Origin of the sequence: Streptomyces sp. NPDC091287 (assembly GCF_044768525.1) — a bacterium.
Lineage (GTDB): Bacteria > Actinomycetota > Actinomycetes > Streptomycetales > Streptomycetaceae > Streptomyces.
This window is the reverse complement of sequence record NZ_JBIVUV010000002.1, coordinates 299,245-414,587: the sequence shown is the minus strand read 5'-3', so window position 1 is coordinate 414,587 and position 115,343 is coordinate 299,245. Positions and strand designations below refer to the sequence as shown.

Sequence of the window (115,343 nt, the reverse complement as noted above, 5' to 3'; positions counted from 1 at the left end):
GCGGGCGGATCTCTACCGCCATCTGCAACGGCTGCCGGTCGCGTTCCACGACCGCTGGGCCTCGGGTCAGCTGCTGTCGCGCGGGACGACGGACCTGATGCTGCTGCGGATGTTCCTGGCGTTCCCCCTGACCTTCCTGGTCGTCAACACGGCAACGATCCTGGTCGGGTTCGTCATCCTGTTCGCCCAGGACTGGGCGCTCGGCCTCGTGCTGCTGGCGCCCGCGGTGCCGCTGATGATCCTGTGCTCACTGTTCGAGACGAAGTACTCGGTGGTCGCGCGCCGGGCCCAGGACCAGGTCGGCGACCTCACCACGGTCGTCGAGGAGAGCGTGCTGGGCATCCGCATCGTCAAGGGCTTCGGCCGGCACCGCAGTCAGGCGCGGGCGTTCCGGGCGATGTCGCACCGGCTGCGCACCACGGAGCTGAGCAAGGCCCGGCTGCTCGCCGGGATCTGGGCGCTGATCACCGCCATCCCGGAGCTGGCGATCGGCGCGGCGCTGGTGCTCGGCACGATCCAGGTGGCGGACGGGACGCTGTCCGCGGGCACGCTGGTGGCGTTCCTGTCCACGGCGCTCGCCCTGCGCTGGCCGGTGGAGTCGATCGGCTTCCTGCTGGCGATGAGCCAGGAGTCGGCGACCGCGACCGACCGGTATTTCGAGGTGATGGACGTGGCGGAGGAGCCCGGGGCCGTCGCCGTACGGGAGAGCGCGCCGGCCACCGCCCCGGGGATGGTGTTCGAGGGCGTCGAGTTCCGCTACCCGGACGCGGATCCGGGCTCGCCGCCGGTCCTTGCCGGGATCGATCTGCACATCCGGCCCGGTGAGACGCTGGCCCTGGTCGGGGGCACGGGGTCGGGCAAGACGACGCTCACCGCTCTGGTGCCCCGGCTGCACGAGGTGACCGGCGGGCGGATCACGCTGGACGGCGAGGACATCGCCACGATGGAGCGTTCGCGGCTGCGGGAGCTGGTCTCGGTGGCGTTCGAGGAGCCGACGCTGTTCTCCGCGACGGTCGGCGAGAACGTGACGATGGGCGCGGCGGACGCGGACGAGCAGCAGGTGCGGCGGGCGCTGTCGGTGGCCCAGGCCGACTTCGTGCACCGGTTGCCCCAGGGGCTGGACACCGAGGTCGGCGAACAGGGCCTGAGCCTGTCCGGCGGCCAGCGTCAGCGCCTCGCGCTGGCCCGCGCGGTGGTCGGGGAGCCGCGCTTCCTGGTGCTGGACGACCCGCTCTCCGCGCTGGACGTGCACACGGAGACGCTGGTGGAGGCCGCGCTGCGGCAGGTCCTGGAGCGGACGACCGCGGTGGTCGTGGCGCACCGGCCCTCCACCGTGATGCTGGCCGACCGGGTGGCGCTGCTGTCCGGGGGCCGGATCGCCGCGGTCGGCACGCATCAGGAGCTGCTGCGCGACAACGCCGAGTACGCCTGGCTGATGTCGGGCGCGGGCAGCGAGTCCGCCGCACGGCCTCCCGCCGGCCCGGTGGACACATCGGCCGCACGGGTGGACGAGCCCGCAGCGCCGGTGGACGAGCCCGCGGCACCGGTGGACACGTCCGCCGCACCGGTGGACAGGTCCGCCGCACCGCACCCCGCCACTTCGGTGAGCGCCCCCGTCCAGCAGGTCCCCGCCGAGGAGGGCAGTGCCCGATGACCACGACCACCGACGACGCCTCGCTCCCGGCCGCCGACGACGACGGCCCGGCGAGGAGCCGGATCGCGCCCGCGCCCGGGCGCGCGGACGACCCCTTCGACCGGGACGACCTGCCCGCGCCGCCCGGGGCCACCAGGGCGCTGCTGTTCTCGCTGCTGGCCCCGATGCGCGGCCGGGTCGCGGTGTCGGCCCTGCTCCTGCTGGTCCAGCAGGTCGCGATGCAGGCGGGCCCGCTGCTGGTGGCGTACGCCATCGACAGCGGGGTTCCGGCGTTCCGGGACCACGACTACGGGCCGCTGATCGCGGTCGCGGTCGGCTACGCGGTCTGTTCCGTCGGCGCGGGCGTCCTCCAGTACGCCTTCATCCGGGCCGCGGCGCGGATCAACCAGGACGTGCTGCTCGATCTGCGTGGCCGGATCTTCCGGCACGCGCAGGCGCTCAGCGTCGACTTCCACGAGCGCTACACCTCGGGCCGGCTGATCTCGCGCTCCACGACGGATGTCGAGTCGTTGCGGGAACTGCTGAGCGAGGGGCTCCAGGAACTGATCGGCGTGGTCCTGTCGTTCGTGTCGATCGCGTTGGTGCTGCTCTGGCTGGACCTGGGGATCGGCGCGATCGCCACGCTCTCCTTCGTACCGCTGTATCTGATGGTGCGCCTGTACCGGCGGCGGGCGTCCGTCGCGTTCACGGCGCGGTCGACGGCGATCGCTGCGGTGATCGTGAAGTTCGCGGAGACGATGAACGGCATCCGTCCGGTCCAGGCGTTCCGCCGCGAGCGGAGCAACGACACCGTGTTCACCGCGCTGAACACCCACCACGAGCGGGCGAACGGCGACGCGATCCTGGAGATGGCGCGCTACGTCATCGGTTCGCGGCTGATCGCGAACACGGCGGTGGCCGGAATGGTGCTCTGGGGCGCCTACCGGGTCGCGGACGGAACGCTGGCGCTCGGGGTGCTGGCGGCGGCGGTGCTGTATCTGCGCCGGCTGTACGACCCGATCGACCGGCTGGGGATGTTCCTCAACTCGTACGAGTCGGCGGCCGCTTCGCTGACGAAGATCGCCGGCCTGCTGGCCCAGACGCCGAACGTCCCGGAGACCGACCGGCCGAAGGAACTGCCGCCGCGCCCGGGCGGTCTCCCGGGCCGGGAGGTCACGTTCGACGGGGTGCGGTTCGCCTACCGTACGGGCGGCGAGGTGCTGCCCACGTTCGACCTGCACATCCCGGCGGGCCGGACGGTGGCGGTCGTCGGGTCGACGGGCGCGGGCAAGTCGACGCTGGCCAAGCTGCTGGCCCGCTTCTACGACCCGACCGATGGCCGGGTCCTGCTGGACGGCACCGACCTGCGCGACCTGGACACCGCCGAGCTGCGCCGGGGCGTCGTGATGGTGACGCAGGAGGCGTTCCTCTTCTCCGGGACGGTGGCGGAGAACATCGCGATCGGCCGCCCGGACGCCACCCGCGAGGAGATCGAGCACGCCGCGAAGGCGATCGGCGCGCACGACTTCATCGCCGCCCTGCCGGACGGCTACGACACGGACGTACGCAAGCGGGGCGGGCGCATCTCGGCGGGCCAGCGGCAGTTGGTGGCGTTCGCCCGGGCCCTGCTGGCGAACCCGGCGGTGCTGATCCTGGACGAGGCGACCAGCTCCCTGGACGTCCCCGGCGAGCGGGCCGTGCAGCGGGCCATGGGCACGGTGCTGCACGGCCGCACGGCGGTGGTGATCGCCCACCGGCTCTCCACGGTGGAGATCGCGGACCGGGTGCTGGTGATGGAGCACGGCCGGATCGTGGAGGACGGCGCACCCGCCGAACTGATCGGCGGGACGGGGCGGTTCGCGGGGCTGCACCGGACGTGGAAGGACAGCCTGGCCTGAGCGGATCCGGCCGGAGGTCACCTCGTTACCGCACCGCCTAGGGAGTGTCCGCAAAGTATCGTCGTCCGCCCTCTGGGCGGGGCCCGCGGCGTCTGGTGCGTGCTCTCGCAAGGCGCCGGAGTGTCCTAGTAGCGGAGCTACTCGGGCATTTCGGCAACGCCGCGAGAGTGCGTGCCAGGCGTCGTGGGCCAGACGAGACTTTGCGGACACGACCTAGGGCGACAGCAGTTCCGGGGCGAGGTCACGCCACGCCTGGCGGGCGAAGGTACCGAGGCGGTCGGTGACCACCTGGACGGCGATGTGGTCGGCCCCGGCCCGGTGGTGCGCGGTGAGCCGGGCGGCGATCTCGTCCGGTTTGCCCCAGGCGAACAGCTCGTCGATCAGCCGGTCGCTGCCGCCGGCCGTCAGATCCTCGGCGGTGAACCCCCCGCGCAGCCACGCCGTCCGGTAGTTGCGCAGTGCGAGGTAGGGAGCCAGCATGCCCCTGGCCATGGCACGGGCCGTCCCCGCGTCGGTGTGCGGGATGACGGTCTGCTCCAGCGCCAGCAGGGGCCCTTCGCCCAGCATCGACCTGGCCCAGGCGGTATGGGCGGGGCTGACGAGGTAGGGGTGCACTCCCGTGGACCCGGCGGCTGCCAGCCGGGTCATCTGTGGCCCGTGCGCGCCGATGATGCGCGCGGTCGACGGCAGAGGAGGAGCCGCGGCGTCCAGGGCCTCCAGATAGGAGCGCAGCGCGTGGTACGGATCGCGGTACCGGCCGGAGACTTCGGCATGGCTGACGCCCAGGCCCACCAGCAGCCGGTTCCGCTGCCGCTCCGGCAGAGCGTGGTAGGCGGCGGCGAGTTGGCCGGGCGGTCTGTCCCAGATGGACACGCATCCGGTCGCGACGGTGATCCGGCTCGTCGCGGACAGGACCACCGAAGCCGTGCGCAGGTCCCCGCGGGGGTTGCCGCCCGGGTTGCCTCCGAGCCAGATGGCGCCGTACCCGAGCTCCTCCAGCTCGGTCGCGGCGTCCCGCGCCTCCTCGTGGTCCCCGTGCGTGAACGCCAGGCTCCAGATACCGATCGTCCCGAGACGCATGACGAAGCCCTCCCCGAGTGTGGAAGCTCCGTTGTAGCGGTGCGCGCGAGCCCTGTCGCCCCGAAGGCCCCGCCCTGTCCGGAAGCCGACCGTCGGCGTCCGGCCACTCCACCTTGACGGCGCCGCCGACGGAAACGGAGCGCCCCCCGTGAAGCTCAGCCCGGCAGCAGCCGCACCGCCGCGTCCCGCAGCCGGGTGCGTTCCGTGCTCATGAAGCGGTGCAGGGTCCGCGAGCCGAAGGCGGTCCGCTGGGCGCTGCGGCGGCGTTCGCGGTCGTAGGCGCGCAGGGCACCCTCGATGCCCGCGCGGCCCGGGGCCGCGGCGGCCAGCGCACGGCTCAGGGCGTCCGCGTCCAGGATCGCGGTACAGGCGCCCTGGCCGAGGTTGGGCGTCATGGCGTGGGCCGCGTCGCCGACCAGGGCGACGGGGGCGGGCCGGGCGTCGGAGGAGACACGGGAGGCGGGCTCGGCGTCGGAGGGGGCGGGGGAGGCGGGCCGGGTGCCGGTGGAGACGAAAGTGGGCAGCGCCGGGTAGAGATGGAGCATCTCGTAGCGGATCCAGGTGGCCGGGTCGGTGGCGTCCAGGATGCGCGGGACCGGGTCGTGCCAGCCGGCGAAGGAGGCGCGCAGTTCCTCCGCGGTGGTGGCCTCGGGCACGGTGGCGTACCAGTTGGTGCGGCCCGGTTCGACCGGGGTCATCCCGAAGAAGCGGCCACTGCCCCAGGTCTCGCCGTGCACCGGGCTCTCGAAGTCGGCGATGCCGATCCAGGCGACGGTGCCGACCTGGCGTGGGCCGCTGCGGTCGCCGAAGCGGGCGGTGCGAACGGCGCTGCGGATGCCGTCGGCTCCGACCACCAGGTCCTGTCCGGCGGCCGGCGCGTCGAGGTCGGTGACCCGCTCGCCGAGCTTGATCGGGACGTCGTCGAAGGCTTCGAGGGCGGCGAGCAGGGCGTCGATCAAGTAGGGCCGGGAGATGAGGAGTTCGGGGCGGCCCGCCTTGCGTTCGATCCGTTCCAGCGGGAGGCGGGCGATCGACGTCCCGTCCGGGGTGCGGATGTGCGCGTCGCGGTAGGGCACGGCGTGGTCGCGCAGCGCGTCACCCACACCGAGCCGGTCGAGCGCGGACTGTGCGGTGGGGTGGATGCCGAAGGCCGCACCGTACCGCTCCAGTTCGGTGCGCCGCTCCAACACGGTCACGCTCCAGCCCGCGCGGCGGAGTCCGATCGCGGTCGCCAGACCGCCGATGCCCGCGCCGACCACGGTCGCCGTTCCTGTCATGTCGCGCTCCCGAGCTCGTTCGGCCCGTACGGAGGAGAAACCGCACGGAGGACCACCACATCTGTGGTACCACGGCTGGGGTAGCATCGGCAAGCACAGGCCGAGGGGGGGCGGCAGCCGTACGGGAGTGAGGGAGCGCGCGTGAATCCGGACCGTCGGGACCGGCTGCGGGACGCGGCCGTCGAGGTGCTGGCCCGGGACGGCGGGCGCGGGCTGACCCACCGGGCCGTGGACCGGGCCGCCGAGGTGCCGCCGGGGACCACCAAGAACTACTTCCCGACCCGGGACGCGGTGCTCCGCGCGGTGGCGGAGCGCTGCCTGGAGCAGTACCTCGCGCTCACCGGACAGTTGGCAGCGGCTCCGGGGCCGGCGGACCGCGAGGGCCTGACGGCCCTCTTCCGCTCGCTCCTGGAGAACGTCGCGGGGCCGGGCCGCTCCCGGCTGCTGGCGGTACTGGAGCTCCAGGCCGAGGCGACCCGCCGCCCCTGGCTGTCCTCCATCCTCGACCCGATGGCCAGCGGGGATTTCGTGGGCATGGAGCTGGCCCAGCGCTCCGCCGGACTGCCCGTCACCCCGCAGCGGGCCGCCGTCGTCACCCTCGCGCTGCACGCGGCGATCCCGCATCTGCTGACGAACGGCCCGGCCACGCTCGCGGCCTCGGGTCTGGACGACGTGGACCGCTTCGTGCGCGACCTCCTGGACGCGGTGTACCCGACGGGGGCCACCGCCTGAGCGCCCCGACCTCCCCGCGCCGCGTCCTGACGGACCGGCGCGTTCCGGCGCGCGAATCTGGCCAGAACCCGACGCTGTCTCACCAGGCGGTCATCACACCCCTTCCCGCCCGCGACGGCGCGGTGCCCGTCGCGCACGAAACCTGTGACCACCCTGTGAATACCGGGCTTCACAACCCCCGGTAACACTGCGGCAATGATCGGCGAAACGTCCGCTTAACGAACATGACCTTTCCGGCAACGAACGAAAACCGGCCAACTTGTTGACGCGGTCCTGACAGGTGCGGTCATCTGCTGACACTCTTCACCCCGTTCTGCGCACCGCCTGCACCGTCCGGACGGCCCGTCCAGCGCCGCCGGTACCCCCCTCGCAGAAGGAGTCCGCGTGAGATCCACGCCCAGCCGTCGCGCCACCGCGACCGGCGCTCTGATAGCCGCAGCAGCCCTCATAGCCGTCGCCATTCCGTCCGGCGCCGCGACCGCCACCTCCGCTCCCTCCTCGGCCCCGCTCGGCGGCATCACCGCCGGCACGAAGGCCGACCCGGGCGCCCTGCCCGCCAAGCTCTCCCCCGCCCAGCGCGCCGAGCTGCTCAGCGAGGCGAACGCCACCAAGGCGGCCACCGCCGAGGAGCTCGGCCTCGGGTCCACGGAGAAGCTCGTGGTCCGCGACGTCGTCCAGGACCGCGACGGCACGACGCACACCCGCTACGAGCGCACCCTGAACGGGCTTCCCGTCCTCGGCGGCGACCTCGTGGTCAAGGAGTCCGCGGCCGGGGCGGCCGAGGGCGTCAGCAAGGCGTCGAAGGCGACCAGCGCGCAGCTGAAGGCCGTCGGCCTCACCGCCGACGTGGCCCCGGCAGCGGCCGAGAAGCAGGCGCTCGGCGCGGCGAAGGCCGAGGGCTCGAAGGCCAAGAAGGCGGAGAACGCACCGCGCAAGGTGGTGTGGCTGGGCAGCGGTTCCCCGCAGCTCGCGTACGAGACCGTGGTCGGCGGACTCCAGCACGACGGCACCCCGAACGAGCTGCACGTCCTCACGGACGCCACCTCCGGCGAGAAGCTCTACGAGTGGCAGGCCGTCCACAACGGCACGGGCAACACGCAGTACAACGGCCAGGTCACCCTGGGCACCGCGCCCTCGTACACCCTGACCGACACCACGCGCGGCAACCACAAGACGTACAACCTGAACCGGGGCAGCTCCGGCACCGGCACGCTGTTCTCCGGCCCGGACGACATCTGGGGCGACGGCACTCCGCAGAACGCCGAGACGGCCGGCGCGGACGCCCACTACGGCGCGGCCGAGACGTGGGACTACTACAAGAACGTGCACGGCCGCTCCGGCATCCGCGGTGACGGCGTCGGCGCGTACTCCCGCGTCCACTACGGCAACAACTACGTCAACGCGTTCTGGCAGGACAGCTGCTTCTGCATGACGTACGGCGACGGCAGCGGCAACGTCAAGCCGCTGACCTCCCTGGACGTGGCCGCCCACGAGATGACGCACGGCCTGACCTCGGTCACGGCCAAGCTGGTCTACAGCGGCGAGTCCGGCGGTCTCAACGAGGCCACCTCCGACATCTTCGCCGCGGGCGTGGAGTTCTACTCCGACACGGCCCAGGACCCGGGCGACTACATGGTCGGCGAGAAGATCGACATCAACGGCGACGGCACCCCGCTGCGCTACATGGACAAACCCTCCAAGGACGGCGCGTCCAAGGACGCCTGGTACTCGGGCATCGGCAACGTCGACGTCCACTACTCCTCGGGCCCGGCGAACCACTGGTTCTACCTGCTCTCCGAGGGCAGCGGCGCCAAGACCGTCAACGGCGTCAACTACGACTCGCCGACCTCCGACGGGCTCCCGGTGACCGGCATCGGCCGGGACAAGGCGCTTCAGATCTGGTTCAAGGCGCTCACCACCAAGTTCACCTCGACGACCAACTACGCCGCCGCCCGCACCGGCACGCTCGCGGTCGCCAGTGAGCTGTACGGGGCCACCAGCCCCGAGTACGCGGCCGTGGCCCACGCCTGGGCCGGCATCAACGTGGGCGCCCGCCCCGGCGGCGGCGACCCCGACCCGGGCGGCAAGGTGTTCGAGAACACCACCGCGGTGACCATCCCGGACGCCGGTGCGGCCGTCACCAGCTCGGTCACCGTCTCCGGTGTGACCGGCAACGCGCCGAGCACTCTCAAGGCGGACGTCAACATCACGCACACCTGGCGCGGTGACCTGGTCGTCGACCTGGTGGCCCCGGACGGCACCGCCTACCGGCTGAAGAACTCCTCCTCCGGTGACTCCGCGGACAACGTGGTGGCGACCTACACGGTCAACGCCTCGTCCGAGGTGGCCAACGGGGTCTGGAAGCTGAAGGTCCAGGACATCGCACGCCAGGACACCGGGCGGATCAACAGCTTCAAGCTCACTTTCTGATCCACTCGCGTTCTGATCCACTCGTGTTCTGATCCACTCGCACCGACCGAACGGCCCGGAGGAGGGAGACCTCTTCCGGGCCGTTCGTCATGGTGGAAGCCGTCTCAGGCGGGGTTGTTCGCGTGGGTCAGGGTCTCCCAGGCGACGAACAGGTTGTTGGACCCGGCGGGCCGCTGCCGCTCGGTCAGCGTCCGCGTGTTGGTCATCGCGTGACCGAGCCGGTTGGCCAGGGCGTTGTAGCCGACCTCGGTGACGGGCCCGAGGCTGTCCTTGAGCGAGCCGCCGCAGAGCGAGGACGGCACCGCCGCGCCGAGCTGGTACTTGGCGTGCAGTCCCATCGCGTGCCGCAGCCGGTCGGCGACCTCCGGGTAGAGGTCCTGGCCCTGGATCCGGCTGGTCTCGGCGATGTGGGAGATCGCGGAGAGTCCGTAGCCGGTGTGGGTCAGATCGCGGCAGGTCTCCTGGGAGAGCCCGTCCATGAAGGTCGACTGACCCTGCCAGTAGTTGATGACTTTCGCCCGGGTGTCGAGCCCGCTGCCCGGCGCGACCTTGGGCAGCGCACCGTCCGCGGTCACATAGATGTACGCCGGGACCCGCCCGCGGAACTTGCCGACCGCCTTGTCGTAGGCGGCGCGGTCCTCCAGGAAGACCGCGATGCCGATCGCCGCCTCGGTCATGGACAGCTCCCAGTTGCCGTTGGAGTGGGAGCCGCCGGTGACCTCGGGCAGGTACACGTCGCGCAGCATCGTGCCGAAGCGGCCGGAGTTCGCCCAGCCGCTGTAGGTGTACTTGATGATCTCGGCGGCGCGCGGCCAGGACGAGCCGGCCCAGCCGGTCTGGAGCGGCGCGTTGCTGTTCGTGTGGTCCCTGATGACGGCGGACCAGGCGTCCATGATCTGGATGGCCTTCTGGGCGTACCTGCTGTCCTGGGTGATGTACCAGGCCAGCGAGAGCGTGTACGCGGCGATGGCGTCCTCGCGCTCGTCCGTGCAGCCGTTGTTGGGGTTGGAGTAGGAGCCGCACTCGACGACGGCGCGCGGCTTGGCGGTGCGGGTCAGGGAGGCGTACTTGCTCCCCATCATCTGGTCGAAGGCGCTCTTCCAGGGCTGGGCGCCCACCTGCACCCGGCCCCGGACGTAGTCCAGTTGGGGGCGGCTGACGAGCACCCCGGGGTGGGTGAAGTCCGCCGGGGCGGCCGCGACGGGAGCCTTCGCCGGGTCCGGGGATCTCTCCGCCAGGGCGGGTGCGGCGAGTGCCGTGGTGATCAGCGCGGCGAGCGCGGTGGCGGTGCCGAGAACGCGGGGAATGGTGCCGGTGCGCATGTGGGGGTGCCTTCCGGTGCGGTGGCGGTTCAACGGCCCGACCCGACAAGGGAGTTCATGGATGTGAACGATGGGCCGCATGATGAACCCTGCGATGAGTCAGGAACGTAAAGCCATTCCATGGACACGTCAAGGTTCTGTGTTCACTGCACGAAGGGACCCGGTAGCCCGCCGACACGCGAGAGGACCCGGCACCGCACGGGTGCCGGGTCCCTCGGGTCCGCCGTGGCGAGCGCTCAGCGCAGCAGCACGCCCGCGCCCTCCCCCGCCGCCTCGGCCGGCAGCGCGACCAGGCCCAGTTCGGCGCTGGTGGCCAGCAGCGGGTGGGCGGGCAGGACGCGCACGGTGTAGCCGTAGGGTCCTGTCCGGTCCAGCGCGAGCGGCCCCTCGTACAGCCAGCGGTCCTCCAGGTCCTGACCGCCCGCCGGCTTCAGCGGGAAGGTCTGGGCGTCCGCGATGGCGTCGCCCGAATCGACCCGGCCCGCGACCACCTGGACCTCCACGTCGTCCGGGTCCAGGCCGCCGAGCGCGATCCGCACCCGCAGCGCCAGGGTGGCGCCGAGCTCCGCCGAGCCGCCCGCCGCGGTGTCGGTCACCGACTCCACATGGCCGACGGAGACCCCGTGCCAGGCCGCCCGGACCTTGGCCTTCCACTGGGCGAGGTCCCGCGCGGCCCCGGGATCCAGGGCCCGCCGGGACTGCGCGGCGGGGGCGTACAGGCGCTCCACGTACTCGCGCACCATCCGCCCCGCGAGCACCCTCGGCCCCAGAGTGACCAGCGTGGAGCGGACCATCTCGATCCAGCGGTCGGGCAGGCCCCCGGCCCCCCGGTCGTAGAAGCGCGGGGCGACGCGGTCCTCGATCAGGGCGTACAGGGCGTTCGCCTCCAGCTCGTCGCGGCGGTCCTCGTCGGTCGCCGAGCCGTCGGCGGTGGGGATCTCCCAGCCGAAGTCCGGGTCGAACCACTCGTCCCACCAGCCGTCGCGCACGGACAGGTTGAGGCAGCCGTTCAGCGCCGCCTTCATCCCGCTCGTGCCGCACGCCTCCAGCGGGCGCAGCGGGTTGTTGAGCCAGACGTCGCAGCCCGGGTAGAGCTTCTGGGCCATGCCCATCCCGTAGTCCGGCAGGAAGACGATGCGGTGGCGGACCCCCGCGTCGTCCGCGAACCGCACGAGCTCCTGCACCAGCCGCTTGCCGCCGTCGTCGGCGGGGTGCGCCTTGCCCGCGACGACGATCTGGATCGGGCGGGTCGGGTGCAGCAGCAGCGCCCGCAGCCGGTCGCGGTCGCGCAGCATCAGCGTGAGCCGCTTGTACGAGGGGACGCGCCGGGCGAAGCCGATCGTCAGGACGTCCGGGTCGAGCACTCCGTCGATCCAGCCCAGCTCGGCGGTGCCGGCGCCGCGCCGGCGCCAGGAGGCGTAGAGCCTGCGGCGGACCTCGGTGACCAACTGGCCGCGCAGGTCCCGGCGCAGGTCCCAGATCTCCTGGTCGCCGATGTCGGTCACCGCGTCCCAGCGGCGCGGGGCGCCGCTCCGCGACGCGTTCTCGTCATCCACCGAGCCGCCCGCCAGCACCTGGTGGGCGCGGCCCTCGCCGACCTGGCCCGCGCCGAGCCGGAACACCTCGGGGGCGACCCAGGTCGGTGCGTGGACCCCGTTGGTGACGGAGGTGATCGGCACCTCGGCGGGGTCGAAGCCCGGCCAGAGCCCGGAGAACATCTCCCGGCTGACGGCCCCGTGCAGGGTGGAGACGCCGTTGGCGCGCTGGGCGAGGCGGAGGCCCATCACCGCCATGTTGAACAGCTCCGGCTCACCACCGGGGTAGGTCTCGGTGCCGAGCCGCAGGATCTTCTCGACGCCGACGCCGGGCAGCTCGCCGTCGTCGCCGAAGTGGCGGGCGACGAGCCCCCGGTCGAAACGGTCTATCCCGGCGGGCACCGGGGTGTGGGTGGTGAAGACCGTCCCGGCCCGGACCACTTCCAGGGCGGCGTCGAAGTCGAGCCCGGTGGGGATCAGTTCGCGGATGCGCTCCAGGCCGAGGAAGCCGGCGTGGCCCTCGTTGGTGTGGAACACCTCCGGCTCCGGGGTGCCGGTCAGCCGGCACCAGGTGCGCACCGCGCGCACTCCGCCGATGCCGAGCAGCATCTCCTGGAGCAGACGGTGGTCGCTGCCGCCGCCGTACAGCCGGTCGGTGACGTCGCGTTCGCCCGGGGCGTTCTCCTCGACGTCGGAGTCGAGCAGGAGCAGCGGCACCCGGCCGACCCGAGCCAGCCAGATACAGGCGTGCAGCGAGCGTCCGCCGGGCAGGGCCAGCACCACCCGGGCGGGGGTGCCGTCGGCCTCGCGGACCAGGTCGAGCGGGAGTTCGTTGGGGTCGAGGACGGGATAGTGCTCCTGCTGCCAGCCCTCGCGCGAGAGGCTCTGGCGGAAGTAGCCATGCCGGTAGAGCAGGCCGACGCCGATGAGCGGGACGCCGAGGTCGCTGGCGGCCTTGAGGTGGTCGCCGGCCAGGATGCCGAGGCCGCCGCTGTACTGGGGCAGTGCCGCGGTGACGCCGAACTCGGGTGAGAAGTAGGCGACGGCGGAGGGCAGTTCCGCTCCGGCGGCCAACTGCTCCTGGTACCAGCGGGGGCCGTTCAGATATTCGGCCAGGTCGGCGGAGGCCTCGGCGAGGCGGCCGAGGTACTCCTCGTCCCCGGCCAGTTCGGTGAGCCGCCCGGCGGACAGCGAGCCGAGCAGGCGTACGGGATCGGCGTCCGCGGGCCGCCAGCCCTCGGGGTCGGCGGACCGGAAGAGCTCACGGGTCTCGGTGTGCCACGACCAGCGCAGGTTGTGCGCGAGGTCGTGGAGAGGTCGGAGGGGTTCGGGGAGGACAGGACGCACGGTGAATCGACGAATGGCCTTCACGTACTCCACCTTTACAGGGGACTTGCGCATCCGGGCGGACGCACCACGGTGTGCGTCCCTTCCGTCACCCCTGAAGGTAGCGGCCGTCCGTGGCGGCCTGCCACGGCGCGCGGACGGCGCGCGAGGTCCCGGCACGGCCGGTACGCGCCTCCCCACAGGGGCACCTCGCGTCCCGCCAGTGATCCCCCGTCACTCCGCTCACCTGGGGGTTTGGCCGATTTCACCCCCGTACGCAGCCTTGTGGACCTCCCCGCCACAGGGAAGGCTGCCGTGTGGCGCCGCAGAACGGGTATCCGGAACCCGTGGAGGCGCTTCGGGTTCCCCTAAGGGCTGTCCCGGGGGCGTGCTCGCCGCGTGCGGCGGGGCCCGGGCGGTCGGCTACGACCGAGTAGTTAACACAGCGCCGGATTTCCCACCCTCGGACGCGGGGAAGGCTTCCCCGGTACGCGGCACGACCCGGCCCGCAGACGTTCTCCGTGCATCCCGAAACATGCACGAAACCCCCGCGACCCACCCATTCGAGTGCCATTCGAGTGAACGCGGACAGGAGCGGCCATGCCCACAGCCCGTCAGCAGACAGCCGAGCAGCTACAAAGGACAGATCCCCGTCTTCGCGGCACACGCGGTCGGTCCTCCGCGCCCGTGCCGTCCCCCGTGCACGCCGAGCTCCTCCAGCCCTCAGGTGATTCCATGATCGGTCGTATTCCCGTCCTGGACGTCCGTCCTCTCGTCGACTGCGGCAGACGGGCGGCGAAGGCCGTCGCCGGTGAGACCTTCCAGGTCAGCGCCACCGTCTTCCGCGAAGGCCATGACGCGGTGGCCGCCAATGTCGTGCTGCGCGATCCGAGCGGACGGGTCGGGCCGTGGACCCCGATGCGCGAGCTGGCGCAGGGCACGGACCGGTGGGGGGCCGATGTCACTCCGACCTCCGAGGGCCGCTGGACGTACACGGTGGAGGCCTGGAGCGATCCGGTCACCACCTGGCGGCACCACGCCGCGATCAAGATCCCGGCGGGCATCGACACGGACCTGGTGCTGGCGGAGGGTGCGGCGCTGCTGGAGCGGGCCGCGGCGGGCGTGCCGAAGAAGCACGGCCGGGAGGCGGTGCTGGCCGCGGTGGACGCGCTGCGCGACACGGCCCACCCGCCGGCCGCCCGGCTGGCCGCCGCCCTGACCCCGGCCGCCGACGCGGTCCTGGCCCGGTATCCGCTGCGCGAACTGGTCACCCGCTCCAAGCCGCTGGCGGTGCGGGTGGAGCGCGAGCGGGCGCTGTTCGGGTCGTGGTACGAGCTGTTCCCGCGCTCGGAGGGCGCGAAGCGGGTGCCGGTGGACCCGGCGGACACCTCGCCGGACGCGGAGACGCGGCTGGTCAGCGGCACCTTCCGGACGGCCGCCGAGCGGCTGCCGGCGGTCGCCGCCATGGGGTTCGACGTGGTTTACCTGCCGCCGATCCACCCGATCGGGACGACGCACCGCAAGGGGCCGAACAACAGTCTGACGCCCGGGGAGCACGACCCGGGCGTGCCGTGGGCGATCGGTTCGCCGGACGGCGGGCACGACGCGGTCCACCCGGAGCTGGGGACGCTGGAGGACTTCGACCACTTCGTGTCGGTGGCCCGCAATCTGCGGATGGAGATCGCGCTGGACTTCGCGCTCCAGTGCTCGCCGGACCACCCGTGGGTCAAGGAGCACCCGGACTGGTTCCACCACCGCCCCGACGGTTCGATCGCGTACGCCGAGAACCCGCCGAAGAAGTACCAGGACATCTATCCGATCGCCTTCGACAAGGACATGCGCGGTCTGGTGGCGGAGACGGTACGGATCCTGCGCTTCTGGATGGACCGCGGGGTGCGGATCTTCCGCGTCGACAACCCGCACACCAAGCCGGTGGTCTTCTGGGAGAAGGTCATCGAGGAGATCAACGGCGCCGACCCCGACGTCATCTTCCTGGCGGAGGCGTTCACCCGCCCGGCGATGATGCGCACCCTGGGCACGGTCGGCTTCCAGCAGTCGTACACGTACTTCACCTGGCGCAACACCAAGCAGGAGCTCACCGAGTACGTCACGGAGCTGTCCGGCGAGGCCGCCTCCTCCATGCGGCCCAACTTCTTCGTGAACACCCCCGACATCCTTCCCGGCTACCTCCAGGAAGGCGGCCGCCCGGCCTTCGAGGCACGGGCGGTCCTGGCCGCGACGCTGGTCCCTTCCTGGGGCGTGTACGCGGGATTCGAGCTGTGCGAGAACACTCCGGCCAAGCCGGGGAGCGAGGAGTACCTGCACTCGGAGAAGTACGAACTGCGCCCGAGGGACTGGGAGTCGGCGGAACGGGAGGGCCGCACGCTGACCCCCCTGATCACCTCGCTGAACCGGATCCGCCGGCGTAACCCCGCTCTGCGGCAGCTGCGCGACGTCCACTTCCACCACACCGACAACGAAGCGCTGATCGCCTACAGCAAGCGCTCCGGAACGAACACCGTTCTGGTGGTCGTGAACCTCGACCCGCACCACACCCAGGAGGCCACGGTCTCGTTGGACATGGAGCGGCTCGGCCTCTCATGGCACGAGCGCGTACCGGTGCGCGACGAGCTCACCGGCGATACCTACCACTGGGGCAGGGCCTTCTATGTGCGCCTAGAGCCGGGCGTCACGCCCGCGCACATCACCGTCCTGCGACCGTCCCCGCCGACCGGAGGGTCACCCACACCATGATCGTCAATGAGCCTGTCCACGACACGTTCGAGGACACTCCCGCCAAGGACCGCGATCCCGACTGGTTCAAGCGCGCCGTCTTCTACGAGGTGCTCGTCCGGTCCTTCCAGGACTCCAACGGCGACGGAATCGGCGACCTCAAGGGCATCACCGCCAAGCTGGACTATCTCCAGTGGCTCGGCGTCGACTGCCTCTGGCTGCCGCCGTTCTTCAAGTCGCCGTTGCGCGACGGGGGCTACGACGTCTCCGACTACACCGCCGTGCTGCCGGAGTTCGGCGATCTCGCCGACTTCGTGGAGTTCGTGGACGCCTCGCACCAGCGGGGCATGCGCGTCATCATCGACTTCGTCATGAACCACACGAGCGATCAGCACGAGTGGTTCCAGCAGTCCCGCACCGACCCGGACGGGCCGTACGGCGACTACTACGTCTGGGCGGACGACGACAAGCAGTTCCAGGACGCCCGGATCATCTTCGTCGACACCGAGACGTCCAACTGGACCTTCGACCCGGTGCGCAAGCAGTACTACTGGCACCGCTTCTTCTCGCACCAGCCGGACCTCAACTACGAGAACCCGGCGGTTCAGGAGGAGATCCTGGCTGCCCTGCGCTTCTGGCTGGACCTGGGCATCGACGGCTTCCGGGTCGACGCGGTGCCCTACCTCTACCAGCGCGAGGGCACCAACTGCGAGAACCTCCCCGAGACCCACCACTTCCTCAAGCGGGTCCGCAAGGAGATCGACGCCAACTACCCGGACACCGTGCTGCTCGCCGAGGCCAACCAGTGGCCGGAGGACGTCGTCGACTACTTCGGCGACTACGAGCAGGGCGGGGACGAGTGCCACATGGCGTTCCACTTCCCGGTGATGCCGCGGATCTTCATGGCGGTGCGCCGCGAGAGCCGCTACCCGGTCTCCGAAATCCTGGCCAAGACCCCGGCGATCCCGAAGAACTGCCAGTGGGGCATCTTCCTGCGCAACCACGACGAGCTGACCCTCGAAATGGTCACGGACGAAGAACGCGACTACATGTACGCGGAGTACGCCAAGGACCCGCGGATGCGCGCCAACATCGGCATCCGGCGGCGCCTGGCCCCGCTGCTGGACAACGACCGCAACCAGATCGAGCTGTTCACCGCCCTGCTGCTGTCGCTGCCCGGCTCCCCGATCCTCTACTACGGGGACGAGATCGGGATGGGCGACAACATCTGGCTGGGCGACCGGGACGCGGTGCGCACCCCGATGCAGTGGACGCCCGACCGCAACGCCGGGTTCTCCTCCAGCGATCCGGGGCGGCTCTACCTCCCCACGATCATGGACCCGGTCTACGGCTACCAGGTCACCAACGTCGAGGCGTCGATGGCCTCGCCGTCCTCGCTGCTGCACTGGACCCGCCGGATGATCGAGATCCGTAAGCAGAATCCGGCCTTCGGTCTCGGCGAGTACACCGAACTGCCCTCGTCCAACCCGGCGGTGCTGGCGTTCACCCGCGAGTACAAGGACGATCTCGTCCTGTGCGTGCACAACTTCTCGCGGTTCGCGCAGCCGACGGAACTGGACCTGCGATCGTTCAACGGACGTCATCCGGTGGAATTGATCGGCGGGGTACGCTTCCCGGCCATCGGCCAGTGGCCCTACCTGCTGACCCTTGCGGGACACGGCTTCTACTGGTTCCGGCTGCGCAAGGACGCGCCGCCGGCCTGAGCTCCACCCGCCCCGTGCGGACGGTTTCCACCGTCCCGCACGGGGCACCCTGACCCCAATGCAAGGCCTTGGGCCTTCACGGTTCCGGCGCCTTCGGCCTTCACCGTTCCGCCGTTCGAGTCCGTAGAGACGCTCCTGACCCGACACGTCCCGCACAGCCGGACAGCCATTGCCGCAATCCGGGACACTCTTCGCATCCTGTGGTGTGCCCGGGGAAAGGACGCGATGCCATGTCGGAGGCTGCATCCACTCACGTCGCCCTGGCGAAGAGCACGAGGAACAGCGCAACGGCCAGAGTGACGGAGGACGGGAACCTGCTCCCGTCCCTCGCCCCGCTGCTCCATGCCTGGCTGCCCCGGCAGCGGTGGTTCGCCGGCAAGGGCCGGCCGGTCACCGGCTTCTCCCTGGTCTCGGCCACCGAGATGCTGCCGCTGGACGGCACGGCGGGCCCGGGGCTGCTGCACCTGCTGGTGCGGGTCGAGCAGCCCTCCCAGCAGACCCGCCCGGCCGAGGACTGCTACCAACTGCTCCTCGGTGCAAGAACGTCACTGCCACCGCTCCTCGCGGGCGCGCTGATCGGCCGGGTCGAGCGGGGCCCGCTCGCCGGACGGGCCGTCTACGACGCGCTGCACGACCCGCGGCTGGCCGATCTGCTGCTGGAACGCTTCCGCCGCCCCGGGAGTCTCGGCTCGCTGCGCTTCGAGCGGACCGCCGCGATCCCGGCCGGTCTCGCGCCCCGGGTGCTGGACGCCGAACAGTCCAACTCCTCGCTCGTCTACGGGGACGCGTACATCCTCAAGATCTTCCGGCGTGTCTTCCCGGGCACCAACCCGGACCTGGAACTGCCGCTCGCCCTCAGCGGCGAGGGGTGCGAGCGGGTACCGGCCCCGGTCGCCTGGTTCGAGGCGCCAGGACCCGAACCACTCACCCTCGGCGTCCTCCAGCCCTTCCTGCACGGGGCGCGCGACGGCTGGCAGCTCGCGCTGGGCGCGCTCGCCGCGGGCCGCGACTTCCTGCCGGAAGCCCGGGCGCTGGGCCGGGCCACCGCCGAGGTCCACACCGCGCTCGCCGCCGCGCTGCCGACCCCGGCGCTGCGCGGCACCCAGACGCGGCAGCTCGTCGCGGAGATGACCCGGCGGCTGGAGGCCGCCGCCCAGGCGGTCCCCGCGCTCGTGCCGTACGTCCCCGGACTGCGCGCCGCGTTCGAGGCGGTGACGGACCTCGGGGTCCGGGGCAGCGGCTGGGCCCAGCAGCGGGTGCACGGCGATCTCCACCTCGGACAGACGCTGCGCTCCGCCGACGGGTTCTGGTCGCTGATCGACTTCGAGGGCGAACCGGCCCGTCCGCTTCCCGAGCGCCGCATGCCCGCGCCCCCGGTCCGCGATGTCGCGGGCATGCTGCGGTCCTTCGACTACGCGGCCCGCTCGCACCGCCCGTGGAACCCGGAGTGGGCGGCCCGCTGCCGTGCCGCCTACTGCGAGGGCTACGCGCAGGCGTCCGGCAGCGACCCGCGCTGCGAACCGGAGCTGCTGCGCGCCCATGAGACCGACAAGGCCGTGTACGAGGTGCTGTACGAGGCCCGGCACCGCCCCGACTGGCTGCCGGTTCCGATGGCGGCCATCCAGCGACTGGCCCAGTCCGCAGCGGCCTGAGCCGCACCCCCACGTACCTCCCCTCCACCCCGCGCTCTTCCCCCTTCACCCTCCGAGGAGGCAGTCCCTGTGACCGCCCGCAAGCCGTCCCGCAAGGCATCCCGCAAGACCGCAGAACTGCCCGTCGACGTGCCCGTCGAGATCCCCGCCGAGGCGCCGGCCGAGGCACCCGTCGAAGCCGCCGTCGACGTGGCGGCGGCGCCCGCGCCCGCCGCGACCACCACGAAGGCCGCGGCCCCCGGGCGCGCCCGGCCGCGGCGCGCCGACGCCGGCCCGCCGCGGCCCCGGCAGGCCGGGGACGGCCAGGGCGCCCGCCCCGCACCGGCCCTGGACGGCGCGGACCGCGGCCGGCTGCTGGCCGGTGACCACCACGCGCCGCACGACGTGCTCGGCGCGCACCCGATCCCCGGCGGAGTGCTGGTACGGGCGCTGCGGCCGTTCGCCCGGTCGGTCACGGTGCTGGCGACCGGGCTGCGTGCCGAGCTGCACGACGACGGCGACGGCTTCTTCTCCGGTGTGCTGCCGGTGCCGGAGGCCCCCGCGTACCGGCTCGAAGTGGCGTACGACGACAACATCATCGAGGTGGAGGACGCGTACCGCTTCTGGCCCGCGATCGGCGAGCTCGATCTGCATCTCATCGGCGAGGGCCGCCACGAGGAGCTGTGGCGGGCGCTCGGCGCGGAGCCGATGGAGCACCAGGGGGTGGCCGGCACCCGGTTCACCCTCTGGGCGCCGAACGCGCGCGGCGTGCGGATCACCGGTGACTTCAACTACTGGGACGGCACGGGCTTCCCGATGCGTTCGCTCGGCTCGACCGGGGTGTGGGAGCTGTTCCTGCCCGGGGTCGGCGAGGGCGCGCTGTACAAGTACGACATCTGCCGCCCGGACGGTTCGCACACGGTGCGGGCCGACCCGATGGCCCGGCGCACCGAGGTGCCGCCCGCGACCGCCTCGATCGTCACCGCGTCGCACCATCAGTGGCAGGACACGGACTGGATGGCACACCGGGGCGACCGGCCGGTCCACGAGGCCCCGTTCTCCGTGTACGAGGTACATCTCGCCTCCTGGCGACCGGGACTGACGTACCGTCAACTCGCCGAGCAGCTCCCGGCCTACGTGAAGGATCTGGGCTTCACGCACGTCGAGCTGATGCCGGTCTCCGAGCATCCCTTCGGCGGTTCCTGGGGCTATCAGGTCACCGGGTTCTACGCGCCGACCTCGCGGATGGGCACCCCGGACGACTTCCGCTTCCTGGTGGACGCCCTGCACCGGGCGGGCATCGGCGTGATCATGGACTGGGTTCCGGCGCACTTCCCGCGCGACGACTGGGCGCTGGCCGAGTTCGACGGCCGGCCGCTGTACGAACACTCCGACCCGCAGCGCGCGGCGCACCCGGACTGGGGGACGCTGGAGTTCGACTACGGCCGCACCGAGGTACGCAACTTCCTCGTCGCCAACGCCACTTACTGGTGCGAGGAGTTCCACATCGACGGGCTGCGGGTCGACGCGGTGGCCTCGATGCTCTACCTCGACTACTCCCGCGAGGAAGGCCAGTGGTCTCCCAACGAGTTCGGCGGCCGGGAGAACCTGGACGCGGTCGCCTTCCTCCAGGAGATGAACGCGACGGTCTACCGCCGTAACCCCGGTGTCGTCACCATCGCCGAGGAGTCCACCGCCTGGGACGGCGTCACCCGGCCCACCGACGGCGGGGGCCTGGGCTTCGGGCTGAAGTGGAACATGGGCTGGATGCACGACTCGCTCCAGTACATCGCCAAGGAGCCGATCCACCGCAAGTACCACCACAACGAGATGACCTTCTCGATGGTGTACGCGTACAGCGAGAACTACGTGCTGCCGATCTCGCACGACGAGGTGGTGCACGGCAAGCAGGCGCTGGTGGCGAAGATGCCCGGCGACTGGTGGCAGCAGCGCGCCAACCACCGCGCCTACCTGGGCTTCATGTGGGCCCACCCCGGCAAGCAACTCCTCTTCATGGGACAGGAGTTCGCGCAGGGTGCCGAGTGGTCCGAGGGGCACGGGCCGGACTGGTGGCTGCTGGACCCCTCCTACGGGGCGTCCGGCGACCACCGCGGGGTGCGAGACCTGGTCGGCGACCTGAACGCGGTGTACGGGGCGGTGCCCGCGCTGTGGCAGCGGGACACCGTGCCGGAGGGGTTCAGCTGGGTGGACGGCGGGGCGGCCGAGGACAACGTGTTCGCGTTCCTGCGGTACGACGCGGACGGCTCCCCGCTGCTCGCGGTCTCGCACTTCTCCCCGGCGGTCCGGAGCGACTACCGCCTCGGGGTTCCGGAGACCGGTACGGAGGGCTGGGTGGAGGTCCTGAACACCGACGCCGCCCGTTACGGCGGCGGCGACGTGCGCAACGAGGAGCCGCTGAAGGCGGAGGCGGTGCCCGCGCACGGCCGCCCGTGCAGCATCTCGCTCACGCTGCCGCCGCTGGCGACGGTGTGGTTCCGCCCGGCGTAGCCCGGCCGGGGTGAACGGGGCCGGCGTGAACGGGGCCGGGGTGAACGGCCGGAGGCCCGTACCGCGTCGCCGACGACGTGGTGCGGGCCCCTCCCCCGTTGACGGCAGGTCAGTGATCGGCGGCGATCACCTCGACGATGCTCGACCAGGAGTCGGGGCCGTGGCCCTTGGCGATCGCCCGGTCGGTGACCCCCTTGAGGGCGGCGAGGTGGGAGACGTCCAGGCCGCGGTCCTTCGCGGTGTGCAGGATGTGGTCGACGCTGGCCGCCATCATGGCGAGGTTGGCGCCCTCGCGCGCGTACGAGCGTGTGTCGATGTCCTCCGCCGTCTCCCCGGCGATCGGCGGCAGGATGCCCGCGATCGTGTTGAGGTACGGGGCGAGCGACGCGCCGTCGATGCCCTCCGCGCGGGCCAGGGCGAGGGCGTGGACGAGGCCGCCCATGGCCCCGTAGAAGAAGTCCAGCATCGCCATGTCGTAGGCGGCGGCGAGCCCGTGGTCCTCGCCGAGGAAGGTGGCGGGCTCGCCGAGCGCCTTGAGGGTGGACTCGTGCGCCTCGAACGCGGCCCGGTCGCCGGAGTGGAACACCAGCGCGTCCGCCGAGCCGACCACGTCGACCGGCACCATGATCGCCCCGTCGAGGTACGCCAGGGAGTGCTTCTCGGCCCAGGCGGCGGTCCCCCGTGACCGGGCCGGGGTGTCCGAGGTGAGGTTGACCAGGACCCGCCCCTCCAGCGCCCCGGCCAGCGGCTCCAGGACCGCGTCGGAGGCGTCGTAGTCGACGAGGCAGACCACGACGAGCCCGCTCGCCCGAACGGCCTCCTCGGCGGACGCGGCCCGCACCGCGCCCAGAGAGACGACGTCCTCGCCCTTCCCCGGAGAACGGTTCCAGACGGTGGTGGGGTGGCCGGCGGCCACGAAGGCACGGGCCAGGGAGCGGCCCATGTCGCCGAGGCCGAGGACGGTGACGGGGGTGGGGCCGGGGGTGGGGTCGGAGGTGGGGCCGGTGGTCGTGTTCGCTCGCGTCATGGGGATCATGCTGGGCGGGCGAACAGCGTCTGACCAGAACCCACTTGACTGTCAGATACGCACTTCCGGGAAAGCGTCGAGGTCCGCGCGGTTCAGGTCGGTGGGGCCGGCCGGGGCGAGGACGTCCTCCACCTCCTGGAGAAGCCTCCGTTTCGGCCGGGCGCCGACGATCGACTTCACCGGCTCGCCCGCCCGGAAGACCATCAAGGTGGGCGTCGCCAGCACGCCGTACCGGATGGTGATCCCGGGTTCGCGGTCGACGTCGAGCTGGACGATCCTGATCCGGCCGGCCTCCTGGCGGGCGATCTCCCCCAGCACGGGCGCGAGTTGGCGGCAGGGGCCGCACCAGTCGGCGGTGAACTGGACCAGCACGGGCAGCGCCGACTCCAGCACCTCCGCCTCGAAGTTCTCCTCGGTGACGTCGGTGACGCCTTCGGTCCGGATCATGGGTGTCCTCCCAGTTCGCAGCGAGGCTCCGGTCCACCGGGCAGGGCGGCCGACGCCTCCAGTTCGGCTCGGGCGAGCTGTGTGCCGACCTCGGCGCGCACCGACGTGAGCTGGCCGATCAGGGCGTCCAGCTCGTCGAGCTTGCGCCGGTAGCCGGCGAGCGAGGCGGGACAGGAGTCCCCGGCCGGGTGACCGGCGCGCAGGCAGTCGACGAAGGGCCTGGTCTCCTCCAGGTCGAACCCGAAGTCCTGCAAGGTCCGGATCTGGAGGAGGAGACGCAGGTCGCCCTCGTCGTAGCTGCGGTAGCCGTTCTCCGCGCGCCGCGCGGGCAGCAGTCCGCGCGACTCGTAGTAGCGGAGCGTCCGCGTCGTCGTCCCGGCCCGTCTCGCCAGCTCCCCGATTCGCATGGAACGAACGTATTCCTTGACGCCGACGTCAACGCAAGAGCGTCGGCGTCGGCGTCGGCGTCGGATCAGGTCGTCGTCTGCGCCGGGCCGGGGCGTCTGCGTCGGGCCGGGAGGGGGAGGACCGCGCCGTCAGTTGGTGCGGGCCGCCGACCGCCGGCGCACGGCCCAGATGATGCCGCCGCCCGCGGCGACCGCCGCGGCCGCCATGCCGACGAGCGGCGCGGTGGAGTCCGAGCCGGTCGCGGCGAGGTTGCCGCCGGTCGTCTGCGGGGTCGCGCCGCCGGCCGTCGAGCCGCCCGTGTCGGCGGAGCCGCCGGTGGTGCCGGTCCCGCCGGTGGTGCTCGTGGAGCCGGTGGAGCCGGAGCCTCCGGTGGAGGAGGAACCGCCCGTACCCCCCGTACCGCCGGTGGAACCGGTGGAGCCCGAGGTGTCCGATTCCTTACCGGTGTCGATCACGATCTGCGCGGTGTCATTGGCCGCGTTCCGGTCGAAGGGGCGCTCCTGCCCGCTGAAGGACACCTCGCCGGTGGTGCGGCCGACCGCCTTGTCGATGCGCAGGACGAAGGGGTAGCTCTCGCCGCCGTCCACATCCACCCAGGACTGCGAGGTCCCGCAGCTGTAGTGCGTCTTGGTGACCGCGTCGCAGTATCCGTGCGCCTTGACGACGGACGTGCCCTTCGGGATGCGGATGTCGACGGTGGTCACGCTCTGGTCGATCTTCCCCTGCACCCGGGCGGGGCCCTTGTTGGCGAACTTCACCGTCGCGGTGACCTTGTCGCCGACCTTGCCCTTCAGCTCGGCGCCGGTCAGGCCGAAGTCGGCGGTGTTCGCCGCGGTGACGTCGGCCGAGGCGGCCGGTTCGGGGTGGTTCTTCCGGTCGGCGTCGGTGGCGGGGCCCTTCTCCACGAGGGTGAGCGGGTCGCCGGTGCCCTGGACCGGGTCGGTGGAGCCGCTGTCGCCCGCGTCCGGGTCCGGCTCGGTGACGCCCAGCGTCACCCGCAGGTCGTCGTTGAGCGCGGAGTCGAGGGCCTTGAGGGAGAGCGGCTTCTCCGTCCCGTAGACGACGCCCGGCTTCAGCGGCTGGTCGATCTTGCAGGCGGCGACGTGGGAGTCGGGCATCTCGTCGTAGGAGGGGATCGTGTAGTAGCTGCAGTTCTTGTACATCTCGTCGGCCTGGAGACCGGGTGACACGGCGTACGTCACGTAGGAGACGGGCACCTCCTCCGTCCCCTTGTTGAGGAAGGTCAGGGGTGTGGAGAACGCGCTTCCGGCCTGAACCCCCTTGATCGGTGCGATCGTTCCGACGCCGAGGTCCGGCTCCGGCTCGGCGGCGAGCGCCGGCGCGGCGCCCAGCGCCACCAGTGCGGTGGCGGCCACGGCGGCGGTCCCGCCGCGCAGGGTACGGCTGCGGGAAGGGGGGATGCGCATGGAAGTCCTTCGGTCGTGGGGCTCGTGGGCGGACTGCGGTCCTTCACCTCTCAAGACCGGTGCCGGTCAGGGAGGGTTGTGTCGGCCGGGGCAGTCGTGACAGAACACGGACACAAGGGACCAGTACCGGACACGGACCAAGGACACCCGTACCGGGGATACGGGTGTCCTTGAATGGGGGGCGCGGTGGCTGTGTGTGTCTGCGTGGGGGCGCAGTGGCTGCGGGTGTCTGTGTGTGTGTGTGGGGGGGGTGGGGCGGGTCAGACCTTCGCGGGCTGCTCTGCGGTGTCCCGCTGCTCGGGGACCTCGCCCGAGCCGCCCGCCGGGGCGTGGTCGTCGACGAGGGTCTTCTCGTCGAACGGGACCCGGCCGGCCAGCACCTCGTTGACCCGGTCCTTGTCGATCTCCTTGGTCCAGTGGCCGACCAGCACCGTGGCGACCGCGTTGCCCGCGAAGTTCGTCAGCGCGCGCGCCTCGCTCATGAAGCGGTCGATGCCGACGATCAGGCCGACGCCGTCGACGAGTTCCGGGCGGTGCGACTGGAGTCCGCCGGCCAGGGTCGCCAGGCCCGCGCCGGTCACGCCCGCCGCGCCCTTCGAGGCGATGACCATGAAGACCAGCAGCGAGATCTGCTCGCTCGCGCTCAGCGGGTCGCCCATCGCGTTGGCGATGAACAGCGACGACATCGTGAGGTAGATCGCGGTGCCGTCGAGGTTGAAGGAGTAGCCGGTCGGCACGGTGATGCCGACGACGGGCTTGCTGACGCCCAGGTGCTCCATCTTCGCGATCAGCCGCGGCAGGGCCGACTCGGAGGAGGAGGTGGACAGGATGAGCAGGAACTCGCGGCCCAGGTACTTCAGCAGCGAGAACAGGTTCACGCCGGCGACCAGGCGCAGGATCGCGCCGAGCACCACGAAGACGAACAGCGCGCAGGTGACGTAGAACCCGATCATGATGATCGCCAGGGACTTCAGGGCGTCGAGGCCGGTCTCGCCGACCACCGCGGCGATCGCGCCGAACGCGCCGACCGGGGCGGCCCACATGATCATGGCGAGGATGCGGAAGACGAGGCGCTGGATGTGGGTGATGCCGCGGATGATCGGCTCGCCGGCCGAGCCCATCGCCTGGAGCGCGAAGCCCGCGAGCAGCGCGACGAGCAGGGTCTGGAGGACCTCGCCCTCGGTGAAGGCGGAGACGATGGTGGTCGGGATGATGCCGAGCAGGAAGTCCACGGTGGACTCGCTCGCGCCCGACGCCTGCGCCTCGCCGGCGGCCCGCGCCTGCTCGGTGATGTGGAGGGTGGAGCCGGGCTCCAGGACGTTGCCGACGAGCAGGCCGATGGCGAGGGCCACGGTCGACATGACCAGGAAGTAGCCCAGCGCCAGACCGCCGACCGCGCCGACCTTGGCCGCCTTGCGCACCGAGCCGACGCCCAGGACGATCGTGCAGAAGATGATCGGCGAGATCATCATTTTGATCAGGTTCACGAAGCCGGCGCCGATGGGCTTCAGCTCGACGGCCACCCCGGGGGCCGCGAAGCCCACCAGGATGCCGAGCGCCACGGCGGCGATCACGGCGATGTACAGGTAGTGGGTGCGGTCCCGTTGTTTGGCTGCCACAGCCATGGTGGGGCTCCTCGGCTCGGTCACGACGCCCCCGTCCCTGGGGGCTTCGGTGACTATCCACCGCCCTGTGACCCCGGTCACCCTTGCGTTCATATCGTTCACAGGCACTTTCCGGCCACCCGGAGCAGGTCCGGCGGGGCGAGGCAGACTGTGGGGTATGCGCCTCCCCCGTACCCGCCCCCGAAGCCTGGCGGGCCAGCTCTTCGCCATGCAGGTCGTGCTCATCGCCGCGGTGGTGGCCGGGTGCGCCGTCTTCGCGTACGTCTCGGGCAGCGCGCAGGCGGAGGAGACGGCCGCCCGGCAGGTGCGGGTGGCGGCGCTGGCGGTGGCCGATTCCCCATCCGTACGGGAGGCCATCCGCACCCCGGACCCGTCCGCGGCGCTCCAGCCGTACGCGGAACGGGTGCGCGAGGACACCGGGATCGCCTTCATCACGATCATGGACACCGAGCGGGTCCGCTGGACGCATCCGGACACCGAACAGATCGGGGACACCTTCCTCGGGAACACCGCGAAGGCCCTGCGCGGGCAGACCTTCACCGAGACGTACACCGGCACACTGGGCCCTTCGATACGGGTGGTGACCCCGATCCGCGACAACGGGCGGATCGTCGGCCTGGTCAGCGCGGGCATCACCGTGGACCGGGTCTCCTCGCAGGTACGGGATCAGCTCGGCGCCCTCGCGCTGGCGGCGGGCGGGGCGCTGGCGCTCGGCGGGATCGGCACGTACGTGGTCAACGCCCGGCTGCGGCGGCACACCCACGGGATGAACGCGGCCGAGCTGAGCCGGCTGCACGACTACCACCAGGCCACCCTGCACGCGGTGCGCGAGGGGCTGCTGATGCTGGACGGGCGGCGGCGGATCGCGCTGATCAACGACGCCGGGCGGGAGCTGCTGGGTCTGGAGCCGGACGCGGAGGCGGTCGGCCGTACGGTCGACGAGCTGGCCCTGCCCGCGCCGCTGACCGGGGCGCTGCTGGCGTCCGAGGCGCGGGTGGACGAGCTGCATCTGACGGCGGAGCGGGTCGTCGTGGTCAACACCCGTCCGGTGGTGGGCGGTGAGCGGCGCGGCACGGTGGTGACCCTGCGGGACCACACCGAGTTGCAGGCGCTGACCGGGGAGCTGGACTCCGAACGCGGTTTCACGCAGGCGCTGCGCTCCCAGGCCCACGAGGCGGCGAACCGGCTGCACACCGTGGTGTCGCTGATCGAGCTGGGCCGGGTGGAGGAGGCGGTGGACTTCGCGACGGCGGAGCTGGAGCTGGCGCAGGTGCTGACCGACCGGGTGGTGGGGGCGGTGGAGGAGCCGGTGCTGGCCGCGCTGCTGCTGGGCAAGGCCGCCCAGGCGAACGAGCGGGGTGTGGAGCTGGTGCTCGCGGAGGACAGCCTGATCGACGACGGGGCGCTGCCGCCCTCGCTGGCCCAGCGTGATCTGGTGACGATCCTGGGCAATCTGATCGACAACGCGGTGGAAGCGGCTTCGGACGGCTCCGACGACGGCTCGGACGACGGCGCCGGGGCGGTGCCCCCGCCCCGGGCGCCCGGGGGGCCGGCGGGGCGGGCGCGGGTCACCGTGACCGCGCTCGCGGACGAGCGGGAGCTGCTGCTGCGGGTCACGGACACGGGGGCGGGCATCGGCCCGGAGGCGGCGGACGAGGTGTTCCGGCGCGGCTGGTCGACGCACGGGGCGGGGCGCGGGCTCGGTCTGGCGCTGGTGCGGCAGGCGGCGTACCGCAACGGGGGCACGGTGGGGCTGGACGCGGGTCCGGACGGCGGCGCGCGGTTCACCGTACGGCTGCCGCTTCCGGCCCGGGCGCCGGCGGGTTCGCGGCCCACGCCCGGGTCCGGCTCAGCACCCGGGTCCGAGTCCACGCCCGGGTCCGGGTCCGAGTCCACGCCCGGGTCCGGGTCCGAGTCCACGCCCGGGTCCGGGTCCGAGTCCACGCCCGGGTCCGGGCACAAGGAGGTCACGGCATGATCCGGGTCCTGGTGGTGGAGGACGATCCGGTGGCCGCCGACGCCCACCAGATGTACGTCGAGCGGGTGGAGGGCTTCACGGTCACGGCGGTGGCGCACACCCGGGCGGCGGCCGTGCGGGCGCTGGAGAGGACGCCGGTGGATCTGCTGCTGCTCGACCTCTATCTGCCCGACGGGCACGGACTCGGGCTGCTGCGCTCGCTGCGCGCCTCCGGCCACGGGGCGGACGTGATCGCGGTGACCTCGGCGCGGGATCTCGCGGTGGTGCGGGAGGGGGTGTCGCTCGGCGTCGTGCAGTACGTGCTGAAGCCGTTCACGTACCCCACGCTGCGGGACCGGCTGGTGCGGTACGCGGAGTTCCGGGGCGCCGCCGGGGAGGCGAGCGGGCAGGAGGAGGTGGACCGGGCGCTGGGCGCGCTGCGGGTCGCGCATCCGGCCGCGCTGCCCAAGGGGCTCAGCGGCCCGACGCTGGAGGCCGTGACCCGGGTGCTGAAGGAGTCGCCGGAAGGGGTGACGGCGGCCGCCGCCGGGGAGCGGCTGGGCATCTCGCGGATCACGGCCCGGCGGTATCTGGAGCACCTCGTGACCGTCGGGAGCGCCGCGAGGCGTCCGCATTATGGTCAGGTCGGCCGACCGGAACTGCATTACCGCTGGCTGGCCTCGAGGCGCTGACCGGTCGCCGCCGGAATGGCCGACAAGCGCTTGCCGGTCGGTTTCACGGCTGTGGCGCGCCTCTCCGGAGAGGCAAAAGAAAGCGCTGGTGGGACGGTATTCGCGTACCGCCCGCCCGGTTCGCAGCTGGAGGTTCCTACGAAGCGTGATCTGTGGGGAACGTACCGTAGCCAGGGCGGAAATGGACTTCTACGGTGGGCCCGTGCACCCCACCCCGCCATTCAACGCCCCCGCCGCGCGCCGTCTCCGCGAGGCTCTGGGGATGGCTCCCGGCCATGTCGCCTACGGGCTCGCCGCCCAGTACGGACTCCGGATCAGCGCAGAGACCGTCATCGCCTGGGAGCGCGGCCTCGCGACGCCCGGGGAGCGCGAGCTGATCGCCCTCGCCGGCGTCCTCTGGTGCGCCCCCGGGGAGCTGCTGACGGCCGCCGCCACCCTGCGCGAGCACCGGATGACCCGGGATCTGAGCGTGGACGACCTGGCCCGCCAGCTGGGGATGACCGGCGCCTCGTACCTGCGGATGGAGGAGTCGGGGCGCTGGCGGGGCAACGAGAAGCAGTCGGCGGCGCTGTGCCGGGCGCTGGAGCTGACGGCCGCGCAGTTCCTGACGGCGACGGGCCGCGACGAGGAGCTGGCGGGGCTGCTGAGCAGCGCGGTCACCACGCGCTGGCAGGCGTACGTCCGCCCGGTCGCCAAGATCGTCCCGCTGGACCGGGGGCTGATCCAGGACGTGTTGGAACAACTGCACGCCGACTACCAGGCCCTGATGGTCTCCACGCTGAGCTGGAGCAGCACGGGCCAGGAACGCGCCGGGTCGACGGGCGACGCGGGCCGGGCGTTCCTGTCCCGGGTGGTGGACCAGTTCTGGCGGACCGCCGGGGTGTGACCCCGCACGGGCCGCCCGTGCGGCCCGTGCGGCCCGTGCGGTTCCGGAGGGCCTGCCCCTTGCCGGAAAGGGCGGCTAGAAGACGGACTCGGCCTCGTACATCCGCTCGGCGGGCACCCTCTTCAGCTGGGTGACGGCGTCGGCGAGCGGGACCATGGCGATGTCGTTGCCGCGCAGGGCGGTCATCCGGCCGAAGTCGCCGCGGTGCACGGCCTCCACGGCGTTCCAGCCGAAGCGGGTGGCGAGCACCCGGTCGTACGCGGTCGGCGTGCCGCCGCGCTGGACATGGCCGAGAATGACCGGCCTGGCCTCCTTGCCGAGCCGGGTCTCCAGCTCGATGGCCAGACGGTTGCCGATGCCCTGGAAGCGCTCGTGGCCGTACTGGTCGATCGCGCCCTTGGCGTACGGCATGGAGCCCTCCGCCGGGTGCGCGCCCTCGGCGACGCAGATGACGGCGAACTTCTTGCCGCGCGCGAACCGCTCCTCGACCATCCTGACCAGGTCGTCGACCTGGAAGGGGCGCTCGGGCAGGCAGATGCCGTGGGCGCCGCCGGCCATCCCGGACTCCAGCGCGATCCACCCCGCGTGCCGGCCCATGACCTCGACGACCATCACACGCTGGTGGGACTCGGCGGTCGTCTTGAGGCGGTCTATGGCCTCGGTCGCGACGCCCACCGCCGTGTCGAACCCGAAGGTGCGGTCGGTGGAGGAGATGTCGTTGTCGATGGTCTTCGGGACGCCGACGACCGGCATGCCCGCGTCGGAGAGCATGCGGGCCGCGGTGAGCGTGCCCTCGCCGCCGATCGGGATGAGCGCGTCGATGCCGTAACGGCGGGACAGCTCCTCGCAGTTCTCGGCGGCCTCGCGCAGCCGGTCGCGCTCCAGGCGGGCCGAGCCGAGGATGGTGCCGCCGCGGGCCAGGATGCCGCTGACCGCGTTGAGGTCGAGGGGGCGGAAGTGGCCGTCGAGCAGCCCCTTGAAGCCGTCCTCGAAGCCGATGACCTCGTCGCCGTGGCCGACCACGGCCCGGTGGACGACCGACCGGATCACTGCGTTCAGGCCGGGACAGTCGCCGCCCGCGGTGAGAATTCCGATGCGCATCGAGGTGTGTCTCCTGCTCGCTAGTCGCGCTTTTCCGGGGGCCGACCGTGGCGGCCCCCGTGCCCTGAACCAGGACGATTGTCCCACGCCCGGCACGGACCCCGCGCTTTCGGCCGGGCCCAGGGGGTAGGAGGCCCTGTCGGGCGGGGACGCGCGTCCCTGCCGGGGGCGAGGCCTCCGGCGGGCGGCATAGCGGCCCCCGCAGGTATCGTCAAGAGGCAATGCAGACCAATGCCGCACCCGGCGGATCACCGGGCGGGCACGGGGGCATCACCGCACGTCCGGACGCCCACGGGTCGCGGCACCGAACACAAGGACGGGAGAGCACGCGTGGCGCGCAGCGTGTACGTGACCGGGATCGACCGGGGGGACGGCCGGCAGGTCGTCGAGCTGGGAGTCATGGAGCTTCTGACGCGTCAGGTGGACCGGGTCGGCGTCTTCCGTCCGCTGGTCCATGACGGACCGGACCGGCTCTACGAGCTGCTGCGGGCCCGCTACCGGCTCTCCCAGAGCCCGGCCTCCGTCTACGGCCTGGACTACCACGAGGCCTCCGCCGTGCAGGCGGAGAAGGGCACGGACGAGCTGGTCTCCCGGCTCGTCGACCGCTTCCACCAGGTAGCTCGCGCGTACGAGGTGGTCCTGGTCCTGGGCAGCGACTTCGCCGCCACCCAGCTCCCCGACGAGCTGGCGCTGAACGCCCGGCTGGCCAACGAGTTCGGGGCCTCGGTGATCGCGGTGGTCGGCGGCAAGGGGCAGAACGCGGAGTCCGTTCGCGCCGAGACCCGTAACGCGTACCGCGCCTACGCGGGCCTCGGCTGCGATGTGCTGGCCATGGTGGTGAACCGGGTCGCCGCCGAGGACCGCGCGACGATCGCGGAGCGGCTGGCGGCCCGGCTGCCGGTGCCCGTCTCCGTCCTGCCGGACGACCCGGCGCTCTCGGCGCCCACGGTCGCCCAGATCACCGCGGCGCTGGACGGCACGGTGCTGCTCGGCGACGACGCCGGGCTCGCGCGCGACGCGCTGGACTTCGTGTTCGGCGGGGCCATGCTGCCGAACCTGCTGAACGCGCTGACGCCCGGCTGCCTGGTGGTCACCCCCGGGGACCGGGCGGACCTGGTGGTGGGTTCGCTGGCCGCGCACAGCGCGGGCACCCCGCCCATCGCGGGCGTGCTGCTGACCCTGAACGAGCGCCCCGGCGAGGAGATACTCACGCTGGCCGCCCGGCTCGCACCGGGGACCCCGGTCGTGTCGGTGGCCGGCGGCTCCTTCCCCACCGCCGGCGAACTCTTCGCCCTCGAAGGGAAGTTGAACGCGGCGACCCCCCGCAAGGCGGAGACCGCCCTCGGCCTGTTCGAGCGACATGTCGACACCGGCGCCCTCCTCGACCGGATCTCGGTGGCCCGCAGCGGACGCGTCACGCCGATGATGTTCGAACACGAGCTGCTGGAGCAGGCCCGCTCCGACCGCAAGCGCGTGGTGCTGCCGGAGGGCACCGAGGAGCGGGTGCTGCGCGCCGCCGACGTACTGCTGCGCCGGGACGTCTGCGACCTCACGCTGCTCGGCGACGTGGACGTGATCCGCAAGAAGGCCGCCGACCTCGGCATCGATCTCGCGGACACCCAGCTGATCGACCCGCACACCTCGGAGCTGCGGGGCGTCTTCGCCGAGCGGTACGCCGAACTGCGCGCGCACCGCGGGGTGACGGTGGAGCTGGCCGTCGACGTGGTGGCGGACGTGAACTACTTCGGCACGCTGATGGTGCAGGAGGGGCTGGCCGACGGGATGGTGTCGGGCTCGGTGCACTCCACGGCGGCCACCATCCGCCCGGCGTTCGAGATCATCAAGACGAAGCCGGACGCGTCGATCGTGTCGTCCGTCTTCTTCATGTGCCTGGCCGACAAGGTCCTCGTGTACGGCGACTGCGCCGTCAACCCGGATCCGAACGCGGAGCAGCTCGCGGACATCGCGGTGCAGTCGGCGGTGACGGCGGCCCGGTTCGGCGTGGAGCCCCGGATCGCGATGCTGTCGTACTCCACCGGGACCTCCGGCTCCGGCGCCGACGTCGACAAGGTGCGCGAGGCCACCGAGCGGGTGCGGGCGGAGCGGCCCGAGCTGCGGGTGGAGGGGCCGATCCAGTACGACGCGGCGGTCGAGCCGTCCGTCGCGGCGACGAAGCTGCCCGGCTCCGAGGTGGCGGGCCAGGCGACCGTGCTGATCTTCCCGGACCTGAACACCGGCAACAACACCTACAAGGCCGTGCAGCGCTCGGCGGGCGCGGTGGCGGTCGGCCCGGTGCTCCAGGGCCTGCGCAAGCCGGTCAACGACCTGTCGCGCGGCGCGCTCGTCCAGGACATCGTCAACACCGTGGCGATCACGGCGATCCAGGCGCAGGGCGAGGAGCGCCCCGCATGACGACACCCACTCCCCCGGCCACTCCCTCCGGAAACGAAAGCACGGCAGCCCCTGTGGAACCGCACCGCGTCCTCGTCCTCAACTCCGGCTCCTCGTCGGTGAAGTACCAGCTCCTCGACATGCGCGACCGCTCCCGGCTCGCCTCGGGCCTGGTCGAGCGGATCGGCGAGGAGACCTCGCGCCTGGTGCACACGCCGCTGACCGGCGGCGGCGCGGAGCCCCGTGAGCGTACGGGCCGGATCGCGGACCACGACGCGGCGCTCAAGGCGGCGGCCGAGGAACTGGCGGCGGACGGCCTCGGCCTCGACTCCCCCGAACTCGCCGCGATCGGGCACCGGGTGGTGCACGGCGGGCTGAAGTTCAGCGCGCCGACCGTGATCACCGACGAGGTGCTGCGGGAGATCGAGCGCCTCGTCCCGGTCGCCCCGCTGCACAACCCGGCGAACATCACGGGCATCGTCACGGCGCGGGCGCTGCGGCCGGACCTGCCGCAGGTCGCGGTCTTCGACACGGCGTTCCACACGACGATGCCGGAGGCGGCCGCGCGGTACGCGATCGACGTGGAGACCGCCGACGCGCACCGCATCCGCCGCTACGGCTTCCACGGCACCTCGCACGCGTACGTCTCCCGGAAGACGGCCGAGCTGCTGGGCCGGGCGCCGGAGGACGTGAACGTCATCGTGCTGCACCTGGGGAACGGGGCGTCCGCGTCGGCGGTCGCGGGCGGGCGGTGCGTGGACACCTCCATGGGGCTGACGCCCTTGGAAGGGCTCGTGATGGGTACGCGCTCCGGGGACATCGATCCGGCGGTCACCTTCCACCTGAAGCGGGTGGCGGGCATGTCGGCCGACGACATCGACGTCCTGCTGAACAAGAAGAGCGGGCTGGTCGGCCTCTGCGGCGACAACGACATGCGGGTGATCCGCCGCCGGATCGACGAGGGCGACGAGCGGGCCGCGCTGGCCTTCGACATCTACATCCACCGGCTGAAGAAGTACATCGGCGCCTATACGGCGGTGCTCGGCCGGGTGGACGCGGTGGCGTTCACGGCGGGGGTCGGGGAGAACGCGGCCCCGGTGCGGGAAGCTGCCATCGCGGGCCTGGAGGAGCTGGGCATGACGGTGGACGCCTCGCTCAACTCCGTACGGTCCGGAGAGCCGCGGCTGATCTCGCCGGAGTACGCGCGGGTGGCGGTCGCCGTGGTACCGACGGACGAGGAGCTGGAGATCGCCGACCAGACGTTCGCGCTCGTCGGCCGACCGTAGCCCGCGGGGATCGGAGGGGTCGACAACTGAGCACCCCCGCGCCCCTTTGTACCTTCCACCAGACGGAATATTCCGCAACGAAACAAACCGATAGGATCCGCCTCATGCGCCGTTCCAAAATCGTCTGCACCCTCGGTCCCGCCGTCGACTCCCATGAGCAGCTCGTCGCTCTGATCGAGGCCGGCATGAGCGTGGCCCGTTTCAACTTCAGTCACGGTACCCACGAGGAACACCAGGGCCGTTACGACCGTGTCCGCAAGGCGGCCGCCGAGACCGGCCGCGCGGTCGGCGTGCTCGCCGACCTCCAGGGCCCGAAGATCCGGCTGGCGAAGTTCGCCGAGGGCCCGGTCGAGCTGGTCCGCGGGGACGAGTTCACCATCACCTCCGAGGACGTCCCCGGCGACAAGTCGATCTGCGGCACGACCTACAAGGGTCTGCCCGGCGACGTCGTCAAGGGCGACCCGATCCTGATCAACGACGGCAACGTCGAGCTGAAGGTCGTCGCGGTCGAGGGTCCCCGGGTGAGGACCATCGTCATCGAGGGCGGTGTCATCTCCGACCACAAGGGCATCAACCTGCCCGGCGCGGCGGTCAACGTCCCCGCCCTGTCCGGGAAGGACGTCGAGGACCTGCGCTTCGCGCTGCGGATGGGCTGCGATCTGGTCGCCCTCTCCTTCGTCCGCGACGCCGAGGACGTCAAGGACGTCCACAAGGTGATGGACGAGGAGGGCCGCCGGGTCCCCGTCATCGCCAAGGTGGAGAAGCCGCAGGCCGTCGAGCACATGGAGGGCGTCGTCATGGCGTTCGACGGTGTGATGGTGGCCCGCGGCGACCTGGCCGTCGAGTATCCGCTGGAGAAGGTCCCGATGGTACAGAAGCGCCTGGTGGAGCTGTGCCGGCGCAACGCCAAGCCGGTGATCGTGGCGACCCAGATGATGGAGTCGATGATCACCAACTCGCGGCCGACCCGCGCCGAGGCGTCCGACGTCGCCAACGCGATCCTGGACGGCGCGGACGCGGTCATGCTCTCCGCCGAGTCCTCGGTGGGCGCCTACCCGATCGAGACGGTCAAGACGATGGCGAAGATCGTCGTCGCGGCGGAGGAGGAGCTGCTCTCCAAGGGCCTCCAGCCGCTGGTCCCCGGCAAGAAGCCTCGTACGCAGGGCGGTTCGGTGGCCCGCGCGGCCTGCGAGATCGCGGACTTCCTGGACGGCAAGGCCCTGGTCGCCTTCACCCAGTCCGGCGACACCGCGCGCCGCCTCTCCCGCTACCGCACGGCCCAGCCGATCCTGGCCTTCACCACGGACGAGGCCACCCGCAACCAGCTCGCGCTGAGCTGGGGCGTCGAGTCGCACGTCGTCCCGCACGTGGACAACACCGACGCGATGGTCGACCTGGTCGACGCGGAGCTGCTGAAGCTGAACCGCTACAACGACGGCGACACGATGATCATCACCGCCGGCTCGCCCCCCGGCATCCCCGGCACCACCAACATGGTCCGGGTGCACCACCTGGGCGGCGGCGAGCGGGACTGACCCGCACCCGCACCACCGCATGACCGTGGGCCGTACTCCTGGTGAGGAGTACGGCCCACGGTGCTGTGCGGCTCCCGGACGGGTTCGGGGGGGGGCGGCTGTCGGCTAGCTCTTGCCGCCGTCGAGGAAGTTCTGCAGTCCCGGAACGGTGAGCGTGCCGCCGAACTGGCCGGCCTGGACCACCTTCACCTTGGTGAAGAAGGCGAAGGGGACGTTCAGCGGCGGCGGGGTCTGGGGGCTGAAGGTGATCGGGATGAGGCCGAAGAGGTTGCCCTTCAGCTCCTCCGTGTACATCGTCACCTCGCCGTCGCGGATCGTCGACGTGGATCCGGGCCGCGACTTCACATGGCCGGTCGTGCCCGCGGGGCCGACGGTCAGCTGGTGCAGGTCCTTGATGTCGATGGAACTGGCGGTGAACTTGAGCACCTTCTTGATGCTGCCGTCCGCCTTCTTCACCTCGACGATGCCGTGGTAGTCCAGGCCGTTGAGGGTGAGCAGCGTCGACTCCAGGATCCACGGGTCGGACGGGAGCAGCGGGATGCCGGGCTCCAGTTCGGCCGCGGCGAGCGCGTCCGGGTCCGGCTCGGGGCACGGGAAGCGGGGCTTGGCGCCGTCCGGGATGTCCTCGTCCTTCTTGGGGTCGAGTCCCTTGACGTCCTCGTCGAGTTCCTCGACGTCCTTGCCCGCCTTCCCGGCCGCCTCGCGGATGGCGTCGGCCGTCTTGTCGGACGTCTCCTTCGCCTTGTCCGACGCGCTCCCGGCCGGGTCCGTCGGTTCGTCGGACGGCTCGGCGGACGGCTTCGGGGCCTCGGTCGTGGGGCTCGGGGACGGACTCGCCGGCTTCTCGGTCCCGGCCTCGTCGTCGGGCCCGTCGAAGAGGTCCTTGAGCGCGTCGCCGACCCCGAGCGGGTCCAGCGGGTTCTTCGACTTCGTGGGCGTCGGGGTCGCCGAGGGCGCCTCAGCGGGCGTCTCCCCTGCGGACTGCGCCGACTTGTCGGCGTCGGCTTCGGCGTCGGCTTCGGCGTCGGGCTTCGCCCCGTCGGCGGAGCCGCCGGCCGTGGGCTTGGGCGTGGCGGTTCCGTCGTCGCCGGGCTTCGCCCCGTCGTCGCCGGGCTTCGCGTCCTTGCCGGCCTCGTCCTTCGCCGTGGCCGACGGGGACGGGGTGGCCTTCGGCGACTCGGACTCGCTCGGCTCGTCGGACCGGGTGACGCACGGGCCGGGCGCGAACGGGATGTCGGCACGGTCGTCGGCCAGGGCCAGCTTGGGCGTCAGCCCCATGCCCACGAAGACCGCCGTCGGCATCGCCGCGAGCGCCAGCGCCTTCTTGCCGCTGGGCAGGTGGAGTTTGGTCAGCAGCGACTTCCTGGGGGCCGCGTGACGGGGGCCCCTGCGCTCGCGGAGTTCGTCGCCGGGGTGGGCGTTCATCTGCTGTCCGTCGTCACCCCGCACGATGCCTCCCGCCGTCGGCGTCGGCTGCCAGGTCGTACCCGGAGCCCTGCTGCTGCGGCACGGCGGCGGCGTGGATCTCGTCCTCGGAGCGCTGCTCGTCCGGCAGACCCTTCGACGCCGAAGCACGCCGGGAGCCCTGCTCGCCGAACGGCTCCTCGTCGCTCTTCGTCTCGCCCGGGGCCCAGGAAATGGACAGGGCTCCGCCGACGAGGGAGAGCAGGAATCCGATGACGAAGCCGCCGATATTGGCGACGGGTATGGAGATCAGTGCCAGCAGGATGGAGGCGACGCCGGCGAAGACCCGGACGATGCTGTGGAACCACATCGTCAGGCCGAGCGTGATCAGCAGGACCCCGATGATCAGGGATCCGGCGCCGGCCGTGGTGGACATGGCCAGCGTCACGTTGCCGAGGTGCATGTTGGCGTACGGGAAGTAGGCGATGGGAATGCCACCCGCCATGGTGAACAGTCCGGCCCAGAACGGCCGGTTACCCCGCCAGGCGCGGAAGCGTCGCCGATAGACGCGGATGTAGTGCTCGTTCTGCCCTGTGGACTCGGGGCTCATGGAAAACAGCTCCCTGGAACCGGTACTGCTGTGAGAAGAGAAGGGGTGGGTGACCGGAAGCCGACAGGATGCGGGCTCCGGTCACCCGATCGGGTGCTTAGTAGCACTCCTCGTCGGTGCCCTTGTGGAGGCGCAGCTTCAGACCGCTGAGGTTGAAGGTGCCCGCCGTTGTGGCCCACGCCTTCTGCTCGACGTTCGACAGCACGGCCTTCTCGGCCCGCTGTGCGAAGCCGTTGGGGTTGGCCTGGGTGTTGGGCTGGATGCCCGTCGGCCCCTTCTTGCCACCCGGGTAGTCCTGGAGCGAACCCGCCGCGACGCCGATGTCGATGTTCTTGAACTTGGCGTCGGCGTCGAGCTGCGACACATCGAGGTAGAGGTCCTTGGCGTAGACACGGTCGTGTCCCTTGCCACCCGCCTCCAGCCTCAGGGTGACGTTGCCGAGACCGAACGGCAGGTCCGGCGTGACGACCGACTGGCACATGTTCGTGATGTAGGCCTTACTGAAGCCCGACACCGCGACCGGTGCGTTCATCGGCTTGCCGTCGAGCGTCTTGCCCGACGCCACGCTGCCGTACTGGACGAAGTCCCAGCCCTCCAGCTGCGTGGCCTTGACCTTGAACTCCTGGCCGGAAACGCTGAACGAGGCCGCCAGCGCGCCCTGTGCCAGGCCTATGCCCACCGCGGCCGTCGCGGCGACGCTCGGCACCATGACCAGAGCGAACCGCTTCCATCTCGTCCCACCGCGAACCTGGGAACTCATACTTGCTCCTTCTTCTCGGACGTACATCTCCGGTCCGGGCGTCGTGCCCGTCCTGGGATGGGAGAAGTGCTACGTCCTCGGGAAGGAGAGCGCCCGTATCGGAGACGTGTCCCGCATCCGATCCACCGGCGTTCACCCCCGAGCGACAACCACTGGCCGCGCTTTCCGCACAGCCGGTCGGACAGGCCCCGCCCGTGGGCGGGAACCCCCCTGTCCGCGGTCGGCGCCACTGCCGCCGACCACTCGGTGGGGACCCAACAGACCCTCAGGCACCGGCTGGAGACCGGGCTGAAGGTATTGGACCGAGCGTGGCCGATCGTGGTGCATTCACGGCCGCGACACAAGAGGGATCGTTACTGGCTAGTAACGGCCCGATAACCACAGGGCGACAGGGCGGCATCACACGGCGACACAGGGTGGCACGAAAGGGACATCGGAATGGCGGGAAACTTCCTGGAAACAGGACAGAATCACCGACCCGCCTTACTGCGAGTAACAGCTTGCATCTTTGTCAAGATTTGGTAAAGCGAGGGCTTCTCGCGTTCTTCTTTGGCGTCAGGACGGCAAAACGGCCGCGCCGCCCGGGGGGCGGGGCGGCCGTCTTGTCACATCGGAACAATCGGGCGCGTCCGGAGCGGACGGCGGGCCGGGCTCAGAACAGGACGCGGGCCAGCGCGGTACGCGCGGCGGTGACCCTGGGGTCCTCCGGACCGATCACCTCGAACAGCTCCAGGAGTCGCAGCCGGGCGGCGTCGCGGTCGTCGCCCGCGGTGCGGCGGACCGCTTCGACGAGCCGGCCGAAGGCGTCCTCGACGTGTCCGCCGACCAGGTCGAGATCGGCGGCGGCCAGCTGGGCGTTCACATCCCCCGGGCTGTCAGCGGCTTCCTTGCGGACCGCCTGCGGGTCCAGGCTCTGGACGCGGCCGAGCAACTCCGCCTGGGCCAGGCCCAGCTTGGCCTCCGGGTTGCCCGGGTCGTCCGCGAGGACGTTCTTGTACGCCTGGACCGCGCCGCCGAAGTCATTGGCGTCGAGAGCCGAAGCGGCGGCCTCCAGCACGGCGTCGTACGGGCCGGCCGGCACCTCGGCCGGGACCGCGTCCGCCGGGGCGGCGCCCGGGTCGACGGCGATCCCGGTCAGCCCGAAGCGCTCCTCGCCGACCTGGATCAGCTGGTCCAGCGTCTCGCGGATCTGGGCCTCGGGGGCCGCGCCCTGGAAAAGCGGGAGGGCCTGCCCGGCGACGACGGCGAAGACGGCCGGGATGCCCTGGATACCGAACTGCTGCATCAGCATCTGGTTCGCGTCGACATCGACCTTGGCCAGCAGGAAGCGGCCGTTGTACTCGACGGCCAGACGCTCCAGCAGGGGGCCCAGCTGCTTGCACGGCTCGCACCACTCGGCCCAGAAGTCGATGACGACGGGGACCTCGGCGGAGCGCTGGAGGACATCGCGCTCGAAACCGGCTTCATCGACGTCGATCACCAGGGCGGTGGGCGCGACGGCTCCGGCGCCCCCGGTACGGGAGGCCTCCGCGCGGGCCTGCTCCGCCTTGGCCTTGGCCTCACCGGCCGCCTTGACAGCGGCGAGGTCGACAACGCCGCTCATGGACATGTTCCTAGGCTGCATGCGTACATCCTCCCCCCTGAGCACACCGTTCCGGAAAGCGAGTGCGAGAACCGGACCGGCCCGGGCGCCCCCACCGGTGTGCGGGGGCGGACGGGCCGAGGCGGTCCCGGCTCCCCGAAGCGCCCGTAGGGCCCGGAGGAACCGGTCGGGCCCCTGAAAGACCCTGGCTGGAACTGATCGGACCCCGAAAGGCCCGGGTGGACCTTCCGGATCCCCATCCGGCCGGTCCGTGCGGCTCCGGGTCCCCACCCGGCGCCTGGGATCTCCGTGGAGACCCCGGTGGCTGTCGCTCGTTCGTTCCGTGGCGCAGGGGGGCGATCCTGCCGCCCTCCTTACGCTACGACCCGTAGCGTAACTGCCGATCACCCCGCCCGGACAGGTGATCCCGGTGATCTGTCTCACGGGCACCGGAGCACAACCGTTCGCCCTACCGGCCGGTATGGTCGCCGCATCATGAACGACAGCGACCCCCGAGCCACCCGACCAGGACGTCCGCGGAGCACCGCGGCCGATGCCGCGATCCTCGAAGCGACGCGGGCGTCCCTGGTCGATCTCGGCTGGTCGAAGCTGACGATGGGCGATGTGGCGACCCGGGCCGGGGTCGCCAAGACGACCCTCTACCGGCGCTGGGCGGGCAAGAACGAACTGGTCGTGGACGCGGTCGCCGTCCTCTTCGACGAGCTGGAGCTGCCCGACCGGGGCAGCCTGGCCGCCGACGTGCAGGGCGTCGTGCTCCAGTTCGCCGCCCTGCTGGAGCGGCCGGAGGCCCGTACGGCGCTGATGGCGGTGGTCGCCGAGTCCACCCGCGACGACTCGCTGCGCCTGAGGATCCGCTCGGCGATCGTGGACCGGCAGAAGCGGCTGGTGCTGCTGGGCCGGGAACGCGCCCAGGCACGCGGCGAGCTGCGGTACGAGGACGACTCCTCGACTGCCTCCCGCAACGCGGACCTGATCTTCGACGTGATCGCCGGAGCCGTGGTGCACCGCACTTTGGTGAGCGCGGAGCCGGTGGACTCCGCGTGGGCGAGCGGCTTCACCTCGCTGCTCCTGCTGGGGCTGGCGGGCGCGCAGGCGGGCTGAGAAGGCCCGCTCAGACCTGGTAGCGGCCCGGCGCGAACAGGTGCAGGTGCTCCGCCACCCAGGCCGAGGTCCGCTCCAGGCCTTCCTCCAGGCCGACTTCGGGCTCCCAGCCCGCCCACGTACGGGCGCGGGTGTTGTCCGAGAGCAGCCGGTGCACCTCACTGCCGGAAGGCCGCAGCCGCGCCGGGTCCACGACGATCTCGGCGTCCCGACCGGAGGCGGCGATGAGGGCCTTCGCGAGGTCCCCGACCGAAATCTCCCGGCCGGTACCGAGGTTGACGCTCTCCCCCAGGGCGCGGTCGCAGCCGGCCAGCGCCAGGAACCCGGCCGCGGTGTCGGTGACATAGGTGAAGTCGCGGGTCGGGGTCAGCGAGCCGAGGCGGATCTCCCGGGCCCCGGCGTGCAGTTGGGCCAGGATCGTGGGGATCACGGCGCGGGCCGACTGGCGGGGCCCGTAGGTGTTGAACGGCCGCACCACCGTCACCGGCAGCTCGAAGGCGTGCCAGTGGGACAGCGCCATCATGTCGGCGCCGATCTTCGATGCGGAGTACGGGGACTGCGGCTGGAGCGGGTGGTCCTCGCCGATCGGGGCCGTCAGGGCGCTCCCGTACACCTCGCTGGTGGAGGTGTGCAGCAGGCGGCGCACGGAGTGGCGGCGGCAGGCCTCGGCGATGTTCTCGGTGCCGACGACGTTCGTGCGGACGTACGCGCCCGGGGAGTCGTAGCTGTAGGGGATGCCGATGAGCGCGGCGAGGTGGAAGACCGTGTCGCAGCCCTCGACCGCGTCCATCACCCGGCCCGCGTCGCCGACGTCCCCGGCGATCATCTCGACGGGGCCGTGCGGGTCGTCGAGGTAGCGGGCGAGGTGGCCCTTGTCGGCGTACGGCTTGTAGTGGACGAACGCCCGTACGCGTGCGCCGCGTCGGACGAGCAGGTCGACGAGGGTGGAGCCGATGAACCCCTCGGCTCCGGTGACGAGGACGGTGCGGCCGGTCCAGTCGACGGTGCTGCCGGTGATGTTGTCGGTGGTGCTGCCGGTGATGTTGTCGGTGGTGCTGCCGGTGATGTTGTCGGTGGTGCTGCCGGTGGTGCTGGTCATGGGGTGAACTCCCTTGCTTCGGACGGGTGTACGGAGGTGGCGGCAAGGCGGATGACCGTCCCGGCGAGCAGGTCGGCGGCGCGGGCGTGGTTGCCCGGGTCGGCGGCGCGTCCCATCACGGCGAGCCGGGCCGGGTCGGCGAGCAGCGGGTCGATCAGTTCGGCCAGCCGGTCGGCGGTGGTCTCGGCGTCGGGGACCAGGTGGGCGGCCCCGGCGTCGGAGAGGACCCGGGCGTTGTGGGTCTGGTGGTCGCCGGGGGCGTGCGGGTACGGCACGAGGACGGCGGGCACCCCGGTCGTCGCGAGTTCCGCGATCGTGGCCGAGCCGGCCCGGCACACCACCAGGTCGGCCACCGCGTAGGCGAGGTCCATCCGGTCGAGGTAGGGCACCGCCCGAGCGACCGGCCCCACGCCCGCGTCGGCGAGCGTCCGGACCTCCCCCGGTGCGCACGGCCCCGCACCCGAACCGACCTCGGCCAGCTTTCGCCGGGTCTCCGCGAGCGCGGCCGGGCCCGTCTTGATCAGGAGGTGGACGTCCTCGCGGTTCCGCCAGCGGGCGGCGAGGCCCACGGCGGCGGCGGTGAGGCGGGCCGCGCCGAGGCTTCCGCCGTTGAAGAGGATCACCCTCGCCCCCTCGGGTATCCCGAACGCCCGCCGGGCTTCCTCGCGCAGGGCGGGCCGGTCCAGGGCGGCCAGGGACGCGGCGATCGGCATGCCGACGGTCTGCGCCCGCTCGCCGCCCGACAGATGGGCGCGGCTGCCGTCGAAGGCGACGGTGAGATGGTCGGTGAGCCGGGCGGCGAACTGGTTGGCCCGGCCGGGCACCGCGTTGGACTCGTGGATCACGCTGGGCAGTCCGGCCATCCTCGCGCCGACGATCGCCGGGGCGCTCGGGTAGCCGCCCATGCCGACGACGACCTGCGCCCGCTGTTTGCGCAGGACCGAGCGGGCCTGGGCGCCGGAGCGGAGCAGGGCGGCCGGGAGCAGAAAACGCTTCGCTCCGAGCGCGGGGTCGAAGGGGATCATGTCGACGGTGTGCAGCCGGTAGCCGGCCGCCGGGATCAGGGTCGTCTCCAGCCCGCGTTCGGTGCCGATGAAGGAGATGACGGCGTCCGGGTCGGCGCGGCGCAGGGCCTCGGCGAGGGCGAGACCGGGGTAGATGTGGCCGCCGGTGCCGCCCGCACCGATCACGACGGAGAGTGGTGTGCGCATGGCCGCCACTCTCGGCGGGCGGCTTAAGAGGGTTCTAAGAGTCCGGTTTGGCAGTCTTCGGGGTATGCGGAGTACGAGCAGGATTCTGGTGGCCGAGGACGAGCCGGACGTGCGGGCCGCCGTCGAGGACGGGCTGAGCGTCGAGGGGTACGAGGTCCGGGGCGTCGGCGACGGGCTGGCCGCGCTGTCGGCGGTGGCCGCCTGGGAGCCGGACGCTCTGGTCCTGGACGTGATGATGCCGGTCCTCGACGGGCTCGCGGTGTGCCGGAGGCTGCGGGCGATGGAGGACCGGACGCCGGTGCTGGTCCTGACCGCGCTGTCGTCGGTGAGCGAGCGGGTGGACGGTCTGGAGGCGGGGGCCGACGACTATCTGGTGAAGCCGTTCGCGCTGGACGAACTGGTGGCGAGAGTACGGGCATTGCTGCGGCGGGCTGCGCCGCCCGCCCCGGACGGGGACCTGGCCTTCGCGGATCTGACGCTGGATCCGGTGACGCGGACCGGGCGGCGCGGCGGCCGCCCGGTGGAGTTCTCCCGTACCGAGACGGCGTTGCTGGAGCTGCTGCTGCTCCACCCGGGGCAGGTGCTCCCGCGCGAGGTGATCCTGGAGCGGGTCTGGGGCCAGGATTTCGGGCCGGACTCCAACTCGCTGGCGGTGTACGTGGGTTATCTGCGGCGGAAGCTGGAGGCGGGCGGCGAGCCGAGGCTCGTCCACACCGTGCACGGGCTCGGCTACCGGCTGGACGTGGTGTGAGCGGGGTGCGGAGGCTGGGCGCCCGGTGGCGGCGGAGACGACCGCTGCGTACGCGCCTCGCGCTGGCCGCCTCGGCTGCGGTGGCGCTGGTCGCGGTCGGGGTGTGCGCGGCGGCGTTCTTCGTCATCCGCTACGAACTGCTGCACCAGCTGGACCTGTCCCTCACGCAGTCGGCGACCCGGGTGATCCAGGAGAACCGGGGTGAGGGGCCGCAGATCGTGGCCGGCGAGTGCCGCTACCTCTCCGCGCCCGCCTGTGCCCAGATCGTGCCCGCCGACCCGGAGGCGGACCCGGAGGCCGCGTATCTGCTGCCCGTCTCCGCCCCCGTACGGGAGGTGGCGGCGGGGACGCGGGCCCCGTACTACAGCAACGTCTCCCGCTTCGGGCAGCCGCTGCGGATGCTGACCACCCGGTTCGGGGACGGGCGGGCGCTCCAGGTGGCGCTGCGGGCGGACCCGGTGGAGAAGGGCGTGCGGCAGGCGGCCGTGCTGCTCGCGGCGGTCGGCGGGGCGGGGGTGCTGCTGGCGGGGCTGCTCGGGTACGCCGTCTCGCGCACGGGCCTGGCCCCGGTGGCCCGGCTGACCTCGACCGCCGAGCGGATCGCGGCGACCCGGGACCCGCGCCACCGCATCGAGCTGCCGCCGGGGCCGCCGGGGCGGCAGGACGAAGTGACCCGGCTGGCCACCAGCTTCAACACGATGCTCGGGGAGCTGGAGCAGTCGGTGAGCTCCCAGCGCCGGCTGGTCGCGGACGCCTCGCACGAGCTGCGGACCCCGCTGACCGCGCTGCGCACCAACGCGGAGCTGCTGGCCCGGGCGGACCGGCTGACGCCCGCGCAGCGCGCAAGGGCCTCGGGGGCGCTGGGGCGGGGGATCCGTGAGGTGACCGGGCTGGTGAACGACCTGATCGAGCTGGCCCGGGACGAGGAACCGCTGCCCCTGGTGGAGGAGGTGCGGATCGCGGAGGTGGCCGAGCACACGGTGGCCATGGCCCGGACGCACTGGCCGGAGACCCGTTTTCTGCTGGAGGTGGGGGCGGGCGCGACGGAGGCCACCCGGCCCGGGGTACCGGCGCGGCTGGCCCGGCTGCTGACGAACCTGCTGGACAACGCGGCCAAGTTCAGCCCGCCGGGCACCCCGGTGGAGGTGGCGCTGAGCGTGTACGGGGCCGGGGGCGGGCTGGAACTGACGGTCCGGGACCACGGGCCGGGGATCCCGGCCGATGATCTCCCGTACGTCTTCGACCGCTTCTACCGGGCCGAGGCGGCCCGTGCCCTGCCCGGTTCGGGGCTGGGTCTGGCGATGGCCCGGCAGATCGCGCGCGCCCATGGTGCGGAACTGACGGCGGGGGCGGCGCCCGGCGGCGGCGCGCTGTTCACGCTGACGTTCGGGGAGGGCCCGTAGGAGGCGGGGCCCGTGGAGGGCAGGGCCCGTGCAGGGCAGGGCCCGTGCAGGGCAGGGCCCGTGCAGGGCAGGGCCCGTGCAGGGCAGGGCCCGTGCAGGGCAGGGCCCGTGCAGGGCAGGGCCCGCGGGGCGGCGGGCCCTCCCCCAGGAGCTCAGAACCCCGGCGGTTCCGTGTAGGTGCCCCACTCCTCGCGCAGCACCCCGCAGATCTCGCCGAGCGTGGCCTCGGCCCGTACCGCGTCCAGCATCGGCGCGATCATGTTCGAGCCGTCGCGGGCGGAGGCGAGCATCGCGTCGAGGGCGGCGGTCACCTTGGCGTCGTCGCGGGCGTCCTTGCGGTCCGCGAGCTGGCTGACCTGGTCGCGCTCGACCTCGTGGCTGACCCGGAGGATCTCCAGGTCGCCGGTGACCGAGCCGTGGTGGACGTTGACGCCGACGACCCGCTTGTCACCCTTCTCCAGGGCCCGCTGGTACTGGAACGCGGACTCGGCGATCTCGCCGGTGAACCAGCCGTCCTCTATGCCGCGCAGGATGCCGGAGGTCATCGGCCCGATGGGGTGCTGCCCGTCGGGGTGGGCGCGGGTGCCGCGCTCCTTGATCTGGTCGAAGATCTTCTCGGCCTCGGCCTCGATCCGGTCGGTGAGCTGCTCGACGTACCAGGAACCGCCCAGCGGGTCGGCCACGTTGGCGACGCCGGTCTCCTCCATCAGCACCTGCTGGGTGCGCAGGGCGATCTCGGCGGCCTGCTCGGAGGGGAGCGCGAGGGTCTCGTCGAGGGCGTTGGTGTGGAGCGAGTTGGTGCCGCCGAGCACGGCGGAGAGCGCCTCGACGGCGGTGCGCACCACGTTGTTGTACGGCTGCTGCGCGGTGAGCGAGACGCCGGCGGTCTGGGTGTGGAAGCGGAGCCACTGCGCCTTGTCGGTCTGGGCGCCGTACGTCTCCTTCATCCAGCGGGCCCAGATGCGGCGGGCGGCGCGGAACTTGGCGATCTCCTCGAAGAAGTCCAGGTGCGCGTCGAAGAAGAAGGAGAGCCCGGGGGCGAAGGTGTCGACGTCCAGGCCGCGCGAGAGGCCCAGCTCCACGTAGCCGAAGCCGTCCGCGAGGGTGTACGCCAGCTCCTGCGCGGCCGTCGCCCCGGCCTCCCGGATGTGGTAGCCGGAGACGGAGAGCGGCTTGTAGGCGGGGATGTCGCGGGCGCAGTGCTCCATCAGGTCGCCGATGAGGCGCAGGTGGGGCTCGGGCTGGAAGAGCCACTCCTTCTGCGCGATGTACTCCTTGAAGATGTCGGTCTGGAGGGTGCCGTTGAGCACGCCCGGATCGACGCCCTGGCGCTCGGCGGCGACCAGGTACATGCAGAAGACGGGCACGGCCGGGCCGCTGATCGTCATCGAGGTGGTGACGTCGCCGAGGGGGATGTCCCCGAAGAGGACCTCCATGTCGGCGGCGGAGTCGATGGCGACCCCGCAGTGGCCGACCTCGCCGAGCGCGCGCGGGTCGTCGGAGTCCCGGCCCATGAGGGTCGGCATGTCGAAGGCGACGCTGAGGCCGCCGCCGCCCGCCGCGAGGATCATCTTGTAGCGCTCGTTGGTCTGCTGGGCGTTGCCGAAGCCGGCGAACTGGCGGATCGTCCAGGTGCGGCCCCGGTAGCCGGTGGGGTGCAGCCCGCGGGTGAAGGGGTACTCCCCCGGCCAGCCGATCCGCTCGAATCCCTCGTACGTGTCACCGGGGCGGGGCCCGTACGCGGGCTCGACCGGGTCGCCCGAGAGCGTGGTGAAGTCCGCGTCACGCTTGCGGGCCTTGTCGTAACGGGCCTGCCAGCGGAGGCGGCCTTCCTCGATCGCGTCAGCGTCCATACCTCGAATTTACTAGGACGTCCTAGTAAATGTCGATGGCAAACCGCCCGGCGCTTTTCGCGCGGGGCGGTTCGGGGTGGTCCGACAGCCTCTCAGGCCTTGGCGGTGACCGGTGTGGGGTCGGTGACCAGGGCGCGGGCCTCGCGGCTGACCTTCGGTTCGACGAAGAACGAGGCGAAGGGGATACAGCCCGCGGCCAGCACCCACAGGAGCTTGCCGAAGGGCCACTTCGCCTTGGAGCCGAGATCGAACGCGAAGACGACGTAGACGATGAACAGCACGCCGTGGATCTGCGAGATCAGCATGGTGTCGCCGGTCTCGAAGCCGTACTTCGCGATGATCGCCACGGTGAAGACGAGCAGCCAGATGGCGGTGACGTAGGCCATCACCCGGTAGCGGGTGAGCACGTTCTGTTTCATGGCTACGAGCGTAACGGGACGACCGGCGCGATCTTCGCGCGACCCCGGCCTCACCGGAAGCCCGCGTTCACTTCTCCTCGAAGTCCTGGGCCGCCACCCGCAGCGGACGCAGCATGGCGAAGATCTCGGCGCACTCCTCGGAGTCGTACACCCCGAGCCCGAAGTCGATCGCGACCAGGTCCCGGGTGGCCGCCTCGACGACGTCGCGGCCCTTGTCGGTGATGGACGCCAGCGTTCCGCGGCCGTCGTTGGGGTTCGGCCGCTTACCGACGAGACCGGACCTGACCAGCCGGTCCACGGTGTTGGTGACCGAGGTGGGATGCACCATCAGCCGCTCCCCGATCTTGGACATCGGCAGCTCACCGGCCTTGGAGAAGGCGAGCAGCACCAGCGCCTCGTACCGGGCGAAGGTCAGCCCGTACGGCTTGACGACGGCGTCGACCTCGGCGAGCAGGATCTGCTGGGCCCGCATGATCGAGGTGATCGCCCCCATCGAGGGCACGGGCCCCCAGCGCTGCTGCCAGAGCTCGTCGGCGCGGGCGATGGGATCGAAGGGAAGACTGAGCGGCTTCGGCACGGCATCGACCTTACCGACTGGTCACATGCCGGTCAGCCCCGTCTCGTCCTTCGGTATCGGACATCCGTCCGGGGGCTGTCCTGCGGACCTCGGCGACCAGGAGGAGCGTGCAGACGGTACCGATGATTCCGGATCCGGCGACCACCTGGTGCACGGGGAAGAACTCGGCCGCGAGCCCCGCCAGTGCCATCCCGATCCCCTGGACGGTCATCAGCCCGGCGGTGAGCAGCGTCATGGCCCGGCCGCGCAGCTCCTGGGGGACGGCGTCGACGAACCACTGGTCGAGCCCGATCACATAGGCGGCGCCCGCGCCGGCCAGGGCGAGGGCCGCCAGGGCGAGCGGCAGCCCGGGGCGGACCACGTACACGAGGAGCGGGAGCAGGCCGGCGGCGGCGACCGGCAGGACGATCCGGGTGCGGTTACGGGGGCTGAGCGCGGAGCCCACGAACAGCTCGGCCCCGATGTGCCCGACGGCCATCGCGCAGAGCAGCAGCCCGAGCGCGGCGGGCGGGGCCCCGATCGCGTCGGCGTACGGGGCGGCGAGCGCCTCCGGGGCCACCACGAACATCGCGGGCAGCCAGAACAGCAGCATCAGCGCCCGGATACGGCGGTCGCCCAGCACCAGACGGGCCCCGGAGAGCGACTCCTTGAGGAGGGTTCCGCGGCCGTCACCGGTGCCGGCGCGGGCGGGGCGGTCGCGGGTCCCGAAGCGGAGCAGCGCGGCCGAGCACAGGAAGGTCACCACGGTGACGGTGATCGCGCCGCGCGGCGACAGCACGGTGAGCAGCACCCCACCGGCGCCGAACCCGATGAGCATCGCGCTCTGCGAGACGATCCGCAGCAGCGAACGGCCCAGTACGTAGAGGTCGCCCTCGCCGAGGATGTCGGTGAGCGCCGCCATCCGGGTCCCGGTGAAGACCGGCGCGATGGCGGCGACCAGGCAGCGCAGGGCGAGGAGTCCGGCGACCGGGGTGGCCGGCACCAGCATCACGGCGACGCAGGCCGCGCAGAGCAGGTCGCAGACGACCAGGACGCGGCGGGCCGGGTAGCGGTCGGCGACCCCCGCGAACAGCGTCCCGCCGATCATGTACGGCAGCAGCCCCAGCGCGAACGTCAGCGCGCTGAGCAGCGGGGAACCGGTGAGGTCGTAGACGAGCACGGTGAGCGCCAGCTCACTGACCACGACGCCGAGCAGCGAGAGCAGGTGCGCGGCGAAGACGGCCCGGAATTCGGTGACGGCGAAGACGGCCCGGTAGCCGCGCGGGGCGGCGGGGGCCAGGAGGTCGGGGCCGGGGGCGGTGGGAGCCGGGGCGTCGGGGCCGAGGGCGGCGGGAGCCGGGGCGTCGGGGCCGAGGGCGGTGGGAGCCGGGGCGTCGGGGCCGAGGGCGGTGGGAGCCGGGGCGTCGAGACCGGCGGGCTCCCGGAGCGTGCGCCCGGGGCCCGGGTCACGGTGGGCGGCACGCTCCGGGGGCGGAGCCGGGACCGGTGCCGCCGGGGCGGGCGGTGTACGGGGTGTGTCCGCCGGGGCGGGGCTGTCGGTCGGCATGGGACGACCCTGGGGCCGGGGCGCGGCCGGCCCTAGACTTTCGGCTGGAGACGAATGTCCGGGCCGCGGAGCGAGGGGGAGGCATGCCGTTCCAGCTGCACTTCGGAGAGAGCGATCTGCTGCGCTGCCGGTTCGCGCTGTCACCGCTGTTCGAGACCCAGGAGGCGGTGCGCACCCTGCACCGCACCGGCCGCCACGGCTACCACCTGCCGTGGCTCCGCCGGATCCGGGAGGCGTCCGGGGCACTGGACCTGGAGCCGCTGTGGCTGCTGATGCCGGCCGTCGGCCATAACCCGGACTTCATCTGCCCGCCGCCGATCGGTCCGCTCGCGACGTTCGAGGAGGAGATCGCGGCCGTCCGGGCGGTCGATCCGGAGGTGGCGCGGGCCGACATGGCGCTGGCCCTGGCGGACCGGCCCGGCGGGGCAGCGTCGGCGACGGGCCGGCGGCTGCTGGCCGATCCGGCGCGGGCCGTGCGCGAGCTCGCCGATCTGCTGGAGCGGGCCTGGCAGGCGCTGATCGAGCCGTACTGGCCCCGGCTGCGGGCCCTGCTGGAGGCGGACATCGCCTACCACTCGCGGCGGCTCGCGGACAGCGGGCTGGAACAGTTGCTGGGTGAGCTGAGCCCCCGGCTGAGCTGGAACGGCTCGACGCTCACGGTGGCCGGGACCCAGGGCGACCACGAGCGGGTGCTGGGCGGGCAGGGGCTGGTCCTGATGCCGAGCGTCTTCGTCTGGCCGGAGGTGGTGGGCGGCCACGAGGAGCCGTGGCGGCCCGGGCTGATCTACCCCGCGCGCGGCATCGGCGGGCTGTGGAGCGAGTCCGGCGACCGGACTCCGGAGACCCTCGCCCGGCTGCTCGGCCGGGTCCGGGCCGATGTGCTGTGCGCGCTGGACGAACCGGCCGGGACGAGCGCGCTGGCGCACCGGCTCGGCCTCGCCCCCTCGTCCGTGTCGGCCCATCTGTCCGTGCTGCGCGGGGCGGGGCTGCTGGCCTCGCGGCGCTACGGACACCAGGTGCTGTACGAGCGCACCCCGCTGGGGATCGCGCTGGCCGCCTCGGACTGACGCGATCCAGGTCCTGTCGGCGTACGGGTCACGGACGGTGTCGCACCGCCACTCTCAGTGACCACCGTGTCACGATGGCCCCCGCTTCCCTGTGTTCCGTGTCCGCGAGTCACCACCGTCCGAGGGGTCTGGATGTCCGGCCGCAGAATCGTCCCCCGCGCTCTCCCCCGTACCGTCCCCGTCCTGGCCGCCCTCACCCTGGCGACCGTCCTCACCGCGGGTTGCTCGACACCGGAACCGCGCGTCACCCGGACCGCCGAGGCGGCGGACGAACTCGTCCGGGGAGAGCCCGCCCCGAGCGCGTCCTCCCCGTACTGGGTCGATCCGAACAGCGACGCGGCCCGCCAGGTGCGCACCTGGGAGAAGGAGGGGCGCGAGGCGGAGGCGAAGATCCTGCGGCGGATCTCCGGCCGGCCGGTGGCCGACTGGCCCGCGTGGGACGACCCGGCCCCGGGGATCCGGGCCGCCGCGAAATCCGCCGCCCGCACGAAGAAGACCATCCTGCTGGTGGCGTACAACATCCCGCACCGCGACTGCGGCCTCTACTCCGCGGGCGGCGCGAAGGACGCGGACGCCTACCGTTCCTGGATCGGCGAGTTCGCCGACGCCATCGGGAACGCTCCGGCGACCGTGATCCTGGAGCCGGACGCCCTCCCCCACATCACGGACGGCTGCACCCCGCCCGAGCACCACGCCGAGCGCTACCAGCTCCTCTCCGAGGCGGTGGACACGCTCAAGGCCCTGCCGAACACCCGGGTCTACCTGGACGCGGGCAACCCGGACTGGATCGACGAGCCGTCCAAGATGGCACAGCCGCTGCGCCAGGCCGGCATCGACCGGGCCGACGGCTTCTCCCTGAACGTCTCCAACTTCCAGTCGAACGGGAGCGTGAAGACGTACGCGAAGCGGCTCTCCGACGCCGTGGGCGGCTCGCACTTCGTGATCGACACCAGCCGCAACGGCAACGGCCCCCTGTCCGGGGGCCGCGAGGAGGCCTGGTGCAATCCGCCGGGCCGGGGGCTCGGCACGCCGCCGACCACCGACACCGGCGACGACCGGCTCGACGCCTATCTGTGGATCAAGCGGCCGGGCGACTCGGACGGCACCTGCCGGGGCGGCCCGCCGGCCGGCGACTGGTGGCCGGAGTACGCACTCGGCCTGGCGAGGCGCGCCGCCTCCTGAGCCGGTCGCGGCGCGCCCCCGGGCTCAGGCGACCTTGACCCACTTCGCCTCGGAGGGAACGCCGTCGGTGTCGGTGACGAAGAGCATGTACCAGCCGGGCGGCACCAGTGTGGGGTCGTCCGGCACGGTCACGCTCACCTTGCCGTCACCCTTCTTCAGGCCCAGTTCGATGGAGCGCTGCTCCACATCGGTGGTGTGGGTGACCGCGCTCGGCCGCATCAGCCGGGCGGTGGCGATCCGGTCGGCGTCGGCGCTCTCGTAGGTGACCGTCGCCCCGCGCTCGGCGTTCTCGGGGCCGTTCCCGATCACCGGGCGCTTGTCCTTGCCGCGGTGCAGGGCGGGCGGGGTGTAGACCTCCATGCGCTGCTCGAACTTGCCGAGCTTGGTGTTGTCCTTGTCGCCGTAGAGCGAGTCGGAGCCGAAGGTCGCCACCCGCCCGTCGGGCAGCAGCAGCGCCTCGGAGTGGTAGTTGCGCCCCACCGTCGGCTCGGCCGCCTCCTTGAACGTGTTGGTCTTGGGGTCGTAGGACTGCGCCTTCAGGATGTTGCTGGCCCCGCGGCCCCGGTAGTCCTCGGATCCGCCGCTGGTGAAGACGGTGTCGTCGGGCATGATCACGCTGTTCAGATAGCGCGTGCCCTGCGGCAGGTCGGGGCCCGGCTCGAAGGCCGGGTTCTCCTGCTTGAGGTCGATGACCGCCGTGCGGGCGGTGGACTTCTTGGACTCGCCGACCCCGCCGCCGCCGAGCACCATCACCTTCTGGTCCTGCACGGGCGGTAGCAGCAGCGAGGCAGCCGTCTCCAGCTGATCGGTGTCGGTCAGTCCGGGCACCTTGGTGAAGGTGTTCTTCTTGATGTCCCAGATGCCGGGCTCGCGCCCCTTGTCCGCCGGGCCGTAACCGGCGTTGGCACCCGGGTAGAACAGCTTGCCGCCCTTGGTCAGGAAGAGCGCCGGGTAGGTCGGGAAGTAGTGGAAGGGGCCCTTGGACCACTTCTTCGTCTTCGGGTCGTAGACCTCGTTGTCGCCCGGGAGGATCGCGCCGACGTCGTCGAGGCCGGAGACGGAGAGCACCCGGCCGTCCTCAAGACCGACGAGCGTCGGATACCAGCGGGCCTCCTTCATCGGGTCGACCTTGATGTACTTCTCCGCCGTCGGGTCGAACTCGTAGGCGGCGCGGATCCCCTGGAAGTCCTGCTTGTCCATGGTGATCTTCTCGGCGAGTCCGTAGGAGTTGTCGGCGGCCTTGCCCTTCAGCCCGACGATCTCGTACTGGGCGGCGTCCGCCGCCACCGCGTCGGGTCCTTCGTCCACCGCCTCGACGAAGACCCGCTGCTCGGAGGCGGTCACCTTGGTCTTCCACGGCTTCATCCGGCCGCTCTCGAAGTAGTCGACCTCGAACTCGCGCTTGGCCTTGGGGACGGTGACGTCGAACTTGGCCACGTACTCGGCGCCGGAGGGCGAGCGGAAGACCGTGCCCTTCTTGAGCTTCAGCGGCTTGTCCGGGTTCTCGTTCTTGACCCGCATACCGCCGCCGGCCCGCTTCACCTTGTCGTCGAGCACCTCGTAGCGGGCGGTGCCGCCGGCGATCAGGAGGCGGCCGTCGGGGAGCTGGGCGTGGCCGCCGCAGAAGAAGTCCTCGGGGGTGGGGATCTTCTGGAAGGTGTTCTCGGCCGGGTCCCAGAGCACGGTGTCGAAGGTGCCCGCGTCGAAGTTCTTCTCGTCGTTGCCGGAGCCCGCGACGATCAGCACCTTCCCGGTGTGCAGGAGCGCCGCGTGGATCGCGTTGGTGCGGTACTCCTTCGGGATGTCCACCCGCTCCCAGGAGCCGTACTCCGCCTTGTACTCCGGCTGGTCGATCTTGTACGCGTGGTACCTGTCCTCGGCGAAGGACAGGGCCGCGGGAGCGTTCAGCCCGGCGAGCAGCACCACCGCGCCGCCTCCCAGGAGCGTCTTCCTCATCTGCTTCGAGGGCCGGTAGGCCATGGGTCAGTTCCCTCCTGCGGTGGTGGTGGCGGTGGTGCCGGCGCTCGCCGCGGTGGTCGCCGACGGGGCGGGGCCGGCGGCATAGGCCGGTTCGGGCGGCGGGGGCGCCGGGACGGGGACGGCGCGCGCGGCCTCGGCGCGCCGGTCCTGCCGGACGGTCCAGGCCCAGGCGCCGACCGGGGAGAGGGATATCGCAAGACCCAGCGTCGCCCAGGTCCGCATCGCCACATGGGTGTGGTCCAGATAGACCGACGCGGCGAGGGAGGAGAGCAGGACCGCCGCCCAGGAGAGGTGGATACGGAAGGTGAGCAGCCGGTCCGGGGAGGCCTGGCCGCCCTTGGGCGTGACGACGAACCGGCCGTCGGTGCGCAGCACGGCCGAGCCCAGCGACTTCAGGTAGATCGGGGCGGAGAGCGCGGACATGGCCATGCCGGCGAGACCGCCGGAGCCCTCGGGCTCGTGCGGGGAGACGTTGTGCCGGCGGTTCCAGAGGTAGAGCCCGATCTGGAGGGCGGCGGCGTCGCTGTAGAGCATCAGCCAGATGGAGGCGGCGACCTGGGTGCCGGACGCCCCGAACCAGAGGAACAGCACGCAGCTGCCCACGCCGAGCAGCCAGTTGACCGCGGTCATCGGGTAGTAGACGAGCATCAGCGTGTAGCTGAGGAGGCGGCCGGGGGGCACCCGGAACAGCGCCTTGCCGTACTGCTTGAACAGCGTCTCGTACGTTCCCCGGGACCAGCGCAGCTGCTGGGTGAAGAAGTCCGTCCAGGAGGCGGGCCCCTCGCCCACGGCGAGCACGTCGGGGGTGTAGACCGAACGCCAGTAGTGCCCGGTGTGCGGGTTGCGGCGGCGGTGGATCTCGAAGCCGGTGGCCATGTCCTCGGTGATCGAGTCGTACAGGCCGCCGACCTGACGCAGCGCGGCGATGCGCACGACGTTGTTGGTGCCGACGAACATCGGGGCGCCGTAGCGGTTGCCCGCGCGCTGGATCAGGGCGTGGAAGAGGAACTGCTGCGACTCGGCGGCCTTGGTGACGGCCGAGTCGTAGTTCCCGTAGACCTGCGGTCCGACGACGAAGGCGACGTCCGGGTCGCGGAAGTAGCCCATCATCCGTTCCAGGAAGTTGGGCATCGGCACGTGGTCGGTGTCGACGGAGGCGAAGAAGTCGTAGTCGCCGCCGTGCAGGGCGATCCAGGCGTTGTAGTTGCCGTGCTTCGTCTTCGCCTTGTGGACGCCCTTGTCACGGTTCCACTCGGGGACCCCGCGCCGGGTGAAGTGGTGGACGCCCAGTTCGGCGCAGAGCATCCGGGCCCCGGGGTCGTCGCCCTCGTCGAGCAGCCAGACGTCCAGCGGGCCGGGGTGCTTCAGGCGTACGGCGCCCTTGAGGGTGGCGCGGACCATGGAGAGCGGTTCCTTGCCGGGGACGTACGTGGTCAGGAAGGCGACCTTGGTGCCGGGCTCGGGCGTCACCGGGACCGGGTCCCGCGCGACGAGCGTGGCGTGCGCGATGGAGACCACGTTGACCAGCATGAACAGCTCGATCAGCGCGATCGACACCAGCATCACGGTGTCGGCGACGACCAGCCAGCGCTCCCCGTTCTCCCGCTCGGTCCAGTGCGTGGGCCAGACCAGGTAGAGCAGCAGGACGCCCGTGAGCACCGGGGCGAGGGTCATCAGCAGGACGGCTCTTATTCGGTGCTTCTCCGTCGAGAGCAGGCTCTTGTACCGCACCCGGTACCCCGTCGGTTCCGGCTCCGTGAGCGGACCCGCGAGCCGGCTGTAGGTGTCGTAGTCGTAGCCCTCCGACCGCACCGTGCCTCCCACTGTCGAACGGGTTGATATCCCTACAGAAAGGGACGGCTAACGGCGTGTCGACTTGGCGGGTCCGAGTGAGCGGTTTTTGGTCCGGAGCCGGAAAAGCCCCCGACCGTGTGGCGCCGGGGGCTTTTCGGGTGAACGCGGGTGAGGGCGGGGCGTCCCGCGCGGACGGCGCGTCAGGACGAGAGGTGACGCTCCACGGTCGCGACCTTGGAGGTCAGGCCGTCGGTGACGCCGGGCCGGATGTCGGCCTTCAGTACCAGGGAGACGCGGCCGGCGCGGGCCTCGACGGCGGCCACGGCGCGCTTGACGACGTCCATGACCTCGTCCCACTCACCCTCGATGGAGGTGAACATGGCGTCGGTGCGGTTGGGGAGCCCGGATTCACGCACGACCCGCACGGCGTCGGCGACGTACTCCCCGACGTCCTCGCCGACACCGAGCGGGGAGACGGAGAACGCGACGATCATGCGCTGACCGTGCCCTCGCGGCGGGCGCGGGCGGCGATGACGCCGTCGGCCTCGTACTTCTTGAGGAGCTTGTCGCCGTAGAGCCCGCCGAAGGGCACGACCGCCAGGACGAAGAACAGCGCGACGCGCTTGAGCGGCCACTTCGCCTTGACCCAGACGTCCAGCAGGAACACCACGTAGATCGTGAAGAGGAGGCCGTGCAGCGCGCCGAGCGGCGGCATCAGGAAGTCGATGTCCGAGACGCGCATGAGGAGCGAGCCGAAGATGAGCAGCGCCGGGAAGGAGAGCGCCTCGGGAAGCGAGATGAGGCGCAGCCGGTGCAGGGCGGAAGCGGTCTTGATGTCCACGAGGGCACCTTCGAGTGGGAGGGTCACGTGAGCTTGTGAAGACACGCACAAGCCGCCCCCATTGTGGCATCGCGCCGGGGCGCTCCCGGCGGCGGGGGCCACCCCGTCCGCCGGTGCGCGTATCGCCGCATATCAGGGCCGGTCCGCGTGCGCATCAGGGACGTAACGGTTCCGGAGCCTCTGGCCGGGGTGCGGCGCGGACGGCTACCGTCGTCGCGTGGCGATGTTCCGACTCCAAGGCAGCAAGACGCTCGCCGTCGACCTGACGGGCGATGCCGTCAAGGCGAAGAACGGCTCGATGGTCGCGTACGACGGCCGGATGTCCTTCAAGAAGATGTCCGGCGGCGGTGAGGGGCTCCGGGGCATGGTGACCCGCCGGTTGACCGGCGAGCAGATGACGGTGATGGAGGTGTCCGGGCAGGGCACCTGCTACTTCGCCGACCGGGCGAGCGAGATCAACCTGGTCTCGCTGCGCGGCGACACCCTGTACGTGGAGGCGAGCAATCTGCTGGCCACCGACGCCGGGCTGCGCACGGGCACGACGTTCACCGGGCTGCGCGGCGGGGCGAGCGGCAACGGTCTGTTCACCACCACGGTGGAGGGCGCCGGGCAGGCGGCGATCATGTCGGACGGCACGGCGGTCCTGCTGCGGGTGTCTCCGCAGTATCCGCTGATGGTCGACCCCGGCGCGTACATCGCCCACCAGGGCCGGCTCCAGCAGAGCTTCCAGGCGGGGGTGAACTTCCGGACGCTGATGGGCGAGGGCTCCGGCGAGGCGTTCCAGATCCGCTTCGAGGGTGACGGCCTGGTCTATGTGCAGCCGAGCGAGCGCAACACCGTCGGGGGCGATGTCTGATGCCGTTCCGGGAGATCAACTCCAAGATGGTCGAGGCCACCCTGGCCCCGGGCCAGAAGCTGTTCAGCCAGCGCGGCGCGATGCTGGCGTACCGGGGCGAGGTGTCCTTCACCCCGAACCTCCAGGGCGGTCAGGGCGGCGTCGCGTCGATGATCGGCCGCCGGGTGGCGGGCGAGTCGACGCCGCTGATGACGGTCGAGGGCTCGGGCACGGTGATGTTCGGCCACGGCGGCCACCACATCCAGGTGATCGAGCTGGCGGGCGACACCCTGTACGTGGAGGCCGACCGGCTGCTCGCGTTCGACGGGACGCTCCAGCAGGGCACGATGTTCATGGGCTCGCAGGGCGGGGTGATGGGCATGGTGCGCGGCCAGGTGACCGGCCAGGGCCTGTTCACCACCACCCTCAAGGGGCACGGCGCGGTCGCGGTGATGGCGCACGGCGGGGTGATCGAACTGCCGATCGCCCCGGGCCGGGACGTCCACGTCGATCCGCAGGCGTACGTCGCCCATCACGGTGACGTGACGAACAGGCTCTCCACGGCCGTCGGCTGGCGGGACATGGTGGGGCGGGGCTCCGGCGAGGCGTTCCAGCTGGAGCTGAGCGGCAGTGGTGCGGTGTACGTCCAGGCGTCGGAGGAGAAGCTGTGAGCACGCCCGTGGTCCTCGACCCGATGACGCTGCCGTCGGACGACAACGTCAACTCCTACACCTTCTGCGTGGAGCTCAAGGGGAGCCGGTGGTTCCTTCAGAAGGGCAAGATGATCGCCTACTACGGGCAGATCCAGTTCGACGGCATCGGGCACGGCCGGTTCGAGCGGCTGGTGCGCGCCGGCTTCCACTCGCCGCTGCACGCGAGCGACTGGGTGGTGGCCGAGGGCAGCGGGAAGATGCTGCTGGCGGACCGGGCGTTCGATGTGAACTCCTTCGACCTGGAGGACGGGAACCTCACCATCCGGTCCGGGAACCTGCTGGCGTACCAGCCGACGATGGCGCTGAAGCAGTCGATCGTGCCGGGGTTCGTGACGCTGATCGGTACGGGGAAGTTCGTGGCCGCGTCGAACGGCCCGGTGGTGTTCATGGAGCCGCCGCTGCGGGTCGATCCGCAGGCGCTGGTGGGCTGGGCCGACTGCCCCTCCCCGTGCCACCACTACGACCACGGCTATATGACGGGCGTGATGGGCGGTATCCGGTCGCTCACAGGGATCGGCGGGACGTCGGGCGAGGAGCACCAGTTCGAGTTCGTCGGGGCGGGCACGGTGCTGCTCCAGTCGAGCGAGGCGCTGATGGCGGAGCAGGCGGCGGGCACGGTCCCGAACGAGCCGGGCGTTCCGGGCGGCGGGGGTCACCCCGGATCCGCTCCGCGCATGCCCGGCCAGCTGGGGGACCTCCAGCGTCGCTTCGGGTTGTGAGCGGTAGTCTGCGGAGTGTGACGTCGAACGCCTGCGCCCAGCCGTCGGTGCTTGCCGACGGGCCCCTCGGCGCTCCCGCGGGCCGGGGGTGCCGGTCGTCACACCCCCCAATTTCGTCCGGCTTTCAACTTCTTAGGTAGAATCCATATATGGAGACCGAGACGGCCACCCGCTGGCTGAACGACACGGAGCAGTGCGCCTGGCGCACCCACCTGGACGTCAGCAGGCTGCTGATGCACCAACTGGAGAAGGACCTCCAGCCGTTCGGCCTGACCATGAACGACTACGAGATCCTGGTCAACCTCTCCGAATCGGACGACCAGCGCATGCGGATGAGCGACCTCGCCGCCGCCACCCTCCAGTCCAAGAGCCGGCTCTCGCACCAGATCACCCGTATGGAGACCGCCGGGCTGGTCCGTCGCACCCACTGCGAATCGGACCGGCGCGGACTGTTCGCGGTCCTCACCGAGCACGGCGCGGAGACCATGCGCAAGGTCGCCCCGCACCACGTCGCCTCGGTGCGGCAGCACTTCATGGACCTGCTGTCCCCCGAGGCGCTCGCCGACCTGCACGCCGCGCTGACCCCGATCGCGGAACACCTGCGCGGCAAGCGCGGCAAGCTGTAGGGCCCGGGACCGTCAGGCGGAGCGGGGCAGCCACAGCCGGAAGGCCGCACCGCCCTCGGCCGCCGCGTGCACCGTCAGCGTCCCGCCGTGGCGCGAGGCGACGTCCCGGGCGATGGCCAGCCCCAGTCCCGCGCCGCCGTCGTCCCGGCTGCGGGCGTCGTCGAGCCGGACGAACCGTTCGAAGATCCGCTCCCGCTCGTCCTCGGGAACGCCCGCCCCGTCGTCCCTGACCTCCACCCGTACGCCGCGCCCGTCGGCCGCCACCGACACCGCGACGCTCCCCTCGGCGTGCCGCTGGGCGTTGTCCAGCAGATTGCCGATCACCCGGGACAGTTGCCCGCGCGACCCGCTCACCTCGAACGCGCCGCCCTCCGGCGCCTCGACGCTCACCGCGATCCGGTCCCCGGTCCGCTGCGACACCTCCTCCCGGACCAGCGCGCCCAGCTCCACCGTCGCGCTCCCGGGCTTCTCCCCCGCGTCCAGCCGGGCCAGCAGCAGCAGATCCGCCGCCAGCACCTGAAGCCGTACGGTGTCAGCGACCGCGCCCGGGAGGTCCAGCAGCTCCGGATGGGCCTCGGCCACCTCCAGCTGGGTGCGCAGCGAGGCGATCGGGGAACGCAGCTCGTGCGAGGCGTCCGCGACGAACCGGCGCTGGCGCTCCACGGACGCCTCCAGGACGGTGAGCGTCTCGTTCGTCGTCCGGGCCAGAGCCGCGATCTCGTCCCGCGAATCGGGCTCCGGCACCCGGCGGGCCAGGTCCTCGGACGCGGTGATCGCCGCCATCTCGCGGCGGATGCCCTCGACCGGCCGCAGGGCCCGGCGGGTCACCAGCCAGGTCACCCCGGCGACGACCACCAGGAGCAGCGGCAGCCCGGTGAGCATCGCCCCGCGCACCGTGTTCACCGCCTCCTGCTCGGCGGCGAGAGGTGCGCCCGCGTACACGGTGAGGGTGACGCCGCGGGGGGTGGTCGCCTCGACGGCGGCGAAGCGGTAGTCGGCGGTGGTGCGGTCGACGGTGGCGGTGCCGTCGGAGAAGTCCGGGTCGTCGGAGGAGACCTGGCCGCGGCCGGGGCGGCTGCCGTCATCGTCGTCGTCGGCGCTGTCGTCGTCGTCCCCGTCCCCGTCCCCTTCGCCGGGCGACGGGGAGGCCCCCGCCGAGGCCGAGGGCACCGGGGTGACGCCGCTCGTGCCGGTGCCGGTGACGGCCCGCAGGTCCTTGGAGACGATGACGACCCGGCCCTCCTCGTCGGTCACCTGGACCGGGTGGTCCTCCTCGTCGTCCAGTTCCAGTTCGTCGTACGGGATGTCCGTGGCCAGCTGCCCGGCCACCTCGCGGGCCGCCACCTCGGCCTGGAGGTCCGCCTGGTCGATCAGGTTGGCCCGCAGGACCAGGAGCACGGCGAGGCCGGCCGCCACCAGGGCGACGGCGACGACCAGGGTGGCCCCGAGGGCGGCCCTGGCCCGTACGGACCTCACTTCGCCTCCAGCCGGTAGCCCGCGCCGCGCACGGTACGGATGGCGGTCGCGCCGAGCTTGCGGCGCAGAGTGGAGATGTAGACCTCGACGATGTTCGGATCGCCGTCGTAGGCGAAGTCCCAGACGTGCTCCAGGATCTCCGCCTTGCTGACGACCTGGCCCGCGCGCAGGGCGAGCTGCTCCAGCACCGCGAACTCCTTGGCGGTGAGCGCGATCTCGTCCTCGCCGCGGATCACCCGGCGGGCGGCGGTGTCGATGCGCAGGGACCCGACGGTCAGGACGGGCGCGGCGGTGCCGGCTCCCCGGCGGCGCAGCAGGGCGCGGACCCGGGCGACGAGGACGACGTAGCTGAAGGGCTTGGTCAGGTAGTCGTCGGCGCCGGTGTCCAGGCCCTCGGCCTCGTCGTACTCGCCGTCCTTGGCGGTCAGCATGAGGATCGGCACCTCGTGGCCGGCGGCGCGCAGGTTCGAGCAGACGCGGTAGCCGTTCATGCCGGGCAGCATGATGTCCAGGATCACCAGGTCGTAGACGCCCTCGCTCGCCCGGTGCAGCCCTTCGAGACCGTCGTGCACGACATCCACGGCGAAACCCTCGGCGGTCAGTCCCCTGGCCAGGGACACCGCGAGGCGCTTCTCGTCCTCCACGATCAACAGGCGCATGCGCACAGCCTCGCAAACTCAACCTGAAGGCGCCTTCAGGTGGCTTCAGGTTGCGTTCAGCAACGTCCCGGCAGTGTGGGTCACGTCGAACAGCAGCAGCTCTCGGGAGGAACCCTCATGAAGCGCAACGTCACCATCGCAGCGATCACCGCGGCCGTGCTCATCGGCGGCACCACCGCCGCCACCGTCGCCTTCGCGGACGACGGTGACCGCCGGGGAGGCACGTCCACGCAGCAGCCGGCCGGCACGGACCGCGACGACCGCGACGACCGCGGCGACGACCAGTCCTACGCCGACGCGGAGGCCCCCCGGACGGACGGTGGCGCGAAGAGCACCCGGATCACCCTCGACCAGGCCGTCGCCGCCGCCCTGAAGAGCGTCCCGGGCACGGTCACCGAGGCCGAGCTGGACGATGACGACGACGACCACGGCCGCGCGGTCTGGGAGCTGGACGTCCGCGGTTCCGACAAGAAGTGGCACGACGTGACGGTGGACGCCGCCAACGGCAAGGTCCTGAAGACCCACGACGACAACGACGACCGCGACCGCCACGCGCCCCGCTCCTCCGCCATCACCCTGAACCAGGCGGTGGACGCCGCTCTGAAGGCCGCGCCGGGCAGCGCCACGTCGATCGACCTGGACGACGACGATGACGACGACAACCGCGGGGGCGACGTCCTGCGCTGGGACATCGACATCACGGGCAAGGACGGGAAGCAGCACGAGCTGCGCGTCGACGCGAAGACCGGCAAGGTCACCGTGGACCGCGACGACGACGGCGACGACGACCGGGACGACCGCGCGGACGACCGGGACGACGACCGCGGCGACGACCAGGATGACCGGGACGGCGACGACAGCTGACGGAGGCCCGGGCGGACACACGTGAGCAACTGAAGGCCCCCGGGGCGGCGTCGGTGCCGCCCCGGGGGCCTTCAGCACGTACTCAGGAGCTTCCCGTCAGCCCCGCCACCAGCTCATCGGCCGCCGCGTACGGGTCCAGGGTCCCCGACACGATGCGCTCGGCCAGGGCGTGCAGGCGGCGGTCGCCGCGCAGGTCGGCGATCTTCTCGCGGAGCGCGGTGACGGCGATCGTCTCGACCTCGTGCGCGGCACGGGCGGTGCGGCGCTCGGCCAGCACGCCGTGCTCCTCCATCCAGGCCCGGTGCTTCTCCAGGGCCTCGACGACCTCGTCCGTGCCCTGGCCCCGGGCGGCGACCGTCTTCACGATCGGGGGGCGCCAGTCGCCGGGGCCCCGGGACTCCCCCAGGCTCAGCATGTGGTTCAGCTCGCGGGCGGTGGCGTCCGCGCCGTCCCGGTCGGCCTTGTTGACCACGTAGACGTCGCCGATCTCCAGGATCCCGGCCTTGGCCGCCTGGATGCCGTCGCCCATGCCCGGGGCGAGCAGCACGACGGAGGTGTCGGCCTGGGAGGCGATCTCCACCTCGGACTGGCCGACGCCGACCGTCTCGACGAGGACCACGTCACAGCCCGCCGCGTCCAGCACCCTGATGGCCTGCGGCGCGGACCAGGCGAGGCCGCCCAGGTGGCCCCGGGTCGCCATCGAGCGGATGTAGACGCCCGGGTCGGAGACGTGGTCCGCCATCCGGATCCGGTCACCCAGCAGCGCCCCGCCGGAGAACGGCGAGGACGGGTCGACGGCGAGGACGCCGACCCGCTTGCCCGCCCGGCGGTAGGCGGAGACCAGGGCCGAGGTGGAGGTGGACTTGCCGACGCCCGGCGAGCCCGTGAGCCCGACGACGTAGGCGTGGCCGGCCAGCGGCGCCAGCGCGGCCATCACCTCCCGCAGCTGCGGGGACGCCCCCTCCACCAGCGAGATCAGCCGGGCCACCGCACGCGGCCTGCCTGCTCGCGCCTGCTCGACCAGCGTGGGGACATCCACGTCCACGTTCACCGCTCCGTATCTCCTGCTCTGCCCCGGAACCCTCACGGGCCCGGAATCCGTACGGGTACTACTTGCCCGGAACGCGGATGATCAGCGCGTCGCCCTGACCTCCGCCGCCGCACAGCGCGGCCGCGCCGGTTCCGCCGCCGCGCCGCTTCAGCTCCAGGGCCAGGTGCAGGACGATCCGGGCGCCGGACATCCCGATGGGGTGGCCGAGCGCGATGGCGCCGCCGTTGACGTTGACCTTGTCCGAGGTGACGCCCAGGTCCTTCATGGACTGGACGGCGACGGCCGCGAACGCCTCGTTGATCTCGATCAGGTCGAGGTCCTCGACGCCGAGGCCGTCCTTCTTCAGGGCGTGCCGAATGGCGTTCGAGGGCTGCGACTGGAGGGAGTTGTCGGGGCCCGCGACGTTTCCGTGGGCGCCGATCTCGGCGATCCAGTCGAGGCCCAGCTCCTCCGCCTTCGCCTTGCTCATCACGACGACCGCGGCGGCGCCGTCGGAGATCTGCGAGGAGGTGCCGGCGGTGATCGTCCCGTCCTTGGCGAAGGCCGGGCGCAGCTTGCCGAGGGTCTCCGCGGTCGTCTCGGCGCGGATGCCCTCGTCCTTGGCGAAGAGGACCGGGTCGCCCTTGCGCTGCGGGATCTCGACCGGGGTGATCTCGGCCTCGAAGAGACCGTTCTTCTGGGCGGCGGCGGCCCGCTGGTGGGACTGCGCGCCGATCTCGTCCTGGGCGGCGCGGTCGAGACCGAGGCGGCTGTTGTGCTTCTCGGTGGACTCTCCCATCGGGATGTTCTCGTACGCGTCGGTGAGGCCGTCGTGCGCCATCGAGTCCAGCATCCCGATCGCGCCGTACTTGTGGCCCTCACGGGACTTGGGGAGCAGGTGCGGGGCGTTGGTCATGGACTCCTGACCGCCCGCGACCACCACGTCGAACTCCCCGGCGCGGATGAGCTGGTCGGCCAGCGCGATCGCGTCGAGCCCGGACAGACACACCTTGTTGACGGTGAGCGCGGGGACGTTCAGCGGGATGCCGGCCTTGACCGCGGCCTGCCGGGCGGGCATCTGGCCCGCGCCGGCCGTGAGTACCTGACCCATGATCACGTACTGGACCTGGTCACCGCCGATGCCGGCCCGGTCCAGGGCGGCCTTGATGGCGAAACCGCCGAGGTCGGCGCCGGAGAAGCTCTTGAGGGAGCCGAGGAGGCGGCCCATGGGCGTCCGGGCGCCCGCGACGATCACTGAGGTGGTGGTACCGGTCGTTGCTGGCATGGGCACGGCCCCTTGGGATCGGATGTGAACGAGGGTTTACCTGAATGTACTGAGAGGCATCGCGCCCGTCATCCGGCAACCGGTGTGACGGCGCGCACGTTGCGTAACCGTGGCGGGAGCGGCGTACGGGCTCCATGCTGATTCCATGTTGACGCGAATCGATCACATCGGGATCGCCTGTTTCGACCTGGACAAGACCGTCGAGTTCTACCGTGCCACGTACGGCTTCGAGGTGTATCACTCCGAGATCAACGAGGAGCAGGGCGTCCGGGAGGCGATGCTCAAGATCAACGGCACGTCGGACGGTGGGGCCTCCTACCTCCAGCTGCTGGAGCCCACCCGGGAGGACTCGGCGGTCGGCAAGTGGCTGGCGAAGAACGGGGAGGGCGTGCACCACATCGCCTTCGGTACGGAGGATGTGGACGGGGACGCCGCGGACATCCGTGAGAAGGGCGTCCGGGTGCTGTACGACGAGCCCAGGACGGGGTCGATGGGGTCCCGGATCACGTTCCTGCACCCCAAGGACTGCCACGGTGTCCTCACCGAACTGGTCACGAGCAAGACGGAGCACTGACCACCGCATACCCGGCCCGGTAGAGTGGGCGGCTCCGGGCCGGGGCCGGGTCGGGGCCGTACCGCGTCCTCGTCGTTTGTCTGTCACCATTCCCCGGGGGACTCACGCCGGCGAGCAGCTCGTGCGGAGAGTCGCTACCAGGGTTGGGGGCTCCCCTGCTCGAACAAAGTTGAGAGCTCGGGGAAGGATGGGACCGCGCAGTGCGGGGCTACGAACGCCAGGAGAGCCACCGGGCTGAAGACGACCATCTCTCGCGGTTCGAAGCCGAGATGGACCGGCTGAAGACCGACCGGGAGAAGGCTGTCCAGCACGCCGAGGACCTCGGATACCAGGTCGAGGTCTTGCGTGCCAAGCTGCACGAGGCCCGGCGCAATCTCGCCACCCGTCCCGCCTACGACAGCGCGGACATCGGCTACCAGACCGAGCAGATGCTGCGGAACGCGCAGGTCCAGGCCGAGCAGATGCGCGCCGACGCCGAGCGCGAGCTGCGCGAGGCCCGTGCCCAGACGCAGCGGATCCTCCAGGAGCACGCCGAGCACCAGGCGCGCCTTCAGGCCGAGTTGCACACCGAGGCCGTCCAGCGCAGGCAGCGGCTCGACCAGGAGCTGGCGGAACGCCGCCAGACCGTCGAGTCGCACGTCAACGAGAACGTCGCCTGGGCCGAACAGCTGCGCGCCCGCACCGAGTCACAGGCCCGCCGGCTGCTGGAGGAGTCCCGCGCCGAGGCCGAGCAGGCGTTGGCCGCCGCCCGCGACGAGGCCGCCCGGCTGGCGGAGGAGACCCGTCGGCGCGCCGGCTCGGAGACCGAGACCGCCAGGGCCGAAGCCGAAGCGATCCTGCTGCGCGCCCGCAAGGACGCCGAGCGGCTCCTCGGGGCCGCCTCCGCACAGGCGCAGGAGGCCACCAGCCACGCGGAGCAGCTGCGCTCCAGCACGACCGCGGAGACCGACCAGACCCGCCAGCAGACCGCCGAGCTGAACCGGTCCGCCGAGCAGCGCCTCTCGGAGGCCGAGACCCGGCTGCGCGAGTCCCGCCTGGAGGCCGAGAAGCTCCTCTCCGAGGCGAAGGACGCCGCCGCCAGGCAGTTGGCCGCCGCCGAGTCGCAGAACGAACAGCGCACCCGTACGGCCAAGTCGGAGATCGCCCGGCTGGTCGGCGAGGCCACCAAGAGCACCGAGGCGCTGAAGGAAGAGGCCGAGCAGGCGCTCGTCGACGCCCGCGCCGAGGCGGAGCGGCTGGTCGCCGAGGCGGGCGAGAAGGCCCGTACGGTCGCCGCCGAGGACGCCGCCGCCCAGCTGGCGAAGGCGGCCCGCAGCGCCGAGGAGGTGCTCACCAAGGCCTCCGAGGACGCGAAGTCGACGACGAGGGCGGCGAGCGAGGAGGCCGAGCGGATCCGCCGCGAGGCGGAGGCCGAGGCGGACCGGCTGCGCGGCGAGGCCGCCGAGCAGGCCGACGAGCTCAAGGGCGCGGCCAAGGACGACACCAAGGAGTACCGGGCCAAGACGGTCGAGCTCCAGGAGGAGGCCCGCCGGCTGCGCGGCGAGGCCGAGACGCTGCGCTCCGAGGCGGTCGCCGAGGGCGAGCGGATCCGGGGCGAGGCCCGCCGCGAGGCGGTCCAGCAGCTGGAGGAGGGCGCCCGCACCGCCGAGGAGCTGCTGACCGAGGCCCGCTCCGACGCGGACGAGCTGCGCACCAAGGCGAACGGCGAGAGCGAGCGCATCCGCACCGAGGCCGCCGAGCGGGCCGCGACCCTGCGCAAGCAGGCCGAGGAGACGCTGGAGCGCACCCGGACCGAGGCCGACAGGCTGCGGGCCGAGGCCGAGGAGCAGGCGGCTGCCGTCACGGAGGCGGCCGAGCGGGCCGCGGCCGAGCTGCGCGAGGAGACCGAGCGCGGTGTCGCCGCCCGGCAGGCCGAGGCCGCCGACGAGCTGACCCGGCTGCACACCGAGGCCGAGACCCGGCTCGCCGCCGCCGAGGAGGCGCTCGGCGAAGCCCGGACCGAGGCCGAGCGGATCCGCCGCGAGACGAACGAGGAGGCGGAGCGGCAGCGCGCCGAGGCCGCCGAGCGCGTACGGGCGCTGACCGAGCAGGCCGGGGCGGAGGCCGAGCGGCTGCGCGACGAGGCGGCAGCCGATGCCGCCCAGTCCCGTGCCGAGGGCGAGAACATCGCCGTACGGCTGCGCGGTGAGGCCACCGCCGAGGCGGAGCGGCTCAAGTCCGAGGCGCAGGAGAGCGCCGACCGGGTGCGCGCGGAGGCCGCGGCCGCCGCCGAGCGGGTCGCCGCCGAGGCCGCCGAGGCGCTGAACGCCGCCCAGGAGGAGGCCACGCGCCGCCGCCGGGAGGCCGAGGAGATCCTCGGCGCGGCCCGGACCGAGGCGGAGCAGGAGCGCGAGCGGGCCCGCGAGCAGAGCGAGGAGCTGCTCGCCTCCGCCCGCAAGCGGGTCGAGGAGGCCCAGGCCGAGGCACACCGGCTCGTCGAGGAGGCGGACGCGAGGGCCACCGAGCTGGTCTCGGCCGCCGAGCAGACGGCCCAGCAGGTACGGGACTCTGTCGCGGGTCTGCAGGAGCAGGCCGAGGAGGAGATCGCCGGGCTGCGCTCGACGGCCGAGCATGTCGCGGAGCGCACCCGGAGCGAGGCGCAGGAGGAGGCGGACCGGGTCCGCACCGACGCGCACGCGGAGCGGGAGCGGGCCTCCGAGGACGCGGTCCGGCTGCGCCGGGAGGCGAACGAGGAGGCGACCCGTCTCCGGCGGGAGGCCGAGGAGGAGACCGACGCCGCGAAGGCGCTGGCCGAGCGGACGGTCTCCGACGCGATCGGCGAGTCGGAGCGGCTGCGCGCGGACACCTCCGAGTACAGCCAGCGGATGCGCACCGAGGCGTCCGACGCGCTGGCTTCGGCGGAGCAGGACGCGTCGAAGGCCCGTGCCGAGGCCCGGCAGGACGCCAACCGGATCCGTTCGGAGGCGGCGGCCCAGTCGGACCGGCTGATGGCCGAGTCGGCCAACGAGAGCGAACGCGTCCGCAACGAGGCGGCCCAGGCCTCCGAGCAGCTCGTCGTCGAGGCCACCACGGAGGCCAACCGCCGCCGGGCCGAGTCCACCGAGCAGGCGGACCGGATGCTGGCCGAGGCGACCGGCGAGTCCGAGCGGCTGCGCGCGGAGGCGGCGGAGCTGCTCGGCTCCGCGCAGGAGCACGCGGCCCGCACCCGCGAGGAGGCGACACGGCTGCGCGCGGAGGCGGAGTCGGCGGCCGAGGAGATGCGCTCCGACGCCCGCCAGGAGGCGGACCGGCTGCTGGACGAGGCGCGCGAGGCGGCGGCCAAGCGCCGTGCGGACGCGGCCGAGCAGGCGGACCAGCTCATCAACAAGGCGCGGGAAGAGGCGCTGCGTACGGCCACCGAGGCCGAGGGTCAGGCCGACACGATGGTCGGCGCGGCCCGCAAGGAGGCCGTGCGCATCACCTCGGAGGCGACCGTCGAGGGCAACACCCTGGTCGAGCGCGCCCGTACCGACGCCGACGAACTGCTGGTCGGCGCACGGCGCGACGCGACGGCGATCCGGGAGCGGGCCGAGGAGCTGCGGGCCCGGCTGGAGAGCGAGATCGAGGAGATGCACGAGCGGGCCCGCCGGGAGACGTCCGAGCAGATGAAGACCGCCGGCGAGCGTGTCGACAACCTGATGAAGGCGGCGACCGAGCAGCGCGACGAGGCCGAGGCGAAGGCCAAGGAGCTGATGGCCCAGGCCAATTCGGAGGCGAGCAAGGTCCGTATCGCCGCGGTGAAACGGGCCGAGTCGCTGCTGAAGGAGGCCGAGACGAAGAAGGCCGGGCTGATCCGCGAGGCGGAGAAGCTGCGGGCCGACGCCGAGGCCGAGGCCAAGCAGACGGTCGACGAGGGCAAGCGCGAGCTGGACGTCCTGGTGCGCAGGCGCGAGGACATCAATGCGGAGATCTCCCGTGTCCAGGACGTGCTGGAGGCGTTGGAGTCTTTCGAGGCTCCGACCGGGGGCGGGAAACCGGGCGGCGGTTCCGCGGGGGGAGCCAAGGCTCCGGCGGCGGCGGGCACTCGGTCGGGGGGCAAGTCGTCCGAGCGGTGACCGATCCGCGGTGTGCCGTGCTTCGTCATGGACATTCAAACCTTCGAGTGGCAAGCACTCCGGGGGTCAGCCACTCAAAAGGGGTGTCATTCTCCAGATCAAACCGGCATCTTCACGCTGACACGCCGCCATGGCCCCTAGGATTCCCCCTATCACCTCACCGGTCTCATTCGACAGGAACCTCATGAGTGACCCTTCCTCCCCCTTCGGCTTCGAGCTCGTGCGACGAGGCTACGACCGCGGTCAGGTGGACGACCGCATCACCAAGCTCGTCGCCGACCGTGATAGTGCCCTGGCCCGAATCACCTCTCTGGAAAAGCGCATCGAGGAGCTGCACCTCGAGACGCAGAACGCCCAGGCCCAGGTAAACGACGCCGAGCCGTCGTACGCCGGTCTCGGCGCCCGTGTCGAGAAGATTCTCCGCCTCGCCGAGGAGGAGGCCAAGGACCTCCGAGAGGAGGCCCGTCGCGCGGCCGAGCAGCACCGGGAGCTCGCCGAGTCGGCGGCCCAGCAGGTGCGCAACGACGCCGAGTCGTTCGCCGCCGAGCGCAAGGCGAAGGCCGAGGACGAGGGCGTCCGCATCGTCGAGAAGGCCCAGGGCGAGGCGAACACGCTCCGCACCGACGCCCAGAAGGACGCCCAGCAGAAGCGCGAGGAGGCCGACGCCCTCTTCGAGGAGACCCGCGCCAAGGCCGCCCAGGCCGCGGCCGACTTCGAGACCAACCTCGCCAAGCGCCGCGAGCAGTCGGAGCGCGACCTCGCGTCCCGCCAGGCCAAGGCCGAGAAGCGTCTCGCCGAGATCGAGCACCGCGCCGAGCAGCTCCGCCTGGAGGCCGAGAAGCTCCGCACGGACGCCGAGCGCCGGGCCCGCCAGACGGTGGAGACCGCCCAGCGCCAGGCCGAGGACATCGTCGCCGACGCCAACGCCAAGGCCGACCGGATCCGCAGCGAGTCGGAGCGCGAGCTGGCGGCGCTCACCAACCGCCGCGACTCGATCAACGCGCAGCTGACCAACGTCCGCGAGATGCTGGCGACGCTGACCGGCGCCGCCGTGGCCGCCGCCGGCTCCCCGGTCGAGGACGAGCCCGCCACCCGCGGTGTCCCGGCCCAGCAGACCCGCTGACCCCCGGCGCGTGTAATACCCCCGTGTGCGCCCGGTTCCGCCCTTGTGGTGGCGCCGGGCGCTCGGGCGTTCTAGCGTGAACGCATGATCGAGCTCGATGGACTCACCAAACGGTTCGGCAGCAAGATCGCCGTCGATCATTTGTCGTGTCAGGTCAGACCGGGCATCGTGACCGGCTTCCTCGGCCCGAACGGAGCGGGCAAGTCCACCACGATGCGGATGATGCTCGATCTCGACAACCCGACCAGCGGTACGGTGCGCATCGACGGCAAGCACTACCGCGAACTCCAGGAACCGCTGAAGTACATCGGGGCGCTCCTCGACGCCAAGGCAATGCACGGCGGCCGCAGCGCGTACAACAACCTGCTGTGCCTGGCGCAGAGCAACCGCATCCCGAGCAGCCGGGTCGACGAGGTGCTCGACATGGTCGGCCTGAGCGCGGTGGCGAAGAAGAAGTCCAAGGGGTTCTCCCTCGGCATGGGCCAGCGGCTCGGCATCGCGTCCGCGCTGCTCGGCGATCCCGAGATCCTGATGTTCGACGAGCCGGTCAACGGACTGGACCCCGAGGGCATCCACTGGATCCGCAATCTGATGAAGGCGCTCGCGTCGGAGGGCCGGACGATCTTCGTCTCGTCCCACCTGATGAGCGAAATGGCGCTGACCGCCGACCATTTGATCGTGATCGGCCAGGGCAAGCTGCTCGCCGACACCTCGATGGCGGACTTCATCCACGAGAACTCCCGCAGTTACGCGCGGCTGCGCTCCCCGCAGCAGGAGCGGCTGCGCGACGTGCTGCACCAGGAGGGCTTCGCCGCCGTCGAGACGGCGGGCGGCGTCCTGGAGATCGACGGCGCCACCACCGAGGAGTTGGGTGAGCTGGCCGCCCGGCACCAGTTGGTGCTGCACGAGCTGAGTTCCCAGCGGGCCTCCCTGGAGGAGGCGTTCATGCAGATGACCGCAGGTTCGGTGGAGTACCACGCCCATTCGGAGCGGGACCCGGCGGCCGAACCACCCGCGGTGGGAGCCGGCTGGGGCGAGAACTGGAACAAGCCCGCGGGCACCGACCGCACCGACGGCAAGGGGGCGTGACGACCATGGCATCGGTACCCGCGGTTCTCACCTCGGAATGGACCAAGATCCGGTCGGTGTCCTCGACCACCTGGACGCTGATCTCCGCGTTCGCCGTCACGGTCTTGATGGGCGCGGGGGTCAGCGCCTTGCTGAACTCCACGTTCGACGACCTCCCCGAGGCCGAGCGGCTCACCTTCGACCCGACCCTCGTCAGCTTCTCGGGGATGATCCTGGGCCAGCTCGCCATGATCGTGTTCGGGGTGCTCGTGGTCGGTACGGAGTACAGCTCCGGCATGATCCGCACCTCGCTGGCGGCCGTGCCGCAGCGCGGGACGCTCCTCTTCAGCAAGATCACGGTGGCCGGGGGGCTGGCCCTCCTCGTGGGCCTGCTCACCAGCTTCGTCACGTTCTTCCTCGGCCAGGCCCTGCTCGGCGACCGGGGCACCGATCTCGGTGCCGAGAACGTGCTGCGCGCGGTCATCGGCGGCGGCCTCTACATGGGACTCATCGCGATCTTCTGCATGGGCGTCGCGGCGATGCTGCGCAGCTCCATGCTGTCGCTGGGCATCCTGATTCCGTTCTTCCTCCTGGTCTCGCAGATCCTGATCGTGGTGCCCTACGCCAAGGACGTCGTCCAGTACTTCCCCGACCAGGCCGGTTCGAAGATCATGCAGGTGGTCCCGGAAGCGATGAACAGCGATCCGGCCCCGTACGGCCCCTGGGCCGGGCTCGGGATCATGGTGCTCTGGGTGCTGGCGGCGGTGCTCGGCGGCTTCCTGGTCCTGAAGAAGCGGGACGCGTAACGGTCCGCTCGCACGCTGTGCGCAACTTGGCCGGAACCGTCACCGCCTGGTTATCCTCCTAACTCTTACGGGGGTGCGCGGCCGGGTGGCCCGAGCCCCGAACGACAGAGTGAGTCGATGGGGCTGGAGAATGATCGAGGCAGTCGGCCTGACCAAGCGCTACGGCGCGAAGACGGCCGTGGACGACCTTTCCTTCCAGGTGCGGCCGGGAGCCGTCACGGGGTTCCTCGGTCCCAACGGGTCGGGCAAGTCCACGACCATGCGCATGATCCTCGGCCTGGACCGCCCCACCGCAGGTCACGTCACGATCGGCGGCCACCCCTACCGCGACCTGCCGAACGCCCCGCGCCAGGTGGGCGCGCTGTTGGACGCCAAGGGCGTGCACGGTGGACGCACCGCCCGCAACCACCTGCTGTCCCTGGCCCAGCTGGCCGGCATCCCGGCGGCCCGGGTCGATGAGGTGCTGGGCGTCGTCGGCCTTAGGGACGTCGCCAAGCAGCGCTCCAGGGGGTTCTCGCTCGGGATGGGGCAGCGGCTCGGGATCGCGGCGGCGCTGCTCGGCGATCCGGAGGTGCTGCTGTTCGACGAGCCGGTCAACGGTCTCGACCCGGAGGGCATCCACTGGGTCCGCAATCTGATGAAGATGCTGGCCGCCGAGGGGCGCACGGTCTTCGTCTCGTCCCACCTGATGAGCGAGATGGCGCTGACCGCCGACCATCTGATCGTGATCGGGCGCGGCCGGCTGCTCTCCGACATGAGCGTCACGGACTTCATCTCCGCGAACTCCGCCGACTTCGCCCGGGTCCGGGTGCCGGACGACGGCACCGAGGAGCGGCAGAAGCTGACGGCCTCGCTCATCGAGGCGGGCGGCCGGGTCATGACGGAGCCGGGCGGCGCGCTGCGGGTCACCGGGCTGCCGCTGCCGCGGATCAGTGACCTGGCCCACGGCTGCGACGTACGGCTCTGGGAGCTGTCGCCGCACCAGGCCTCCCTGGAGGAGGCGTACATGCGCCTCACGCAGGGCCTGGTGGACTACCGCTCGACGGACGACGCCAAGGCGGGACTCGTGGAGCCGCTCCCCCAGGACGCGTACGGAAGCGCCGACAGCTTCGCGTACCCCGAGCCGGTGGAGGTGCCTCAGGAGGGCTGGTACGCCCCGCCGCCGCCCGTTCCGGGGCAGAGCCCCGCGCCCGCGGCGCCCTCCCCCGCAGCCGAGCCCTCCCCCGCAGCCGAGTCCTCTTCCGCCGCCGCGGCCGGAGAGCAGACGAGCAAGGACCTCCGATGACGACGCCGGCCACCCCGCGGGCCCACCAGCAGGCGCCGGACGCCGGCCTGCTGGGCTCCTACGAGTCGCCGATCCCGATCCGGCCCGCCACCCTCGGCGACGCGGTCGCCTCGGAGTGGACCAAGATCCGTTCCGTGCGCGCCACGATCTGGACGCTCGGCGTGATGATCGCGCTGATGCTGACGATCGGGCTCGGCACCGCGCTGCTGCTCGCCGCGGACGGCAGCAGTGGCATGCCGGACGAGCCGGTCCTGGCCCTCGGCTTCTTCGGGGTGCTGCTGGGCTCGATCTGTGTGATCACGCTCGGGGTGCTGACCATCGGTTCCGAGTACAGCACCGGCATGATCCGTACGACGCTGACAGCCTGCCCGAGCCGGGGCCGGGTGCTCTCGGCGAAGGCGATCGTGTTCTCCTCGCTGGCCTTCGCCGTCACGACGGTGACCGCCACGGTCGTGGCGGGGCTCCAGAACCTGATCCTGGACGGCGCTCCCGGGTCGGCCGACGACTGGCTGCGCGGCACCGTCGGGATCGGGCTCTACATCGCGGCCCTCGGTCTGTTGTCGCTCGGGGTCGGCGCGATCGTGCGGCACTCGGCGGGCGCGATCACCATCATGATCGGCGTGGTGCTGGCGCCCCTGGTCCTCGCGCTGTTCATGTTCGCCAACAGCCTGCGGGGTCTTCAGCGCTTCCTGATCGACTACTCGATCCCCAACCAGATCGGCGGGCTGTACGGCACGACGATGACCAGTACCGGCCCGTCCGGCTGGGAGCCGCTGCTGCTGATGCTGTGCCTGGCCGCCGCGGCGCTGGGCGGGGCCGTCGTGATACTGAACCGGCGCGACGTCTGAGGGACCTAGGGCGTGTTTCGAAAGTAGCGCCGTCCGCCCGGAGTCCGAGGGGCCGGTCGCCCTCAGTGGCGCGGAGCGTTGCGGGACCGCTGCACCCTGGTGGTGCGGCGGTCCTTCGCGTTCCAGCACGCCTTGTGCCAGTGCCTGCGGTCGTCGATGCCGCCGAACTCGGGCCAGCTCACGAGGTGCGGGACCCCGGAGGGGATCTCCTGATCGCAGCCGGGGCAGCGGTACCGCTTGCCCTGGGCGCTCGCGCCGCTCACCGGGCGCACCGACCACTCCTCGCCCTGCCAGGTCTCGGTGGCCCCTCCCCCGCCGTACCTCCCGTACGCCGGGCCGGGGCGTTCGTCGTGACTCTCGCCGCCACGGGGGCGGTTACGGCGCGGGGACACAGGACACCTCACGGGGCGGGTCGGACACGGTATCGCCCAAGCCTAGAGCCTGCCGTCGGGGGCGGCGGTCGCGCTGTCCGGCGGCCCTGTTCGGCAGTGGGGTGAGTTAGCGGAAAATCGCAACAACTTCCTCCGGGACCGTGCCTTTGGCACGTGTCAGACGTTGTTGCCAGTGGGGGAGAAACGCGTCGGCCGCAAGGAGGCAATAGGCGATGCGCATCGGAACGTTCGTTCTGGCAGCCCAGTTCCCGGGACAGGGGCCGGGTGAGGCCCTGCACCGGGCCGTCCGGTCCACCGAGGCCGCGGAGGAGAGCGGTCTCGACTCGGTCTGGTTGGCCGAGCACCACTTCGTGCCGTACGGGGTCTGCCCGTCCGCGACCACGCTGGCGGCGCTGCTGCTGGGCCGCACCCGCAGAATCCGGGTCGGCACGGCGGTCAGCGTGCTGCCCAACCACCACCCGGTCGCGCTCGCCGAGCAGGCCGCGCTGCTGCATCTGACCAGCGGCGGTCGCTTCTCGCTCGGGGTGGGGCGGGGTGGTCCATGGGTGGACCTCGAAGTGTTCGGCGGCGGTCTCGACGCGTACGAGAACGGCTTCCCCGAGGCGCTCGACCTGGTGCTCGCCTGGCTGCGGGAGCCGCGCGTCGCTGGGCGCGGCGAGCGGTTCGGTTTCCGCGAGGTGGCGGTGGTGCCGCGCGCGGACGAGCTGCTGGAGGGCCCGGCGGACGCGGGGCCGGGTGGAGCGGGGCCCGAGGTCGTCGTGGCGTGCACCTCGCCGAAGAGCGTGCGGCTCGCGGCCCGGCAGGCGCTGCCGATGCTGCTGGGCATGCACTGCGGGGACGAGGAGAAGGCGGAGATGGTCGCCCTGTGGCGTACGGCCGCCCGGGAGGCCGGCCATCCGCCCGAGGTGGTGGAGGGGGCCGCACATGTGTCCGCCGGGGTGGCCCAGATCGAGGACGGCGCCGGGGAGGCCACGGAGCTGCTGGTGAAGTCGATGCCCGGCTGGCTGCGCCAGGGGCTCGACGCCCATGTCACGGTCGACGGCAGGCACCGCGTGATGCGGGACCCGGTCGCGTACACGGAACTGCTGTGCGGGCTGCACCCGGTGGGCCCGCCGCGGCTGGCGGCCGACCGGCTGGCGGCCACCGCCGAGCGGACCGGGATCACGCGCTTCGCCCTCCTGGTGGAGGGGTCGGGCGATCTCGCGGCGACCGAGGAGAACGTCCGGCGGCTGGGCGCCGACGTGCTGCCGCTGCTCACCTGACCTGCGCATGCCGGTGTTTCCTCGGAGCCGTCTGACAGCTGAGATCTGTGGCGGTGGTGCGGTGGTGCGGGAGCTGCCGCCCCGGGGCCAGTTGCACCTCCCGCGGCCCGGGACGGCAGCAGAAGCGTTCAGCAGTCCCGAAGTCCGGGCGACTGGTTGAGCAACTGGCCCCTCACCGAAGTGAACTTGGCCAGTCGGTCGTCGACCGAGGCGTCCAGCGGGAACACCGCGACGCGGTGGCAGTTCTGGAATGCGATGCGCACTCCGAAGTGCCGCTGGAGCGCGCCGCGTATCGCATCACTCGCGAGCGCGCGCAGCAGCTGACCACGTGCCTGCTCGTCCGGCGGCGGCGTCTGGTTGTCGGCGAACTGTCCGCCGTCGACCTTCAGCTGAGCCACCAGCGAGCTGATCATCTCCCATGCGAAGGGCAGGGAGGTCCGGACGCAGTCGACGAAGTCGGCTTCGTCGACCTCGCCTCGCTCGGCCTGTTCCAACAGCGCCGGTGAGACGTCGAGCGACATGGGTTCTCCTCTCGCGACCCCGGGCGATGGCCGGGGCCTTACGGGCAGGGAAGGGGGGCGGCGACGACGCAGCGTGCACGGACGGCGACCTCCTGCTTCCACGGTAAGCGCGCAGTCGGGGCCGCACCAGGAGATTGGGAACACAACCGGCCAATAACGAAGGGGCGCAAAGAGGGGCAAGCCCGCATCGCCGCGTTCCGGTGTGCACCGAGTGACAGGGGGCGACAGGTGGGGAAATCGCGTCGGGCCCCCGTCGTCGAGTAGCGTTGCCGACCATGCGTCTCGTCATCGCCCGTTGCTCCGTGGACTACGCGGGCCGGCTCACAGCCCACCTGCCCTCCGCCCCCCGACTGATCCTGGTGAAGGCGGACGGAAGCGTCTCCATCCACGCCGACGACCGGGCGTACAAACCGCTCAACTGGATGTCCCCGCCGTGCACCCTGAAGGAGGGCGCCGACGGTGAGGCAGGCGTCTGGACCGTGGTGAACAAGGCGGGCGAAAAACTGATCATCACAATGGAGGAAGTCCTCCACGACTCGTCGTACGAGCTGGGCGTCGACCCGGGGCTCATCAAGGACGGCGTGGAAGCGCACCTCCAGGAGCTGCTCGCGGACCGGATCGAGATCCTCGGCGAGGGTCACACCCTGATCCGCCGCGAATACCCCACCGCCATCGGGCCGGTGGACATCCTGTGCCGGGACGCCAACGGGCAGACGGTAGCGGTGGAGCTGAAGCGGCGCGGCGACATCGACGGCGTGGAGCAGCTGACGCGCTATCTGGAACTGCTGAACCGCGACCCGCACCTCGCCCCGGTCCGGGGCGTCTTCGCCGCGCAGGAGATCAAGCCGCAGGCCCGGGTGCTGGCGACGGACCGCGGCATCGGCTGCCTGGTCCTGGACTACGACGCGATGCGGGGCATCGAGGACGACAAGCTGCGGCTGTTCTGAGCGACGGCGTCAACGGGGGGGGCGGGGGGGGGGGGGGGGGGGCGGGGGCCCCCCCCCCCCCCCCCCCGCCCCCCCCCCCCCCGGGGCCCCCCCCCCCCGGGGGGGGGTGGGGGGGGGCGGGGGGGGGGGGGGGGGGGGGGGGGGGGCCCCCGCGCGCCGCCCCCCCCCCCCGGCCCCCGTACGTTCAGCCGTCCGGTGCGCTCAGACCGCCGGGTCGGTGGCCTCTTGGGACTCCGGGGCGCTCGCCGACTCGGCGGGGCCGGCCGCGGAAGAGGAGCCCTGGGCCGGGGGCGGGTCCGTGTCGTCGGTGGGCGTCGGGGACGGGTCCGGCGATTCGCTCTCCGACTCGGACGGCGTGGGGCTCGGGCTCTCGCTGTCGGTCTCCGTCGGCCGGGGCGAGGTCTTCGTCGGCGTCGGCTCGCTCGGGGAGCTGCTCCCGTCGTCCGTCGGGTCGTCCGTCCCCGGCGGCGTACCGTCCGACGTGGAGGAGCTCGGGGACGGGGAGCCGGAGGTGCTCGGGCTCGCCGAGTCCGAGGGGCCGGGGGTCGCGGACGTCTCGCCGCCGGTGGTCTCCCCGGCCGGGACGGAGCCGTCCTCCGACTCCTCCGGGGGCAGGCCGTCGTCGGTCGGGTCCTCGGTGGTCGTCTGCTCGGTGGTGACGTTGCGGCTGCCCGGCTCGTCGCCGTCGCCCGCGGTGACGCCGAGCGTGACGACGGTGCCGAGCACCGCGATCAGCACGGCGCCCGCGCCCGCGGCGGCCAGGTTGCGCCGGGCGCCGCCCAGGACGGCCCGGCCGGTCCCCTTGCGCGCGGCGGGGCTGGGCTGCAGCGAGGAGACGACCGTGGGCTGCTCCTCGGCCGGCTGCCGCAGGAACACCGGTGCGCCCGGGAACCCGCCGGGCGGTGTGCCCGGACCGTCCTGGCGCACCATGGGCACCTCGTCGCCCGATGCGGTGCGGGCGAGGGGGGCGAAGTCGCCGGAGCGGTCCGCGACCAGGGCGAGCGCGCGGCGTCCGGCCACGGCCCCGGACTTGTCGGCGAGGGCGCCGCGCATCCCGATGGAGGTCTCCAGCTCGGTCCTGGCCCGGTCCGGATTGCCGGTGCAGAGCGCGAGTACGCCCAACTCGTGGTGGAAGTAGGCCTCCTCGGCGACCTCGCCGGCGATCCTGGCGGCCTCCTGGCCGATCCTGAGGGCCCGCTCCCAGGCTCCCCAGCCCAGGCCCGCCGCGAAGGCCGGGGAGGCGCTGCGGGCCAGCAGGACGGCCGCGCTGGCCGCTCCCGCCTCGTCGCCCGGGACCAGCCGGCCCAGGGAGGCGACGATCGCGTCCGCCTCGGCGACGGCCCGTTCCGGGGTGACCGAGGGGTGCGAGGCCCACCAGGCGTAGTGCTGGGCGGCGGTACGGGCGTGAGCGGCGGCGTCGTCCTCGTAACCGGCCGCGGCGAGCTGGGCGAGGACTCCGGCGGCGAGGCGGTAGCGGGGGCCGGCCGGGGAGAGCAGACCGCAGCCCGCGAGCTCGCCGAGCGCGGCGTCCGCGTGGGTGTCGCCCACGAGGGCCGGCAGATGGGCCTGGTGGGGCACCTCCCCGCCGAGGGCGACGGCGAAGCGCAGGGTGGCGCGGGCCGCCTCGCTGAGCCGGGAGGCGAGCAGCACGGCGGGCGCGGCGCCCTCGCCGAGGCTCGGCAGCGGGACGTCGAGGGCTTCGGCGGCGGGTGCCGACGGGGTCGGCGGAGCGCCGTCCACGCGTGGCTCGAAGTAGTCGTACTCGTCGAAGGCTTCGGGGCCGGCGCCCAGCCGGTCGCGCTGCACGAGGAGCGATCCGGCCTGGACGAAGCGGAGCGGCAGGCCCTCGGACTCGAACCAGAGGTCGCCCGCCCAGTTCCGCTCCTCCTCCGTGAGGGGGCGCTCGACGACCTTCTCCAGCAGGGCCAGCGAGGCGCCGCGGCCGAGGCCGGCGAGGAGCACCTCCTCCAGGTGGGCGTCGACACCGGGGGTGGTGGTCTCGGGGGTGGCGGCGAGCAGGAAGGCGCACTCGGGGGTGGCGGCGAGCAGTTCGTCGAGGGCCGCTCCGCCGATCTCCAGGTCGTCGATGGTGACGACGGCGCCGATGGACCGGACGAGCGCGAGCAGTTCGTCGCGGTCGGGGCGGTGGCTCGGGGCCTTGTACACGGTGTCGAAGAGGGCGTGCAGCAGATCGGCGCCGGTGCGGCCCCGGCCGTTGAGCCGGACGACTCCGTCGGGGGCCAGATCCGCGCAGTCGGCGGCGACGGCGTCCAGCAGCGCGGTGCGGCCGGACCCGGCCTGACCGGTGAGGCGGACGCTGCGACCGCGCGCCAGCAGGCGGACCAGGCGTTCGCGCTCCTCCTCGCGTTCCAGGAGCGGCAGCTGCGGGGCGGGCGGTCCCGCGGGCACCGGGGGTGCTCCGGCGCGTTCGTGGTCGGCGCGTTCGGCGGGGGTGCGGCGGACCGGGGCGTCGGGGCCCGAGCCGGGCGGGCAGGACTCGACCTCGCTGCCGTCGACGGGGTTGACCGTGAGCAGCAGGTCGCCGACGGTCAGCTGGACCACGCGGACCTGCTGCGGTGTCCCCGGGCCGAAGTCGGCGCCGCCGGATTCGCGGGACGGCCGGCGGTGGCCGGGCTCGCCGCCGGAGCGGTCGTGGCCCTGCCCGTACTCATCGGGTGCCCGGTGTGTCGGGTCCATCGCAAAGTCCCCCAGACGCGTCGTGCGCGGTTGCCCCTCCCGGCCTCACACGCGCCCCGCTGTCGCTTCCGGTCCGGTGTCCGCCCATGGGTTCGTTGTCATTCGGCGGACGGCCGAACCCTAGACCTTGGCACAGTATTCATGAACCGCCGGGGTGCCACGCCGTCCAGGACGTCACGTTCCGGTGAGGATTGCGTGACTTCTTCCGCCGGGTGCGGTCCGTCCGGCCGTCCGGACCCTGCGGACGGCGCGCGGCCGTCCGGTCCCGGCGGGGGCGAGCGGTCGCGCGCACGTCCTCAGACGCGCGGCAGCGACTCGGCGGCGATGCCGCCCTCGATGGCCAGGATGCGGTGCAGCCGGGTGGCCACCAGGAGGCGCTGCATCTGTGGCGGCACGCCGCGCAGCACGAGGCGGCGTCCGGCCCGTCCCGCCCTGCGGTGGGCTCCCATGATGACGCCGAGTCCGGTGGCGTCCCAGGAGTCCAGCTCGGTCAGGTCCAGCACGAGGTCGCCGACTCCGTCGTCCACCGCCGAGTGCAGGACCGTACGGGCGTCCGCCGCGCTTCGGACGTCGAGGCGGCCCCCGACGACCAGCTCGGCGTGGTCGCCCCTGATGTGCATATGCGCTCCCCGGTCATGCTCCGTAGAAGGTCCGTCTGTCTGCTCTGCCGTCGGCCGTCTGTTCCGCCGTCGGCTCTGTCGTAGGCCCTGCCTCCGCCACGCGTGGCGCCCTGTCTCTGCCACCACTGACTGTCGCGACGACAGGGAAGTTGCCGTCTGTAAGCGAACCGATATCGAATTCACTCGGTGGAGTGACTCCGGTTCGGCGGGGACCGGTCCCCGCCGGGTAGAATCCCCGGCTCCCCCGGCCCGGACGGTGGCGGGCCGGCGGGCCGAGGAGCCGGGTCCGGTCAGTACGTGTAGAAGCCCTGCCCGCTCTTGCGCCCGATGTCACCTGCGTCGACCATCCGGCGCATCAGCTCCGGGGCGGCGAACTTCTCGTCCTGCGACTCGGTGTAGATGTTGCCGGTGGCGTGCAGGAGGATGTCGACGCCGGTCAGGTCCGCGGTGGCGAGCGGGCCCATGGCATGGCCGAAGCCCAGCTTGCAGGCGATGTCGATGTCCTCGGCCGAGGCGACGCCCGACTCGTACAGCTTGGCGGCCTCGACGACGAGCGCCGAGATCAGCCGGGTGGTGACGAAGCCCGCCACGTCGCGGTTGACGACGATGCAGGTCTTGCCGACCGACTCGGCGAACTCCCGGGCGGTGGCGAGGGTTTCGTCACTGGTCTTGTAGCCGCGCACCAGCTCGCAGAGCTGCATCATCGGGACCGGCGAGAAGAAGTGCACGCCGACGACGCGTTCCGGACGCTCCGTCACGGCCGCGATCTTGGTGATCGGGATGGCGGAGGTGTTGGACGCGAGGACGGTGTTCTCACCGACGACCTTGTCCAGGGCCCGGAAGATCTCGTGCTTGACTTCCAGCTTCTCGAAGACGGCTTCCACGACGACGTCCGCGTCGGCCACGGCGTCGAGGTCGGTGGTCGTGGTGATGCGGGCGAGCGCGGCCTCGGCGTCGGCCGCGTCCAGCTTGCCCTTGGAGACGAACCTGTCGTACGAGGCCTCGATGCCGTCACGGCCCCGGGTCAGCGCGGCGTCGGTGACGTCCCGCAGCACGACGTCCCAGCCCGCCTGGGCGGAGACCTGCGCGATCCCGGATCCCATGAGTCCGGCCCCGATGACGGCGAGCTTCCTGGCCACGTTCGCACCCCTTGGTCTCTGTTCGCCCGTGCCCGATTGTTCACGGCGGTTCACATGCTCTCCGGCGGAGGTTAGTACCCGTCGGGCGCGCTGGGGCGGTGAAGAGATGCGCGTCACGTCTCAGATGACGGACATCACACAGGGACGCGTCATTCGGCTCCGCGTCGCGCGTAGTTGAGGACCTGGTCGCCGAGCAGCCCCTCGATGTCGTCGAGGACGCCGAGGGCGTCGTGGGAGACCTCGACGGCCTTGCGGCCCTTCATCATCTCCTGGCTGACGTAACCGACGAGGGCGTGCTCGATCCAGGCGATCTGACCGCCGACGAGGAGCGGCAGCGGGTCGTCCTCGCTCGCTCCGGTGTCCTCGCGCAGGGTGGCGACGACGGCTTGGAGCACCTCCTGCTGGAGGTACCAGAGGCGGGCCTTGAGGGTGGGGGCGTCCTCGATGACGCGCATGAAGTCGGCGAAGCCGTCCATCAGCCCGAACTCCGGGGAGACGGCGACGACGGCGGCGCGCACCTCGCGCAGGACGGCCTCGGCTGCCGACTCGCCCGGGTCGCGGGCGCGGACGTAGCGGGCGACGCGCTGGGTGACGTGCTTCATCCGGTCGAGGAAGAGGTCCTCCTTGGCCGGGAAGTAGTTGTAGACGGTGTTCACGGAGACGTCGGCCAGTTCGGCGATCTCGGCGACGGTCACCGTGACGAAGCCGTGCTGGAGGAACAGCCCGGTCGCCATGTCCGAGATGCGCTGCTTGGCCTGGCGCTTCTTGCGTTCCCTGAGTCCCTCAGCCATGCCTCCATCGTAGGACGCGCTGAACGATCATGGTGTCAATGAATTATTGGAGTCATTGCAATTTTAGGTTCACTCTGTTTTTCTGACCCCATGACCGTCATCAGCACCTCCGGGCTGGCCCGGACCTTCACGACGCCGAGCGGCCCGGTGGAAGCCGTCCGCTCCATCGACCTGACCATCCACCCGGGGGAGATCGTCGGCCTCCTGGGCCCCAACGGCGCGGGCAAGACGACCACGCTGCGCATGCTCACGACGCTCCTCGCCCCGACCGGCGGCGCGGCCACCGTGGCCGGCCACGACCTGCTCACCGACCCCGCGGCCGTCCGCGCCCTCTGCGGGTACGTCGCCCAGTCCGGCGGCGTCGACCCGTATCTGACCGTCCGGGAGGAGCTCGTCACCCAGGGCAGGCTGTACCGGCTGAGCCGCGCGGAGGCGGCCGCACGCGCCGAGGAACTGGCCGCCGGGCTCGGGCTGGACGGGCTGCTCGACCGGAAGGCGGCGAGCCTCTCGGGAGGGCAGCGGCGTCGGCTCGACATCGCCATGGGCCTCACCCACCGGCCGGCCGTGCTCTTCCTCGACGAGCCCACCACGGGCCTGGACCCCGGCAGCCGGGCCGACCTGTGGGACCTGGTGCGGAGCCTGCGCGACGAGATGGGCACCACCGTCGTCCTGACCACGCACTATCTCGACGAGGCCGACGCGCTGGCGGACCGGCTGATCCTCATCGACGGCGGCACGGTGGTCGCGGAGGGGACCCCGGCCGAGCTGAAGGCCCGGTACGCCGGCTCCCCCGACGCCTCCCTCCAGGACGCGTTCCTGGCCGCCACCGGCCGCCCCGTCACCCCTGCCGACTCCGCCCCCGCAGCCGTATAGGACCCCACGTGCTCTTCCACGACACCGCGATCATCTTCGGGCGGTACGCCCGGCAGACCCTGCGCTCCCGCTTCCAGATCTTCTTCGGGATGCTGATGCCGCTGCTCTACCTCCTCTTCTTCGGTCCGCTGCTGAGGGACCTGCCGCTCGGCTCCCCCGCCGACTCCTGGCAGATCCTGGTGCCCGGCCTGCTCCTCCAACTCAGCCTGTTCGGCGCGTCCTTCGCCGGCTTCGCGATCATCGTCGAGAAGTCCACGGGCGTGGTGGAGCGGATGCGGGTGACCCCGGTCAGCCGGCTGGCCCTGCTGCTGGGGCGGGTGCTGCGCGACGCCCTGTTGTTCACCTTCCAGGCCGTCCTGCTGGTGCTCGCCGCGCTGCTCATGGGCCTGCGCGCCCCGCTGGCGGGCATCCTCATCGGCTTCGCGTTCACCGGAGTGCTGGCGCTCTCGCTCGCCTCCCTCTCGTACGCCCTGGCCATGCGCGTCACCACCCCGCAGGAGTTCGGGCCCGTGATCAACGCGGTGACGATGCCGACCATGCTGCTCTCCGGTCTGATGCTGCCCATCACGCTCGGCCCCGGCTGGCTGGACGTCGTCTCCCACTTCACCCCGTTCCGCTATCTGGTGGACGCGGTACGGGACGCCTACACCGGCTCGTACGCCACGACGCACATGCTCTACGGGGTCCTCGTCGCCGTGGGCTTCGCCGCCGCGGCCGTGACAGTGGGCACACGGGTCTTCCGGCGGGCCGGAGCGTAACTACGCTGGGCCCATGGTCAATCTGACGCGCATCTACACCCGGACCGGCGACCAGGGCACCACGGCCCTCGGCGACATGAGCCGCACCGCCAAGACCGATCTGCGGATCTCGGCGTACGCGGACGCCAACGAGGCCAACGCGGCGATCGGCGCGGCCATCGCGCTGGGGCAGCTGCCCGAGGAGCTGGTGAAGGTCCTCGTCCGCGTCCAGAACGACCTCTTCGACGTGGGCGCGGACCTGTGCACCCCGGTGATCGAGGACCCGAAGTACCCGCCCCTGCGGGTCGAGCAGTCCTACATCGACAAGCTGGAGGCGGACTGCGACACCTTCCTGGAGGAGCTGGAGAAGCTGCGCAGCTTCATCCTCCCCGGCGGTACGCCCGGCGCGGCCCTGCTGCACCAGGCGTGCACCGTGGTCCGGCGCGCCGAGCGGTCCACCTGGGCGGCGCTGGAGGTGCACGGGGAGTCGATGAACACCCTGACCGCCACCTACCTCAACCGCCTCTCCGACCTCCTGTTCATCCTGGCGCGGAGCGCGAACAAGGAGGTCGGGGACGTGCTGTGGGTGCCGGGCGGTGAGCGGTAGGCGTGGGGAGCCCGCCCTACCCGTGGTTCCGGTCGGCCGGCTCCCGCTCGACGACCCGGTCGCCGGAATCCTTGACGCCCCGGTTCGGGTCCTGCTTCGGCCACACCGTGTAGCCCCCCGCGATGATCAGGTTGATGCCGATCACCCAGCCCATCTTCTGCTGCCAGTTCCGCAGCGAGTCGGTCTCCCCGCCGGAGCCGACGTACCAGATCGCCGCCTGGAGCAGGCCCGCCGCGACCACCGCGGCAAGGATCCAGCGGGCGGCGGTGCGCCACTCGTGGGCGGCGCGCGCCATGCCGTACTTCGGCGGCGTCACCGGCGGCGGGCCGCCGAACCAGCGGTGGGCGACGCGGGCGTCCACCCACTTGATGGTGGAGTGACCCAGACCCACCGTGAAGCCGATGTAGACGGCGGCCAGGCCGTGCTTCCAGTCCGGCTCGGCCCCGTTCTTCAGGTCCATGGCCGTCACCACCAGCAGGACGACCTCCAACAGCGGTTCGCACAGCAGCACGGCCGCGCCGAGCTTCGGTTTCCTCGCGACGTACCGCAGGGCGAGTCCGGCGGCCAGCAGCACCCAGAACGCGACCTCGCAGAGCACAATCAGTAGCGCGATCACAGTCTCTCTCCTCCCGTTCTCCTCCAGCCTCCCGTCCGGCGGGCGGGAAAGCGTCGTCGGCAGTGACGAAACGGGACTGCATCCTTCGATGTAGCCGTACATCGGTCGCCGAAGGGAGGCCCGGCGGCGGTGCTGCGTGTTGGATGGAGGGGTGTTCACCGCGATCCGCCCCCACCGCGACGACGTCGTCCTCGCCGCCTCCGGGCTGCTCGGCGGGCTGCTCCTGTGGCTGCTCGGCCTGCACACCCAGGGCGGCCGCATCTTCGCCGCCCCCTGGGTCTCCCTCGTACCGATGACCGTGATGGCCGCGATGGAGCTGCTGCGCCGCAGCGCCCCGCGGACGGCGCTGATCGTCGGCACGGTCATGCTGGTCGCGGACCAGTTCACCCGGGGCAATCTGGTGACCATCCTGATGTTCTCGGACATCATGTACGCGGCCGTGCTGTACGGGACCCCGGCCGCGGCCCGCCGGATCCCGGTGACCACGGTCCTGCTCACCGTCGCGAGCACGGTCGGTTTCCTGGCCTGGTTCCGCCGGCCCGAGGCGCTGCTGATCGGCGTCGTCACGGGGCTGGTCTCCTTCATGCCCGCGATCACCGGTGTCGTCGTGCGCAACCACCGCGTCGCCGCCGAGGCCGCCCGGCTGGCCGCCCGCCAGACCGCGCGGCTCGCCGAGATGGACCGGACGCAGGCGGTGGTCGCCGAGCGCGCCCGGATGGCCCGGGAGCTGCACGACATGGTGGCCAACCACCTTTCCGCCGTGGCGATCCACTCCACGGCGGCCCTCTCCATCGACGACCCGGACACCTCCCGGAACGCCCTGAAGGTGATCCGGGAGAACAGCGTCGAGGGACTGTCGGAGATGCGCCGGCTGATCGGGCTGCTGCGGGAGGGCGGCGAGGACGACGCCCCGGCGGCGGCCCCGACGCTCGCGTCCCTGGACGTGCTCGTCGAGCAGACGAACATCAACGGGACGACCAGCGGGCTGGTCTGCACCCTGGAGGACGCCGGGAAGGCGGTGTCCGCCGCGCTGCCGACGCCCGTCGAGCTGGCCGCGTACAGGATCGTGCAGGAGTCCCTGACCAACGCCCTCAAACACGCGGCGCCGGGCCCGGTGGTGGTGCGGCTCGCTCACGGCGACGGGGTGCTGACGATCGAGGTGACCAGTGTGTTCGGCAGCCGCTCCGGACCGACGGCGCCCGGTTCGGGGGCGGGCCTGGTGGGCATGCGGGAGCGGGTGGCGCTGCTCGGCGGGAGGATCACCGCGGGGGCCGAACCGGGCGGCGACGGAACCAAGATCTGGCGGGTGCGGGCCCAACTGCCCGTGACGGAAGGGACGATGCGGGAATGACGATCCGGGTACTGGTCGCTGAGGACCAGTCGGCGGTGCGCGCGGGGCTGGTGCTGATCCTCTCCAGCGCGCCGGACATCGAGGTCGTCGGAGAGGCGGGGGACGGCGAGGCGGCGGTGCGCCTGGCACGTGAACTCCGCCCGGACCTGGTGCTGATGGATGTGCAGATGCCGCGCCTCGACGGGGTGGCGGCGACGCGGCAGGTGGTCGAGGAGGAGCTCGCGGACGTCCTGGTGCTGACCACGTTCGATCTGGACGAGTACGTCTTCGGGGCGCTGCGCGCGGGGGCCTCCGGCTTTCTGCTGAAGAACACCGACGCCCGCGATCTGCTGGAGGCGGTACGGACGGTGGCGCGCGGCGAGGGGCTGATCGCCCCGGCCGTGACCCGGCGGCTGATCGCGGAGTTCGCCGGGGCGTCCCCCGTACGCGGCCGGGGGGCGGCCGATCCGGCGGTGCTGGACACGCTCACCCGCCGCGAGCGCGAGGTGCTGGGGTGCCTGGGCGAGGGCCTGTCGAACGCGGAGATCGCGCTCCGCCTCTCGATGGCCGAGGCCACGGTGAAGACCCACGTCAGCAGGCTGCTGGGCAAGCTGGAGCTGCGCAGCCGGGTTCAGGCGGCGGTCCTGGCACAGGAGTTGGGGATTCGAGCCACGTCCTGATCTTTGGTCCAGACCTCTTGACGATTGGTCCAGACCTTCCTACTGTCACCGTCACACACTGCGGTGAGTACGAGAGCACCCGTACTCAGGGCGGCGCAGGGTTTGCAGTCCACGAATCATCCCCGTTTGTTGGACCTCACCCGAGGAGCACCGTTGAGCACTGATACCCCCCAACGCCGATCCAGACTCAGATGGATCCCCGTCCGGAGCGGCCGGTCCAAGGTCGTCGCGGGCCTGACCGCGCTGGTCGTGCCGCTGGCCGCGATGGTGGGGCTCGCCGCCCCCGCCTCGGCGGCCACGTCGGCCACCGCCACGTACACCAAGAAGTCGGACTGGGGCAGCGGCTTCGAGGGCCAGTGGACGGTGAAGAACACCGGCACCACCGCGCTCTCCTCCTGGACCATCGAGTGGGACTTCCCCTCGGGCACCTCGGCGGGCTCCGCCTGGGACGCCTCCCTCACCAGCAGCGGCGGCCACTACACCGCCAAGAACCTCTCCTGGAACGGGTCCGTGGCGCCCGGCGCCAGCATCAGCTTCGGCTTCAACGGCACCGGCTCCGGCTCCCCCTCGGGCTGCAAGCTGAACGGCGCCTCCTGTGACGGCGGCAGCGTCCCCGGCGACAACGCCCCCTCGGCGCCCGGCACCCCGACCACCAGCGACGTCACCGACACCTCGGTCAAGCTCAGCTGGAGCGCGGCGACCGACGACAAGGGCGTCAAGAACTACGACGTGCTGCGCGACGGCGCGAAGGTCGCCACGGTCACCGGCACGACGTACACCAACACCGGCCTGACCGCCGGCACCGACTACTCCTACGCCGTGCAGGCCCGGGACACCGCCGACCAGACCGGCCCGGTCTCCGGCGCCGTCTCCGTGCGGACCACCGGCGGCGGTGGCGAGCAGCCCGGCGGCGACAAGGTCAACCTGGGCTACTTCACCAACTGGGGCGTCTACGGGCGCAACTACCACGTGAAGAACCTGGTGACGTCCGGCTCCGCCGCGAAGATCACGCACATCAACTACGCCTTCGGCAACGTGCAGAACGGCAAGTGCACCATCGGTGACTCGTACGCCGACTACGACAAGGCGTACACCGCCGACCAGTCCGTCGACGGCGTCGCCGACACCTGGGACCAGCCGCTGCGCGGCAACTTCAACCAGCTGCGCAAGCTGAAGGCCAAGTACCCGCACATCAAGATCCTCTGGTCGTTCGGCGGCTGGACCTGGTCCGGCGGCTTCGGCCAGGCCGTGCAGAACCCCGCCGCCTTCGCCCAGTCCTGCTACGACCTGGTCGAGGACCCCCGCTGGGCCGATGTCTTCGACGGCATCGACCTCGACTGGGAGTACCCCAACGCCTGTGGTCTGACCTGTGACACCAGCGGTCCGGCCGCGCTGAAGACCATGGCCGACGCCATGCGGGCCAAGTTCGGCACGAAGAACCTGGTCACCGCCGCCATCACCGCGGACGGCTCCAACGGCGGCAAGATCGACGCGGCCGACTACGGCGGCGCCTCCCAGTCCTTCGACTGGTACAACGTGATGACGTACGACTTCTTCGGCGCCTGGGCGGCCAAGGGCCCGACGGCCCCGCACTCGCCGCTGACCCCGTACACCGGCATCCCGCAGGCCGGCTTCTCCTCCTCCGAGGCCATCGCCAAGCTGAAGGCCAAGGGCGTCCCGGCCAAGAAGCTGCTCCTCGGCATCGGCTTCTACGGCCGCGGCTGGACCGGCGTCACCCAGTCCGCCCCCGGCGGCACGGCGACCGGCGCGGCCCCGGGCACGTACGAGGCGGGCAACGAGGACTACAAGGTCCTGAAGAGCACCTGCCCGTCCACCGGCACCATCGCCGGTACGGCCTACGCGCACTGCGGCACCAACTGGTGGAGCTACGACACCCCGGCCACCATCGGCACCAAGATGACCTGGGCGAAGAACCAGGGCCTCGGTGGCGCGTTCTTCTGGGAGTTCTCCGGTGACACCAGCAACGGTGAACTGGTGAACGCGATCAAGACCGGCCTCCAGTAACCACGCCGGTGCTCCCCACGCCATAACGGCCAGCACCGCCCCGGAAAAGCACCGGGGAGACGGGTCCGCCCCCCGTCTCCCCGGTTTTTCGCTGTGTACGCGTACGTTCTCCGCGGATACGCGCTCCGCTGCGCGACGTACGCCTTACGCGCGGTCCTCAGGCGCTACGCGACGTTCACCCGCTGGCCGGGCGGCGCCGCCTCCAGCCAGGCGAGGAAGCCGGTCAGGGCGTCCTCGCTCATCGCCAGCTCCAGGCGCGTCCCGCGGTGGAGACAGCCGAGCACGACCGAGTCGGACAGGAGCGCGAGCTCCTCCTCGCCCTCCGGCAGCCGGCGGGCGATCACCTCGATCGCAGAACGCTCCAGGCCCCGGCGGGGGCGAGGAGCGTAGGAGAAGACCCGGAACCAGTCGACGCGGTCACCGCTGTAGCGGGCGACCCCGTAGACCCAGCCCTTGCCGAGCGCATCGGGTTCCTCCGACACGTCCCAGCGCAGGCTGCAGTCGAAGGTCCCTCCGGACCGCTGGATCAGCCTCCGGCGCAGGCCGAAGACGAACAGTCCCAACAGGACCGTGACGATGACGGACGCGCCCACCCACAACGCGAGGACCATCTCCACCGACCTCCTCGCATCGTCGAGTAACGAACACCGAAACCGTATTGCACCTGCATCGCCTCAGCCGCGACACGGCTGGATTGCTCCAGCTCGGGCCGCGGCTGAGTAAAGACATCTGTCAGTGGGGGTGCTAGCGCACCGCCACCGCGCGCAGTCGTACGTCGGCGCGCCGCTGGGCAGCGGCGTCCGCGTCCGACTTCGCGAGTTCCAGCGCCCGCTCGGCGCGCTCGACATCGATCTCGTCGGCCAGCTCGGCGATCTCGGCCAGCAGCGACAGCTTGTCGTCCGCGAACGAGATGAATCCACCGTGCACAGCGGCGATGACGGTGCCGCCCTCACTCGTGCGGATCGTCACCGGGCCCGATTCCAGCACACCGAGAAGCGGCTGGTGACCGGGCATGACGCCGATGTCGCCGGACGTGGTGCGCGCGACGACCAGGGTGGCCTCGCCGGACCAGACGCTTCGGTCGGCGGCGACCAGCTCGACATGCAGCTCAGCAGCCAAGGGTGGCTCCTCGGGTCACCACCCGGCCGCCCGGCCGGGTGTCGGTTCAATTCTACGGGGCGTGGTGAGGGGGGCGGGACACACCCACCCCCCTCGGTGAGCCGGAGGCTCAGGAGACGCCGAGCTCCTTGGCCTTGGCCTTGAGGTCGTCCAGGCCACCGCACATGAAGAACGCCTGCTCGGGGAAGTGGTCGTAGTCCCCGTCGCAGATCGCGTTGAACGCGGAGATCGACTCGTCGAGCGGAACGTCCGAACCGTCCAGGCCGGTGAACTGCTTGGCGGCGTGGGTGTTCTGCGACAGGAAGCGCTCGACGCGACGGGCACGGTGGACAACGAGCTTGTCCTCCTCGCCCAGCTCGTCGATACCGAGGATCGCGATGATGTCCTGGAGGTCCTTGTACTTCTGGAGGATCCCCTTGACGCGGCTGGCCGCGGCGTAGTGGTCCTGCGAGATGTAACGCGGGTCCAGGATGCGGGACGTGGAGTCCAGCGGGTCCACGGCCGGGTAGATGCCCTTCTCGGAGATCGGACGGGAGAGAACCGTCGTCGCGTCGAGGTGGGCGAACGTGGTGGCCGGGGCCGGGTCGGTCAGGTCGTCCGCGGGGACGTAGATCGCCTGCATCGAGGTGATCGAGTGACCACGCGTCGAGGTGATGCGCTCCTGGAGCACACCCATCTCGTCGGCCAGGGTCGGCTGGTAACCCACCGCGGACGGCATGCGGCCGAGCAGCGTGGAGACCTCGGAGCCGGCCTGCGTGAAGCGGAAGATGTTGTCGATGAAGAGCAGCACGTCCTGCTTCTGCACATCGCGGAAGTACTCCGCCATGGTCAGGGCGGACAGGGCCACGCGCAGACGCGTCCCCGGCGGCTCGTCCATCTGGCCGAAGACGAGCGCGGTCTTCTCCAGAACGCCCGACTCGGTCATCTCGTCGATGAGGTCGTTGCCCTCACGGGTGCGCTCACCAACACCGGCGAACACCGACACACCGTCGTGCAGCTTCGCCACACGCATGATCATTTCCTGGATGAGGACCGTCTTGCCGACGCCCGCACCACCGAACAGACCGATCTTGCCGCCCTTGACGTACGGGGTCAGCAGGTCGACGACCTTCAGGCCGGTCTCGAACATCTCGGTCTTCGACTCGAGCTGGTCGAAGGCCGGGGCCTTGCGGTGGATCGGCCAGCGCTCGGTGATCTGCGCCTCGGCCTCCGGCTCGTTCAGGATCTGACCGAGGGTGTTGAAGACCTTGCCCTTGGTGATGTCGCCGACGGGGACGGTGATGCCCGCACCCGTGTTGGTCACCGCGGCCTGGCGGACCAGGCCGTCGGTGGGCTGCATCGAGATCGCACGGACCACACCGTCACCCAGGTGCTGGGCGACTTCCAGGGTCAGGGTCTTGCGGGCGCCGTCCTCGGCGGGGTCCGCGACCTCGACGTGGAGGGCGTTGTAGATCTCCGGCATCGCGTCGACGGGGAACTCCACGTCGACGACCGGGCCGATGACCCGGGCGACGCGGCCCGTGGCAGCGGCCGTCTCAACTGTCGTCGTCATTACTTGTCACTCCCCGCGGTCGCGTCGGCCAGAGCACTGGCACCGCCGACGATCTCGCTGATTTCCTGGGTGATTTCGGCCTGTCGGGCCGCGTTGGCAAGCCGGGACAGGCTCTTGATGAGGTCCCCGGCGTTGTCGGTGGCCGACTTCATCGCGCGGCGGCGGGCGGCGTGCTCGGAAGCGGCTGCCTGCAGCAGTGCGTTGTAGATGCGGCTCTCGACGTAGCGCGGCAGAAGGGCGTCGAGGACGTCCTCGGCCGACGGCTCGAAGTCGAAGAGCGGAAGGATCTCACCCTTGCGGGTGCTCTCCTGCGCCACCTCGTCGAGCGAAAGCGGCAGCATCCGGTCGTCGACCGCGTTCTGCGTCATCATCGACACGAATTCCGTGAAGACGATGTGCAGCTCGTCGACGCCGCCCTCGGCCGTGTCCTTCTGGATGGCCTCGATCAACGGGGCGGCGACGCGCTTGGCATCCCCGTACGCCGGGTTGTCGGTGAAGCCGGTCCAGGAGTCCTCGACCTTGCGCTCGCGGAAGCCGTAGTACGCGACACCCTTGCGGCCGACGATGTACGTGTCGACCTCCTTGCCCTCGGAGGCAAGGCGCTCCCGCAGTCGCTCCGCGGCCTTGATGGCGTTGGAGGAGTAGCCGCCGGCCAGACCGCGGTCGCTCGTGACGAGCAGGACCGCGGCCCGGGTCGGGGCGTCGACCTCGGTGGTGAGCGGGTGCTTGGCGTTGGAGCCGGTCGCCACCGCGGTCACCGCACGGGTGAGCTCGGTCGCGTAGGGCTTGGACGCCGCCACCTTGCGCTGTGCCTTGACAATGCGCGAGGCGGCGATCATCTCCATCGCCTTGGTGATCTTCTTGGTCGCGGTGACGGCTTGGATGCGGCGCTTGTAAACGCGAAGCTGAGCGCCCATCGATCAGCCCTCGCCCAGGAGCTTGCCGTCCGAGGTCTCGAACTGCTGCTTGAAGGCGGCGATCGCGTCGGCGATCGACTGCAGCGTGTCGTCGGACATCTTGCCGCCCTCGGCGATGCTGGTCAGGAGGTCCTTGCGCTCACGGCGCAGGTACTCCAGCAGCTCGCCTTCGAAGCGACGGATGTCCTCGACCGGGACGTCGTCCATCTTGCCCGTGGTGCCGGCCCAGACCGAGACGACCTGCTCCTCCATCGGGAACGGGGCGTACTGCGGCTGCTTCAGCAGCTCGACCATGCGCTTACCGCGCTCCAGCGAGGCCTTCGAGGCCGCGTCCAGGTCGGAACCGAAGGCGGCGAACGCCTCCAGCTCGCGGTACTGGGCGAGGTCCACGCGAAGCCGGCCGGAGACCTGCTTCATCGCCTTGTGCTGGGCGGAGCCACCGACTCGGGAGACCGAGATACCGACGTTGAGCGCCGGACGCTGACCCGCGTTGAACAGGTCGGACTCCAGGAAGCACTGGCCGTCGGTGATGGAGATGACGTTGGTCGGAATGAACGCCGACACGTCGTTCGCCTTGGTCTCGACGATCGGGAGGCCCGTCATCGAGCCGGCGCCCATCTCGTCGGAGAGCTTGGCGCAGCGCTCCAGCAGACGCGAGTGCAGGTAGAAGACGTCACCCGGGTAGGCCTCGCGGCCCGGCGGGCGGCGCAGCAGCAGGGACACGGCGCGGTAGGCGTCGGCCTGCTTCGAGAGGTCGTCGAAGATGATCAGGACGTGCTTGCCGGCGTACATCCAGTGCTGGCCGATGGCCGAACCGGTGTACGGCGCCAGGTACTTGAAGCCGGCCGGGTCGGACGCCGGGGCGGCGACGATGGTCGTGTACTCCAGCGCACCGGCCTCTTCGAGCGCACCACGCACGGAGGCGATGGTGGAACCCTTCTGACCGATGGCGACGTAGATGCAGCGGACCTGCTTGTTCACGTCGCCCGAGCGCCAGTTGTCGCGCTGGTTGATGATCGTGTCGACGGCCAGAGCGGTCTTACCCGTCTGACGGTCGCCGATGATCAGCTGACGCTGGCCGCGGCCGATCGGCACCATGGCGTCGACGGCCTTGTAGCCGGTCTGCATCGGCTCGTGCACCGACTTGCGGACCATGACGCCAGGGGCCTGCAGCTCGAGGGCGCGGCGGCTGTCGGTCTCGATCTCGCCGAGACCGTCGATCGGGTTGCCGAGCGGGTCGACGACGCGGCCGAGGTAACCCTCGCCGACGCCGACGGAGAGCACCTCGCCGGTGCGCTGCACCGGCTGGCCCTCCTCGATGCCGCTGAACTCGCCGAGGACGATCGCACCGATCTCGCGCTCCTCGAGGTTGAGGGCGAGACCGAGGGTTCCGTCCTCGAACTTCAGCAGCTCGTTCGCCATGGCGGAGGGAAGACCCTCCACCTTCGCGATGCCGTCGCCGGCAACGCTGACCGTACCGACCTCCTCGCGCGAGGCCGCGTCCGGCTGGTACGACTGGACAAAGTTATCCAGTGCGTCCCGGATCTCCTCCGGCCGGATCGTGAGCTCCGCCATCTGGGTTCCCTGCTCTCCTTGTTGGGCCCGAAGTTTCTTAAGGGGGTCTGGGGGCCGACCCCCAGGAATCTTCTGCAATTTCTGCACGGCCCAACCGGGCCGCTGGTCTTGCTTGTTCTTCTGCGCTGCGCTGTGTCAGCCGGCCATGCGGCGGGTCGCCTCTTCGAGGCGCTCCGCGACGGTGCCGTTGATCATCTCGTCACCGACGCGCACCGAGATCCCGCCGAGGACCGCGGGGTCCACGTCCAGGTTCAGGTGCATCTGCCGGCCGTAGAGCTTCGCCAGGGCGTCGCCGAGGCGCTGCTTCTGCCGGTCGCTGAGCGGCACCGCCGAGGTGACGACGGCGACCATGCGGTCCCGGCGCTCCGCGGCGAGCTTGGACAGTGAGTCCAGCCCTGCTTCCAGGCTACGTCCACGGGGCTGGGTGACCAGGCGGACGATGATCCGCTCGGTGACCGGCTGTGCCTTGCCGCCGAGCAGGCTGCGCAGCAGCTCGCCCTTGGCGGACGCCGTGGCCGTACGGCTGGTGAGCGCGGAGCGCAGCTCCTTGTCGGAGCCGACGATCCGGCCGAACCGGAACAGCTCGTCCTCGACGTCGTCGAGGCTGCCGCCGCGCTGGGCCGCGGTGAGGTCTGCGGTGTTCGCCAGCTCCTCGACCGAGTCCACCAGGTCACGCGACTGCGACCAGCGGGACCGGACCAGTCCGGAGACCAGGTCGACGGTCTCGCCGCCGACCTGTCCGCCGAGCAGACGCGCGGCCAGCTCGGCCTTGCTCTCGCCGCTCTGGGCCGGGTCGGTGAGGACCCGGCGCAGGGATACTTCGCGGTGAAGCAGCGCGGTGACCGATGCCAGCTCCTCGGCGAGCTTCGCCGCGTCGACCGACGTGTTGTCGGTCAGCGCGTCGAGACGCTCGCGTGCGGCAGCCAGTGCTTCGCGGCTCGCGCTGTTCATCGGGCTGCCTCGGCCTTCGCCTCGAGCTCGTCGAGGAAACGGTCGACGGTGCCGCTCTGCCGGGCGTGGTCCTGGAGGGACTCGCCGACGAGCTTGCCGGCCAGGTCGGTGGCGAGCTTGCCCACGTCCTGACGCAGCGCCGAGGCAGCGGCCTTGCGGTCGGCCTCGATCTGGGTGTGGCCGGCGGCGATGATCTCTTCGCGCTGCCGCTGACCTTCCGCCTTCATCTCCTGGATGATGACGGCACCCTGCTCCTGCGCCTCCTGGCGCAGACGAGCGGCCTCGTGGCGGGCTTCGGCGAGCTGAGCCTTGTACTGCTCAAGAACGCTCTGGGCCTCGATCTGAGCCGATTCGGCCTTCTCGATGCCACCCTCGATCGCCTCGCGGCGCTCTTCCAGGGTCTTGTTGATCACCGGAAGGAGCTTCTTCGAGAAGACGAAGAAGACGATGCCGAAGCAGATCAAGCCGATGACGACTTCAGGCCAGACCGGGAGCAGAGGCATCTGCGGTTCCTCGGCTGCCAGGTACATCATGGTGGACCTTTCGTCGAATGGGACTACAGCCACAACGTCACTTGACGATGAACGGAACGACGAAGCCGATCAGGGCCAGGGCCTCGACGACGGCGAAGCCGAGCAGCATGTTCTGGCGGATGAGGCCGGCAGCCTCGGGCTGGCGGGCGATGGCCTGCACACCGTTACCGAAGATGATGCCGATGCCGATGCCGGGGCCGATCGCGGCGAGGCCGTAGCCGATGGTGCCGACGTTGCCGTTCACGGCCGCGAGGGTCTCGAAAGCAGCAGACATGTCTGTGGTTCCTTCTCTTGGTGGGTCCGGTGGAAATGGTCTTCGCACCGGGCGACTGGGGATCTGAGGGCGGGAGCCGGGAGCCGGCAGGTCCTCAGTGGGCTTCTTCGAGCGCCTGGGAGAGGTACGTGGCGGTCAGCACGGTGAACACGTAGGCCTGAAGGGCCTGGATGAAAATCTCGAACACGGTGATGACCAGCGTCAGGATGAACGACGCTCCGGCGTAGACCGTGCCCAGGACCGTGCCGAGCATGTACCAGGTGGCGATCGTGAAGATCAGGATCAGGATGTGGCCCGCGAACATGTTCGCGAAGAGTCGTACCGCCAGCGTGAACGGGCGGACGAGCACGTTGGAGACGAACTCCAGCGGCGTCAGCAGCACGTAGATCGGCTTGGGCAGACCGCTCGGGACGCAGAGGTTGCGAATGCCTCCGACGAATCCGTTCGTCCGGAACGTCACCGTCATGTACGTCACCCAGACGATCAGCGCAAGGCCGACGGGGTAGGCGATGACGGAGCTGACCGGGAACTGGGCGAGCGGGATGAGGGCCCAGAGGTTCAGGATCCAGACGAAGAAGAACAGCGAGACCAGCAGAGGGACGAAGGGCTCGCCCTTCTTGCCGATGACCTCTTTGGCGATACCGCGGTGGACGAAGTCGTACAGCGCCTCGGCGACCATCTGCAGCTTGCCCGGGACGACCTTCGACTTCGAGAAACCGACCCAGAAGAAGGCCAGGATCGCGAAGGTACCGATGATCGCGAGCAACATGGGCTTGTTGAATTCGACAGACCCAACAGTGAAGAGCGGCTCGAAGATGAACGACCACACACTGGGAGCTTGGAACCCGCAGTCCTTGAACAGGTGGCAGTTCGTCTCGAAGGCGAGCGTCTGGGCGTCAGTCACCAAGAGCTCCTTCTGCATGGCGCATGGATGCGGCTACCTCGTTGTGTCGGAGCGGCGGGTGGCCGCAGGTCGGCACCGGACTGGTTCTTACGGTGAGGAGGCGGCGGCCGGGCCCGAAGCCTCGCGATGAATCAAGCGACCGCCTTGTTGCCCGCGCTCGCACTACCGCAACCGAGACCGGACGATAGCAGCACGTCGAACATGGCTTTATTCCGCCCCTACTCATCACGATCTCCCCCAGGGCCGCCCGGACGGTTCCGGGCGTCCGCGTCGGGGTCGACGTAAAGGATCTTGCTCCGGGAGTGCAGCACGGCCTGCGTGGTGATCCACGTGATGACGGCCGCGACCAGCGAGAGGGCGAAGACCTGAAGATCGAAGAGCGAGGTGTTCCTGATGCTCAGGATGAAGATGAGCAGGAGCACGAGCTGAGCCGAGTAAATCATCAGCCCCATGCCCTGGAACAGGTGAGGCATGGTCTTGCCGACCCAGTTGAGCGCCAGCAGTCCGAGCGCCATGAAGACGATCACGACCACGCAGCCCACCGCGGCACCGATCGCCCCCTCGCCGCCGGCGAGCAGACCGCCGACAAGCGTGGCGATGGCTCCCACTGCGGCGGTGGGGGTGGCGATGCGCAGTAGTTCGCGCATGTCGGACTGCATGGCGGCAGCTCCACTGGTCTGAGGGGAGGAATGGGGCGTCGTCATGGACGAGCGTAGGCCCGGTCCGCGAGGCGGATTTTCGGGCCAATGGACCGTCCTACAAGGGTCCTTCGGCTCCGTCACCGGGTCTCGTGAACGGTATCACAAACTATTTGATGAGGTCTTTACCTCGAAGGTGTGCCAACTGTCACACATGAGAGTTAACCCGCGCGTGTGTGCACGGCAAGACGGCGCAATGTCTGGTATTGCATCGCGAGTTCCGAATCGTCAGCGCGAGGAGTCGATCGAGCGGCGATCCGGGAACCGCGAACGAGCGCCGATCGCGGTAGCGCCGTTGACGCCGGACACTCCGACCGCCACGGGAGCCCGTTCGGCGGCCTCCTCGCCCATCCGCGCGTCTGCCGAGCCCTGTTGGGCCCCGGAGGCCACGGGCGCCGGCTTCTCCTCGTACGGGACGGCCGGATCCGGCTCCGCTCCACGGTGGCGGTAGCGCGGCGGCACGAAGCGGTTGGCCCAGTGCGGGGCACGCGGGGTGAAGCGCGGCATCAGCAGCAGGACGAGGCCCACCGCGCTCGCCGCGATGATGACGAACACGATCCACGAGGACGCCGAATGCACCGAGTAACCGACGGCGCCGAAGGCGATGAGGGCCGACCAGAAGTACATGATCAGCACGGCCCGGCTGTGCGAGTGGCCGATCTCCAGCAGCCGGTGGTGCAGGTGGCCCCGGTCGGCGGCGAACGGCGACTGGCCGTTCCAGGTGCGACGGACGATGGCGAGAACCAGGTCGGCCGCCGGGATCGCGATGATCGTCAGCGGCAGCACCAGCGGGATGAAGACCGGGAGCAGCGCGTGGGTGGCCTCGCGCTCACTGCCCTCGAAGATCTTCATGAGGTCCGGGTCGACCTGGCCGGTGATCGAGATCGCGCCCGCCGCCAGCACCAGGCCGATCAGCATCGATCCCGAGTCGCCCATGAAGATCCGCGCCGGGTGCATGTTGTGCGGCATGAAGCCGAGGCACATCCCCATCAGGATCGCCGCGAACAGGGTCGCGGGGGCCGCCGCCTCGATCCCGTACCCCATCCAGAGGCGGTACGCGTACAGGAAGAACGCCGCCGACGCGATGCACACCATGCCCGCCGCGAGCCCGTCCAGGCCGTCGACGAAGTTGACCGCGTTGATCGTGATGACGACCAGCGCCACCGTGAGCAGGGTGCCCTGCCACTGCGTGAGGGCCACCGTGCCGACGCCGGGGATCGGCAGCCACAGGATCGTGAGCCCCTGGATGACCATGACGGCGGCGGCGATCATCTGGCCGCCGAGCTTGATCAGGGCGTCGATCTCGAACTTGTCGTCGAGGACGCCGATCAGCCAGATCAGGGCGGCGCCGGAGAGCAACGCCCTCGGCTCGTTGGAGAGTTCGAAGACGCCCTGCAGATTGAAGAGGTGGTCCGCGACGATCAGCCCCGCGCACAGTCCGCCGAACATGGCGATCCCACCGAGCCGGGGTGTCGGCTCGCGGTGGACGTCGCGCGCACGGATCGCGGGCATCGCCCCGACCGCGATGGCGAACTTACGCACCGGTCCGGTCAGCAGATAGGTCACCGCTGCCGTGACACAGAGCGTCAGCAGGTAATCACGCACGGGCTGCCCCACAGAACTCGCCGGTCATCCAAAAACCACACCCTAGTCTCTGGAACAAGGACTCCAGGCTACGGATGATGGTTGCACAGGCTTCGGGTGCCCCGCATACGGCGGAGTGATCCGCTCCGGGTACCGCGGACTCCGCTACCCGGGATACGGCGGATTGCGCGCGACGAGTTCGCGGACCTCCGCCGCGATCGGGCCCACGTCGCCCGGCTCCCGTACGGCCGCTCCGAACAGGGCCGCGATCCGGGCCATGTCCCCCTCGTCCATCCCCTGGGTGGTGACGGCGGCCGTGCCCAGGCGGATGCCCCGGGCGTCCCCGTACGGCAGTGCGCAGGTGTCCAGGACCACACCGGCCGCCGCCAGCCGCTCCCGGGCGGTGCGGCCGTCGACGCCGAGCGGGGCCGGGTCCGCGACGACGATGTGGGTGTCCGTGCCGCCCGTGGGGACCTCGAAACCCTCCGCCTCCAGGCCGGCGGCGAGCACCCGGGCGTGGGCCACGACCTGGTGGGCGTAGAGGGTGTACGCGGGGGTCGCCGCCTCCCCGAACGCGACGGCCTTCGCCGCCACCGTGTGCATCTGCGCGCCGCCCTGAGTGAACGGGAACACCGCCCGGTCGATCCGCTCGGCCAGCTCCGTGCCGCACAGGATCATGCCGCCGCGCGGCCCACGCAGCACCTTGTGCGTGGTGGCGCAGACCACGTCGGCGTACGGGACCGGGCTCGGCGCCGCTCCCCCGGCGATCAGCCCCATCGGGTGGGCGGCGTCCACGATCAGGTACGCGCCCACCTCGTCGGCGATCTCCCGGAACAGCTCGTAGTCGGGGTGGCGGGGGTAGGAGATCGAGCCGCAGACGATCGCCTTGGGGCGGCGGGCGCGGGCCAGGGCGCGGAGCCGGGTGTAGTCGATCAGCCCGGTGTCCGGGTCGACCCCGTAGCCGACGAAGTCGAACCAGCGGCCGGAGAAGTTGCCCGGCGCCCCGTGGGTGAGGTGTCCCCCGTACGGGAGTCCCATCGCGAGCACCGTGTCGCCCGGGCGCAGCAGCGCGGCGTAGGCGGCGAGGACGGACGAGGAGCCGGAGTGCGGCTGGACGTTGGCGTGTTCGGCGCCGAAGAGGGCGGTGGCCCGGCGGACGGCGATGCGTTCGGCGGCGTCCGCGTGCTCGCAGCCGCCGTGGTGGCGGGCGCCCGGATACCCCTCGGCGTACTTGTTGGCGAGCGGGGAGCCGAGGGCGGCGAGGACCGCGGGCGAGGCGAAGTTCTCGGCGGCGATCAGCTGGAGGGCGGCGGCCTGTCTGCCGGTCTCCGCCAGCAGCACTCCGGCGATCTCCGGGTCCTGGCGGCGCAGGGCGTCGAAGTCCTGGGGCAGGGCGTCGGGCGCGGGCGACACGGCTGCGGGTGCGGCGGGAGAGGTGACCGGCATGGGATGGCTCCGGGCCTGGAGGTGGGTACGCCGGCGAGGGATGCCGGTGTCAGCTCCAATGTAGGCCGGGGCCGGGCGCCGTGCGCGCTGTCGCGGGGTGCCGTACGCCGGTCGGCGCACCCGCCCCCGGTACGGCGCGGACAGCTTCCCGTCAGTGTGGGGCGCGTACGCCGGTGAGGGCGGTGACGACGGGGTCGAGCGCCTGGTTGATCTCGTCGCCGATGGAGCGGAAGAAGGTGATGGGGGCGCCGTAGGGGTCGTAGACCTCGTCCGCCTCGGCGGTCGGGGCCAGCAGCCAGCCGCGCAGCGCCGCGGCGGCGCGCACCAGGGCGCGGGCGCGCTCGACGACGCCCTCGTCGCGCGGGTCGGGCAGGGTGGCCGGGTCTATGGCCCGCACCAGCCGGGTGAACTCCTTGAGCGTGAAGGTGCGCAGGCCCGCGGAGTGGCCCATGGAGATGACCTGGGCGCGGTGGTCGCGGGTGGCGGTGAGGACCAGGTCGGCGCGGATCACGTGCTCGTCGAGCAGTTCGCGGCCGACGAAGCCGGTGGCGTCCGCGCCGAAGTCGGCGAGGACGATCTCGGCGTTGGCCTCCATGGGCGCGCCCTCGTGGCCCCAGGTGCCGGCGCTCTCCACGACGAGGCCGCCGCTGAGCGGGTCGCCGAGGCGGTCCACCAGGGCATGCCGGGTCAGCCGCTCGGTGATCGGTGAGCGGCAGACGTTGCCGGTGCTGACGTGGAGGATGCGGAAGGTGTCGGTCCGCCCCGCTATGCCACGCCCCTCGGGGGCGGTCAATTGGCCACCTCGAGGTCGGGGACCACCTTGCGCAGCTCCTCCGCGGAGAGGGCGCCGGCGCGCAGCAGGACCGGGGTGGCGCCGGTGACGTCGACGATCGAGGACGGCACGATGCCGGGCGTCGGGCCGCCGTCGAGGTAGACGGAGACGGAGTCCCCGAGCATCCCCTGGGCGGCGTCGCAGTCCTCGGGCGAGGGGTGTCCGGTGAGGTTGGCGCTGGAGACGGCCATCGGGCCGACCTCGGTGAGCAGCTCGATGGCGACCGGGTGCAGGGGCATCCGGATGGCGACGGTGCCGCGGGTGTCGCCGAGGTCCCACTGGAGGGAGGGCTGGTGCTTGGCGACGAGGGTGAGGGCGCCGGGCCAGAAGGCGTCGACGAGCTCCCAGGCCTCTTCGGAGAAGTCGGTGACCAGGCCGTGCAGCGTGTTCGGGGAGCCGATGAGGACGGGGGTGGGCATGTTGCGGCCCCGGCCCTTGGCGTCCAGCAGGTCCGCGACGGCCTCCGAGGTGAAGGCGTCCGCACCGATCCCGTACACGGTGTCGGTGGGCAGCACGACCAGTTCGCCCCGGCGGACGGCCGATGCGGCCTCGCGCAGGCCCGTGGTCCGGTCGGTGGCGTCGTTGCAGTCGTATCGCCGAGCCATCAGCCGGCCTCCTGGAGCGGGTACGGGTACGGGTGGTGGTGCCGGGGGCCGGTCACGGCATGGCCTTGCGGGCGGTGGCGAACCGGGGGCGCTTGTTCAGGTCGGGGTGGTCGGCGGCGTCCGCCCAGCCCCGCTCCTCGGTGAAGATCCACGGCACCTGGCCGCCCTGGGTGTCGGCGTGCTCGATGACGACGAGGCCGCCGGGGCGCAGCAGACGGTGGGCGGTGCGTTCGATGCCGCGGATGGTGTCGAGGCCGTCCTCGCCGGAGAACAGGGCCATCTCCGGGTCGTGGTCGCGGGCCTCGGGGGCGACGTACTCCCACTCGGTGAGCGGGATGTACGGCGGGTTGGAGATCACCAGGTCGACCTGGCCGTCGAGCTCCGGAAGGGCACTCAGAGCGTCTCCCTTGTGCACGGTGACCCTGGACCCCTCGGCGTTCTTCCGCGTCCACCTGAGGGCGTCCTCGGACAGCTCCACGGCGTGCACCTTGGAGCGGGGGACCTCCTGGGCCATGGCGAGCGCGATGGCGCCCGATCCGGTGCACAGGTCGACGACGACGGGCTCGACGACGTCCATCGCGCGCACCGCGTCTATGGCCCAGCCGACGACGGACTCGGTCTCCGGGCGGGGCACGAAGACACCGGGTCCGACCTGGAGCTCCAGGTAGCGGAAGAAGGCGCGGCCGGTGATGTGCTGGAGGGGTTCGCGGGCCTCGCGGCGGGCGATCGTCTCCCAGTACCGGGCGTCGAAGTCGGTGTCGGGCACCGTGTGCAGCGCACCCCGCTTCACCCCGTGGACGAAGGCCGCGAGTTCCTCGGCGTCGAATCGCGGTGAGGGGACACCGGCGTCGGCCAGCCGCTGGGTGGCCTGGGCCACCTCGGCGAGCAGCAGGTTCATCGCGGTTCTCCGTACGGGTTACGGGTGTGCGGGGCGGGCGGGGCGCTTACGCGTTGGCGAGCTTGGCGGCGGAGTCGGCGTCGACGCATGCCTGGATGACGGCGTCCAGCTCTCCGTCGAGCACCTGGTCCAAGTTGTACGCCTTGAAGCCGACGCGGTGGTCCGAGATGCGGTTTTCCGGGAAGTTGTACGTCCGGATCTTCTCGGAGCGGTCGACGGTGCGGACCTGGCTGCGGCGTACGTCGGAGGCCTCCTGCTCGGCGGCCTCCTGGGCGGCGGCCAGCAGCCGGGAGCGCAGGATGCGCATGGCCTGCTCCTTGTTCTGGAGCTGGCTCTTCTCGTTCTGGCAGGACGCGACGACGCCGGTGGGCAGGTGCGTGATGCGGACGGCGGAGTCGGTCGTGTTGACGGACTGACCGCCGGGGCCCGAGGAGCGGTAGACGTCGATGCGCAGGTCGTTGGCGTGGATCTCGACGTCGACCTCCTCGGCCTCGGGGGTGACGAGCACGCCCGCGGCGGAGGTGTGGATGCGGCCCTGGGACTCGGTGGAGGGCACGCGCTGCACGCGGTGCACGCCGCCCTCGTACTTCATCCGGGCCCAGACGCCCTGGCCGGGCTCGGTGGCGCCGTTGCCGCCCTTGGTCTTCACGGCGACCTGGACGTCCTTGTAGCCGCCGAGCTCGGACTCGGTGGAGTCGATGATCTCGGTCTTCCAGCCGACGCGCTCGGCGTAGCGCAGGTACATGCGCAGCAGGTCGCCCGCGAACAGGGCGGACTCGTCGCCGCCGGCGCCCGCCTTGATCTCCAGGAGCACGTCCTTGTCGTCGCTGGGGTCGCGCGGGACGAGGAGGAGGCGGAGCTTCTCGGTGAGCTCTTCGCGCTGCTTCTCCAGGTCCTTGACCTCGGCGGCGAAGTCGGGGTCGTCCGCGGCGTACTCGCGCGCGGTCTCGATGTCCTCGCCGGTCTGCTTCCAGCTCCGGTACGTGGAGACGATCGGGGTCAGCTCCGCGTAGCGCTTGTTCAGCTTGCGCGCGTTGGCCTGGTCGGCGTGGACCGACGGGTCGGCGAGCTTCTTCTCAAGACCGGTGTGTTCACCGATCAGTTCCTCGACCGCCTCGAACATTCGGGGGCTCCTGGTTGGTTGTGCGTCTGCGGGCCTGCTGGAGGGCGTACTGCCCGGTGGGGCGTCCGGCGGGGGTTCCCCCGGGCACCCGACCGGAAAAAACGCCGGTTCCGACGCCCCCGGGAAGAGGGCGCCGAGAACCGGCGCAGTGGCTCGCTACTTGCTGGCGGAGCCGGCAGCCTTGCCGAAGCGGGCCTCGAAGCGGGCCACGCGGCCGCCGGTGTCGAGGATCTTCTGCTTGCCCGTGTAGAACGGGTGGCACTCGGAGCAGACGTCGGCGCGGATGTTGCCGCTGTCGATGGTGCTCCGGGTGGTGAACGACGCACCGCAGGTGCAGCTGACCTGCGTCTCGACGTACTCGGGGTGGATGTCGCGCTTCAAGGTGTCTCCTAGTTTCGGGAGGGCGCCGGGTCGTCCGCGCGGATTGCGCGGCCGTGAACCGGGGCCGACGTACCAGTCTGCCAGGACCGGCCGTATCTCCCAAAACCGGGGGCGGAGCGCAGGTATTCCCCGACGGAGCGTGACGGGTGCGTGGCTATTCGACGACCTCGGCGGCGTCGCCCTTGTCGCCGGCCGACTTCTCGGTGGCGGAGGCGGGGATCGGCCGGTCGTGCTTGAGGGCGGACCAGACCTGCCGGCCGGCCTTCTCCTGCGGCAGGACCCGGTTCGGGTCGGCCGGATCGTACTCCACGGGCAGGGTCACCATGTGGACGTTCTTGGCGTTCAACCCTTTGAGGCCGTTGGCGAAACCGGTGAGCTTCTTGACGGAGCCGAGCCCGGAGTCGGTGGTGACGGCCTTGGTGGCGGCGTCCGCGAGGCCGTAGAGCTTGGTGGGGCTGGTGAACACCCCGACGCTCTTCGCCTGCTCCATCAGCGCCTTGATGAACGCCTGCTGGAGCTGGATGCGCCCGAGGTCGCTGCCGTCGCCGACGCTCTTGCGCGTACGGACGAGGCCGAGGGACTCCTCGCCGTTCAGCGTGTGGGTGCCCGGCTCCAGGTCCAGGTGGCTCTTGGAGTCGTCGATCGCGGTCTTCGTGGTGATCTCCACGCCGCCGAGTTCGTCGATGAGCTCCTTGAAGCCGGTGAAGTCGACTTCCAGGTAGTGGTCCATGCGGATGCCGGACATCGACTCGACGGTCTTCACCGCGCAGGCGGGCCCGCCGACCTCGTAGGCGGTGTTGAACATCGCCCGGTGCTCGGCGGGAACCTCGTCGCCGGTGGTGTCGCTCTCGCAGGCGGGGCGCTCTATCAGGGTGTCGCGGGGTATCGAGACGACGCTCGCGGACTTGTGGCCCTTGTCGACGTGCATGACCATCGCCGTGTCGGAGCGGGCCGCGCCCTCGTCCTCGCCGTACTTCCCGTTGTCGCCGGAGCGCGAGTCGGAGCCCAGCACCAGGATGTCCTGCGAGCCGTCGTTCACGTCGTCGGGACGGTCGGTGCCGAGCTTGGCGTCGATGTCGATGCTGGAGAGGTTGCCGTCGAGCGCCAGGTACGCGTATCCGATTCCGGCCCCGCCGACGACCACGACACCCGCCACAGTCCAGGCCGCGACGACCTTGGCACGGTGCCGGCGGGACGGCTTCCTCCGTCGGCTGCCGGTGCCGCGTATGCGGCCGGTGCTCCTGCTCTGCTCGCTCACGCGTCTCCTCGTCACTCCTGTTGCCCGTCTGCCCCCTGCCGTGGTGTTCCACGCGCGGTCGGCCTCTCCTGGTGGGACGGCCGAAGCAGCAAGAAGGGTTGCATACGCGCCTGTGGCCCCCGTCGGAGGACGGGGGCCACAGGACGCTCGGGCGAACGGGCCGTGAGGCGGCGTTCACCTGGGGTTTCGTGCTCGGTACAGCGATGCGGCGGACGTTCCGTGGACCGGGGCCGGTGTGGCCAAGGTCTCGGGCCGGCCGACGTCGGCCGGGATCAGCCGAAGAGGTTGAAGCCGTTCCAGCCGGTGCCGGCCTTCAGCTTCGGCCCGAAGGGCTTGGTCGCCGAACCGCTGGTCGGGTAGAACCACATCGCGCCGGTGCTGTCACGGACGGTGAGGTCCGCCTTGCCGTCACCGGTGTTGTCCCCGGTGGTGATGTAGGCCGAGAAGTTCCAGCCGGTGCCGACCAGGACCTTGTTGGCGAACGGCGAGGCGACGTTGTGACGGCCCGCGTAGAGCCACAGCTGGCCCTGCGCGTCACGGGCCAGCAGGTCCGCGATGCCGTCACCGCTGTAGTCGCCCTTGCCGAACAGCTTCAGCGATCCCCATCCGGAGCCCGCCGTGACCTTGGCCGCGAAGGTGCCGTCGCCGCGGCCCGGGTAGGTGACGAGGGTGCCCGTGCTGTCGATGCCGACGAGGTCGGGGTTCCCGTCACCGGTGATGTCGCCGGGGAAGAGGATGTTCTTGAACGAGGACCAGCCCGTGCCGATCTTCTTCTCGGCCCAGTCCGTGCCGTCGAAGTAGAACCAGTACAGGTCGTTGCCGACGCGGTAGATGTAGTCCTGGTAGAAGTCGCGGTCCCAGTCGACCTGACGCACCAGGTTGACCGCGCCCCAGTTGCCCAGGGCCGCCGGCGCGGTGAACGCCTTGCCGTTGGAGTAGTACTCGAACGCCTCGCCCTGCGACTGCCGGGCGAACAGGTCCGCCGTGGTGTCGAAGTTGAGGTTGGCGTCGTCGATCCGGGGGTTGATCTGCCCGAAGAGCGAGCTGACCTTGGAGTAGACGCTGTACGCGCCGGTGGCGACGCAGTCCCGGACACCCCACGAAACGACGCCCGCGATACGACCGTTGACCACGAGCGGACCACCGGAGTCGCCGTTGCACGGCGATACGGTGCCCTCGTCCTGGCCCGACGCAGGCACTCCGGCACACGTCATCTTCCCGGGCACGAACTCGGAGCCGTAGAAGGAGGCGCAGGTGGAGTCGGCGTTGACCGGCACCGTGGCCTTGCGCAGCGTCGGCGAGATGGCCTCGCTGGTGGAGCTGGTGCGGCCCCAGCCGTAGACGGTGGCGCGGGTGCCTTCCTTGTACAGCGCCGTCTCGGCGCCGGAGGCCGGCTGGAGCGTCTTGTACGGGAGGGCCGCGCCCAGCGTCAGCACGGCGACGTCGCTGCTCAACGCCGCGTCGTCGTAAGCGGGGTGGACCCACTGACGCCAGACGCCGACGGCCTGGCCGCCGTTCAGGTCATTGCCGACCGGGAGCTTGGCGGTGCCGCCCAGGACGGCACCATTCTTGTTCCAGTCCAGTCCGTCCACGCAGTGCGCGGCGGTCAGGACCTTGGCGGGCGCGACGAGCGTGCCACCGCAGAAGTAGCTCTCGTCGTCCGCGGTGCCGGAGGTTCCCTTGTCGTCGTAGTAGTGCAGCTGCACCATCCACGGCGCCTCGGAGATCAGGGCTTCGGACCCACCGATGATCTTCGGATCGGCGGTGCGCTCCGGCGCCGGTTCCGTGGTTCCGCCGGGCGCGGGCGCACCCGACTCGCCCTCCGCCAGCTTGGCGGCCGATCCCTTGACGGTGTCGAGCAGTTCGGCCTGCGGTACGTCGGACCGCTTCTGGGTGTTCTGCTTACCCGGAAGCGGGACCGTGTCCGCGGCCTGCGCGGGGACGGAGGCGAGTGCCCCCGCTCCCAGGGCGAGCACGGCAGTTGCCACAGGGAGGGTCATGAAACCCCTCCGTCTGCCAGATGTCACAGGACTCCCCTCGATGAACACGGCGCACCTCGGTGACGGCGCCGTGTACGTGCATGCGAAGGAGAGAGTTCTCCCCACTGGAGACATCACAGTGGGCGTATAGAAAATACGTTCCCCCCCACCTACTGCCGCTGATCGTATAACGCGAAAACGCCCTCGTCACCGGAGTAACGGGGCGCTTTCGCAGAACAGCGGTACAGCGGGAAGAACGTCAGTCGTTGCCGTTTCCGCTGCCCGGCGTCGTCTTCTGGATCTGGAGCAGGAACTCCGCGTTGGACTGGGTCTTCTTCATCCGGTCCAGGAGGAGCTCGATCGCCTGCTGCTGGTCGAGCGCGTGCAGCACCCGGCGCAGCTTCCAGACGACCGCCAGCTCGTCGGTGCCGAGCAGGATCTCTTCCTTACGGGTGGAGGACGCGTCGACGTCCACCGCCGGGAAGATGCGCTTGTCCGAGAGCTTCCGGTCGAGCTTGAGCTCCATGTTGCCGGTGCCCTTGAACTCCTCGAAGATCACCTCGTCCATGCGCGAGCCGGTCTCGACGAGCGCGGTGGCGAGGATGGTCAGCGAGCCGCCGTCCTCGATGTTGCGCGCGGCGCCGAAGAAGCGCTTCGGGGGGTAGAGCGCCGTCGAGTCGACACCACCGGACAGGATGCGGCCGGAGGCCGGCGCCGCGAGGTTGTACGCGCGGCCCAGACGGGTGATCGAGTCGAGCAGGACGACCACGTCGTGACCCAGCTCCACGAGACGCTTGGCGCGCTCGATGGCCAGCTCGGCGACGGTGGTGTGGTCCTCGGCGGGACGGTCGAAGGTCGAGGAGATGACCTCGCCCTTCACCGACCGCTGCATGTCGGTGACCTCTTCCGGACGCTCGTCGACCAGGACGACCATCAGGTGGCACTCGGGGCTGTTGACCGTGATCGCGTTGGCGATGGCCTGAAGGATCATGGTCTTGCCGGTCTTCGGCGGGGCCACGATGAGCCCGCGCTGACCCTTGCCGATCGGGGCCACCAGGTCGATGATCCGCGTCGTCAGGATGTTGGAGTCGGTCTCCAGACGGAGCCGGTCCTGCGGGTAGAGCGGGGTCAGCTTCTGGAACTCGGGGCGGCCGCGGCCCGACTCCGGGGCCATGCCGTTGACCGAGTCGAGGCGGACCAGCGCGTTGAACTTCTCGCGCCGCTCGCCGTCCTTGGGCTGGCGCACCGCGCCGGTGACGTGGTCACCCTTGCGCAGGCCGTTCTTGCGGACCTGGGCGAGCGAGACGTACACGTCGTTCGGGCCCGGCAGGTAGCCGGAGGTCCGGATGAACGCGTAGTTGTCGAGGATGTCCAGGATGCCCGCGACGGGGATCAGGACGTCGTCGTCGGCCACCTGCACATCGCTGGCGAAGTCGTCGCGCCCGCGACGGCCACGGCGGTCGCGGTAGCGGCCGCGACGGCCGCGACGGCCGCCCGCCTCGTCGTCGAAGTCGTCCTGCGGACCGTTGTCACGGTTCTGCTGGCCCTGGCCCTGGCCCTGCCCCTGACCGCCACCGCCCTGGCCCTGGCGCTGCGGGCGCTGCCCGCCGCCGCCCTGCTGGCCCTGGTCGTCGCCCTTGCCGCGGCGGTCGCGCTGACGCTCACGACGCTCGCCGCGCTCACCGCGGTCGCCCCGCTCACCGCGGCCCTGGCGGTCGCCGCGACGGCCCTCGGCCGTGTCGGCCGCGGCCTCGGCCTTGGCGTCGCCCTTCGGCTCGCCCCGCTCCTCGGTCTTCTGCTCGGCCTGGGGCTCCGCCTTGGCCTTGACCTCGGTCTTCGCCTCGGTCTTGGTGTCGGGGCTGCCCGCCTGCGCGGTCGCACGACGGCGACGACGCTCGCCCGCGGGCTGGTCGTCGCTGGCCGGCTGACCGGGGATGTCGATCTGCTGCTGGGCCGTGTCCTTCTCGGCGGCGGCAGCGGCGGCCTCGTCCCCGGTGCGCGCCTTCGAGGTCGCGCGGCGCTTCGGCTTGCTCTCCGCCTCGGCGGGGGCCTCTGCGGCCTTGGAGGAGGCCTTGGGAGCGGCGGATCCGCCACCCGCCTGCGCCTCCTTGATGACCTCGATCAGCTGGCTCTTGCGCATCCGCGCAGTGCCCCTGATGCCGAGGCCGGACGCGACCTGCTGCAGCTCGGCCAGGACCATGCCCTCGAGGCCGGTGCCGGAGCGGCGGCGCCGTGCGGTGGTGCCAGTGGCAGCACCTTCGGCGGGCGCGGCGCTGTCGACGTTCTTGTCGGCAGTCACGCCCATCAGATCGGTGGTGTCGCTCACGAAGGGTCCTTCCCTGGAGCGGACGTCGGCCTTCTGGCTCGGCGACCGGTTGTGCTGTCCGACTGCGGTCTGTTGATCTTGCTGGATCGCGGACCTTGCCGGGGCGGTGGTCCGCCGGGTGTACGGCGGAGAGATGAACGTGTGCGGGGTCCGGCGCGAGATCCCCCTGCTCGGCCCACTCCTGGACGAGCGAGGGGTGTCGTGCCGGTTCCGGAGCGTGCTCGAAACTGCTCAGGCAGGCTGCTCAGGCAGTTGGGGAGGCTCCCGGAAGAATGGTGGTCCCGGAGGGGGACACGAAGCAACGCGCCTCAAAGACGTCGGTTGCAGACTTGAGGTTAACACTACCGGCTCCAACAAACATTCCCCCTCTCGCTCACCGGTAATCACATGCGGTTACGCGGCCAGCGGCAGCACACTGGCGCCCGTCGCGTCGAGGGCCAGCCGGTTCGCCGCCCAGCCCTCCCCCGCCAGTCGGGCGACCTTGTCGGCCGAGCCTTCCTCCGTAAGCGCGAGGACCGTGGGTCCCGCGCCGGAGATGACCGCGGGCACGCCGTCGGCGCGCAGGCGGTTGACCAGTTCCACGCTCTCCGGCATGGCGGGGCCCCGGTATTCCTGGTGGATCCGGTCCTCGGTGGCGGCGAGCAGCAGCTCCGGGCGGCGGGTCAGGGCCTCGACGAGCAGGGCCGCCCGGCCGGCGTTGAGGGCCGCGTCGACGTGCGGGACGGTGCGCGGGAGCAGGCCGCGCGCCGTCTCGGTGAGCACCGGGCGCCCCGGTACGAAGACCACCGGGACGACGGATTCGGCGGGGTCCATCCGGATCGCCCGGGCCGCGCCCCCGTCCATCCAGGCGAGCGTGAAGCCGCCGAGCAGACAGGCCGCGACGTTGTCCGGGTGCCCCTCGATCTCGGTCGCCAGCTCCAGCAGGGCCGCGTCGTCGAGGCGGGCGTCGCCGCCCGTCGTCACGGCGCGGGCGGCGACGATTCCGGCGCAGATGGCGGCGGAGGAGGAGCCGAGACCACGGCCGTGCGGGATGCGGTTGGCGCAGACGATCTCCAGCCCGCGGGGCTGGCCGCCGAGCAGGTCGAACGCGGTGCGCAGGGAGCGCACGAGCAGGTGGCTCTCGTCGCGGGGCAGCGTGTCACTGCCCTCACCTGCGATGTCGATGTGCAGCCCGGAGTCGGCGACCCGGACGACGACGTCGTCGTACAGCCCCAGCGAGAGGCCCAGGGCGTCGAAACCCGGCCCCAGGTTGGCGCTGGTTGCGGGGACGCGCACCCTGACGGCGGCGGCTCGGAACGCGGGACCGGCCATCGGTCGGACCACTCCTTGTAAGGCGGCGGGGATGCAGTGCGGGTGGCTCTGCGGCGGCGGGGCGTGAGGGCGGTGCTGAGGGGCGGGGGCGATCGGCGGGGGTCATGGCGGTGGGGGTCGCGGCTGTGCGGAGGGCTCCGAAACGATGCGGGAATCCGGCGGCCGGCCCGACGGCCACGACGGGGACCGCAGGCGTGGCGGTCCGGCGGGCGGATGCCGGGCGGATGGGGTACAGCTTATCGAAGGAAGGTTCTGTGGCGACATAGGGCGCACAGGAGGCGCACGATGCGTGTCGCCCGCCTCCCATGCGCTCTCCGCCCCGGAAAGGGGCTGGTTGAGCGGGTTGTCGCGGTTTCCCGGACCGGCCGCGGCGCGTGCCGACGCCCGGCCCGGGACCGGATCAGACGAGGCCGAGCTTCTCGGCGGCGGTGGCCGCGTCGACCGGGACGGTGACCGGCTGCGGTGCGCCCGCGACGGCCCAGTCGGGGTCCTTGAGGCCGTTGCCGGTGACCGTGCAGACGATGCGCTGGCCGGGGTCGACCTTGCCCTCCTCGGCGGCCTTGAGCAGGCCGGCGACGGAGGCGGCCGACGCGGGCTCCACGAAGACACCCTCCTGGGAGGCCAACAGCCGGTACGCGGACAGGATCTGCCGGTCCGTCACCTCGTCGATGAAGCCGCCCGACTCGTCACGTGCGGCCAGCGCGTAGTTCCAGGAGGCCGGGTTGCCGATGCGGATCGCGGTGGCGATGGTCGACGGGTCCTTGACGACCTCGCCGCGCACGATGGGCGCGGAGCCGGAGGCCTGGAAGCCCCACATGCGCGGGGAGCGGGTCGAGACGCCGTCACCGGCGTACTCGGTGTATCCCTTCCAGTACGCGGTGATGTTGCCCGCGTTGCCGACCGGCAGGACGTGGATGTCGGGGGCGTCGCCGAGCGCGTCGACGATCTCGAACGCGGCGGTCTTCTGGCCCTCGATACGGACCGGATTGACCGAATTGACCAGCGCCACCGGGTAGTTGTCCGAGAGCGAGCGGGCCAGGGTCAGGCAGTCGTCGAAGTTGCCGTCGACCTGGAGGATCTTGGCGCCGTGCACGAGCGCCTGGCCCATCTTGCCGAGCGCGATCTTGCCCTGCGGTACGAGGACGGCGCAGACCATCCCCGCGCGCACGGCGTACGCCGCGGCGGAGGCCGAGGTGTTGCCGGTGGAGGCGCAGATGACGGCCTTCGCCCCCTCCTCCTTGGCCCGGGTGATGGCCATGGTCATGCCGCGGTCCTTGAACGAACCGGTGGGGTTGGCGCCCTCGACCTTGAGGTGCACCTCGCAGCCCGTGCGCTCGGAGAGGACCTGCGCCGGAACGAGCGGCGTACCGCCCTCACGAAGCGTGACGACCGGAGTCGTGCTCGTGACCGGAAGCCGGTCCCGGTACTCCTCGATGATGCCGCGCCACTGGTGGGTGCCCTTGCTGGTCATGGGTCCTTTACTCCCCTTCAACACGCATGATGCTGGCGACACCGCGCACGGTGTCGAGCTTGCGCAGCGCTTCGACGGTCCCGGAGAGGGCGGCGTCGGGCGCGCGGTGGGTGACGACGACGAGGGACGCCTCGCCGCCTCCGTCTGGACGTCCTTGCTGGCGGACGGTATCGATCGATACGCCCTGCTCGGCGAAGACCGTCGCGACCTGGGCGAGCACGCCAGGCTTGTCGGCCACGTCGAGGCTGATGTGGTACCGCGTGACGACCTCGCCCATGGGGCTGACCGGCAGGCGGGTGTAGGCGGACTCACCGGGGCCGGTGGCCTCGCCCAGTTTGTTGCGGCAGACCGCGACGAGGTCGCCGAGGACCGCGGAGGCGGTCGGCGAGCCGCCGGCGCCGGGCCCGTAGAACATGAGCTGCCCGGCCGCGTCGGCCTCGATGAAGACCGCGTTGTACGCCTCGCGGACCGAGGCCAGCGGGTGGCTGAGCGGGATCATCGCGGGGTGGACGCGGGCGGTGACGGATGCCCCGTCGGCGGCGCGCTCGCAGA

The 115,343-nt window shown here is 71.3% G+C and carries 97 protein-coding genes (2 of these 97 only partly in view); 39 read left to right on the top strand and 58 right to left on the bottom strand.

Features of this window, described 5'->3' with window-relative positions:
- Positions 1-1,654 carry the 3' portion of an ABC transporter transmembrane domain-containing protein gene (locus ACIQRW_RS04615; protein ID WP_403754291.1) on the top strand. The gene continues 311 nt to the left of window position 1, outside the view, so only the last 1,654 of its 1,965 coding nucleotides appear in the window; the start codon falls outside the window, past its left edge; its stop codon occupies positions 1,652-1,654.
- Positions 1,651-3,531 carry an ABC transporter ATP-binding protein gene (locus ACIQRW_RS04610; RefSeq protein WP_403754288.1) on the top strand — a complete coding sequence of 627 codons (1,881 nt, stop codon included), beginning with the start codon at positions 1,651-1,653 and terminating at the stop codon, positions 3,529-3,531. Before ACIQRW_RS04615 ends, ACIQRW_RS04610 begins: the two co-directional genes overlap by 4 nt.
- Positions 3,532-3,744: 213 nt before the next feature.
- Here ACIQRW_RS04610 and ACIQRW_RS04605 read toward each other — a convergent pair whose 3' ends face one another.
- Positions 3,745-4,611 (bottom strand): TIGR03620 family F420-dependent LLM class oxidoreductase, encoded by an 867-nt coding sequence (locus ACIQRW_RS04605; protein ID WP_403754285.1) that lies wholly within the window; start codon positions 4,609-4,611, stop codon positions 3,745-3,747.
- A 155-nt stretch (positions 4,612-4,766) separates the two neighbouring features.
- Complete coding sequence (locus ACIQRW_RS04600; protein WP_403754282.1) at positions 4,767-5,888, bottom strand: FAD-dependent oxidoreductase; 1,122 nt, start codon at positions 5,886-5,888, stop codon at positions 4,767-4,769.
- Positions 5,889-6,029: 141 nt separating this feature from the next.
- Here ACIQRW_RS04600 and ACIQRW_RS04595 point away from each other — a divergent pair, with 141 nt between their 5' ends.
- Entirely contained in the window at positions 6,030-6,620 is a 591-nt protein-coding gene (locus ACIQRW_RS04595) for a TetR/AcrR family transcriptional regulator (RefSeq protein ID WP_403754279.1), read from the top strand.
- A 384-nt stretch (positions 6,621-7,004) separates the two neighbouring features.
- Complete coding sequence (locus ACIQRW_RS04590) at positions 7,005-9,050, top strand: M4 family metallopeptidase (protein WP_403754277.1); 2,046 nt, start codon at positions 7,005-7,007, stop codon at positions 9,048-9,050.
- Between the two features lie 104 nt (positions 9,051-9,154).
- Here ACIQRW_RS04590 and ACIQRW_RS04585 read toward each other — a convergent pair whose 3' ends face one another.
- Together ACIQRW_RS04585 and glgP are read right to left on the bottom strand one after the other, a co-directional pair.
- Entirely contained in the window at positions 9,155-10,372 is a 1,218-nt protein-coding gene (locus ACIQRW_RS04585; RefSeq protein ID WP_403754274.1) for an alginate lyase family protein, read from the bottom strand.
- A 236-nt stretch (positions 10,373-10,608) separates the two neighbouring features.
- Positions 10,609-13,278, bottom strand: coding sequence for an alpha-glucan family phosphorylase (glgP, locus tag ACIQRW_RS04580; RefSeq protein WP_403754271.1), 2,670 nt, complete (start codon positions 13,276-13,278; stop codon positions 10,609-10,611).
- 690 nt (positions 13,279-13,968) lie between these two features.
- On the opposite strand from glgP, the gene ACIQRW_RS04575 reads away from it, so the two are divergent.
- The 4 genes from ACIQRW_RS04575 (at position 13,969) to glgB (ending at position 21,829) form a co-directional block, all read left to right on the top strand.
- On the top strand, positions 13,969-15,987 hold the full coding sequence (locus ACIQRW_RS04575; RefSeq protein ID WP_403754268.1) for an alpha-1,4-glucan--maltose-1-phosphate maltosyltransferase: 2,019 nt from the start codon (positions 13,969-13,971) through the stop codon (positions 15,985-15,987).
- A complete protein-coding gene (treS, locus tag ACIQRW_RS04570) occupies positions 15,984-17,690 on the top strand; it encodes a maltose alpha-D-glucosyltransferase (protein ID WP_242741095.1) in 1,707 nt (568 codons plus the stop codon). The genes ACIQRW_RS04575 and treS overlap by 4 nt, the downstream gene beginning before the upstream one ends.
- Before the next feature lie 230 nt (positions 17,691-17,920).
- On the top strand, positions 17,921-19,342 hold the full coding sequence (locus ACIQRW_RS04565) for a phosphotransferase (protein ID WP_403754265.1): 1,422 nt from the start codon (positions 17,921-17,923) through the stop codon (positions 19,340-19,342).
- A gap of 69 nt (positions 19,343-19,411) precedes the next feature.
- Entirely contained in the window at positions 19,412-21,829 is a 2,418-nt protein-coding gene (gene glgB, locus ACIQRW_RS04560) for a 1,4-alpha-glucan branching enzyme (RefSeq protein WP_403754262.1), read from the top strand.
- 109 nt (positions 21,830-21,938) lie between these two features.
- Here glgB and ACIQRW_RS04555 read toward each other — a convergent pair whose 3' ends face one another.
- From ACIQRW_RS04555 to ACIQRW_RS04535, 5 genes are all read right to left on the bottom strand, one after another.
- Positions 21,939-22,856 (bottom strand): NAD(P)-dependent oxidoreductase, encoded by a 918-nt coding sequence (locus ACIQRW_RS04555; RefSeq protein ID WP_403754259.1) that lies wholly within the window; start codon positions 22,854-22,856, stop codon positions 21,939-21,941.
- 51 nt (positions 22,857-22,907) lie between these two features.
- Positions 22,908-23,303: a thioredoxin gene (trxA, locus tag ACIQRW_RS04550; RefSeq protein ID WP_403754256.1), complete on the bottom strand. Its 396-nt coding sequence runs from the start codon at positions 23,301-23,303 to the stop codon at positions 22,908-22,910.
- On the bottom strand, positions 23,300-23,710 hold the full coding sequence (locus ACIQRW_RS04545) for a MerR family transcriptional regulator (protein WP_403754253.1): 411 nt from the start codon (positions 23,708-23,710) through the stop codon (positions 23,300-23,302). The genes trxA and ACIQRW_RS04545 overlap by 4 nt, the downstream gene beginning before the upstream one ends.
- Positions 23,711-23,839: 129 nt before the next feature.
- On the bottom strand, positions 23,840-25,138 hold the full coding sequence (locus tag ACIQRW_RS04540; protein WP_403754250.1) for an LAETG motif-containing sortase-dependent surface protein: 1,299 nt from the start codon (positions 25,136-25,138) through the stop codon (positions 23,840-23,842).
- A gap of 260 nt (positions 25,139-25,398) precedes the next feature.
- A complete protein-coding gene (locus ACIQRW_RS04535; protein WP_403754247.1) occupies positions 25,399-26,763 on the bottom strand; it encodes a cation:dicarboxylate symporter family transporter in 1,365 nt (454 codons plus the stop codon).
- A gap of 157 nt (positions 26,764-26,920) precedes the next feature.
- Between ACIQRW_RS04535 and ACIQRW_RS04530 the strand changes: the two genes are divergently transcribed.
- The 3 genes from ACIQRW_RS04530 to ACIQRW_RS04520 all read left to right on the top strand — a co-directional run bounded on the left by ACIQRW_RS04530 (position 26,921) and on the right by ACIQRW_RS04520 (position 30,298).
- Positions 26,921-28,741 carry an ATP-binding protein gene (locus ACIQRW_RS04530; protein WP_403754244.1) on the top strand — a complete coding sequence of 607 codons (1,821 nt, stop codon included), beginning with the start codon at positions 26,921-26,923 and terminating at the stop codon, positions 28,739-28,741.
- A complete protein-coding gene (locus ACIQRW_RS04525; RefSeq protein WP_403754241.1) occupies positions 28,738-29,412 on the top strand; it encodes a response regulator in 675 nt (224 codons plus the stop codon). Before ACIQRW_RS04530 ends, ACIQRW_RS04525 begins: the two co-directional genes overlap by 4 nt.
- Before the next feature lie 181 nt (positions 29,413-29,593).
- Positions 29,594-30,298 (top strand): helix-turn-helix domain-containing protein, encoded by a 705-nt coding sequence (locus tag ACIQRW_RS04520; protein WP_403754238.1) that lies wholly within the window; start codon positions 29,594-29,596, stop codon positions 30,296-30,298.
- Between the two features lie 75 nt (positions 30,299-30,373).
- On the opposite strand, the gene ACIQRW_RS04515 is transcribed toward ACIQRW_RS04520, so the two are convergent.
- Entirely contained in the window at positions 30,374-31,399 is a 1,026-nt protein-coding gene (locus ACIQRW_RS04515) for an ATP-dependent 6-phosphofructokinase (RefSeq protein ID WP_265599278.1), read from the bottom strand.
- Between the two features lie 330 nt (positions 31,400-31,729).
- On the opposite strand from ACIQRW_RS04515, the gene pta reads away from it, so the two are divergent.
- From pta to pyk, 3 genes are all read left to right on the top strand, one after another.
- On the top strand, positions 31,730-33,811 hold the full coding sequence (gene pta / locus ACIQRW_RS04510) for a phosphate acetyltransferase (protein WP_403754235.1): 2,082 nt from the start codon (positions 31,730-31,732) through the stop codon (positions 33,809-33,811).
- Between the two features lie 53 nt (positions 33,812-33,864).
- On the top strand, positions 33,865-35,076 hold the full coding sequence (locus ACIQRW_RS04505) for an acetate kinase (RefSeq protein WP_403754440.1): 1,212 nt from the start codon (positions 33,865-33,867) through the stop codon (positions 35,074-35,076).
- 104 nt (positions 35,077-35,180) lie between these two features.
- A complete protein-coding gene (gene pyk / locus ACIQRW_RS04500; RefSeq protein WP_403754232.1) occupies positions 35,181-36,611 on the top strand; it encodes a pyruvate kinase in 1,431 nt (476 codons plus the stop codon).
- A gap of 105 nt (positions 36,612-36,716) precedes the next feature.
- On the opposite strand, the gene ACIQRW_RS04495 is transcribed toward pyk, so the two are convergent.
- From ACIQRW_RS04495 to ACIQRW_RS04480, 4 genes are all read right to left on the bottom strand, one after another.
- Positions 36,717-38,060 (bottom strand): hypothetical protein, encoded by a 1,344-nt coding sequence (locus ACIQRW_RS04495; RefSeq protein ID WP_403754229.1) that lies wholly within the window; start codon positions 38,058-38,060, stop codon positions 36,717-36,719.
- Positions 38,050-38,625 carry a DUF6114 domain-containing protein gene (locus tag ACIQRW_RS04490; RefSeq protein WP_403754226.1) on the bottom strand — a complete coding sequence of 192 codons (576 nt, stop codon included), beginning with the start codon at positions 38,623-38,625 and terminating at the stop codon, positions 38,050-38,052. Before ACIQRW_RS04490 ends, ACIQRW_RS04495 begins: the two co-directional genes overlap by 11 nt.
- A gap of 97 nt (positions 38,626-38,722) precedes the next feature.
- Positions 38,723-39,385, bottom strand: a complete 663-nt coding sequence (locus ACIQRW_RS04485) for a DUF6230 family protein (protein ID WP_403754223.1) — start codon at positions 39,383-39,385, stop codon at positions 38,723-38,725.
- 652 nt (positions 39,386-40,037) lie between these two features.
- A complete protein-coding gene (locus tag ACIQRW_RS04480; protein WP_403754221.1) occupies positions 40,038-41,009 on the bottom strand; it encodes a tetratricopeptide repeat protein in 972 nt (323 codons plus the stop codon).
- Between the two features lie 453 nt (positions 41,010-41,462).
- Between ACIQRW_RS04480 and ACIQRW_RS04475 the strand changes: the two genes are divergently transcribed.
- Entirely contained in the window at positions 41,463-42,089 is a 627-nt protein-coding gene (locus tag ACIQRW_RS04475; protein WP_403754218.1) for a TetR/AcrR family transcriptional regulator, read from the top strand.
- A gap of 10 nt (positions 42,090-42,099) precedes the next feature.
- Here ACIQRW_RS04475 and ACIQRW_RS04470 read toward each other — a convergent pair whose 3' ends face one another.
- Both ACIQRW_RS04470 and ACIQRW_RS04465 read right to left on the bottom strand, forming a co-directional pair.
- Positions 42,100-43,188 (bottom strand): GDP-mannose 4,6-dehydratase, encoded by a 1,089-nt coding sequence (locus ACIQRW_RS04470; RefSeq protein ID WP_403754215.1) that lies wholly within the window; start codon positions 43,186-43,188, stop codon positions 42,100-42,102.
- Positions 43,185-44,399 carry a UDP-N-acetylglucosamine--N-acetylmuramyl-(pentapeptide) pyrophosphoryl-undecaprenol N-acetylglucosamine transferase gene (locus ACIQRW_RS04465; RefSeq protein ID WP_403754210.1) on the bottom strand — a complete coding sequence of 405 codons (1,215 nt, stop codon included), beginning with the start codon at positions 44,397-44,399 and terminating at the stop codon, positions 43,185-43,187. The genes ACIQRW_RS04470 and ACIQRW_RS04465 overlap by 4 nt, the downstream gene beginning before the upstream one ends.
- 64 nt (positions 44,400-44,463) lie before the next feature.
- On the opposite strand from ACIQRW_RS04465, the gene ACIQRW_RS04460 reads away from it, so the two are divergent.
- Both ACIQRW_RS04460 and ACIQRW_RS04455 read left to right on the top strand, forming a co-directional pair.
- The gene (locus ACIQRW_RS04460) at positions 44,464-45,150 is read left to right on the top strand and encodes a response regulator transcription factor (protein WP_403754207.1); all 687 of its coding nucleotides are present in this window, start codon (positions 44,464-44,466) and stop codon (positions 45,148-45,150) included.
- Entirely contained in the window at positions 45,147-46,553 is a 1,407-nt protein-coding gene (locus ACIQRW_RS04455; protein WP_403754204.1) for a sensor histidine kinase, read from the top strand. Before ACIQRW_RS04460 ends, ACIQRW_RS04455 begins: the two co-directional genes overlap by 4 nt.
- 152 nt (positions 46,554-46,705) lie before the next feature.
- On the opposite strand, the gene ACIQRW_RS04450 is transcribed toward ACIQRW_RS04455, so the two are convergent.
- The 4 genes from ACIQRW_RS04450 to ACIQRW_RS04435 all read right to left on the bottom strand — a co-directional run bounded on the left by ACIQRW_RS04450 (position 46,706) and on the right by ACIQRW_RS04435 (position 50,948).
- On the bottom strand, positions 46,706-48,406 hold the full coding sequence (locus ACIQRW_RS04450) for a methylmalonyl-CoA mutase (protein WP_403754201.1): 1,701 nt from the start codon (positions 48,404-48,406) through the stop codon (positions 46,706-46,708).
- Between the two features lie 92 nt (positions 48,407-48,498).
- On the bottom strand, positions 48,499-48,825 hold the full coding sequence (locus ACIQRW_RS04445; protein ID WP_403754199.1) for a DUF3817 domain-containing protein: 327 nt from the start codon (positions 48,823-48,825) through the stop codon (positions 48,499-48,501).
- A gap of 67 nt (positions 48,826-48,892) precedes the next feature.
- Positions 48,893-49,402, bottom strand: coding sequence for a MarR family winged helix-turn-helix transcriptional regulator (locus tag ACIQRW_RS04440; protein ID WP_007448021.1), 510 nt, complete (start codon positions 49,400-49,402; stop codon positions 48,893-48,895).
- 10 nt (positions 49,403-49,412) lie between these two features.
- Entirely contained in the window at positions 49,413-50,948 is a 1,536-nt protein-coding gene (locus tag ACIQRW_RS04435; protein WP_403754196.1) for an MFS transporter, read from the bottom strand.
- 83 nt (positions 50,949-51,031) lie between these two features.
- Between ACIQRW_RS04435 and ACIQRW_RS04430 the strand changes: the two genes are divergently transcribed.
- Positions 51,032-52,015, top strand: coding sequence for a DUF5937 family protein (locus ACIQRW_RS04430; RefSeq protein ID WP_403754193.1), 984 nt, complete (start codon positions 51,032-51,034; stop codon positions 52,013-52,015).
- A gap of 132 nt (positions 52,016-52,147) precedes the next feature.
- Entirely contained in the window at positions 52,148-53,197 is a 1,050-nt protein-coding gene (locus ACIQRW_RS04425) for a glycoside hydrolase family 6 protein (protein WP_403754190.1), read from the top strand.
- Between the two features lie 24 nt (positions 53,198-53,221).
- Here the strand turns inward: ACIQRW_RS04425 and ACIQRW_RS04420 are convergent, their stop codons facing one another.
- The 4 genes from ACIQRW_RS04420 to ACIQRW_RS04405 all read right to left on the bottom strand — a co-directional run bounded on the left by ACIQRW_RS04420 (position 53,222) and on the right by ACIQRW_RS04405 (position 57,812).
- Positions 53,222-55,177, bottom strand: a complete 1,956-nt coding sequence (locus tag ACIQRW_RS04420; RefSeq protein WP_403754187.1) for a galactose oxidase-like domain-containing protein — start codon at positions 55,175-55,177, stop codon at positions 53,222-53,224.
- A 3-nt stretch (positions 55,178-55,180) separates the two neighbouring features.
- Positions 55,181-56,989, bottom strand: a complete 1,809-nt coding sequence (locus ACIQRW_RS04415; RefSeq protein ID WP_403754184.1) for a glycosyltransferase family 2 protein — start codon at positions 56,987-56,989, stop codon at positions 55,181-55,183.
- 182 nt (positions 56,990-57,171) lie between these two features.
- Positions 57,172-57,465 carry an MTH1187 family thiamine-binding protein gene (locus tag ACIQRW_RS04410; protein ID WP_265599293.1) on the bottom strand — a complete coding sequence of 98 codons (294 nt, stop codon included), beginning with the start codon at positions 57,463-57,465 and terminating at the stop codon, positions 57,172-57,174.
- Positions 57,462-57,812 (bottom strand): DUF3817 domain-containing protein, encoded by a 351-nt coding sequence (locus ACIQRW_RS04405; protein ID WP_403754181.1) that lies wholly within the window; start codon positions 57,810-57,812, stop codon positions 57,462-57,464. Before ACIQRW_RS04405 ends, ACIQRW_RS04410 begins: the two co-directional genes overlap by 4 nt.
- A 223-nt stretch (positions 57,813-58,035) precedes the next feature.
- Between ACIQRW_RS04405 and ACIQRW_RS04400 the strand changes: the two genes are divergently transcribed.
- The 4 genes from ACIQRW_RS04400 (at position 58,036) to ACIQRW_RS04385 (ending at position 60,705) form a co-directional block, all read left to right on the top strand.
- On the top strand, positions 58,036-58,668 hold the full coding sequence (locus ACIQRW_RS04400; protein ID WP_403754438.1) for an AIM24 family protein: 633 nt from the start codon (positions 58,036-58,038) through the stop codon (positions 58,666-58,668).
- Positions 58,668-59,318, top strand: coding sequence for an AIM24 family protein (locus ACIQRW_RS04395; protein WP_403754178.1), 651 nt, complete (start codon positions 58,668-58,670; stop codon positions 59,316-59,318). The genes ACIQRW_RS04400 and ACIQRW_RS04395 overlap by 1 nt, the downstream gene beginning before the upstream one ends.
- Entirely contained in the window at positions 59,315-60,079 is a 765-nt protein-coding gene (locus ACIQRW_RS04390; protein WP_403754175.1) for an AIM24 family protein, read from the top strand. The genes ACIQRW_RS04395 and ACIQRW_RS04390 overlap by 4 nt, the downstream gene beginning before the upstream one ends.
- A 149-nt stretch (positions 60,080-60,228) precedes the next feature.
- Complete coding sequence (locus tag ACIQRW_RS04385; protein ID WP_274033399.1) at positions 60,229-60,705, top strand: MarR family winged helix-turn-helix transcriptional regulator; 477 nt, start codon at positions 60,229-60,231, stop codon at positions 60,703-60,705.
- Between the two features lie 12 nt (positions 60,706-60,717).
- Here the strand turns inward: ACIQRW_RS04385 and ACIQRW_RS04380 are convergent, their stop codons facing one another.
- Complete coding sequence (locus ACIQRW_RS04380) at positions 60,718-62,181, bottom strand: sensor histidine kinase (RefSeq protein ID WP_403754172.1); 1,464 nt, start codon at positions 62,179-62,181, stop codon at positions 60,718-60,720.
- Positions 62,178-62,840, bottom strand: a complete 663-nt coding sequence (locus tag ACIQRW_RS04375; RefSeq protein ID WP_403754169.1) for a response regulator transcription factor — start codon at positions 62,838-62,840, stop codon at positions 62,178-62,180. The genes ACIQRW_RS04380 and ACIQRW_RS04375 overlap by 4 nt, the downstream gene beginning before the upstream one ends.
- A gap of 117 nt (positions 62,841-62,957) precedes the next feature.
- On the opposite strand from ACIQRW_RS04375, the gene ACIQRW_RS04370 reads away from it, so the two are divergent.
- Positions 62,958-63,704 (top strand): PepSY domain-containing protein, encoded by a 747-nt coding sequence (locus ACIQRW_RS04370; protein ID WP_403754166.1) that lies wholly within the window; start codon positions 62,958-62,960, stop codon positions 63,702-63,704.
- 82 nt (positions 63,705-63,786) lie between these two features.
- Here the strand turns inward: ACIQRW_RS04370 and meaB are convergent, their stop codons facing one another.
- Both meaB and ACIQRW_RS04360 read right to left on the bottom strand, forming a co-directional pair.
- On the bottom strand, positions 63,787-64,755 hold the full coding sequence (meaB, locus tag ACIQRW_RS04365) for a methylmalonyl Co-A mutase-associated GTPase MeaB (protein ID WP_403754163.1): 969 nt from the start codon (positions 64,753-64,755) through the stop codon (positions 63,787-63,789).
- Positions 64,756-64,813: 58 nt separating this feature from the next.
- Positions 64,814-65,989: an acetyl-CoA C-acetyltransferase gene (locus tag ACIQRW_RS04360; protein WP_403754435.1), complete on the bottom strand. Its 1,176-nt coding sequence runs from the start codon at positions 65,987-65,989 to the stop codon at positions 64,814-64,816.
- A 175-nt stretch (positions 65,990-66,164) separates the two neighbouring features.
- On the opposite strand from ACIQRW_RS04360, the gene mce reads away from it, so the two are divergent.
- The 7 genes from mce (at position 66,165) to ACIQRW_RS04325 (ending at position 75,817) form a co-directional block, all read left to right on the top strand.
- Complete coding sequence (gene mce, locus ACIQRW_RS04355) at positions 66,165-66,593, top strand: methylmalonyl-CoA epimerase (RefSeq protein WP_403754160.1); 429 nt, start codon at positions 66,165-66,167, stop codon at positions 66,591-66,593.
- A 200-nt stretch (positions 66,594-66,793) separates the two neighbouring features.
- A complete protein-coding gene (gene scy / locus ACIQRW_RS04350; RefSeq protein ID WP_403754157.1) occupies positions 66,794-70,687 on the top strand; it encodes a polarized growth protein Scy in 3,894 nt (1,297 codons plus the stop codon).
- Between the two features lie 184 nt (positions 70,688-70,871).
- Positions 70,872-71,810, top strand: a complete 939-nt coding sequence (locus ACIQRW_RS04345; RefSeq protein ID WP_018958966.1) for a cellulose-binding protein — start codon at positions 70,872-70,874, stop codon at positions 71,808-71,810.
- Positions 71,811-71,894: 84 nt separating this feature from the next.
- The gene (locus ACIQRW_RS04340; protein ID WP_403754154.1) at positions 71,895-72,899 is read left to right on the top strand and encodes an ABC transporter ATP-binding protein; all 1,005 of its coding nucleotides are present in this window, start codon (positions 71,895-71,897) and stop codon (positions 72,897-72,899) included.
- 5 nt (positions 72,900-72,904) lie between these two features.
- A complete protein-coding gene (locus ACIQRW_RS04335; protein WP_403754151.1) occupies positions 72,905-73,684 on the top strand; it encodes an ABC transporter permease in 780 nt (259 codons plus the stop codon).
- A 130-nt stretch (positions 73,685-73,814) separates the two neighbouring features.
- On the top strand, positions 73,815-74,969 hold the full coding sequence (locus ACIQRW_RS04330; RefSeq protein WP_403754148.1) for an ABC transporter ATP-binding protein: 1,155 nt from the start codon (positions 73,815-73,817) through the stop codon (positions 74,967-74,969).
- Positions 74,966-75,817: an ABC transporter permease subunit gene (locus ACIQRW_RS04325; RefSeq protein WP_403754145.1), complete on the top strand. Its 852-nt coding sequence runs from the start codon at positions 74,966-74,968 to the stop codon at positions 75,815-75,817. The genes ACIQRW_RS04330 and ACIQRW_RS04325 overlap by 4 nt, the downstream gene beginning before the upstream one ends.
- A gap of 62 nt (positions 75,818-75,879) precedes the next feature.
- On the opposite strand, the gene ACIQRW_RS04320 is transcribed toward ACIQRW_RS04325, so the two are convergent.
- Positions 75,880-76,209: an ATP/GTP-binding protein gene (locus ACIQRW_RS04320; RefSeq protein WP_403754143.1), complete on the bottom strand. Its 330-nt coding sequence runs from the start codon at positions 76,207-76,209 to the stop codon at positions 75,880-75,882.
- Positions 76,210-76,421: 212 nt separating this feature from the next.
- Here ACIQRW_RS04320 and ACIQRW_RS04315 point away from each other — a divergent pair, with 212 nt between their 5' ends.
- Positions 76,422-77,471 carry an LLM class flavin-dependent oxidoreductase gene (locus ACIQRW_RS04315; RefSeq protein ID WP_403754140.1) on the top strand — a complete coding sequence of 350 codons (1,050 nt, stop codon included), beginning with the start codon at positions 76,422-76,424 and terminating at the stop codon, positions 77,469-77,471.
- A gap of 128 nt (positions 77,472-77,599) precedes the next feature.
- On the opposite strand, the gene ACIQRW_RS04310 is transcribed toward ACIQRW_RS04315, so the two are convergent.
- Positions 77,600-77,992, bottom strand: a complete 393-nt coding sequence (locus ACIQRW_RS04310; RefSeq protein ID WP_018958973.1) for an SCO5389 family protein — start codon at positions 77,990-77,992, stop codon at positions 77,600-77,602.
- A 275-nt stretch (positions 77,993-78,267) separates the two neighbouring features.
- Here ACIQRW_RS04310 and nucS point away from each other — a divergent pair, with 275 nt between their 5' ends.
- On the top strand, positions 78,268-78,939 hold the full coding sequence (gene nucS, locus ACIQRW_RS04305; RefSeq protein WP_003966235.1) for an endonuclease NucS: 672 nt from the start codon (positions 78,268-78,270) through the stop codon (positions 78,937-78,939).
- 201 nt (positions 78,940-79,140) lie between these two features.
- Here nucS and ACIQRW_RS04300 read toward each other — a convergent pair whose 3' ends face one another.
- From ACIQRW_RS04300 to ACIQRW_RS04285, 4 genes are all read right to left on the bottom strand, one after another.
- Positions 79,141-81,636, bottom strand: a complete 2,496-nt coding sequence (locus ACIQRW_RS04300) for an ATP-binding protein (RefSeq protein ID WP_403754136.1) — start codon at positions 81,634-81,636, stop codon at positions 79,141-79,143.
- Between the two features lie 296 nt (positions 81,637-81,932).
- On the bottom strand, positions 81,933-82,256 hold the full coding sequence (locus ACIQRW_RS04295; protein WP_003966237.1) for an STAS domain-containing protein: 324 nt from the start codon (positions 82,254-82,256) through the stop codon (positions 81,933-81,935).
- A gap of 290 nt (positions 82,257-82,546) precedes the next feature.
- Positions 82,547-83,395: a 3-hydroxyacyl-CoA dehydrogenase family protein gene (locus ACIQRW_RS04290; RefSeq protein WP_403754132.1), complete on the bottom strand. Its 849-nt coding sequence runs from the start codon at positions 83,393-83,395 to the stop codon at positions 82,547-82,549.
- Between the two features lie 149 nt (positions 83,396-83,544).
- The gene (locus ACIQRW_RS04285) at positions 83,545-84,186 is read right to left on the bottom strand and encodes a TetR/AcrR family transcriptional regulator (protein ID WP_403754130.1); all 642 of its coding nucleotides are present in this window, start codon (positions 84,184-84,186) and stop codon (positions 83,545-83,547) included.
- 90 nt (positions 84,187-84,276) lie between these two features.
- Between ACIQRW_RS04285 and ACIQRW_RS04280 the strand changes: the two genes are divergently transcribed.
- The 3 genes from ACIQRW_RS04280 to ACIQRW_RS04270 are packed head-to-tail and all read left to right on the top strand — an operon-like array spanning position 84,277 to position 86,403.
- Positions 84,277-85,059, top strand: a complete 783-nt coding sequence (locus ACIQRW_RS04280; RefSeq protein WP_403754128.1) for an ABC transporter ATP-binding protein — start codon at positions 84,277-84,279, stop codon at positions 85,057-85,059.
- An 8-nt stretch (positions 85,060-85,067) separates the two neighbouring features.
- Positions 85,068-85,817: an ABC transporter permease gene (locus tag ACIQRW_RS04275; RefSeq protein WP_403754126.1), complete on the top strand. Its 750-nt coding sequence runs from the start codon at positions 85,068-85,070 to the stop codon at positions 85,815-85,817.
- A 13-nt stretch (positions 85,818-85,830) separates the two neighbouring features.
- Positions 85,831-86,403 (top strand): cob(I)yrinic acid a,c-diamide adenosyltransferase, encoded by a 573-nt coding sequence (locus tag ACIQRW_RS04270; protein WP_265599312.1) that lies wholly within the window; start codon positions 85,831-85,833, stop codon positions 86,401-86,403.
- Positions 86,404-86,419: 16 nt separating this feature from the next.
- On the opposite strand, the gene ACIQRW_RS04265 is transcribed toward ACIQRW_RS04270, so the two are convergent.
- Complete coding sequence (locus ACIQRW_RS04265) at positions 86,420-87,019, bottom strand: hypothetical protein (protein WP_403754123.1); 600 nt, start codon at positions 87,017-87,019, stop codon at positions 86,420-86,422.
- Between the two features lie 151 nt (positions 87,020-87,170).
- On the opposite strand from ACIQRW_RS04265, the gene ACIQRW_RS04260 reads away from it, so the two are divergent.
- The 3 genes from ACIQRW_RS04260 to ACIQRW_RS04250 all read left to right on the top strand — a co-directional run bounded on the left by ACIQRW_RS04260 (position 87,171) and on the right by ACIQRW_RS04250 (position 91,054).
- Entirely contained in the window at positions 87,171-88,370 is a 1,200-nt protein-coding gene (locus ACIQRW_RS04260) for a sensor histidine kinase (protein WP_403754120.1), read from the top strand.
- The gene (locus tag ACIQRW_RS04255; RefSeq protein ID WP_403754116.1) at positions 88,367-89,029 is read left to right on the top strand and encodes a response regulator; all 663 of its coding nucleotides are present in this window, start codon (positions 88,367-88,369) and stop codon (positions 89,027-89,029) included. Before ACIQRW_RS04260 ends, ACIQRW_RS04255 begins: the two co-directional genes overlap by 4 nt.
- A gap of 153 nt (positions 89,030-89,182) precedes the next feature.
- A complete protein-coding gene (locus ACIQRW_RS04250; RefSeq protein ID WP_403754113.1) occupies positions 89,183-91,054 on the top strand; it encodes a glycosyl hydrolase family 18 protein in 1,872 nt (623 codons plus the stop codon).
- A 164-nt stretch (positions 91,055-91,218) separates the two neighbouring features.
- On the opposite strand, the gene ACIQRW_RS04245 is transcribed toward ACIQRW_RS04250, so the two are convergent.
- The 23 genes from ACIQRW_RS04245 to ACIQRW_RS04135 form a co-directional block, all read right to left on the bottom strand.
- The gene (locus tag ACIQRW_RS04245; RefSeq protein ID WP_056702475.1) at positions 91,219-91,665 is read right to left on the bottom strand and encodes a DUF2550 domain-containing protein; all 447 of its coding nucleotides are present in this window, start codon (positions 91,663-91,665) and stop codon (positions 91,219-91,221) included.
- A 133-nt stretch (positions 91,666-91,798) separates the two neighbouring features.
- Positions 91,799-92,173: a F0F1 ATP synthase subunit epsilon gene (locus ACIQRW_RS04240; protein WP_003966248.1), complete on the bottom strand. Its 375-nt coding sequence runs from the start codon at positions 92,171-92,173 to the stop codon at positions 91,799-91,801.
- 109 nt (positions 92,174-92,282) lie between these two features.
- Positions 92,283-93,725 carry a F0F1 ATP synthase subunit beta gene (atpD, locus tag ACIQRW_RS04235; RefSeq protein WP_069755422.1) on the bottom strand — a complete coding sequence of 481 codons (1,443 nt, stop codon included), beginning with the start codon at positions 93,723-93,725 and terminating at the stop codon, positions 92,283-92,285.
- The gene (locus tag ACIQRW_RS04230) at positions 93,725-94,642 is read right to left on the bottom strand and encodes a F0F1 ATP synthase subunit gamma (RefSeq protein ID WP_403754109.1); all 918 of its coding nucleotides are present in this window, start codon (positions 94,640-94,642) and stop codon (positions 93,725-93,727) included. The genes atpD and ACIQRW_RS04230 overlap by 1 nt, the downstream gene beginning before the upstream one ends.
- Before the next feature lie 3 nt (positions 94,643-94,645).
- Positions 94,646-96,217: a F0F1 ATP synthase subunit alpha gene (gene atpA / locus ACIQRW_RS04225; protein ID WP_392945508.1), complete on the bottom strand. Its 1,572-nt coding sequence runs from the start codon at positions 96,215-96,217 to the stop codon at positions 94,646-94,648.
- A gap of 135 nt (positions 96,218-96,352) precedes the next feature.
- Entirely contained in the window at positions 96,353-97,168 is an 816-nt protein-coding gene (locus ACIQRW_RS04220; protein ID WP_403754106.1) for a F0F1 ATP synthase subunit delta, read from the bottom strand.
- Positions 97,165-97,701 (bottom strand): F0F1 ATP synthase subunit B, encoded by a 537-nt coding sequence (locus ACIQRW_RS04215; RefSeq protein ID WP_003966253.1) that lies wholly within the window; start codon positions 97,699-97,701, stop codon positions 97,165-97,167. Before ACIQRW_RS04215 ends, ACIQRW_RS04220 begins: the two co-directional genes overlap by 4 nt.
- Positions 97,702-97,738: 37 nt before the next feature.
- The gene (gene atpE / locus ACIQRW_RS04210; RefSeq protein WP_003966254.1) at positions 97,739-97,975 is read right to left on the bottom strand and encodes an ATP synthase F0 subunit C; all 237 of its coding nucleotides are present in this window, start codon (positions 97,973-97,975) and stop codon (positions 97,739-97,741) included.
- Between the two features lie 94 nt (positions 97,976-98,069).
- Positions 98,070-98,897: a F0F1 ATP synthase subunit A gene (gene atpB / locus ACIQRW_RS04205; RefSeq protein ID WP_403754104.1), complete on the bottom strand. Its 828-nt coding sequence runs from the start codon at positions 98,895-98,897 to the stop codon at positions 98,070-98,072.
- Positions 98,898-99,097: 200 nt separating this feature from the next.
- A complete protein-coding gene (locus tag ACIQRW_RS04200) occupies positions 99,098-99,538 on the bottom strand; it encodes a hypothetical protein (RefSeq protein WP_403754102.1) in 441 nt (146 codons plus the stop codon).
- A 267-nt stretch (positions 99,539-99,805) separates the two neighbouring features.
- Positions 99,806-101,194: an MraY family glycosyltransferase gene (locus tag ACIQRW_RS04195; RefSeq protein WP_403754099.1), complete on the bottom strand. Its 1,389-nt coding sequence runs from the start codon at positions 101,192-101,194 to the stop codon at positions 99,806-99,808.
- A 132-nt stretch (positions 101,195-101,326) separates the two neighbouring features.
- The gene (gene glyA, locus ACIQRW_RS04190; protein ID WP_403754096.1) at positions 101,327-102,607 is read right to left on the bottom strand and encodes a serine hydroxymethyltransferase; all 1,281 of its coding nucleotides are present in this window, start codon (positions 102,605-102,607) and stop codon (positions 101,327-101,329) included.
- Between the two features lie 151 nt (positions 102,608-102,758).
- Positions 102,759-103,400, bottom strand: a complete 642-nt coding sequence (locus ACIQRW_RS04185) for a protein-tyrosine-phosphatase (RefSeq protein WP_403754093.1) — start codon at positions 103,398-103,400, stop codon at positions 102,759-102,761.
- Positions 103,397-104,044, bottom strand: a complete 648-nt coding sequence (locus tag ACIQRW_RS04180) for an L-threonylcarbamoyladenylate synthase (RefSeq protein ID WP_007447713.1) — start codon at positions 104,042-104,044, stop codon at positions 103,397-103,399. Before ACIQRW_RS04180 ends, ACIQRW_RS04185 begins: the two co-directional genes overlap by 4 nt.
- Positions 104,045-104,096: 52 nt before the next feature.
- Positions 104,097-104,942 carry a peptide chain release factor N(5)-glutamine methyltransferase gene (gene prmC, locus ACIQRW_RS04175; protein ID WP_007447711.1) on the bottom strand — a complete coding sequence of 282 codons (846 nt, stop codon included), beginning with the start codon at positions 104,940-104,942 and terminating at the stop codon, positions 104,097-104,099.
- Between the two features lie 46 nt (positions 104,943-104,988).
- On the bottom strand, positions 104,989-106,065 hold the full coding sequence (gene prfA, locus ACIQRW_RS04170) for a peptide chain release factor 1 (protein WP_228924072.1): 1,077 nt from the start codon (positions 106,063-106,065) through the stop codon (positions 104,989-104,991).
- A 156-nt stretch (positions 106,066-106,221) separates the two neighbouring features.
- On the bottom strand, positions 106,222-106,446 hold the full coding sequence (gene rpmE, locus ACIQRW_RS04165; protein ID WP_018958997.1) for a 50S ribosomal protein L31: 225 nt from the start codon (positions 106,444-106,446) through the stop codon (positions 106,222-106,224).
- Between the two features lie 154 nt (positions 106,447-106,600).
- Positions 106,601-107,704 carry an LCP family protein gene (locus ACIQRW_RS04160; protein ID WP_403754088.1) on the bottom strand — a complete coding sequence of 368 codons (1,104 nt, stop codon included), beginning with the start codon at positions 107,702-107,704 and terminating at the stop codon, positions 106,601-106,603.
- Between the two features lie 272 nt (positions 107,705-107,976).
- A complete protein-coding gene (locus tag ACIQRW_RS04155) occupies positions 107,977-109,704 on the bottom strand; it encodes a trypsin-like serine protease (protein ID WP_403754085.1) in 1,728 nt (575 codons plus the stop codon).
- A 238-nt stretch (positions 109,705-109,942) separates the two neighbouring features.
- Positions 109,943-112,009 (bottom strand): transcription termination factor Rho, encoded by a 2,067-nt coding sequence (gene rho / locus ACIQRW_RS04150; protein WP_403754082.1) that lies wholly within the window; start codon positions 112,007-112,009, stop codon positions 109,943-109,945.
- A gap of 393 nt (positions 112,010-112,402) precedes the next feature.
- A complete protein-coding gene (gene thrB / locus ACIQRW_RS04145; protein WP_003966267.1) occupies positions 112,403-113,320 on the bottom strand; it encodes a homoserine kinase in 918 nt (305 codons plus the stop codon).
- A 400-nt stretch (positions 113,321-113,720) separates the two neighbouring features.
- Positions 113,721-114,791: a threonine synthase gene (gene thrC / locus ACIQRW_RS04140; RefSeq protein WP_164616619.1), complete on the bottom strand. Its 1,071-nt coding sequence runs from the start codon at positions 114,789-114,791 to the stop codon at positions 113,721-113,723.
- 7 nt (positions 114,792-114,798) lie between these two features.
- Positions 114,799-115,343, bottom strand: partial view of a homoserine dehydrogenase gene (locus ACIQRW_RS04135; RefSeq protein WP_403754432.1) — the final stretch only. Its footprint extends 754 nt past the window's final position; 545 of the gene's 1,299 nt are visible here — the last part of the coding sequence; the start codon falls outside the window, past its right edge — the gene reads right to left on this strand; it ends in the stop codon at positions 114,799-114,801.

Coding starts and splice junctions, on each gene's coding strand:
- ACIQRW_RS04610 (WP_403754288.1), top strand. CDS start 1,651: ATGACCACGACCACCGACGACGCCTCGCTCCCGGCCGCCGACGACGAC.
- ACIQRW_RS04605 (WP_403754285.1), bottom strand. CDS start 4,611: ATGCGTCTCGGGACGATCGGTATCTGGAGCCTGGCGTTCACGCACGGG.
- ACIQRW_RS04600 (WP_403754282.1), bottom strand. CDS start 5,888: ATGACAGGAACGGCGACCGTGGTCGGCGCGGGCATCGGCGGTCTGGCG.
- ACIQRW_RS04585 (WP_403754274.1), bottom strand. CDS start 10,372: ATGCGCACCGGCACCATTCCCCGCGTTCTCGGCACCGCCACCGCGCTC.
- ACIQRW_RS04575 (WP_403754268.1), top strand. CDS start 13,969: ATGATCGGTCGTATTCCCGTCCTGGACGTCCGTCCTCTCGTCGACTGC.
- treS (WP_242741095.1), top strand. CDS start 15,984: ATGATCGTCAATGAGCCTGTCCACGACACGTTCGAGGACACTCCCGCC.
- ACIQRW_RS04565 (WP_403754265.1), top strand. CDS start 17,921: ATGTCGGAGGCTGCATCCACTCACGTCGCCCTGGCGAAGAGCACGAGG.
- ACIQRW_RS04555 (WP_403754259.1), bottom strand. CDS start 22,856: ATGACGCGAGCGAACACGACCACCGGCCCCACCTCCGACCCCACCCCC.
- trxA (WP_403754256.1), bottom strand. CDS start 23,303: ATGATCCGGACCGAAGGCGTCACCGACGTCACCGAGGAGAACTTCGAG.
- ACIQRW_RS04545 (WP_403754253.1), bottom strand. CDS start 23,710: ATGCGAATCGGGGAGCTGGCGAGACGGGCCGGGACGACGACGCGGACG.
- ACIQRW_RS04540 (WP_403754250.1), bottom strand. CDS start 25,138: ATGCGCATCCCCCCTTCCCGCAGCCGTACCCTGCGCGGCGGGACCGCC.
- ACIQRW_RS04535 (WP_403754247.1), bottom strand. CDS start 26,763: ATGGCTGTGGCAGCCAAACAACGGGACCGCACCCACTACCTGTACATC.
- ACIQRW_RS04530 (WP_403754244.1), top strand. CDS start 26,921: ATGCGCCTCCCCCGTACCCGCCCCCGAAGCCTGGCGGGCCAGCTCTTC.
- ACIQRW_RS04525 (WP_403754241.1), top strand. CDS start 28,738: ATGATCCGGGTCCTGGTGGTGGAGGACGATCCGGTGGCCGCCGACGCC.
- ACIQRW_RS04520 (WP_403754238.1), top strand. CDS start 29,594: ATGGACTTCTACGGTGGGCCCGTGCACCCCACCCCGCCATTCAACGCC.
- ACIQRW_RS04515 (WP_265599278.1), bottom strand. CDS start 31,399: ATGCGCATCGGAATTCTCACCGCGGGCGGCGACTGTCCCGGCCTGAAC.
- pyk (WP_403754232.1), top strand. CDS start 35,181: ATGCGCCGTTCCAAAATCGTCTGCACCCTCGGTCCCGCCGTCGACTCC.
- ACIQRW_RS04490 (WP_403754226.1), bottom strand. CDS start 38,625: ATGAGCCCCGAGTCCACAGGGCAGAACGAGCACTACATCCGCGTCTAT.
- ACIQRW_RS04485 (WP_403754223.1), bottom strand. CDS start 39,385: ATGAGTTCCCAGGTTCGCGGTGGGACGAGATGGAAGCGGTTCGCTCTG.
- ACIQRW_RS04480 (WP_403754221.1), bottom strand. CDS start 41,009: ATGCAGCCTAGGAACATGTCCATGAGCGGCGTTGTCGACCTCGCCGCT.
- ACIQRW_RS04475 (WP_403754218.1), top strand. CDS start 41,463: ATGAACGACAGCGACCCCCGAGCCACCCGACCAGGACGTCCGCGGAGC.
- ACIQRW_RS04470 (WP_403754215.1), bottom strand. CDS start 43,188: ATGACCAGCACCACCGGCAGCACCACCGACAACATCACCGGCAGCACC.
- ACIQRW_RS04465 (WP_403754210.1), bottom strand. CDS start 44,399: ATGCGCACACCACTCTCCGTCGTGATCGGTGCGGGCGGCACCGGCGGC.
- ACIQRW_RS04460 (WP_403754207.1), top strand. CDS start 44,464: ATGCGGAGTACGAGCAGGATTCTGGTGGCCGAGGACGAGCCGGACGTG.
- ACIQRW_RS04450 (WP_403754201.1), bottom strand. CDS start 48,406: ATGGACGCTGACGCGATCGAGGAAGGCCGCCTCCGCTGGCAGGCCCGT.
- ACIQRW_RS04445 (WP_403754199.1), bottom strand. CDS start 48,825: ATGAAACAGAACGTGCTCACCCGCTACCGGGTGATGGCCTACGTCACC.
- ACIQRW_RS04435 (WP_403754196.1), bottom strand. CDS start 50,948: ATGCCGACCGACAGCCCCGCCCCGGCGGACACACCCCGTACACCGCCC.
- ACIQRW_RS04430 (WP_403754193.1), top strand. CDS start 51,032: ATGCCGTTCCAGCTGCACTTCGGAGAGAGCGATCTGCTGCGCTGCCGG.
- ACIQRW_RS04425 (WP_403754190.1), top strand. CDS start 52,148: ATGTCCGGCCGCAGAATCGTCCCCCGCGCTCTCCCCCGTACCGTCCCC.
- ACIQRW_RS04420 (WP_403754187.1), bottom strand. CDS start 55,177: ATGGCCTACCGGCCCTCGAAGCAGATGAGGAAGACGCTCCTGGGAGGC.
- ACIQRW_RS04410 (WP_265599293.1), bottom strand. CDS start 57,465: ATGATCGTCGCGTTCTCCGTCTCCCCGCTCGGTGTCGGCGAGGACGTC.
- ACIQRW_RS04400 (WP_403754438.1), top strand. CDS start 58,036: ATGTTCCGACTCCAAGGCAGCAAGACGCTCGCCGTCGACCTGACGGGC.
- ACIQRW_RS04395 (WP_403754178.1), top strand. CDS start 58,668: ATGCCGTTCCGGGAGATCAACTCCAAGATGGTCGAGGCCACCCTGGCC.
- ACIQRW_RS04385 (WP_274033399.1), top strand. CDS start 60,229: ATGGAGACCGAGACGGCCACCCGCTGGCTGAACGACACGGAGCAGTGC.
- ACIQRW_RS04375 (WP_403754169.1), bottom strand. CDS start 62,840: ATGCGCCTGTTGATCGTGGAGGACGAGAAGCGCCTCGCGGTGTCCCTG.
- ACIQRW_RS04370 (WP_403754166.1), top strand. CDS start 62,958: ATGAAGCGCAACGTCACCATCGCAGCGATCACCGCGGCCGTGCTCATC.
- mce (WP_403754160.1), top strand. CDS start 66,165: ATGTTGACGCGAATCGATCACATCGGGATCGCCTGTTTCGACCTGGAC.
- ACIQRW_RS04345 (WP_018958966.1), top strand. CDS start 70,872: ATGAGTGACCCTTCCTCCCCCTTCGGCTTCGAGCTCGTGCGACGAGGC.
- ACIQRW_RS04340 (WP_403754154.1), top strand. CDS start 71,895: ATGATCGAGCTCGATGGACTCACCAAACGGTTCGGCAGCAAGATCGCC.
- ACIQRW_RS04335 (WP_403754151.1), top strand. CDS start 72,905: ATGGCATCGGTACCCGCGGTTCTCACCTCGGAATGGACCAAGATCCGG.
- ACIQRW_RS04330 (WP_403754148.1), top strand. CDS start 73,815: ATGATCGAGGCAGTCGGCCTGACCAAGCGCTACGGCGCGAAGACGGCC.
- ACIQRW_RS04325 (WP_403754145.1), top strand. CDS start 74,966: ATGACGACGCCGGCCACCCCGCGGGCCCACCAGCAGGCGCCGGACGCC.
- ACIQRW_RS04315 (WP_403754140.1), top strand. CDS start 76,422: ATGCGCATCGGAACGTTCGTTCTGGCAGCCCAGTTCCCGGGACAGGGG.
- ACIQRW_RS04310 (WP_018958973.1), bottom strand. CDS start 77,992: ATGTCGCTCGACGTCTCACCGGCGCTGTTGGAACAGGCCGAGCGAGGC.
- nucS (WP_003966235.1), top strand. CDS start 78,268: ATGCGTCTCGTCATCGCCCGTTGCTCCGTGGACTACGCGGGCCGGCTC.
- ACIQRW_RS04300 (WP_403754136.1), bottom strand. CDS start 81,636: ATGGACCCGACACACCGGGCACCCGATGAGTACGGGCAGGGCCACGAC.
- ACIQRW_RS04295 (WP_003966237.1), bottom strand. CDS start 82,256: ATGCACATCAGGGGCGACCACGCCGAGCTGGTCGTCGGGGGCCGCCTC.
- ACIQRW_RS04285 (WP_403754130.1), bottom strand. CDS start 84,186: ATGGCTGAGGGACTCAGGGAACGCAAGAAGCGCCAGGCCAAGCAGCGC.
- ACIQRW_RS04280 (WP_403754128.1), top strand. CDS start 84,277: ATGACCGTCATCAGCACCTCCGGGCTGGCCCGGACCTTCACGACGCCG.
- ACIQRW_RS04270 (WP_265599312.1), top strand. CDS start 85,831: ATGGTCAATCTGACGCGCATCTACACCCGGACCGGCGACCAGGGCACC.
- ACIQRW_RS04255 (WP_403754116.1), top strand. CDS start 88,367: ATGACGATCCGGGTACTGGTCGCTGAGGACCAGTCGGCGGTGCGCGCG.
- ACIQRW_RS04245 (WP_056702475.1), bottom strand. CDS start 91,665: ATGGTCCTCGCGTTGTGGGTGGGCGCGTCCGTCATCGTCACGGTCCTG.
- atpD (WP_069755422.1), bottom strand. CDS start 93,725: ATGACGACGACAGTTGAGACGGCCGCTGCCACGGGCCGCGTCGCCCGG.
- ACIQRW_RS04230 (WP_403754109.1), bottom strand. CDS start 94,642: ATGGGCGCTCAGCTTCGCGTTTACAAGCGCCGCATCCAAGCCGTCACC.
- atpA (WP_392945508.1), bottom strand. CDS start 96,217: ATGGCGGAGCTCACGATCCGGCCGGAGGAGATCCGGGACGCACTGGAT.
- ACIQRW_RS04220 (WP_403754106.1), bottom strand. CDS start 97,168: ATGAACAGCGCGAGCCGCGAAGCACTGGCTGCCGCACGCGAGCGTCTC.
- ACIQRW_RS04215 (WP_003966253.1), bottom strand. CDS start 97,701: ATGATGTACCTGGCAGCCGAGGAACCGCAGATGCCTCTGCTCCCGGTC.
- atpE (WP_003966254.1), bottom strand. CDS start 97,975: ATGTCTGCTGCTTTCGAGACCCTCGCGGCCGTGAACGGCAACGTCGGC.
- atpB (WP_403754104.1), bottom strand. CDS start 98,897: ATGCAGAAGGAGCTCTTGGTGACTGACGCCCAGACGCTCGCCTTCGAG.
- ACIQRW_RS04200 (WP_403754102.1), bottom strand. CDS start 99,538: ATGCAGTCCGACATGCGCGAACTACTGCGCATCGCCACCCCCACCGCC.
- glyA (WP_403754096.1), bottom strand. CDS start 102,607: ATGCCGGTCACCTCTCCCGCCGCACCCGCAGCCGTGTCGCCCGCGCCC.
- ACIQRW_RS04180 (WP_007447713.1), bottom strand. CDS start 104,044: ATGGCTCGGCGATACGACTGCAACGACGCCACCGACCGGACCACGGGC.
- prmC (WP_007447711.1), bottom strand. CDS start 104,942: ATGAACCTGCTGCTCGCCGAGGTGGCCCAGGCCACCCAGCGGCTGGCC.
- prfA (WP_228924072.1), bottom strand. CDS start 106,065: ATGTTCGAGGCGGTCGAGGAACTGATCGGTGAACACACCGGTCTTGAG.
- ACIQRW_RS04155 (WP_403754085.1), bottom strand. CDS start 109,704: ATGACCCTCCCTGTGGCAACTGCCGTGCTCGCCCTGGGAGCGGGGGCA.
- thrB (WP_003966267.1), bottom strand. CDS start 113,320: ATGGCCGGTCCCGCGTTCCGAGCCGCCGCCGTCAGGGTGCGCGTCCCC.
- thrC (WP_164616619.1), bottom strand. CDS start 114,791: ATGACCAGCAAGGGCACCCACCAGTGGCGCGGCATCATCGAGGAGTAC.